The organism is Fictibacillus nanhaiensis, assembly GCF_019801215.1.
GTDB lineage: Bacteria > Bacillota > Bacilli > Bacillales > Fictibacillaceae > Fictibacillus > Fictibacillus nanhaiensis_C.
On the sequence record NZ_JAHVJO010000002.1, the window covers coordinates 1 to 115,070 of the forward strand.

The window sequence follows — 115,070 nt, forward strand, 5'->3', positions numbered from 1 at the left end:
TTTATAATTATGAAAGATATCAAAAACGACTAAACGGCCTCAGCCCTATAGAATATAGAGTTGAAGCCGCTTAGAGTGTTTTATTATTTCATCTGTCTACTTGACGGGGTGCAGTTCAATTTGGAAGCAGCTCTTTTTTATTTACCTTTTGATCTTGGGCTTTTTGTATCTCGTTTAGGAATCTCATCTGCAAACGTCTCGTCCGAAAATTCTACGTTTGCCATACTTTCCGTCGGTGTGTTGTTGTTCTTCTCTGCTGCATGTGCTGCATGCTTTCTTTTCGCCATTTTTTATCCCTCCTTAACCTTAGCATGTGTAACACATTCAAAAAATAAGCAATGTTTCATGTAAGTTAACTAAAAGGAATGAATAGAAAAAGCCCCACTTTGGACTCTGTGAGGCTTTGTTACTTTTTATAATACGAGTGCAGATATGAATCCAAAAACAAGCAACGGCAAGTTGTAGTGAAGAAAAGTTGGCACACACGTATCCCATATATGATTGTGCTGATTATCCACATTCAATCCAGAAGTAGGTCCTAACGTACTGTCAGAAGCTGGTGAGCCTGCATCCCCTAAAGCGGCAGCTGTACCGATCAATGCGATGGTCGCCATTACACTTAGACCCAATTCTCCAGCAAGTGGAACAAAAATGGTTGTAATGATTGGAATCGTGGAGAAAGATGAACCAATTCCCATCGTTACTAATAACCCGATGACTAACATGAGCAAAATTCCTAATGCGGTAGAACTGCCGATAAGGGCTGCACTGCTCTTTACTAACGTTTCAACATCGCCCGTTTCTCTCATAACAGCTGCAAATCCCGCTGCAGAAATCATGACAAATCCGATGTATGACATCATTTTCATACCTTCCGTTAGAACAGCATCAGATGATTTTAATTTCAGCTGTCCGCTAAAATAAAGAATGACAATTCCTGAAAGTGCTCCAAAAATCATTGAGTCTGTTTTTAATTGAACAGAAAGAGTAGCAGCAATGGCTAGTATGGCAACAACAATGGATCTTTTAGTGTAGGCTGTTTGTTCAGATTTTTTTGTTCCGATTGTATGATCTTCATACTTTCGTGGTTTACGATACGTAAAGAAAACTGCAATTAACAATCCAACAATCATTCCAAGAGATGGAATGGTCATTGCGGTAGGAATTTGATCCATCTCTATAGCTAAACCGCTATCCTTCATGTTTGTTTGAAGAATCTCATGAAATATTCCACCAAATCCCACAGGAAACCACATATAAGGGGTTATCAATCCAAATGTAATAACGGTTGCTACAAGCCTTCTATCAAGCTCTAGTTCATTTAAAACATGCAGCAGTGGTGGAATAAAAATAGGAATGATTGCAATATGAACCGGAATGATGTTTTGGGAAAAAGACGAGATCATCAAAATAACCAATAATAGAAGAACTTTTGACAATGACTTTTTCTTTGTCTCTCCTTCTTTTCCAACAAGCAAGATGGCCTTGTTTACCATCAAAGCTGGAAGCCCTGTTCGCGATAGTGCAACCGCAAAACTTCCTAACAAAGCATAACTTAATGCGATGACTGCATTCGAACCTAATCCCTCTGTAAATACGGTTATCGTTTCCGAGAGACCCATCCCGGCTAAAAGACCACCCGTAAGAGCACCTGCAAGCAAAGCTACAACTACATGTATTCGAAAAAGGCTTAGTACTAGCATAACCGCTACAGCTATTACTACAGCATTCATTTCATTTCCTCCTTAAAAGCTTTATTGCTTTATTTCGCTAAATCACTAATTTGTTAAACCTTTAACAAATTAACATGCTAGGAGAGGTGTGTCAAACAAAAAAATAAAAAAACTGAACCTCATTTGAGATTCAGTCTCCATCATATTAGGCTTTAAAACTTCTGACAAATGTCGTTAGTGTCCGAACCATAACACCTGTAGCACCTTTTGGTCCGAGTTCTGATCCTCTTGAAGAATAAGCTGTTCCGGCAATATCCAAATGCACCCAAGGAGTTTTCTCTGCAAACTCTCCAACGAATAAGCCGCCTGTTATCGCGTGTCCAAGTCTTCCAGTAGCATTATTCAAATCAGCTACGTCACTTGTTTTTAGCATATCTTTAAATGGCTGAAAGCTTGGCAGAAGCCAGAGAAGTTCAGCTTCATCTGAAGCGGACTGCTTGATATTCTCATAGAAGTTCTCATCATTTGTTAAGGCACCTGTTGTACAATCACCTAGAGCTACTAAGACTCCACCTGTTAATGTGGCCACGTCAACGATGTAATTTGCTCCCTGTTCTTTTGCATACGTAATTGCATCGGCAAGAATTAGACGCCCTTCTGCATCTGTATTCCGGACTTCAATCGTTTTTCCGCTCAAGGAAGTAATGACGTCTCCTGGTTTCATTGCCCCACCGTTTACAAGATTTTCAGATGAAGGAATCACGAACATGACGTTGATTTCAGGCTTTAAACGGCCGATAGCTTCCATTGCTCCTAATACAGCAGCGCTCCCACCCATGTCACTTTTCATTTCGTGCATATTTAATGCAGGCTTAATTGAATAGCCTCCTGCATCAAACGTTAATCCTTTTCCTACTAATGCAACCACTGAATCCCACTCTTTGCGGCCTTGGTATTTCACTGTGATCATCTTTGGAGGCTGATCAGAACCTTGGCTTACAGCGAGAATCGCGCCCATTCCCAATCTTTCCATATCTTCTTTTTCTAAGATTTCATATTCCATTCCATACTCCAGCGCAACATCGATCGCTTCTGCTGCAAGATCCGTTGGTGTTAATAAATTCCCGGGTGTGTTTACAAGGTCTCGGGCAAGATTGATTCCTTTCGCATATGCATATCCACTTGTTAACCCTGTTTCTGCATCATTATTCTCTGTGTAAACGATAACCTGTTCTAACTTCTTTAGTGGCTCGTTAGACTTCTTTTTATAATCTTCAAATTGATAAACGGATGTTCCTGCAGCCTCACTAAAAGCATGTGACAATTTATCCATAGAAATATGATCAGAGTGAAAGGTGTCTAAAAGTACGGAAAAATGTGTTCTTTTTTCTCTAGAAATTTCTTGTACGGCTCTTCCAAACGTGTTTCGCACTTTATCATACGTCAATTCATCTCGTTTACCTAAGCCCGCAAAATAAATGCGTTTCGTTCCAATCTGACCTAGTGTATTTAGTTTTTTAATGCTTTTTAATTTATTTGAAAGATCCCCGTCTTTAATGAGTTCTGTAAGTTGCCCTCCTAAAGCTTGATCTATATCCGCCATGACACCGGAAAATTTAGGTTCTTGAAATAAACCGACCAGTAGGACTTCTTCTTGTTCTGTCATATTCCATTGTTTTTTTATCGTAAACACGTTAAAGTTCCCCCTTATTCGTTTTCGAATCTTACCATTATTATACTCTTTGTTTTAGAATATTTCGAATTCATGGTATTTTATTCTTGTAAGTATATATATAATTTCGGAAGAGAAGGTAAAAGATGAACCTCTTTAAACGTTACTCTGTCGATATGTAAAGGGAATACACCTATACAACTCTCAATAAATGAGAGGACAGGGGTTACGTTTAATTGCCAATAGAAGGGTTTATAAGGCGTAAGATAATGCTTCGCTACCTTCATCATTTCCCTGGCACCTTTAACATTTCCATACTCATAATGATACAAAGCTACTGTCATTTGTAATAAACCTTTAATAAACAAATTGCTGCGGTCTGTGAGCCATATGGCTTCAAGCAAGTCATGCCCCGTATAATAATCTCCATTGTTAAATACAACAAAAAACTCGTAATACTCTTGAGGAAAATCGTCCATCTTCTAAAAACCTCCCTCCACTACTCATGTTACCAGAGATTGAACCTCTTTCAAATCGGGTAACCACTATCTAAAACAGCCATACTATAAACCACAACAATGAGAGGAAGCTGATCATGCCAGATCTTTTTTTAAATTTTCCACTAATCGCAGCATTACTAGGAGTATTCTCAGCCCAATTTCTGAAAATCCCTATACATTTTTATCTAACAAAAAAGGTCAAATGGGATCTGTTTATCAGCACAGGTGGTATGCCAAGTTCTCATTCGGCTTCTGTCACTTCACTTGCCACTGCAGTCGGAGCTTTACATGGGCTTGATTCTTCCCTTTTTGCGATTGCCGCAATGTTTGCCATTATTGTTATGTATGACGCAAAAGGCATTCGCTGGCATGCAGGAGAACAGGCTGCTGTATTGAATGACCTAGTAGAAGAATTTAGAAATCACGTTAGAGAGTCAGAAGAATTTAAACAAAAAAATGTAGAAGAACAGAGAAAAGAATTAAAAGAACTGCTAGGACATCGCCCGAGTGAAGTGTTCTTTGGGGGACTATTAGGCATTTTTCAAACCCTTTTTCTATCGTGGTTGTTTATAGCTTAGGAGGTATTCTTATTGAAATTGATCTCAATTTGTCCAAGCAACACAGAACTTGTTCATTTTTTAGGTCTAACATCTGACTTGATTGGAATCGATGATTTTTCGGACTGGCCATCACATATACAGCACCTACCTAGATTAGGACCTGATCTTTCGATTGACATGAATAAGCTGGAAGAACTAAAACCGGATTTAGTACTGGCTAGTTTAAGCGTACCTGGCATGGAGAGAAATGTGGACGAACTAAAAAAACGCCATATTCCACACGTCGTTTACAATCCCCAAACTTTGATTGATATTCAAAATGACATGCTCGATTTAGGAAAAAGAACGAAAAAACTGCCAATAGCAGAGCGCATCGTTAGTTGGATGGAAAAAGAAATTGAGGAATATCGGCAAGTGAGCATGACGATTAAACAGAATAAGAAAATTTATTTTGAATGGTGGCCAAAACCTATCTTCACACCTGGAAAAACGAACTGGCTTACTGAAGTCGCTTCCCTTGCAGGGTGCGAAAACCTTTTTGCAGATGTGAATCTTGCCAGTGTACAAACCACATGGGAAGATGTTGTAACCCGCAAGCCTGATGTTATCGGCATGGTTTGGGTAGGAGTCAAAACAGAGAAAATGAATCCTGTACATATTAAAAAAAGAGACGGATGGAACACGTTACAAGAGAAGCACACTGAAATCGTAAAACTCGAAGAATCCCTCTTCTGCCGTCCTTCACCGAGGCTTCTTTTCGGACTTAAAAGACTTGCAGCCCTTATTCATCCAGAACATTTTCCTCCATTTATGCCAGAGCATGAAGAAAAGGAAATAAAAGAGCTTCAGGTGATATAACCTGAAGCCTTTTTATGTAGCTGTTATCGTTATAATAGCTGCTGTCTGAACACTTGCATCGATTTGTCTTCATTAAGGTTTGTCAGTTCTGTTTCAGTAATTTTACCGCTTCCACGCTTGATTACAAACACATCTATTTTCTTCTTGCCCCATTTTTCATATACTTCTTGTACGGTATTGTAATAGAGGTCTATACGGTTACCTTTTATAGCAGAGCCTGTATCTGCAACAACACCATATCCATATCCGGGAATCCAAAGAACAGTGCCTATCGGAAAAATTTTTGTATCCGCTGCGATTGTTGAATACAGATCTCGTTTAACCTTGACACCTGATTTTGTGATTCCGAATGCTGGGTGGCTCTTCGTTTTTCCGGTACTCTCTTTCCCTGCTGTATATCCTGTCGCCGTTACACTCACCGTAGGGTATTTTGTGAAATCGATCGTATCTTCAATCGTCAGAGGCTGCTTTACCTCAGCTGCTGAGAGTAGCATGTTAGGTGCATTGAAGGATGGCACCGACTTTAACGTTTTAGAAATCGTTTTTAAAGCTGCATCTACATAAGGATAACCGCTTGATTGTTTTTGATCGATCCAGCTAGCTATATCATCCGCCTGAACCCCGGAAACAGAACGAAATGTAGTAAAAATAGCGCAAATAAATAAAACCGTATAAGCGGTTCTTTTTGTAATTTTCTTAAGTTTTAGCAATAATTGTCCACTCCTCTCTTCTCTATTCCTTCCCTAGCAAGAAAAAATGTATACATTTTTTCATTGAAGAGAGAAAAGTGGACAAAAAAAAACCCTGCATGAGGGCTTTTGTTTAAAACATTTGATAACCACGAACACGAAGCATCTTAATGGCAAGACCTGCAAGCCATGCACCAATAAATCCGCAAGTTAATATTGTTATATCTGATGGAGATAAGTTCGCTAAATCACTTCCTAGCATTGAAAAACTTGTATTTGGCTTTGTAAAGTACTCAAAGAACCTAATATCATCCACGATCATAACCACTACAAGCGGATAGAGAATTACCATAAACCAGGTAGCACGTAAAAGCATATTAAATAAAAAGCCGATTCCAAAAAAGAGAACCATGAAAAGCAGCATTGAAATGATGACTTGTGGCAAAAGTAAATCCATGATGTGACACCCCCATATATCTGTCGTTAGTTTACTAAATAGGGGGATTTCCGTCAATTGCGATTGAGAGCGTTACCGTTTACGTTCTTTTCTTACCGCTTCCGCAGCATTCCACACACGTTTCAGATCCTCCTAGTAAGAGCTGAAAATATCCCTTACCTTCACAATATGGGCATTGATCGTGTTTTTTCTGAATCGCATGTTTTCTCATGTTGTAACACTCCCTTGTTTTTATTTTAAATTTTCAGATAATAATAACAAGGATTTTTATGTTTGAAAAATCTATTTTAGAGCGAAAAAACCTCATGTAAGCGCAATCATCAGCTTCATTCATTAATTATCAGAATATTTCGTACATTTTCATCTGCAATCGAAGATTTTGTACGACGAGTATTCAAATACTTTCCCAGGATTAATTTCTTCATGAAGAAACGCGTTTTTTTCATCCATAAAAAAATGTACCATCAATGATGTATCAGGATCTTCCTGAAGCTCTTCTGGGGTTAGAAATGCAGCACTCTCAATTTCACCTAAAGCAGGAGTTAGTACACCGCCCTTTTTCTTTAATAGAAAAACGATCATATTATCACTAATTGTTTCTTTTATAACACCAGACCTTATGCCAAGCATGGAAACGACTTCGCCTACAATCCCTGTTTCTTCAAAAATTTCTCTTAGTGCTGCCTCGTCTACTGTTTCTCCAGCCTCTACAAATCCTGCAGGCAGGGACCACTTACCTTTTAGTCCACCGTATTTCTTCTTAACAACAAGCCATTTTCCATCATGAATTAAAAGGCCTGCCGCTGCCAACCAAACTGTCCCTCTGTCTTTTCGTGTCATTATGGTAAAATCGCCCCTTTACGATGTAAAAGTAAAAAAGAACAGAAGCAGTAGCTTCTGTTCTAAGTGTATCACGAGTGTGGTTTTAGAATAGTTTCAATTTTCCTTTTTTAATAACCATTGGTACTCCGCCTAATAAGAAAAGATAACGATTGTCGATTACCTTTTTCATAGCAGATGCTGTAGCACCAAACAGTTTCTTGTTTCCAACTTTACCGATTGCTTCACCTTTACCAAGTGATGCAACAGTACCTTTAATATCAGGTTTAAATTCTTCCAGCTTTCCACCGTGCATTAAAGCTTTAATATTACGAGCAACGGTATAAGATTGCTGAATCGCGATTTGTGCAGTTGGAGGATATGGACGGTTTGCTTCTTCATCAATAATAAGTGCACAGTCTCCTGCAACGAAAATATACTCAAATCCAGGCATACGAAGGTCTTTATCTACTTTAACACGTCCACGCATTGTTTCAAATCCAGCTTCTTCAACTAAATGGTTACCACGAACTCCACCAGTCCATACAATGGTAGCTGCCTTAATTTCTTCACCATTGGCAAGCACAACACCATCAGTGTTACATTCTTTAATTGGTGTATTAACTAGGAACTCAATTCCACGACGCTCTAAGTTGTTAATCGCGTACTCTACTAATTCTTCATCAAAACCTGGAAGGACAGTAGGTGCGGCTTCGATATTAACAATTCTTACTTTTTCACGAGGAATGTCATATTCACGGCAAAGCTCAGGAACACGATCAGCGAGTTCCCCAACAAATTCGATACCAGTAAATCCAGCTCCACCTACAACAATTGTAATAAGGTCATCTGGTTGGTTTTCGTTGTTATAACGTGCAAAAGCATATTCGATGTGCTCGCGAATTTTACGAACAGAGTTTATGCTGCGAATGCTAAATGCATTTTCTTTAAGTCCTTGAATGCCAAATGTTTCAGGATCAGATCCTAACGCAATTACAAGGTAATCATATGTTAATTCTTGGTTCTCTAAAATAACACGCTTTTCATCTTTTTTAAGCTCAACAACCGTATCTTGAACAAAGTTGATCTTGTTCATGTCGATAATGTTATCGATCATGATACGCGTTTTGTCGTGATGAAGAGTCCCAGCAGCATTTTCATGCAACCATGTTGTTTGATAATGATAGTTATGCTTATTTACTAATGTAACTTCTGCTTCATCCGATCCTAATTCTTTCTGTAAACGTACAGCTGACATGATTCCGCCATAACCGCCGCCTAGTATAAGGATTTTTGGCTTACTCATAAAATTCACTTCCAGTTCTTATTTTTTTTAGTTTGACCTTTTCTACCATTAAATATGAAGAAAAGAAATAGATTGTGATATATTTCACGTAATAAGACATAAATGAGGACAAAAAAGTTCGAAATATCGACATTTTTTATTCATACAACACCATCTTATTCTTTTTCCCTTGTTTTTTCAACCCTTTTTTCGATATGATATATATCCGATTCATCTATAAACTTGTTTGATTTGAATTGTCAGTACATGTCAAATAATACGATTAAAAAAGAGGACTTTTTCCCTTCATATTGAATCTAAATGTGAGATAGCAAGAAGTTCAGTTCTGGTCAGAACATAAAACATGTTCATCAGCCATAGAAAACAGAAGAGGTGAAAGTGATGGCAAAAGAAATTTACGATATTACCATTATTGGTGGCGGTCCTTCTGGGTTGTTTGCTGCATTTTACGGAGGCATGCGCCAAATGAAAGTGAAAATCATTGAAAGTATGCCACAGCTAGGCGGTCAGCTTTCCGCATTATATCCTGAAAAATACATATATGATGTTGCCGGTTTTCCAAAAGTACTTGCTCAAGACCTAGTAAATAACCTTAAAGAGCAAGCGATGCAGTTTAACCCGACTGTTGTTTTGGAAGAATCGGTTCAAAATGTAGAAAAGAACGAGGAAATCTTTGAACTTACAACAGACAAGACTGTTCACTACAGCAAAGCTGTGCTCATTACTGCAGGAGTAGGTGCTTTTCAGCCTCGCCGATTAGAGTTAGCTTCTGCGAAAGAATATGAAGGAAAGAACCTTCATTATTTTGTAGATGATCTTCAAGCTTTTGCAGATAAGAGAGTTTTAGTATGCGGTGGTGGAGATTCAGCTCTTGATTGGTCTTTAATGTTAGAACCTATTTCACCCGAAGTCACATTAACCCACAGACGAGACAAATTCCGAGCACACGAGCATAGTGTTGAACAGTTAATGAACTCTAAAGTCGTTGTTAAAACACCTTATCAAATTACAGAGTTGATTGGTGATGGAGAAAATATTTCTGCCGTAGTTTTAGAAAATGGTGACCTTAAAGAGACGATTGAAGTGGACGCTGTCATTGTCAACTATGGATTTATTTCCTCACTCGGCCCGATTAAAACTTGGGGATTGGATATCCAGAAGAATTCTATCGTTGTTAACTCTAAGATGGAAACAAACATAAAAGGTATCTATGCCGCTGGCGATGTATGTACGTACGATGGAAAAGTAAAACTGATCGCATCTGGATTTGGGGAGGCCCCAACTGCGGTGAACAACGCCAAAAGTTACATTGATCCAAATGCTAAAACGCAGCCTATGCACAGCACCAGCTTGTTTTAAATCCTTTAAGGCGTCGGAGCATCATTCTGGCGCCTTTCTTTATTCTTTCTATTCAAAAGGAGGCTGTTTGAGCATGAACAGACAATTTACAGAAGAAGAAATGCATGCTGCTGACTGTCTGCAAGAAGTCAGCCGTATCATTGCCCAGCTTCATATTACAGACGAATCATTCTTAGAAGATACAAAAAATCAGCTGCCTCGATTAAAAGAGCTGTTAATCGACCTGGAAAAGTATACCTTGGAATAATTTCCTTCTGGATATAGGCGTGATACTTTGTTATGATTACTTCTGAGGCGGACAAGTGCCGCTCGAAAAACAAAGCATTTTCACCCGGTGTTGGCGCGCCGGGTTTCTTTATATACTTTTTTACATAAGGAGACATAAATAAGAAATGGAAATGAATTTAATTCTAGGAATTGTGTTCTTTATTATCGGAACATTTTTAATGCCAATTGGCTTAAAACAAGAAAATAAACAAAGGAAATACCTGCTTATTGGTGCATCTGTATGTTCAGATTTACTCGGTGTCCTGTTCATATTCGATATTATTTAAATGAAAAAAACCTCCTTAAAAGGAGGTTTTTTTCTTTAACATTCTTCAGGCGATCCGGCGTTAGTTGCAGTCTTGAAAGACGTTCCGCAGCCACAAGAAGCAATGGCATTTGGATTCGTAATCGTAAATCCGCCGCCCATCATGTTTTGTTTGAAATCTATAACAGTACCACTTAAGACTTTAGCACTTTCTTCATCGACGACAACGCGAATACCTTCAATCGTTTCATCATGGTCAGATTCAATGATATCACTGTCAAATCCCATTCCGTATGTTAGTCCCGTACACCCTCCGCCTTTAACAGCTACGCGAAGAAATTGGTTTTGGTCCTCTTCATCAGCTAGCATTTCCTTAATTCTGCTGGCTGCTGCTTCCGTAATCTCTACGATCATTTCATTCACTCCTTTAAGTAAGGATCATATCTTTAGTATAACGATTACGATAACCGCTCTCAAGAAATCGGCCTTGAAAAAGATTTATTTGTTTTGTTGCTGCAGTTGCATGATTTTATTATGTGTTTCATCAATTTTTCTACTATAGTTCAGAACCATTGGATGCTGAAGTCCAAAAGTATTAGCTGTTTGTATCATCTTATTACGCAAAGTCTCCAATTGTTCAATGCATTCTAATTTCCCAGCTTCTGCCGTGGCTTTCATTTTCGTCACTCCACTCTAAGTTTTAAGGCAAGGTTTATATTCTTATTTTACATTTATTTCAATTAATAGACAATAAATCCCTAGTTAAAAAAGCACATTTTTGTGAGGAGAAAGTTTCGATAAAAAGCATCTTCCCTTGTCCTAACTTATTAATAGGCTTATAATAATAAAAGCACTTTAGTACTATAAAATGTGCGATTCAAAGTCGATTTTTTCTTTACATATTATTCGTGATGAACTCATAAAAGCAGTGCGTAGTATTTCACTTTCACTTAAATCATTAATTGTAAACATCATCCGAACATTTCCGATCGTGATAGAAAATTAGGGGGATAACAAAATGGCAAATATTTTAACGTTCGATACTCGAATGGAAGCAATTGCTGAAAAAGTTAAACACGGTGAACGCCTTACAATAGAAGATGGATTGTATCTATATGAGACCAATGATTTATTAACGGTCGCCTCTTTAGCAAATGAAGTGAACCAGCGAAAGAATGGTGACCATGTTTATTTTATTGAAAATTTGTATATCAACCCAACGAATGTGTGCGAAGCAACATGCAGTTTCTGCGGATTCAAACGTAAGCCTGGTGAAGAAGGCGCCTATACAATGAACGATGAACAGCTTTTGAGTTATGTTGAGAAGCGCTGGAACGATAATATTCGAGAATTCCATATTGTCGGCGGACATAACCATGAAGTGCCTTTTGACTATTATTTAAATACAATTCGCACACTCAAAAATAAATACCCTCAAGTAACGGTTAAAGCCTATACAGGCGCAGAGATTGAGTTCTTTTCAAGAATTGCTGGAATCTCCATGAAAGAAGCACTGCAAGAGTTGATGAAAGCTGGTTTAGACACCTTGCCTGGTGGCGGAGCAGAAATTTTGACAGAACGTTACCGTGAAAAGATGAGCCCAGACAAAGCTTCAACAGACCAGTGGCTGGAAGCTCATGAAATTGCACATGGTTTAGGTCTAAAAACACATGCCACAATGCTGTATGGTTCCATTGAAACGAAAGAAGAACGACTTATTCATATGGATCGTTTACGCCAACTTCAAGATGTGACGAATGGTTTCATGGTATTCATTCCACTCGCGATGCAGCCTCGCAGTCAATCCATGGGCTTAATGAGAAGAACATCCGCGTTTGATGATATGAGAACCATTGCTATCAGTCGACTAATGCTTGATAACTTTGATCACATTAAAGCTTATTGGATAAATATCGGTGTTCAGTTAACACAGATGGCACTTACATTCGGCTCTGATGATATACACGGAACATTGATCGAAGAGAGAATCTCACATGCAGTAGGGGCACTTACATCTTCAGGTATTACAAGAAAAGAACTTGTTCATCTTATTAAGACAGCTAACAAGGTCCCTGTTGAACGGGATACCTTCTATAACATCATCCAAAAGTATTAAACAAAAAGTGCAGGCTACGCGCCTGCACTTTTCTTATTTTTCTTGTAAATGATACAGCCCGCTGCAGATCACTTCTGCAGGTCCTGTCATTAAAACATCTCCATTATGGTGCCAGTTTATGATTAAATCCCCGCCAGCCAAGTGAACAACAATATTTGTGTTTCGCTCTGCTTTTCCATTTAATATCGCTGCAACGGCGGCAGCACATGCTCCTGTTCCACAAGCTTGTGTGATACCAGAGCCTCTTTCCCACACGCGGAAATGCATTTCTGTTTCAGATACAATTTCTACAAACTCTGCATTTACCCAATCAGGAAAAATGGAGTCTTTTTCTATAATCGGTCCCAGGGTGTTTAATGGTGCTTCAGCTATATTCTCAATAAAGAAAACCGCATGAGGATTTCCCATTGAAACAGCAGTCATTTGAAGATCGTTTCCTTTAAAAGAAACGGCTTCATTAATGACGGCCTCTTTTCCTGCAAACCCCTTCACTGGAATTTGATCTGGAGAAAGTGTGGGATGACCCATATTTATTGTAACTAAGCTGACTTTATTGAGTGAATTTACTGTAAGACTCGCAGTTACTAATCCTCCAAGTGTTTCAATCTTGAATTCTTTATCGTTAATGATTCCATTTTCATATGCGTATTTTGCTACGCATCTTAGACCATTTCCGCAATTCTTGGCTTCTGAGCCATCATTATTAAAAATTCTCATCTTAACTGGTGCAACGTCACTTGGACAGATTAAGATCATGCCATCAGATCCAATGCCTGTATAAGGATTTGAGATAGAAATAGCTAATTCAGAGAGCTCAGTTTCGGGAATCGTTTCTTCAAACATGTTGACGTATATATAATTGTTACCTAGTCCGTGCATTTTTGTGAAATTCAAAGTCTTCATGTATACTTCCTGCTCCTTATCCTTGACCTCTTAATTTCTCATCTAAATAAAAATAGTCCTCATCTGCGTTCAATATGGTGAGCTTTCCGTGACAGCAAGGCATAATCAATATTTGTTTAATACCCTCTTTGGCAAGCGTTAGCTGATCTTGTTTGAAAGTGGTCAGCACGTTTTCCTTTTTACAGAATGGACACTCTGCCAGGTAGATATCGTTCATCATTCTTTCGTATGGCCATGTATATTCAAAGGTTAATTTCATGTGATTCATCCTCTATTTGGAAGGTTTGTATAGTGCAAATTCATTCACATCTAGCATTTTTTAAAGTATAATGGGTGATGTAACAAAATACAATAGCGATCCATCTTCGGGGCAGGGTGAAATTCCCGACCGGCGGTAATTGAAGAATCCCTCTTCATCAGCCCGTGAGCGATTAGAAAAGCTAAAAACGGCTCGTTAAAAGCGACATGCGCAAAAGTTTAGCGCAAGAACATTCTGTTTGTGTTCTGCAAAAAACGTTGTGACCTCGAGCTTTTAGCCGTTTTAAGCTAAACATCACTGTGATGTCTCTACATTGCTGATCTGGTGCAATTCCAGAGCCGACAGTATAGTCTGGATGGGAGAAGATGTTGGTACAGCGGTTCATCAGTAATTCGAACCCTTTGTTTAAGTACGCATTTTTACGAAAATCAAAATGCTTCTTTCACATGCTGTTTCATCATACATTTCTCCCTTAGACCGTTTTTCGGCTAAGGTTTTTTTGTGTGAATTACAGGCTGTGCTGCATTTGAAATCATTAGATGGCGCAACACAAAAGAGGAGAGATTTCAATGCAAAAGGGGAAAATCAAACAAATGGTAGCCGTTTCGATGCTCAGCACGATTGCGTACGTGCTTATGATGCTCGACTTTCCATTTCCGGGACTACCGCCATTCTTAAAAATTGATTTTAGTGAAGTACCTGCGCTTTTAGCAGCCATTATTTTTGGCCCTGTAGCAGGGGTTATGGTGGAAGCGATCAAAAACATGCTCCATTACGGAATTGTAGGAAGCTTTACAGGAGTTCCAGTTGGACAAATGGCCAACTTTATTGCCGGAACACTGTTTATTCTTCCAGTATCCTATCTCATCCGCAAAAAACATACAGTTAAACGTCTTTCAATCGGATTGATCTTAGGAACTGCGCTAATGACTTTAATGATGGGCTTACTCAATTATTTGATTATACTGCCGGCATATACTTGGTTCCTTGGTGCTGAGCCGATGTCGAGCCAAATGATGATGGACTTGATCCTTAAGGGAATTACTCCTTTTAATCTGATCAAAGGTACAATTATCACTCTATTATTTGTAGCCTTGTACAACCGGCTACAGCCTTGGGTTATACGACAGATCAGCCAACAAGCTTAATACTATATAAATAAAACCGTTGCAAAGGAATATCCTTTTGCAGCGGTTTTTCATTATTAAATTAAAATGATTTTTTTGTGATTTTTTTGTCGACTCGTGGATATACGTTATCAATTCGTGGATAACTGATAAAAACTCGTGGATTTATGTACATAACTTCTGGATTCAAGCTTATGCAAGCCTGGTCGAACGTGATAAGCTTGTTCACATACTATAATACTTAAAAAAAAGATGCTAAAGCATAAGCTTTAAGCATCTTTTTTTATCTTTCTATACCGCTACCCCCCGGAAAGCGAGCACCGTGTATAGCTTTTTATACGATAAACATACCTGCAATTGCACCGCTCAGTAAGTTTGCAATCGTTGCTGCGATTACAGCACGCATTCCAAGTCTTGCAATGTCAGAACGACGGCTTGGTGCCATTGCGCCAAGACCACCTAAAAGAATCGCGATAGATGAAAGGTTTGCAAAGCCACAAAGTGCAAAGCTGACAACAGCTACCGTTTTAGGTTGAAGATCAGGAATTTGTGGAGCGAATGAAGAATAAGCTACGAATTCATTTAAGACAATTTTTTGTCCAATAAACGTTCCCGCTTTAACAGCTTCTTCCCAAGGTACTCCGATAACGAATGCGATTGGTGCAAATAAATAACCTAAGATTTGTTGAAGTGTAATTTCATAGCCGAACCATCCACCGATTCCGCCTAGAATTCCGTTTACAAGAGCAATTAGTGCGATGAAAGCTAATAGCATAGCTCCAACATTCAATGCGATCTGCAGTCCATCACCAGCACCTTTAGCTGCAGCATCGATTACGTTAACCGTATCTTTATCACGCTCTAATTTGATCTCACCCATTGTTTCTGGTTTTTCTGTTTCAGGAACAACGATTTTAGCAACTAATAGTCCAGCAGGAGCACACATAAAGCTTGCTGCGATCAAATATTCGAGTGGTACACCTAGCAAGTAGTAACCAATTAATACAGATCCTGCTACAGAAGCTAGTCCACCAACCATTACAGCGAAAAGTTCAGATTGTGTTAGACGATTCATATATGGACGGATGACTAGAGGTGCTTCAGTTTGACCTAAGAAGATATTTGCTGTTGCACTCATAGATTCAGCTTTACTTGTTTTTAATAATTTCGATAGTGCTCCACCTAGAATTCTAACTACCCACTGCATAATTCCTAAGTAGTAAAGCACAGAGATTAATGAAGAGAAGAAAATAATTACAGTAAGAACTTGGAAAGCAAAGATAAATCCTTTACCTTCTTCAGGAATCATACTTCCAAACAGGAATCCGATCCCTTCATTTGCGTATGCTACAACGTTTGAAACCTTTTGAGAAACACCTTGTAGCGCTTTTTTACCAGCTTCCCATTTTAAAACGATTAGCGCAAAAGACACTTGAATGGCTAAAGCGCCTAGGACTGTTCGCCAGTTAATCGCTTTCTTATTTTGTGAAATTAAGAACGCTATTACCAGTAAAACTAGCATACCGCCCATTCCCCATAAAATTTGCATATCTACACCCCTTTTGTAAATTAGAAGAAAACGCTTTCTTTTTATACGTAGTAGTCGTCAGACATCAAATGACTGACCCTTCTATAATGTAACAAATTTCGACAAAATTGCAATCCCTTTTTAACATTTTTCATTCTAGATATTTTTCCCAATACGGTATCTTCTATCCAAACAAAAAACAGCTCCTCCTTAATGAGAGAAGCTGTTTTTAAAAAATAACGTTTTCTTCTATATGGTTGTAGATATTCTTAACAAGTTCCTCTGGTGTTTCTCCGTGGACAATATCTCCATTCACGAGCGCAAAAAGTGATCGTGCACACTGTCCGCAATAGCCTAAACAACCGTATTCAATCACATCCAGATCGTAATCTTTTTCGAGTTCTTCCAGTGCTTTTTGAGCGCCACTTGCTAAGTTACTTACACAAAACTCAATAATCGGTCTCATCTTTCATTTCACCTCTTGATGAATTTATCCTAACGGTTTATTAAAGTACAGTCAATGTAAACACTCTAAAATGCGTTGTTTTTTCCATAAAAAGAGTTGTGAATTTATAGCAAAGTGCTATACTTAAACATGTCAAAAACGTGTAATCGTTTACTTTTTGAAATGAAAAATTAAAAATATTAAATATTTACTATAATAGATAAGAATTGTTTTGAAAGAAAAGGGGAAATGACAAATGAAGCACCTCGTTTTACTTGGCGGAGGATATGGAAATATGCGTGTATTGAAGAGGCTTCTTAATTCCTCAGACCTCCCTGAAAATATTCAGCTTACTCTCATTGACCGTGTACCATATCATTGTTTAAAAACGGAATATTATGCACTGGCTGCTGGCACAATTTCTGACCATCATGTCCGTGTGACGTTTCCTGAACATCCACGCTTAAATATTAAGTATGGTGAAGTGACAGGTATCGATGTAAACGAAAAAAAAGTTTTGTTAAAAGATCAAGACGACGTCTCATATGATGACCTAGTGATCGGATTAGGATGCGAAGACAAATATCATAACGTGCCTGGTGCTGACCAGTTTACTCTTAGTATTCAAACGATTGATAAGTCTCGTCATACGTATCAAGTGTTAAACAACTTACATGCCAACGCAGTCGTTGGAGTAGTCGGTGCCGGCCTTTCTGGAGTAGAACTTGCATCTGAACTTCGCGAAAGCCGTCCGGATCTTACTATCAAGCTTTTTGACCGCGGTGACATGATTTTATCTGCGTATAAGAAAAGATTAAGTAATTATGTTCAAAACTGGTTTGTAGAGCATGGCGTAGAAGTAATCAACAACTCTAATGTTACAAAAGTTGAAAAAGGCAGTCTTTATAATCACGATGAAAAAGTTGAATGTGATGCCATTGTTTGGACCGCAGGGATACAGCCAAGCCGTATCGTCCGTGATCTTGATGTTGAAAAGGACAGTCAAGGACGCGTCGTTCTAAGTGAACACCATCACCTGCCTTCTGACGAGCATGTGTATGTGGTTGGGGATTGCGCAAGTCTTCCTTATGCTCCAAGCGCTCAGTTGGCTGAAGAACAGGCAGAACAGATTTCACAAGTATTGTTAGCTCAGTGGAACAAGCAGCCTCTACCGGAAATGAACGAAATCAAATTAAAAGGGGTTATGGGATCGCTTGGTAAAAAGAGCGGATTCGGTACAATGGGAAGCACAGCTCTAATTGGACGAGTTCCTCGGCTTTTGAAATCAGGTATCTTATGGCTATATAAATATCAAGTATAATGAAAAGAGGTGACTGAGCCATTATGCTCTGTCACCTTTTTTTGTATCTAACCGTTATAAACATAATGACATCTGCTAATAGGACTAGTAATAATAAGGCCGAAAACGGCGGACACGATAAAACGGAAAGCCGAATAATCCGAAGCCAGGAAAAAACGGACCTGCAAAAATAATACGATTGTCTCGCTGTTCGGTTTCACCAGGCATTATCATATACATATGTTCCTGATCATAACTGTGAAGCTGCCCGTGATATACATTCCCATCTGTCAGCTCAATCGTGACGTTACGTCCCATATATTTTAGACAAAGGTCATGATAATGATGGTGATAATGTCCTGCGTGAGAAGAGTCATCTCGATCTACTTTCTCTCTTAAAGGGTTCAACAATGGATTTTGCCTCCTTTTTTCCATACATCCTATTCGAAGAAAAGACGGAAAGCATGTGTACAAACCCAGAACAAAAAAAAGAGGCGCTTAACTTACAGCGCCATAACCGTTTTGTTCAATGATATGATAGATGGATTTTAAGTTTGGGTTACCTTCTGCAACAACCTCACCATCAATGACAACTACTGGATAAAAAAGGTCTTCTTCTATGATTCGTTCTGAAAAGGCTTGATCTGCTTCATTTTCTGGCTTTTCCATATCTATATAAAGAACTTGAAATACGGTGTTTGGATACTTCCTAGAGATTGCTGCTTCCAGCCATTCTGCCGTTTCCTTTGCTGAAGGCAAATGTACACAGCTCGCACATTTTTGTTCAGCTCCGTATACTTTAATAATAAGGGAATTATTCATGAAGACTCACCTCTCGTGTATGCGCTTTATTTGTTTCCATCATACCTTATTTTTTCAGAAAGAAAAAGGAACAAATATCATGATGCATGCTCATGGATTTTTTATTCTATATCCCGTATACTAAAGATAAGTTCTTTTTAAGAAAGGAGCCTTGATAGCTATGGCTGAAACTCAAAACTTAGAAATGCGTGAACAAGTAGAAGAAGTTCTTGATAAATTACGCCCGTTCCTTCTTCGTGATGGAGGAGACGTAGAATTAGTGGATATTGAAGAAGGTGTCGTAAAAGTACGCCTTATGGGTGCTTGCGGAAGCTGCCCAAGTTCCACGATCACATTAAAAGCGGGTATCGAACGTGCACTTCTTGAAGAAGTTCCTGGTGTCGTTGAATTAGAACAAGTCTTTTAATGGTTAAAGCCGCTCTTTAAAGAGCGGCTTTTGTTTTTTTATTTTTTTTTGATAATAAATGGGCCAGATTCACACAAGACAAACGATCTGCTAACAAATAATTGCTTTATGGTATAAGCTCTTATTGTCTTAAAAATCCACCTTCTGAATGGATAATCTGTCCCGTAACCCATTCACCTTCTGGAGTGGCTAAAAAGGCGATTAATCTTGCGGCATCATCTGGTTTACCGATTCTGCCTAGCGGAAACTTCTGTAACAAATGTTCTCCAATTGCATGTGTCATCCAACCCGTATCAGTAGGTCCCGGATTAACAGCATTCACTGTGATCCCTTTAGGACCGAGCTCAGCTGCTAATGTAACGGTGAGTGCGTCTACCGCCCCTTTAGTAGCTGCGTAAGCAAGTTCACCGGTCATTGGACCTTTTGACTGACCGGAAGTTAAATGAATGATACTGCCTCTTTTACCTGAAAAACGTTTAGCGAATTCTATACTCATTAAAGTCGTTGCACGAATGTTTATTTCGTAATGACGGTCTAGGATCTCCTCTGTCGTATCTTCCCAAGTATGGTTTTGTGAAAAACAAGCATTATTGACAAGAATATGTGGAGAGCCTAGTTTCTCTTCTACAGAATCAAATAATTTTGAAATATTTTCAGGAACGGCTAAATCAACTTCTTTAAAATGAGCATGTACACCAAACTCACGGATTTTTCCAACAAGTGCCTCACTATGGCTTTCATGACTATCTCCATACATCTTTCTATCGTATGAATCCCATGTCGTAAAATAGATATTTGCGCCTTTTTCTGCAAGTTTGATACACGTTGCTGCACCGATCCCGTTTAACCGGCTTGCTCCTGTAACAATTGCGGTTTTCCCCTCAAGTGGATTCATCATATTTCTCGCCCCTTATAAAACTTGAGTTTCTGGTTCTTCTCCGCTTAATTTTTTTGCGATGTTTCGAGCAGCAAGTTCTGCCATTTTCATTCTTGTTTCAACACTTGCACTTCCTATATGCGGCAAAGCTACAACTTGACTCATTGACAGAAGCGGGTGTTGAGGATCGATTGGTTCTTCCACATAAACATCTAATCCAGCTCCAACGATTGTTTTATTCTGAAGGGCTTCTATTAATGCTTTTTCATCTACAGATGCACCTCTTCCTGCATTTATGAAGATGGCGCTTTTTTTCATGAATTGAAAGGCTTCACGATTGAACATTCCTCTTGTTTCTGCCGTGAGTGGTGCTAAACATACAACAAAATCAGACTCTTTTAAGAGATCATGAAACTCCTTATATGTAGCACCTAATCCTGATTCTGTATGGAGTTTACGGTTACGGTTGTGATATAAAATATTCATGTCAAAGCCTTTTGCTCGCCTTGCAACTGCTTCACCAATTCTTCCCATCCCAACGATTCCAATGGTTTTATGATGAACGTCTGCCCCGGCCAGTAACAGAGGACCCCAACTGTTCCATTTTCCTTCTTTTACATACAGTGCGGACTCTACGATTCGTCTCGCCGTTGCCAAAATTAATGAGAAGGTCAAATCGGCAGTGGAATCCGTTAATACATCAGGTGTATTACATACAGCAATGCCTTTCTTTTTGGCTGCATCGATATCAATGTTGTCATATCCTACTGCCAGATTCGCTATAACTTTTAAAGATGGGGACTGTGCCATGAGTTCATCATCAATTTTGTCAGATAACATCGTTAATAATCCGTTTGCTTTTTTCGCTTCTTGAAATAGAACATGGCGAGGTACAGCTTCTTCTTCAAATGGCCACATACCTATTTCAGCAACTTCTCGTAGCGACGAAAGAGTTTCTTCTGGTAATTTTCGTGTAATATACACATATGGTTTATGCATCCGTTTTCACTCCTTACCTTTTATTTTCTCATGTGAGGCTAAGAAATGAAAGTACACTCCCTATTTGCTACAGTGTTTTATACACGTAAAAAAAGGGCTCTGCAATAGAGCCCTTTCTTCAAATCATTGGAACTAACCAGTCAACAACAGGGATATTCAATTCTTGAACAGGCAATCCAATCGATCTGAAAAAGCTTTTCAAGAAGTATTCATTCTGTCTTTCATACGAGATTAAGTCAGTAAAGCGGCGTACGTAAAGTTCCTTTCCAATCTCCCGCTCATTATTATAGTGACCTTCTACCGTATCAAAATATTGAGAAGGAAATAAAAGACGGCCATACAACAATCTCCAAGCCCCTTTTGATAACGGCTTAACTTTTTCATATTCGTCAATCAAATTCATGACTTCATCGTTTCTGAACTGAGACTGATAAATTTTTTCTCTTATACATTCCGCCAAATCTCTCATCGGACTATCAACTACCCAACCAACAGGAATTTTGATGTATCCGTTTGAAGTACGGATCCACGATCGTTCATTGAACCGATCATAACAGATCGCTGCAGAACCTATTCCTCTAGGACCTCTCTCTAATTGATAGTCGGTGATATATTGGATAGCATTTTCTGCGAGTCCTTCATAATACGGAAATGTTGTTAAGAAAAGATGATCAAAGTCATTTTTTTGTTTTCTTGCTGCAACCTCCGCGTACTGATTGTGCATCTCATCAACACGGTTGATCCATAGTTGTGGCCACTGTCCATATGCAACTTGCTGGACAGGATAATATTGTTCCAGTCCTTTTCCGCGTTTATGAAATTCAGCCAACTCTGAACCTAATGAATCATTCCGTTGTTCTCCCTTTTTATGACCCATTTTAAAGAGGATGACTGATTCACCATCTACATAAGCACTTGGCATATTTGTAATGGTTGGCTGCAATACAGGTAACTGGCTCTCTCCGCGTTGTTGGAGATAATCACTGATGAATGTCATTTCCTGTAACTTTTCATAAGTCATTTGTTGTTGAGGAATTACAATATATTGATCTCCCCTACAGAAAAATGTACGGTACCCTGCATCTGATCTTCTTTCTTCACAGACAAGTTGGTAATGATGAAAAATATCTCTTTCAAACAAAGGCGATCCCCCCACCTATCAGCTTTCCTGCGGCTTTTATGCGTAACCAAAAGTGTTCGTTACACATCCGCATTTATGGATACATCATTGTATGCCCATATAGGCGAAGTGGTTAGCTTTTTTTGTTAAATTCATAACTTTATCATGGAAACATATACTATACAAAGCTGAGCAGACTATCTGAGAAAAGGAGTACAGGGATGCCAAACAAAAAAGTGGAAAATGTCGAAGAAACAGCACGCAAACTGCTGAACGAACGGGGCGTTACGGTAAACGATATTGCTGAACTTGTTTATTTCCTCCAAGTCCCCTATCATCCTGACTTGAAAATGGACATCTGCAGGGATAATGTTGAAAGAGTAATTGCAAAACGAGAAGTGCAAAATGCCATACTTACCGGCATCGCGCTCGATGTTTTAACTGAAGAAAAAAAACTGGAACATCCACTACAGGAAATATTGGCTAGAGATGAAAGTTTATATGGCATCGATGAAGTAATCGCATTATCCATCGTAAATATATATGGTTCCATCGGTTTTACAAATTACGGTTTTATCGATAAGCAAAAACCGGGTATTTTAGAAAAGTTAAACGACAAATCTTCAGGTAAGGTTCACACGTTCTTAGATGATATTGTAGGTGCAATCGCGGCAGCAGCTTCAAGTCGACTTGCTCACAGAGCAGCTAACGAGGATTAATAATAGGGCTTAGAGACAAGAGAACAAGTTCTTTTGCCTTAAGCCCTTTTTTGTTTCTTATTTCATTTCCCATTCATCCAATCCGTCTACAGTGTAGGTAGGATGGATCTCGATATCTTCTAGGTGCTTTTTTGTTGTAACTCCCGTATGAACGAGTAATGTGTCTAATCCAGCTCGTATGCCAGCTAAAATATCTGTTTGGTAGTTGTCCCCAATCATAAGGGTCTCTTCTTTTTTTGTCCCCAACGCCTCTAATGCCATCTCCATAATGACTGATTCTGGCTTTCCGATAAAAATTGGCTCTGTTTGCGTTGAAACCGTCACAACTGACGTTAATGAACCGTTGCCAGGCAGAAGACCTCTTTCAGTAGGCAGGGCAATGTCACCATTCGTTGAAATGAATGTCGCTCCATTTCTTACCGCCAAGCAAGCTTTTGCCAGTTTTTCATAAGTGATCGATCTATCAATTCCGATAACAACGAAATCTGGGTTCTCGTCAACAAGTGCCAACCCTTCTTCTATAAGTGCTTGTTTAATACCATCCTCACCGATGCAATAAACAGTAGCATTCTTTTTAGCTTGAGAAACATAGCTGGCTGTAGCCATGCTTGTCGTAAACACATGCTCAGATGTCGCTGGAATATCAAATCCCTTTAGCACATCACTGACTTGTTCTTTTGTCTTTGAAGAATTGTTGGTTACGAATAGATACGGAAGATCAGCCTGATTTAGTTTTTTTACAAAGTCGACCGCTTCTTGAATTTTTTCTGTTCCTCTATACATTGTTCCATCTAAATCAATCAAAAATCCTTTATATGCTTTCATTTAAACTCTCTCCTTTAGTATCCTTATCATGTGCCCTGAGCAAAAAAAACACACCTGAAGGGATTTCTACACTTCAGATGTAAGCTTATCTTCTTTTATGACATAACAGCAATAATCTCCGCCTTTTGCCATACATGTTTTTCGTTCGATATCATCGGTGTTTAACATTCTCTTAAAAAGAGAGAGCTCGCATGAACAAGCTTGTTGGTATTCATTGGCGACCATAGCAATCGGACAGTTGTACTCTGTTAGCACATATGTGCCAGCCTCTTCACCCTTTTTCCAATCGACCATGTATCCTGCTTCATTTTGAATATTTGCAAGTTCATTAACCTTCTCTTCAAAGCGAGTGAGGGTATTCATCCGGTCTTTATATTTATCCTGCAGACGATTTTCTCGTCGTTTAAATAATCTATCAACGGTGTGGGTTCCGTCCATCTCTTCGATATCCTTTAAGAAGTCAACGGTCAGACCGGAATAGTTTCGTGGGAATTGTTCGTCTCCAACAGCTGACAAATGATAAAAGTGAATGGGTCTTCCCATTGCCTGACGAACTAGCGTGGTTTCAATCACATGGTCCCGTTCTAACGTATTAAGATGGCGTCTTACGGCCATTTCAGTTATCCCTAGGGATTTAGCCATCTCCGTAACAGTCATCCTTTTATTTCTTTTTAAAAGATAGATGATTTCATCACGAGTTGAGGTGTGATTCTTCACGGTCATCACCATCCTTTTTTATCATTTTACCGTAAATCCAGCAAAACGTACATTTTTAAATATAAATGTATAAAAACTATACATGTTTATTCTGGTAAGAAGGCCGAGACTGGTCCAAGCTCCTCTTCTAAGTACCTTTTGATATGATGCGGAAATGCTGTAAGTTCTGTAAGCTGAGAGGTTATCGTATCAAAGGTTTGCTTTACCTCTGCTTGCGGATATTCTTGAACGAGTGCTTTTCGAAGTGCAACGACCTTCTTTAAAGATGTTCCTTCTTCAGGCGGAATTACGTTTTCATCGATAAGGATATCTAATATATCTTCAAAACTGCCTGGATCACGCATAATAAATCCATCGATAATCATGTTTCCTACATCCATCATCGATTCGATAAGTAAATGTCCGATTCTTTCAACTGCAAGGATTTCAATGCGGCTTTCTGGGTAAGACATACTGTTAAATGTCTTTAACAAAGCACTCATATACTCTAAATGTTTGCTTATTTTATTGCGGTCAACAAAATACATAGCCATCACCTTTTGTAAGTTTCTCAAGTAAAGTGTAACATAAAAAGGGAGCAATCATTTATCCTATCAATCAAAAATAAAACATATGGGTTTAAGGAGGCACTACACATGTCAGAAGAAACATTTTTCTTATACGACGATACTGAAAAAACGGAAACACGCTTTGTTAGCTTTATGGGGAAAAATACACGTTTTGATCTTGCTATCGTAAAATCAAACCGTCATTATGGGAAATCACTCGTTTTAAATATGCTTGGCAGCCATTTCGCAATTATTGGTCAAGATGATTTGGAAGAAGAGGGATACCTTGAACACGCATTTAATTTGACAGAAGAAGACGCTATGGAGCTCCGTGATTTTTTAGCGGAAGTGGTTTAATCAAAACAATCAAAATGTACCAAGAAATGAATCATCCACTGTAGGATAAACTGAAGTTAAGGATATCTTTATCCTAAACTGGCCTATGAGAGGATGGTTTTTTTGTTCGAAAAAGAAAACAATGAGTATACGGATTTTTCGAATGTTGAGACCGGACGCAATTATGTTCTCCCTGAGGATCTGCCTGAGGGTCCATATGGTTCTCCAGTGAATAGGGCTCTTGGCAAGTCAACCCCTTGGAAAGAGAACCAGCGCTATTATAGTGCCTTTAACTACGAAAACAAAAACCTGCACGAAGGGTTAGAACGACAGGACCCTGGAGCTCATCCTACCCATGATGATCCAGAGCGTCATACTCAAGAGCCGTATGAAAATTCTCGTGGCTAGCATAAGAAAAACCCCTGAGTTTATTTAATCAGGGGTTTACTTTTTTTAACACAAAATACGGACATCCGAAATTGCAATATTCATAAATGTATTCCGGCAATGTGCTGATTTTCGTATCGAACGTAGCTTTTTCGTGGTTATCTTCAAAAAATCCACGCAAACGAAGCTGTTCGTATCCGAGATCACCAACAATATAATCGTATTTATGTAAAATTTCACTGTAGCGCGCTTTAAATTGTTCCTCATTAAAGGCTTCACGTACATCTTCAATCACTTCATAGGAATAATTACCAACTGTAATCAAAAATGCTTCACCTCATTTCCTGATACTTATTTTACCATGTTTCTGCAGTTTACAGCCAACAATTTCTTTGTAAAAGAAATGCATTTAAGGTCATTCTAATGAATAAGGAGGTGAAAGACCTGTGAAAAAATTAGGAATGCTTCTGGTGTTCTCCATCATTCTTGCGGGATGTGGCGGTGGTGACCAGAAGAAGATGGGCGAAGAATATAAGTTTTCAAAAGTAAATGTAAAAGATGAGAATCGGATTGGCAACAACCAAAATTACGGGGATTTCGGATATATGCGTCATATGTCTGGGGATAAAGTGAAATCTGGAAATAATGTACCTTACTTAAATCGCCAGAAGCTTGCAGACATGATTTCAGATATGGCCCTGCAATTACCGGATATAAAAGATGTAGGAACACTCGTGACGGACGAAGAAGTGTTGATCGGATATAAGACGACAAACAAAGATCGGAATGCAGCTGCAGACCAAGTTAAAATGACTGCCTTTTCTGTAGTTCCTCGATATTATCATGTTTATGTGACGGACGAAAAAGGCATGATCGATAAAATCGAGCAATATCAAGGGCTAAATAATGATACGGAAGATATTGAAGGAATTATTGACCAGTTAATACAAGAGATGAAAAAAGCACCACAAGGTAAAAAATGGAACTATGGAGAGAACGAAAACGGCGAAATGAACGGTGAAACCAATAACATGCGCAGTAAAATGGAAGGAAAATAAAAACCAGAAGCAGATTATTGCTTCTGGTCTTTTTTCTTTTAAGCGTTTTGTGCTGCTGCATTAACTTGTTCATCTGCGTGATAAGATGAACGAACGAGAGGACCTGATTCACAATGTTTGAAGCCCTTGCTGAACGCGATATCTCGTAATTCTTTAAACTCTTCAGGCGTATAATATTTTTGAACTTTCAAGTGTTTCTTCGTAGGCTGTAGATATTGACCAATCGTCATAATATCTACGTTATTCGAACGAAGATCATCCATTGTCTCAATGATTTCCTCCCACGTTTCACCAAGACCGATCATTAGGCTTGATTTTGTAGGGATGTTTGAATTCATTTCTTTTGCACGTCTTAAGAACTCCATCGTTCTGTCATACGTAGCGCGTGCACGAACTCTTGGTGAAAGGCGTCTTACTGTTTCAATATTGTGATTCATAATATCAGGTTTAGCATCCATCAACGTTTTTAACGCATCGAAGTCACCAAGCATATCAGATGGAAGAACTTCAATGGAACAAAATGGATTACGCGATCTGACAGCCCGTACGGTTTCAGCAAAAACATATGCTCCTCCGTCCTTCAGATCATCACGGGCAACAGCTGTAATAACCACATGTTTAAGTCCCATTTGTTCTACAGATTCGGCAACACGCCCTGGCTCCTCCAGATCTAATTCTGTTGGCAAGCCTGTTTTAACTGCACAAAAACGGCACGCACGGGTACAGATATCCCCTAGAATCATAAATGTCGCTGTTTTACGCACTGCCCAACATTCATGAATATTTGGACATTTCGCTTCTTCACATACCGTATGTAGCTTCTTTTCGCGCATCATTTTCTTTAATTCTTTATAGTTTTCATTCGTATTTAGCTTTATTTTTAACCATTCCGGTTTACGTTGATATTCTTCTTTTTTCGCCATCATCATCACCCCAAATTTTCTAGGTCTTTTCTTACATAATGAAAGTCATTAAATTACACGTTTTAACACCAATTTAGGTATTCTTCATCATCAATACTCTACCATATGACAGCCAAAACTCCAAACAAGAGTTTTTTCCAACATTTTTCCTTCATGTTTTTTACTAAATTCAACAAACTAATGGTAAAAGAAAGAAAGGAGTGGTTTGGAACGTATGAGGAAATTCATAATCCTGTTCCTCACTCTGGCAGCCCTTCTTGTGACCTTTCTTCCCGAAAGAATTAGCGAGGCAGCCGAGCGATTTACGAAAGAAGATGTGGATAGGCTAAGCCTCTATAAAAAAATGGAGTCCGTAACCCTTATTCCATGGCATTATTTTGCTGGGGTAGATCAATACGAACGCAGTGTCAGAAAAGCCCGCAGAGATCTTCCAGCGAGAAAGGGGTTAGTAGGCATATATTTTTCGCCTCTTCAATGGTCTGGACCCATCAATCCCAAGATGGATGATACAAATCCAGAAAGAATCGCCATGTTCGGGGGCATTGGTAAAGACGGCAATAATGATGGCATTGCAGACCGCAATAACGACGAAGATATTCTGTTTACGTTTGCTGACATCATCCAAAAACATGGACATGACATTGAAAATTTTAGAATTGGACTTTGGAGTTATTACCAGCGAGATAAAGCGGTAGATATTATTATGGAAAATGCAAAGATTTATCAATCCTATGGCACCGTTTCATTAGATAAACACAGCTTTGTTGTACCATTAAGAGCAAACTACAGCTACCGCAACACATGGGGTGACCGTCGTGGGTTCGGTGGTTTACGTATTCATGAAGGTACAGATATTTTTGCGGATTATGGAGTGCCCGTAAAGGCTGCTTCATTTGGTGTTGTAGAAGTTAAAGGCTGGAACCGTTTCGGCGGCTGGAGAATCGGTATCAGAGATATTAATAACGTGTACCATTATTACGCTCATTTGAGCAGTTTTAATAAGGGCATCGAAAAAGGAACGATAGTGGAGCCTGGCATGGTAATCGGTTATGTGGGAAGCTCGGGGTACGGACCACCCGGAACGTCTGGAAAATTCCCTCCACATCTTCATTTTGGCATGTATCGAGATAACGGAATAACCGAATGGGCTTTTGACCCTTATCCGTATTTAAAAGCGTGGGAACGGCAAGATCGAATGGATAACAAAAGAAAGTAAAAAAAGAAGCCATGCGCTTCTTTTTTGTTTGTGGAGATCGGGAACAGTATGGTGATGGCTCGTAAATCTTTGGAATCTCTCGTAAATTCCTGAGTTCGCTCGTAAATCCCTGGGTTCGCTCGTAAATCCTCTGGAATCGCTCGTAACCCTCTGGAACCGCTCGTAATCCTCTGGAATCGCTCGTAAACCTCTGGAATCGCTCGTAATCCTCTGGAACTGCTCGTAAACCTCTGGGTTCGCTCGTAAACCTCTGGAACCGCTCGTAAACCTCTGGGATCGCTCGTAAACCTCTGGGTTCGCTCGTAAATCCTCCAGCCAAGCATAAAACATCCGGGGAGAGCATAAAACTCCCAGAGCGAACATAAAACTCCCAGGGCGAGCATAAAACCCCCAGGACGAGCATAAATTCTCCGGGGCGAGCATAAAACTCCCAGAGCGAGCATAAAATCCCCAGGGCGAGCATAAAATCCCCAGAGCGAGCATAAAATCTCCATGGCGAGCATAAAATCCCCAGGGCGAGCATAAAATCCCCGGGACGAGCATAAAACCCTCAGGAAGAGCATAAAACTCCCAGGGCGTACGCTACGCCACCTTTTATGACTCTTCATACAAAAAAGCTGATTCTTCAAGTGGAAGAACCAGCTTTTTTTATTACTTTTTTCGTGAAACACGAACTACATTAGCAATACTTGCAATCAGCCCGCCCCATAGAATGACCATGCCGATAACCATCATTGTAATCGCACTACCAGTCATATCAGCTGACCTCCTTTTTTGCTGCCACTGTTTCTGACTTCCATTTTACTAAGCTTAATAAGAAACCAAGAACGATAATTCCGACCGCAACGATCAGACCGTAGGAAACAATCAGATCAGTAGGATAGTCGCCATAATTTTTTGATACATTCTGCTTAATGGCATCAAACATCATATATCCAAGAAGGATTGGCGTTACAACGCCTAGGCAAGCTTTCCACCAAAGACCCGTACGCAAGTCTGAAATCCCGTTAGCGTGATTTTGAAGTCCTTTTAGCTGTTTAAAGAACCACGCAATCAGGACTACTTCAATTAAACCAGATAATGCAATACCAAAGTTATTGATGTAATAATCCGTGATATCTAGGATGTACAATCCACCATTTGTAGCAAACAATAATGAGATTAAAGAGGCTACTCCTCCACCCATTAATACCGCTTTTGTACGGGAGATGCCGAACTTGTCCTGCAGAGCTGACACATACGTCTCAACGATAGAAATTAAGGAAGTCATCCCTGCGAACACAAGTGTTAAGAAAAACATCGTTCCGAAAAAGGCGTTAAAACCAGGGAACTCATTGATAATGGCAGGGAATACTTCGAACGCTAGTCCGATTCCGCCCTTTACAACTTCAGCTACCGGGACACCCTGCTGTGCTGCCATGAAACCTAAAGCAGCGAAAACTCCGATACCTGCAAGAAGTTCAAACCCTGAGTTTGCAAAACCCGTAATGAACGCATTGTTATTAATATCAGATTTCTTAGGAAGATAGCTGGAATACGTAATCATAATTGCAAATGCAATGGATAATGAGAAGAAAATTTGACCGTAAGCCGCTACCCAAACCTTACCGTCGCCGATTGCACTCCAGTTCGGAGTAAAGAACGTATTTAATCCTTGACCAGCACCATCAAGTGTTAACGCACGAATAACGATTAATGAGAACATAATAACAAGAGCAGGAATAAAAATTTTATTAAAGCGTTCAATTCCTTTTGCAATACCTTTATAAAGAACCAATAAGGTAATTACCCAAACGATTAAAAGAGCAATGACTACTCCAGGCACAATCCCGCCAATGTCACCTGGTTTTGCACTTAACTGCAAGACTTCTCCGTAGAAAAAATCAGAAGGCTTGTCTCCCCATGTTAGGTCGAGCCCATAAATGGAATACTTTAGAGCATAAGCGATAATAACGGCATAATAAGTCGAGATGACAAATGCAATAAAAACTTGCCACCAACCAAGCCATTCCGCATTCTTATGAAGACGGAAATAAGATAATGGAGCTGAACCCCGGTACTTATGACCTAGTGTAAACTCCATGATCAATAAGGGAATACCTGCCGTTAATAGTGCTACTAGGTAAGGGATAAAAAACGCGCCTCCACCATTCTCGTAAGCAACAGCTGGAAATCTCCAAATGTTACCCAATCCGATAGCAGAGCCAACCGCAGCTAGAATAAATCCATAGCGGCTTCCCCATTGTTGCCGATTTTCCATAGTTGTGTCCCCCTTTTCATAATGTCAAAAATTTTACAATAATGACTTTTTTCTGACTATTCGGTGTTTAGTATATTACAAAATATTGAATTTTGTCAAAAGGTTTTTAGTCATTTTGTCGTAATATAGGGAAACACGTCGTATAAATATAAGAAAAAGTGCCCGGTTTAATATACCGGACACTCCCTTATTAAGCATTTATTGTATCATCTGTATCAGTATTTTGACTTGACCATGTTAGTAAAAGGACTAACGAAACAGCAAACGCAATAGCTGACACGAGCAATCCTATCCATACACTTTCCGTAAATCCAAGTGCAAGATAACCGAACATAGATATAACGGCTGCAATCAAGCTGTAAGGCAGCTGAGTTATGACGTGATCAATATGATGACTTCCTGCTCCTGTTGAAGAAAGAATGGTTGTATCAGAAATTGGAGAGCAATGGTCACCAAACACTGAACCTGCAAGTACTGCTGCTAATACAGGAAGCATTAGTTCAATATTCGTAGATGCAGCAATTTCAGCTCCAATCGGAAGCATAACACCAAATGTACCCCAAGAAGTTCCTGTAGCAAATGCCATCAAACCGGATAAAACAAACAGCACAAGTGGCAGATAAGCAAGATTCATATGCTGATCAACCAATCCAGCAAGATACTTTCCTGTACCGAGACTGTCAATGATTGAAATGATTGTCCATGCAAACAGCAAAATCGTTACCGCTCCCCACATGGATTGCACTCCTCTTCCTAATCCTCTAACAAAAGTGGAAGTACCCATCTTTTTAGGCAAGAATAAAAGAATGGCTGCAACTAAACCGATTAATCCTCCATATAGAAGTGATTTTGGCACATCAGTATTTTCAAAAACAGATAATAGCGTAACAGCAGTTGGTTCTTCTAAACCTCTTACATTTTGAATGCCGGTATAAATCATAAATCCAACGGTTGATACGATTAAAAGGAGAATAGGCCAAACAAGGTCTCCTACTTTTCCTTTATCGCTTTCTTCAAGTTGAATCCCTTCACCAATGGCTCCTTTTTTCTCAGGATCAATCACTTCTCCTGTTGCAAGAGCACGGTGTTCATGCTTTTTCATCGGACCGAAATCCAATTGAAAATAGGATACAGCAAAAACAAGCAAGAGTGCAAAAACTGCATAAAAATTCAAAGGAATCATTTGAACAAAAGCACTAAAAGCTGAAATGTTTGTAATCTCATGCGTGGCAAAAATCGTACCAATGATCCCGATAATGTAAGCTCCCCAGCTGGAAACAGGTGAGATGACACAAACAGGTGCAGCCGTCGAATCCAAGTAATAAGCGAGTTTTGCGCGCGAGATCCGGTGGCGGTCCGTAATGGGTCTGCTAACATTCCCGACAGCTAATGAATTGAAATAATCATCAATAAAAATGACAAGTCCAAATACGACGGTTAAGAGTTGTGCCCCTCTTCTTGTCTTCACACGAGAAATGGCCCATTCACCAAATGCACGGCTTCCTCCTGCAAGTGAAATGATGCTCGTCATCATTCCTAAAATAAGTAAAAAGAGCAAAATATAAACGTTCCATTCATTTAAAGCACCTTCTGAGATGAAATGTCCTTTTACAATCGTTCCAATTTCTTTTAATGTCTCGCCGATCTTAAAATCATGCAGAAGCAATGCTCCGGCTAGAATACCTGTTCCAAGAGAAACAAGCACTCTTCTTGTCAGTATAACCATTAAGATTGCTAAAACGGGCGGGATTAATGAATAAATCGAATTCTCAAATTCCATGATCTTCCTCCTTTTTGTATTAGCCATCCAATTTGAGGAGTGTATACAGGACGTTGAGGAAAAAGGACAAAATAAAAAGCGATTAATAGACAAGGAAATAACCTGCTATCAATCACTTAAGTAATTTATGGTTTTCCTCATCGATCAGTAGTCCTCCACTGCATTGTTACCCTTGCAGTGACAGTTTTACACTTATTTAGTGCAAACCCAGCAAAAGTGAACAGACTGTTTCTTTTGCTTCGGCGGAAGTTCCTTTCCTCTTTCTTCACAGACGTCACTCTCTGAAAAAGTACTATTAAAATCCGCTCCTCTACCCCATCGGTGATAGGCTTAAAGACATATAAAATTAAAAATTCAATTTTAATTATAACAAAGCTGAGTTTTTGGTCAAGACTATTCCATACTGTTAAATAAAGGATTATAACTCAGCAGCTTCTACACCAGCATCTTCTGTCGAGCTTTCTTTGCTCTTCTTTTTCTTTTTATCTTCTTTTTCTCTAATATCTGGATCGATAGGAACAGTTGGCTGTATAGGATCTCCAGATTGATTATAATAAACAGGAACTTCCCCTTTTATGAACTGAGCAGTAATCTTAATCGGTCTTCTAACAACGGTTGTTTCAGTAGCAAATGGAATAACCACTCGCGTTTTTACCGTTACAATAATATCAATATTGATCCACGTGTTGTTGATTCCTGAATTCTCGATTTTTTCTTCAATATCGGTGTTTGCTTCCCCAATAAGCATAAATTTTATCGGGATTTTAGGACCTAGATTAGCAAGCAATGAGTTTCGAGTGGCCTGCCCGAGTGGAATCTCCATGATCACACCTGGTTCATTTTGATAAGAATTTACCCCAACCTCATCGGAACCCAATACTTCGTGTGCTCGCCCCTCTTCAATTTCTTTCAAATATTTTTGTACGACTTTTTGTGACTGATTCGCTACTCTGTTAATGACAGCCTGATTGATTCCTGCGAATACAACATTTCCTTCATTATCTGTTTTATACTCAATAATATCACTCATTTCAGATGGTCCTACTATTTCATTATCAATCGCTTCACTTATTGCTAAAGCTGCAATTTCTTCCGTTTTCTTTTGAGCGATAAGCATTAGCGTCGGTTCAATGCCTCTATTTACAATCCAAAGTCCCTGTATCGTTATGAACGTAAACAGGATAAAAGAAATCAGCAACACAAACCGAAAAGGAAGCGGTCCTTTTCGCAGTTTCATTTTTCTTCGTTTTAACAAAAGGTAACCCCCCTTTATCTACATATGTATGCAGACAAGAGGGGGGCTAGTTCAATAATTTTAAGAGTTAATTTTTTCGTACACGACGAATTCATGGGGATACTTGTTTTTCTCATCTACTGTGCCTGTTGAACGAGAAATTTCTTTCCATTCATTTTGATCTAACTCTGGAAAAAAAGTATCAGCCTCAAAGGTTTCATGAATTTCAGTTATATATAGACGATCTGCAACAGGAAGAAACAGTTTAAAAATCTCTGTTCCACCTATTACACAGATTTCCTCTGCATCGATGGCAAGTACTTCGTCTATTGAATGCACGATTTTAGTTCCTTCTGCTATATAGTTTTTATCCCTTGTTACAACAATATTCTCTCTGCCTGGAAGGGGTTTTCCGATTGATTCATACGTTTTGCGCCCCATTACAATGGGTTTACCCATCGTTACCTTTTTAAAATGCTTCAAATCGTTCGGTAAATACCACGGTAAGTCGTTATCTTTTCCAATCGCACGATTTTTGTCAATTGCAACAACAAATGAGATCATACGCTTACAACACCTTTAATATGAGGATGTGCTTCATAATCCACCAATTTGAAATCTTCGTAAGTAAAATCAAAAATATCCTTAATTTCGGGATTCAGTTTCATTTGCGGCAATGCCTTTGGCTCACGTGTCAGCTGAAGCTGCACTTGTTCGATATGGTTATTGTAAATATGCGCATCACCGATCGTATGAACAAACTCACCAGGCTTTAGTCCTGTTACTTGAGCGACCATCATCGTCAATAAAGCATAGGAAGCAATATTAAACGGCACACCTAAAAAACTGTCTGCTGAACGCTGATAAAGCTGACAAGAAAGTTTTCCATCAGCCACATAAAACTGAAACAGCAGATGACATGGTGGAAGAGCCATATTCGGAATATCTGCAGGATTCCAAGCTGAGACAATCAGTCTTCTTGAGTCAGGATTTTTTTTAATATCTTGGATAACGTTTGAGATCTGATCAATCGTTTCACCATTTGGTGCAGACCAAGAACGCCACTGGTGTCCATAGACAGGACCTAAATGACCGTTCTCATCCGCCCATTCATCCCATATTTTTACGCCGTTTTCTTTTAGGTAGGAGATGTTCGTATCTCCTTGTAAAAACCAAAGCAATTCATGAATGATTGACTTTAAGTGAAGCTTTTTTGTCGTTACTAGCGGGAAACCCTCTTCTAAGTTAAACCTCATCTGACGTCCAAATACAGATACAGTCCCCGTGCCTGTCCGATCCTCTTTTTTCGTACCGTTATGTAAAATATCTTGAAGAAAATCCAAGTATTGCTTCATACTTTATCTCCTCCTCTTTTCTTTTAATCGTACCATAGGATTAGATTTACATGTTCATTATTTGGCGCAATCAAAGACAATTTTTTGTTCAACTTTTCGGCTTAAAAATAGCGTTAACACCTAACACTTTTTTCTTTTTTACACATAAAAATAGTAAGGAGAAAGGAGTGGAAGCATGTTAGAGATGAACCCGATCTTAATAGAAGGACATCCATTTACCGCTGTCACCCTTCGTTTGCCAAAAACAAATTTTATGGCTGTATTTAACGACAATGGTTATATCATGTGTGGAGCTTTAGATGTAGCCTTATTGAACGAAAAGTTAGCAGACCGTAAAATTATTGCAGGCAGAGCTGTTGGTGTACGAACGATAGAGCAGCTGCTGGACGCGCCTCTAGAATCTATTACGCTTGAAGCGGAAGAAAAAGGCATTGAAGTTGGTATGCAAGGGAGAAAAGCACTTTTAAAGATGCTTTAACAATAAGAAGCTGACACATTCGAATCCTAAAATAACTAGTTTGCAGTCATTTTACTTCAACATGAGTCAGCTTTTCCTTTTATATAAAAAGCCATAAAAAAAAGAAGACTCCAAAAGAAATTCTTTTTTTGGCCTCTCCTCTTATACTTTAAACCGGTCTTTTGTAACTTTTAAGGATATGAGATTGATACATAATACAAGAGTCAGGAATTGGATTCGTTTAGAGTTGTTCGTTAATATGTAGACAAAAAGCAAATAAATGCCGCTGACGACAAAGGCTACTTGCAAGTAGTACATCATCTGAACCAACTTTTTAAAATCCAAATAAATCCCCACTTTCCTCATCTGCTTCACAGTATTCAATTCACTTTATAAGTATATCAGGCATTCTTAAAAATTAAATCTTTTCCAACTTTTTGAAACCTATTTGTAATATAAGGGAAATTGTTGTTTTTATTAAAATAGGTCAAGCTGTCGAGGTGCGAGGAAATCGTATTGTATATCTAAAAGTTCTATCATTTGTTTTGCATTATCAGCTGCATCTCCACCGGAATTGTTATTAAATAATAGAGTAAGATTTTTTGTACGGGATGCTATTGATTGAATTCGTTCCTTCCACTCTTTCAATTCTGAATCATTATAACGATAGAGATAACGAACTTCTCTCCAATTAGGCTGTCCTTGATTATTCCATCCGTACACGTTTCTACCGTGCATCCGAATCAATGTCTTTTCTTCAGTGGCATGCATAACAATCGGAACGGAACCTGTCCCAGCCTGAGGTTCATCACAAACCGTGTATATCCAGCCTTCTTCATCAATGAAACTCAACGTTTTCTCCTTGACCTCATCACTAAACCACGTTTGATTTCGAAACTCTAGAGCCACAGGGATGTCACCCATCATCTCTTTAGCAAATCGAAGAATCTGAACATTTTCTTTTTTGCAATCAAACCAAGGTGGATATTGAAAAAGAACCATCTCTAATTTTTTTGAATCAATCACCGGCTGTATGGATTGAATAAACGCTTCGAACATTTGTTTTACTGAATCAAAAGGTAACTTCCCTCTAGCATGACCTGTCATCCCCTGATAAGCTTTAACAACAAAAGAGAAGTCTTTAGGGGTAGCTGAAACCCACTTTTCATAGTTTTTGACAGGCTGCACCGCATAAAAAGAGGAATCGACCTCTACGATAGGAAAGTGTCCGCTGTAAACGGCTAGCTTTTCTCTTGAAGGAGTACCATCAGGATAAAGTGATTCGTGGTCTCCCCAACCCGTAACACCTATTTTAATCATGTTTTAAACTCACCTGCCTCTGTAAGTTTTCTATGTTTTATTTAATCCTTTTCCGTGAACGAAGTCTTTCATGTATGTACGTTTTGGAACTGTCATCGAACTCGTTATTTGAGTAACCCAGCCTTCTGTACGTTTGCCACCAGTACGCTTTGTATAATAGTCAGATGTTTCTTTTTCATACTGCTTCAGCAGCTTTTCTGTCTCTTCCTTCTTCTGATACCCATTTCTATGAAAAACAGCGGGAAGCGGTAAGCGAGGTTTTTTAACTGGTTCAGCGTCTGGATAGCCAACCGCCATGCCAAACAGAGGCAGAACATGTTCCGGGCAATCCAGCAAGTCTGAAACCTCTTTTAAATGGTTTCGAATCCCGCCAATATACACGATTCCTAGCCCGAGAGACTCAGCTGCAATTGCCACATTTTGTGCTGCAAGAGAGGCATCTACCGTACCTACGATAAACGCTTCCGTTGATTGAATCGTTTCGTCTATGTTCGCATCCATCATCTTTGCGGCGATTGAGTGACGATGATAATCCATACAAAAAACAAAGAAGTACCCATTTTCAGCTACATAAGACTGGTTTCCTGCAAGCTCTGCAAGACGAACCTTCTTCTCCAAATCGTCCACACCGATAATCGTACACACTTGCTGATAGCTTGAAGTAGATGCGGCTTGTGCACACTCCACTAATTTCAATAAGACTTCATCGCTTATTGGTTCCTGCTTAAACTTTCTGATTGAACGATGATTCAAGATGGTTTCTATTGTTTCATTCATCATTTAGTCTCCCTTGTTTTTCCTATGTATAAAGCTGACGAAAAGCGATGCATTGCATTTTAATTTTTTTTAGGAAAAACTCATTTCCTATACTTCATCTTAACATATTATAATTTTCTCACCCTTTCAACAGAGCCTTAATACTTTAACAGCTTATAATTCGATCTGAAGGCCACAAGCCCTAAATCAATCATCTGATTATGAGGTGGAAAATAACAAAAAGACCATGGTAGATATCAATTCCCATGGTCTTTTATCGATTTAAGGACGCTCTAGAACCTCGGTGAGTATATGGTGAATGACTTCACCTGTGTTTTTTCAACCGAGTAAGCCTCCTGTCCATTAGCAAACAGGAGGCTTTCTTTGTTAGTGAAGCGAAAATTTGTTTCTTTATAACTGCTACTCTGGGACGTTCACATTAAAAATAACTCCTAATTTATCTTTTATCATTCCGTACAAAGGGCTAAAATCTGTCTTATGAAGGGGTATAATGACTTGTCCTCCTTCTTCCAAAGCGGCGAATATTTCTCTCGCTCTTTCCTCTTCCTTAGGATGAATAGCAATCTGTATGTTATTGCCTTGCTGATAAGGCATACCTTCATATGTATCGGAGAACATGAGGTCTGCGTCGCCTACTTTCAAATGTGCATGCATAACGCGATTCTTCATGTCATCCGTCAACGGGAAATTTGGGTCACCCGGCATATCTCCGTACGTCATGATACTCATCACTTTCCCGCCAAGCACTTTCTCGTAAAAATGGACAGCTTCTCTTGTAGTACCGTCAAAAAATAGATATGGGTTCAAACTAATGGACATCATTTAACAACCCCTTTGGAATAATTTACCTCATAAATAATACATCAAAATGGAACTTGAGTAAACTGGACGGACAAACTTAATTGATATTGTCCCAATAATTGCATCATATAGAATTTGATTAAGTGAATAACTTAAAAAAACAAGTAGGAATTAAAAATAGACAGGATACTCATTTGAACATAAAAAAGACCCTGGTATAATCCTTATATACCAAGGTCTTTTTGAGTTTATCCGATTGAACCTTCCATCTCGAACTTGATCAGGCGGTTCATTTCAACTGCATATTCCATTGGAAGCTCTTTCGTAAATGGCTCGATGAAGCCCATTACGATCATTTCCGTTGCTTCTTGTTCGGAAACACCACGGCTCATAAGATAGAACAACTGGTCTTCAGAAACTTTAGAAACCGTTGCTTCATGCTCAAGTGTGATGTTGTTGTTTAAAATTTCGTTGTAAGGAATCGTATCTGACGTGGATTGGTTATCCATGATAAGCGTATCACACTTAATGTTGGATTTAGATCCATCAGATTTACGTCCGAAGTGAGCGATTCCACGGTATGTTACTTTACCGCCATGCTTCGAGATCGACTTTGATACGATGGTAGAAGAACAATCTGGTGCAAGGTGCAATACTTTTGCTCCTGCGTCCTGATGCTGTCCTTTACCTGCGATAGCGATAGAAAGAATCGTACCCTTCGCTCCACGGCCTTTCATGATAACAGCTGGATATTTCATCGTCAGACGAGATCCGATGTTTCCATCTACCCATTCCATCGTAGCGTTTTCTTCAGCTACAGCACGCTTTGTCACTAAGTTATAGATATTGTTTGCCCAGTTTTGAATCGTTGTATAACGGCAATATGCGTTTTTCTTAACGATAATCTCTACAACCGCACTATGAAGCGAGTTTGTAGAATAAACCGGTGCTGTACAACCTTCTACATAGTGTACAGAGCTATCTTCGTCAGCAATAATCAATGTTCGTTCGAATTGACCCATGTTCTCTGAGTTGATTCGGAAGTATGCCTGAAGTGGAGTATCACACTTTACGCCCTTAGGTACGTAAATAAATGATCCACCAGACCATACTGCAGAGTTTAGAGCTGAAAACTTGTTATCGGTTGGAGGAATAATCGTTCCGAAATGTTCACGGAAGATTTCTTCGTGCTCTTTTAAAGCAGTATCTGTATCTGTAAAAAGAATACCTAAATCAGAAAGGTCTTCTTTCATGTTGTGGTAAACAACCTCTGATTCGTACTGTGCAGATACACCTGCAAGGTATTTTTGTTCAGCTTCTGGAATTCCAAGCTTGTCAAAAGTCGCTTTGATTTCAGCAGGCACTTCATCCCAAGACTTTTCAGATTTCTCAGATGGCTTAACATAATACGTAATATCATCAAAGTTTAAGTCCTTCATGTCTCCGCCCCATTGTGGCATTGGCATTTTATAGAACTGCTCTAATGACTTCAAACGGAATTCAAGCATCCATTCAGGCTCGTTCTTCATGCGTGAGATCTCTTCTACGATCTCTTTTGTTAACCCACGCTTCGATCTGAAAATGGAAACGTCTTTATCTCTAAAACCATATTTATATTCGCCGATATCCGGCATTTTCTTAGCCATTGCAGAATCCCTCCTTACTGGATTGGCACTCTAAAACTTTTCAATAGGAACTTATTCTTCCTCTTCTTTTCCTACACCCTGCTCCATGGCCTTCCACGCGAGTGTGGCACATTTTATCCGGGCAGGGAATTTAGAAACGCCTTGAAGAGCTTCAAGATCTCCAAGATCATACGTTTCATCATCATAGTCGTTCCCTAACATCATATCATAAAAAATGGTTGCAAGCTTCACTGCATCTTCTACTGCTAGACCTTTAACAGCCTGAGTCATCATGGAAGCAGATGCAAGACTAATGGAACAACCTTCACCGTCAAACTTCGCTGATTCAATCTTTCCATCTTCCACTTTTAATGTAAGCTGGATGCGATCGCCGCATGTAGGATTGTTCATATTGATCGTTAAGGCACCATCTTCCAAAGTCCCTTTGTTGCGTGGGTTCTTATAATGGTCCATGATCACTTGCCTGTAAAGCTGATCTAAATTAGAAGACATGACCGAAATACTCCTTTGCTGTTGTAAGTCCTTTTACGAAAGCATCGACGTCATCTTCAGTATTATACAGATAAAAACTAGCACGAGCCGTTGCTGTAACATCCAGCCATTTCATGAGCGGCTGCGCACAGTGGTGGCCAGCTCTGACAGCAATTCCTTCAGAATCAAGAACAGTTGCCACATCATGAGGATGAACGTCGTCTAAGTTAAACGTCACAAGACCTGCACGTTTCTTCGGTCCGAAAACCGTAACTCCTTCAAGCTCTGATAAACGTTCCATCGCGTAATCAGCAAGTTCATGCTCTAATTTTAAAATGTTATCAAGACCGATATCCTCAAGAAAATCGATAGCCGCGCCTAACCCTATCGCACCAGCGATGATAGGTGTACCGCCTTCAAACTTCCACGGAAGCTCTTTCCATGTAGATTCTTGAAGACCGACAAAATCAATCATCTCACCACCGAATTCAACAGGATCCATCTTGTTGAGAAGTGCTTTTTTACCGTATAGAACACCGATTCCGGTAGGGCCACACATTTTATGTGCAGAAAAAGCAAAGAAATCACAATCAAGATCTTGAACGTCTACTTTCATGTGAGGAGCGCTCTGTGCACCATCCACCATCATGACCGCTCCATTTTTATGTGCGATCGCTGCTATTTCTTTTATAGGATTAATCGTTCCTAGAACGTTTGATACCTGCATAACCGAGACAATTTTAGTATGCTCTGTTATTGTTTTTTCAACATCTGCAAGCTCGATCGTCCCATCTGGTTGCAATGGAATGTACTTAAGGGTTGCCCCTGTAGTTTTAGCAACTTGCTGCCAAGGAATGATATTGCTGTGATGCTCCATTGGAGTAATCACGATCTCATCACCTTCTGCAAGGTTTGCCATTCCGTAACTTCTAGCGACTGTATTAATAGCCGTTGTCGTTCCTCGCGTAAAAATGATCTCTTGAGTAGATTTTGCACCGATAAAACGGCGAACCTTTTCACGAGCTCCTTCATAACCATCTGTTGCTCGCGTACCAAGTGTATGAACACCACGGTGAACGTTGGAATTGTATTCTTTATAATAACGATCGATTGCTTCAATAACTTGTATAGGTTTCTGAGAAGTGGCTGCACTGTCAAGGTAAACGAGAGGTTTGCCGTTAACTTCCTGATTAAGGATTGGAAACAGCTTTCTCCATTCGTTTGCACTCATGTTAGCGCACTTTCCTTTCAATAACCTCTACTAAACGTTTTTTAACTGATTCTAATGGCATTTGGCTTACTACCGGTGCCAAGAATCCGTGGATGATCAGACGTTCTGCTTCAGCTTTTGAAATTCCGCGGCTCATTAAATAGAACATTTGAAGCGGATCGATACGCCCAACAGATGCTGCGTGTCCAGCTGTTACATCATCTTCATCGATCAAAAGAATCGGGTTCGCATCACCACGTGCTTTTTCACTTAGCATAAGAACACGCTCAGTCTGCTCGCCATGAGACTTTGTAGCACCATGCTCAATTTTCGTAATACCGTTAAAAATAGAGCTGGCATTATCTTTCATTACCCCATGTGTCAAGATGTAACCTTCAGAACTTTTACCGTGGTTAAAAATTTGCGCCACGAAGTTTTGTTTTTGATCACCACGCCCGATTGTTACAGTTTTCGTATCTGTGAAAGAACCGTCACCAATCAAATGTGTCGTATTATCAGATACCGTGTTTCCGTCGTTGAACTGACCTAATGCCCATTCAATACGAGCATCACGCCCAGCACGGCCTCTGCGGTTTACGTAAGAAGTCATTCCTTTTGCAAGGTTATCAACCGCTCCGTAAACAACTTTAGCGCCGCTAGCTGCAAACACTTCTGAAACGATGTTCGTTACTGAATCTGTATTGTCATTTGTAGAAAGATAGTTCTCTACATAAGTGACAGAACTATTGTCTTCAACAGCAATGATGACATGGTTGAACAAAGCTGCTTTATCATCTTGATAATAGACAGCTTGGATCGGTGCAGACAGTTCCACATTCTTTGGAACATAGAGGAAGGCACCATTCACAAAAAGTGCTGCATGCAATGCTGTTAAACGGTTTTCGTCAATAGAAACCGCTTCTTTCATAAAATACTTTTTAACTAAGTCTTCGTGTTCTTTAGCTGCTGTTAAAAGATCTGTGTAGATGACACCTTGATCTTTAACGTCTTGTTCCAACGCAGCATACACAGGTGTACCATTATGGATAACAAGAACATTTTTCGCTTCTTCTTCAGAACCGATCAATGCTTTTACGTCTTCCGGAAGCTCATTAAATGCTACCGCTTTACCCGTTGCTTCATGTTTAAACTCAGTAAAGTTCCATTTATCAATCTTAGTTTTATCCGGTTTAGGCATTGGCAGGTTTTGCGCCAATTCCAATGCTTGCAAACGAAGCTCCTGCAACCAAGCGGGTTCCTGTCTGCTGTTTGAAAAACCGTTTACGTAGTCCTTATCGAATCTTAGGCTCGTATCAACTGACATGTATAGTCCCCCTTATGGCTTACGCTTCTTGACCGACAGTTTCGTCTTTGATTCCTAGTTCTTCTTTAATCCAGTCATAACCTTCTGCTTCAAGGCGATGAGCCAGCTCAGGTCCACCAGATTTAACAATTCGTCCTTGCATCATAACGTGTACTTTGTCTGGAGTGATGTAGTTCAACAGACGCTGGTAGTGAGTAATGATCAAGCATCCAAAATCAGGGCTGCGCATATCGTTAACCCCTTTTGCTACAACTTTTAGTGCATCGATATCTAGACCAGAGTCAATTTCATCTAGGATGGCAAGCTTTGGCTCAAGCATCATCATTTGCAGAATTTCGTTACGCTTCTTTTCTCCACCAGAAAAACCTTCATTTAAATAACGGTGTGCAAACGTGTTATCCATTTCAAGAAGGTCCATTTTTTTATCGAGTTCACGAATAAATTTCATAAGAGAAATCTCTTCGCCTTCTTCGCGTTTTGCGTTGATAGCAGAACGAAGGAAATCGGCGTTAGTAATTCCGCTTACTTCTGATGGATATTGCATAGCTAGGAATAACCCTGCTTGTGCACGCTCATCCACTTCCATTTCCAGAAGATCTTTACCGTTAAAAGTAACTTTTCCTGAAGTTACTTCATATTTAGGGTGACCCATTAAGGCTGCAGAAAGAGTTGACTTTCCTGTACCGTTTGGCCCCATAACTGCATGGATTTCTCCACCATTTATTTCGAGATCTAAACCTTTAATAATCTCTTTATCTTCAATCGAAACTCGAAGATCTTCAATCTTTAAATTAGGTGCTGACATAATACAACCTCCAATATGAAATCATTCTCAAGATTTTTTGACAAAAGGCACAAAATAGCCATTCTCAATTTATTCTCATTCTAATCTTATAACAAATGAAAAGTATCTTCAAGGGAACGGGTCATGAACTTTAATATTGTTGACCGATTACGAGTTGTTTAATTAAGGAAATTAAAAAAAGGATAACTTTATAGGCAGTCTTTCACCTATAAGTCATCCTTTAAATATGTTTGTGATTTTTTACATCAAATTATTTTTATTCGCACTTGCTGCTACTTCTAATCCTTTTTTATACTCTTTTTCGCGGTTTTTCTCAATTTCTAACCGCTTCTCCAAATCCCTCTCATACTCTGCAAAACCGCATCCATGTGACTGGTGCATCGCTTTTTCCATTTCAGACGTATGCTTTATTTTAATGGGGTGGATAATGAATCAATCCTTTCGATTTTAATAATATTAGCGTATCAGCAGACCATTTTTTCCTCAACCTGCATATCGCCCCATACATCATCGTGTAAAGGATTATATAAGGCAATGGAATACCAAAATATTGAATTCTGCTTTATCCTGCTGAATCCGCCATATTCCTTCCATAACCTTTATCCATGGTTCTTAAACTTATTTAAAATCGAAAATGTTAATGTCTTGGTTTATTCAGCTCTTTTATACATTCTTGTACAAGGGTAACTCCTTGACTCATGGCAGCTCCACCGCCAAATGCTGCGGATACGCCAATTGCTTCTAGGATCTCATTTTCTGAGCACCCTTGATCAAGGCAACCTTTTGTATGATAGATGATGCAATACTCATCTTGAGAATAGATGCTGATTCCAAGTGCAATCAGCTGCTTATATTTTTCAGAGATCTCACCCTCTTTAAAACAATGTCGGGTAAATTCGTTAAAGGCATGTGTCAGCTCAGGCATGTTTTCATTGTATTTTCCTAATCCCTCTTTATATCGGATCAGATGATATTGGGTAGAGTTAGATCCTGGCAGCGGCTGTTCTTCTTGTTTCATTTGATTCACTCCTGTCACGTTTTAGTAAACAGCATTAGTATGAGTTATTTTTGCCACTGATATGTAAGAAGAAAGGCTTCTAAAGAAATACACCATCACATAAAAAGACTGTATTATCACATAAATAAAGCCTTTCATTATATAAAATTTATATTAATCACATAAAAATAGGTCTTCATCACATAAAAATACATTTTATCCCATTTCACGTCCACTTCGAAGTGAGCCAACTAAAAAAGGGTGCCTCCTCTTCTGGAGACACCCTTCATTCATTTATTCTTTTACAGGAACGACTGCACCTTCATATTTCTTTTCGATGAATTCCTGGATTTCTTTTGAACGCAACACTTCTACTAAAGCTTTAATCGATTTTTTGTCTTTATCTCCTTCACGGACTGTAATAATGTTTGTGAATGGAGAATCAGTACCCTCAAGCGCGATAGAATCTTTTTGCGGATTTAAACCAGCGTCGATCGCATAGTTTGTATTGATTAGTACGGCGTCACCCTCACCATTTTTATAGGCTTTCGGAAGCATACCAGCATCAACATCTGCTTTGAAGTTAAGGTTTTTCGGGTTTTTTACAATGTCTTTTAGTTGAGCTTCGTAACCTGCGCCTTCTTTAACTTTGATCAAGCCTTCTTTTTCTAAAAGAGCAAGCATACGGCCATGGTCAGCTACTGAATTAGACATGATGATCGTTGCACCTTCTGGTAGCTCTTCTAATGATTTGTATTTTTTTGAATAAACACCGATCGGCTCGATGTGAATGCCGCCTGCATTTTCAAATTTATATTCATGATCTTTCATTTGCGACTCTAAATAAGGAACGTGCTGGAAGTAATTCGCACCAATTTCTTTTTCGGCAAGTGATTTATTTGGCAGCACATAGTCTTGAAACGTTTTAATCTCAAGCTCAATGCCTTTTTCTTTTAAAAGGGGTTTCGCTTCTTCTAGGATTTCTGCATGAGGCACATTTGATGCACCTACTACAAGCTTCTCCTCACTGATGCCACCTTCTGTTTTGTTACCGCATGCTGCTAATGCTGCTGTAAGTATTGCTAATAATAAAATAGATACTATTTTTTTCATATGATTCTCCTCCTATTTGTTTGTTAACGTTTATCTAATGATGTTGTAGCTTTATCTCCTATCCATTGGATAACAAATACGATTACTAATATCAGCACGGTTGAGACAAGAGTCACATCTGCATTGTCACGCTGATAACCTTCCATGTATGCCAAGTTGCCTAACCCACCAGCACCTACAACGCCTGCCATTGCCGTATAGCTGACAAGCGCAATGGCTGTAACGGTTATCCCTGACACCAATGCCGGTGTACTTTCTGGAATAAGGACCTTAAAGATGATTTGAAAATTGGTAGCACCCATTGATTTAGCCGCTTCAATTACACCTTTATTAATCTCCCGTAAAGCGATCTCCACCATACGTGCGTAAAATGGAGCTGCACCTACAATTAGAGCGGGAAGTGCTGCTTCCGCTCCGAGCATTGTTCCTACAATAAAACGAGTAAACGGAATTAAGAGAATGATCAATATGATGAAAGGTATAGATCGAAACACATTGACAATAACAGCGATTATTCCATTAAGGAATTTGTTTTCCCATAAGTTTCCTGGAGCTGTTAAAAATAACGCGAGTCCAAGTGTTAGTCCTAAAATAAAGGTAACAAATACAGAAATAGAAGACATATATAACGTTTCTTTAGTGGCTTCTAAAACTACATCCCATTGAACGTTCGGAAACCATGTATTAAGCATTATGAATCACCTCAACTTCTACCTGTACACTGTTTAAAAATTCCATGGCTTTCGCCAAAGCTTCATCATTTCCTTTGATTTGTATAAAAAGCGTACCGTATGGACCATTTTGTGTTTGTGTTATTTTCCCTTGCAAAATATTCACATCGACTTCGTAATGTCTAATTAATTCTGTGATTAAAGGCTGACCCGCACGACCTCCGACAAATGTCAGTTGAACGATTCTTCCTTCAGGAAATTCTTGAACAAATTGTTTAATTGTATCCACTGTTTCTTCAGGCTCTGTAACTTGTTTAACAAAATCTTTAGTGATTGGTTTTTTAGGATTTTTAAAGACGCTAAGCACATCGCCTTCTTCTACCACCTTGCCTTTCTCCATTACAGCGACACGGTGACAGATTTTTCGAATAACATGCATTTCATGAGTGATTAATACGATTGTCAGTCCCAGCTTTTTATTGATCTCTACAAGAAGATCCAAAATACTGTCAGTGGTTTTAGGATCTAATGCAGAAGTAGCTTCATCACATAATAAAACCTTTGGCTCATTCGCGAGTGCTCGAGCAATACCAACACGCTGCTTTTGCCCTCCGCTTAACTGTGAAGGGTAGGAGCCGCCTCTTCCTTCTAATCCAACAAGATCGATCAGCTCATCAACACGCTTTTTAATTTTCGCTTTTGGATATCCCCCAATCTCTAAAGGAAAGGCAATGTTTTCTCTAACCGTTCTTGACCACAGCAAGTTGAAGTGTTGAAAGATCATACTAATTTCTTGTCTCGCTTGTCTTAATTTCTTTGGTGAGAGTTCAGACATGTTCTTACCGCTGATTGTAACCGTCCCACTTGTTGGTCTTTCCAGCATGTTAAGAATCCGGATAAGTGTGCTTTTCCCTGCTCCGCTATAACCAATAATGCCGTAAATTTCTCCTTGCTTTATGTCTAGATCTACCGTATCCACAGCCTTTACTTCACCATCTTTGGTTTGAAAGACTTTACGGACTGATTGTAAATTAATCAAGATAACTGACCTCATTTCCTATCTGTAATTCTTATTTAGTAAAGGTTGTTGCTATAAAAAAATGCCCTTCTGCTTCAATATGAGCAGAAAGGCATAATATATTCTATGCGTGTTCTCCTCATCTCCCAAGACATTAAAATGCCTTGCAGGAATTGGCACCTTTCTAGTTGTTTAAGATTACATACAACTAGCGGTTGCCGGGTTTCATAGGGCCAGTCCCTCCACCTCTCGTGATAAGTTAAGCGTTGCGTTATTAAGTTAAAGCGTTACAATCGTTGAATCACTGAGATGAATAATATCATCACTGTCGATATGTGTCAAATATTTTTTGCGTTTTTCATTAATACGCCTTCAGAAATTTGTTCCCAATGTGAACTTAAATAAAAAATGGCTTCCCATTTTAGACGCTGCCTTAGAGTTCCATGAAATTCAACCATCTCTTGGCGAAGCAAAGTTGTAAGCTTCATTTTCCCTTCCAGCATTAAGGAAAGATATCTTGGGTTCCCTTTGAATACAACCATTCGGTTGCGTTCTCCCTCTCTGTAATCAATTCTCAATGTCATTTCATCATTCAGTTTAAAATGAGGTTTTACCGGAATATTATACAGTGGCAAGTACGGACTTTTAGCAATCTGATTTTCAAAAAAATGAACATCCAGCATATAAAGATCCCCCCGAATTTGTTGTTACTTGACCGATTCGAGGGGAAAGTTTATTTACCTTTATAAATTGTTCGACAGCTCGAAGAAATCGTTTTTCTAATTACGACATCTTTAAGCATAATTAGTGTTTACCATGCTTTTTGTCTCTTTGTTTTTTCTGTTTATCTTCTTTTTTCTGTTCCTTTATAAAATCCTGTTGTTTTAATTCCTTTTTGAGGACTTTGTTCTTCTCTTTTTGCTGCACATTATTTAATGCCTTATTACGTTGAGGGTTGCTTTTCTGATCTTTGTTTTTATTCTTGTTTACATGCTTTAAAGGCTTTTCAGCATTCTTTTGCGCGTTTTTCAGAAGAACGTTTTGATCTTGCTCTTTTCTTTTTTTGTCTTTTTTCTTATCCTGCTTTTTACTTTCTATTTTTGACAATTCTGGCTGTTCATCTTTCTTAATTTCATGTTGTGAAGATTTAATTTTGCGCGGGTGGGGTACAACCTGAATTTCATTTGAAGAAAATACATTCGTTTCAAGTTCTCGAATGGTTGCCTTGTTGATTTTTTCTTTAGAAACTAATTTTTCATTTTTGTTTGCTTGTTGATATGCCTTATATTTTCCAGAAGAGACCCCTAGATGTTTTGCCTTTTTACGAGTGTCGTTATTGGTTTCAGAAACCGTAATCGTGACCGGGTATTTTACCACAGTCTTCTTAACGATAGAATCGACAGCTGTATGAAGTGCTTCTTCTGTTTTCCCATTACTTTTTTTATTAGATATAGTTGTGATAAGCATAGAGTGGTTTGATTTCATGTAGCCTTCTGTTTCATACGCTTTCATAAGAAGGTTCGCAAATTCATCCAACGATAAATGTTTATCAACAGTTAGGTGATATTTCGTAATGATTTCCTTTGCTTCGTCGTTAAATGTTTCGATTTCAACGACTTCCATAGCATCATCTATGCCTACCTCTAAGCTCGGGTTAATATCGAAGCTTACATAGGCTGCAGCAGCTGGCTGATTTCCTGGGGGAAATAGACCGGATAAAAAGATTACAGCAACTAAAGCTGCAATTGATAACGAAATCGATGGCAGAACAAATAGACTTCCTTTTCTTTGCGAAAAATAAGAAGCCTGGTATTCCCTTCCTACATGTGGACGTTTGCCAGTTGGTATTCTAACCGTTACAAACGTTCCGTCTTTCATGAGCAAGGTTGCTTTTTTGTTGGAAATCTCAATTACAATGCCGCTGCCGTTCTTCAATGGTATCCCTCCCGCATGTAGCAGGATCAGTAGAAATTACAGGTAAGAGGAGCAAACCCCTCTCACCATGTAACCTAGTTACCTCACCTTAAGGCTGAATGTAAGATTTCAGCGCTTGGAAATCGCCTAAATATATTAACGATACCGCTATTATATACTTTCGATTTCTCTCTATGGTTTTTCGACTACAGGATACCATATTTAATAAATCTTTTATTGGTAATTGCTTTTTTTCTTTTAAGAATGCGGCCAGTTCTTCATTTTCCGCCAACAGACGAGCGATTTCCTTAGCATTTTCACGTGCGTCTACATGCTTCGGGCAATGTTTGCTTAATACTTTAAAATTTAATCCGAATGTTTTTAAAAGCTTTTGGTATTCTTCGATCTCATAAACACGATTTTCGACTTGAAGCTGGTCTTCAAAGTGATCCATCGCTGCTTTTTGCTCGGCATAGCTTTCTTCTAAGCGGCCTTCTTCATCTTCTTCATCAGGTTGAAGGAAAATTAATCTGTTCTGACGGACTTCTTTTCGGATATAGTCGATAACACGTCGTCTAATAACCATATCTGCAAACGATAAAAAACGGCTTCCTTGGCCTTCCTGATACTGATCAATTGCCTCATTAAAGGCGAAAAGACCTACGCTAAATTCATCCATTGTTCGATCTATATATTGACTGCATACTTTTGATGTAACTTTTTTAATAAATGGTTGGTAATCACCGATCAATTCGTTTCGTAACTTTTCATCATTTCTTTCTTGGATTGTAAGTACCTTATCTTCTATGCTGTTTAGTTTGTTCTTTGCTATTGGAAATACTGCATTTAAATTTAAAGATGCCATGATTATCAATCACCTCTGTTAAAAAAATTACTTTCGATTTATTTCGTCAGTATTCGTTATTTTAATTTTGATAAAATCATTCTTATTTACCACTTTTGTAAAGGGAGCAAACATATGAACAAGCTCTCCTATTCATTTATACCACGACTTTTGACATTTGTAGGATACAGTTCTATAACAATATTACAGCCCTCGTAACAATTGTGACTTTCTTGTTAAATTACTAAATTATACAAAATAACTGATAATTTGCTTGCTTGCTTATAACCCCTTGTCTTTTCAGGGGGTCCACAAGATTAATAAAACAAAAAAAGACACTCTCTTTTGTTACAGAAGAGTGTGTTAACGACATTAAATTTCCATTTATTTCTTGGAATAAAACCCCCGAAAAAATTTTTTTCCTTAGAATTAGTTTATACATAGAGGAATATGGGGTGTTTTACACATTTTTTTTAGATGTTTTTTCAAATTAAACTTCTTTTTCTAGCGATTTTATCATTGTCTGATAAATATTTCCAGCAGATTGAAGAGCATATACTCGTTTTACTGCTATACCTCTTGAAAGAATTAACAGACAAGGGACACTCGTAATTCCATATTTTTCTGCAAGCTCAGGCATTTCATTGATGTTGCAAATCCCCACTTGAACATTCCTGTCTTTTTGAGTGTTTATCGTCTCTAGAGCCACTTCTAGCATCCGTTTACCCATTTTACAAGTACCGCATAATGGCGTCTCTAAATAAAGAAAGAATGGTTCATCTAAAGATAGATTGATCATATTTTCCCAGCTTTTGCGTGTAATTTCTTTCATATGTACTCCGTTATTTATCTAATGGCATATATAGCAGCCTGTCATCATCGTTAGACGGCTGTCCTCTTCCATCTGTATTGTTTGTAAGAATATACATTCCCTTTTCTACTATAAGAATATCACGAATTCTCCCCTGGTTGTTAAGAACATAGGAAGTTTTTTTAGAAGATGTATTTATTTTAAGTACAGCTTCTCCTCTAAGTAACGCAGCATAAATTGCTCCATCATGATATTGAATGCCTGAAGGTGCCCATGTATCATTACCGGAATGCATCCATGGGGACTCCATGCCTTGTTTCCTCTCGTCTCCCCTTATTTCAGGCCATCCATAATTTTTTCCCGCTTTTATTTTATTCACTTCGTCGTAATGAGAAGAGCCATGTTCAGCAGCATACATCTCACCTTTTTCGTCCCATGTCATCCCTTGTGGATTACGGTGCCCGTAAGTATAAACAGGAGAAGGATAAAAAGGGTTATCTTCAGGGATCGTTCCGTCAGCGTTTATTCGCAATATCTTTCCAGCAAGGCTGTTTATATCCTGTGCCAGTTCTTCCTTTCCGCTATCACCCGTTGTGATATACAACTTTTGATCAGGTCCCCATTCCATTCTTCCGCCATTATGTGTTAACCCCCCAGGAATTCCATCAAGCAGGATACGATTTTCTTTCCATTGCCCATCTGTGAAGGTTAAAACAACAATCCGGTTAATAAGCTTATCTTGTTCTTTGTACGTATAATAGGCATACGCTTTTTTATTCTGCTCATACTTTGGATCGAGTAAAAAACCAAGAAAACCTCCTTCCCCTCCGTCAGGTAAAACCGATGAAAACTCGAGGGTGTAAGAGGTCTTTTTATGATTTGGCCCGATTAAAATAATCCCGCCAGTTCGTTCACTGATCCAAAGATCATTTTGGGCTCTGTTTAATTGCCAAGGAATAGTTAAATGTTTAGCTGCCACTTCCAGTGAAGATGGATTGTTTTGCTCTTCTTTAGAAGGTGCACAACTCGTGGCAAGAGCAAGTGATGTTAAGATGGCAAACCATTTTTTCATCAATAATCATCCTAAACAATTTTTGTGAATATTAAAATGAGCACCTACCAATACTTTTGCCAAGTACATTAGAGGTGTTTTCGCAACTTCTCTGTACATTTTATGAATATATAAATGCTCTGCATTCGGCAGTTCGCGCTGTAGTTGTTTTCTTAATTTATGACCTGCATCATCTGCATCTACGAGGATATATACATCTCGATCTTCAATAGCCAATGCAAGCTCTTCCAATTTATTCAATCCTAAAGTTCCGTTTGTACATATGATTTCTACCGGTTCATTTAAGATCGTTGCCAGTTTATCTTTATCTGATTTACCTTCTACAATGATTACTTTATTCATGCTTCCATTCATTGCTCATCTCTCCTATACATTGAAGACCTATTAAATGAATGCGTCGCTTAATTTATATATTTGCTTTATTTTATTAAAATCCTGCAAGAGATGTTCTTTATTACTATTCCCCTTTTTCAAGAAATTCCTACCCTGTTTTATCCGAGATAAGCTAATTGAACTATTTGTATAAAAATGTGTTTTATTCACTCCTTTTGGAGGTAAGAGATGGAATATAAAAGAGCAAATTTCACAATTAACTTTGTATGAATAGGAGGCGTTTTAATTGGCTGACATTGTAGAAAAAATGAGCAGAGAAGAAGCAGGCCGGATGGGTGGAAAAAAAACCTCCAAAACACATGGGAAAGAATTTTACAAAGAGATTGGAAAGAAAGGGGGAATATCTACTTCTAGAACTCACAAAGCTGATTTTTATCAAGAAATCGGAAGAAAAGGCGGACAATCCACATCTCGTTCTCACAATAAAGAATATTATCAAGACATCGGAAAAAAGGGAGGGAAAGTAACCTCTCAGACTCATGATAAAAGCTTTTACGAGAAGATCGGTGCAAAAGGCGGAAGTACAAGCCAGTAAATGAATTAATCTTAATAAAAGAGGATGATACATTTGCGTATCATCCTCTCAACTTTGTTTAGCACCAGCCTTTGTCACACTCATCCACATACTTTGTAGGATTTGGAATCTCGGGAGGCTTTTCTCGTTTATAAATTTTGTCGGAATCAAATTCGAATCCTTCTGCCATTTCATACATGTTTCCTTGATTTGTAAAACGAATCTGTCCAATTTGATCTTGATCTAAATAAAGCGACATTGAGCCGCCTTTCATTTTTCCGAATACTCTTGAGGTCACATCTCGTCGATCTTGGTTCATAAAAAAATCCCTCCAAAAAAGAAATTAGCGATAAGCCTATTCTTTCCTGAAGAGAATTTTTTCATTAATCTTCTTTAATCAATTCCTCATACTGTTCGGAAGTCATTAATTTTTCAAGCTCAGAGGAATCTGAAAGTTCCACTACAACCATCCATGCTTTTTCATAAGGAGATTCATTCACTAGTTCTGGGCTGTCATCAAGGTCAGCATTTACTTCGACTACTTTTCCAGACACAGGTGCATACAGTTCTGAAACGGTTTTAACAGATTCAACACTGCCAAACGGCTCATCTGCTTTTAACTCATCTCCAACTTCAGGAAGTTCAACAAACACGATATCTCCAAGCTCGTCTTGTGCGAATGCTGTAATACCGATACGAACTTTATTGCCTTCTTCTGATTTTGTCCACTCGTGTTCTTCTGAATAGCGTAACTCTTTTGGAAATTCCATGTGTAATCCCTCCAGCTTTTTCTTTAATTTATAGTAACTACAATAAAATTTTTATTATAGTCCGTAACAATACTTATTGCTTCTTCCAGACCTCTTCGTACTGATCTTCTTTAAAGCCAACCGTTACCTTATTCCCATCTGTGGCAATCGGGCGTTTAATCAGCATGCCATCAGACGCCAATAATTCAAGCAATTCATCATCTGTAGCCGTTTTCATTTTCTCTTTCACACCCAACTCGCGATACTTCATACCGCTCGTGTTAAAGAACTTTTTAATGTCCAACCCACTTTGTTTCACCAAATTTTCAAGCTCGTTTTTAGTAGGAGGATTGTCCACAATATGTACAGGTTGAAAGGCTACTTCATTTTCTTTAAGCCATTTTTTTGCTTTTTGACATGTCGAGCACTTCGGATATTCATATACTGTCAGTAGCATTATATCACCCCTTTTCATAGTACCACAAACTTGTGTCACCTAGAAAACAAGAAATTTTTGCACTTTATATAACAGTCGGCGAAGGGTTTATTTGATTGTTCCTTATTATCTGCGAGGGTATTGGTTGTGCAAAATTTGTCGAGGATTGTAAACTCGTGGATAAACATCAAAAACTTTTGGATTGAGGGGTAAAACTCGTGGATAAACTGCCCAAATTTCTGGATTGATGCATCTTTTTTCTGGAATGAGACGCCTAGATCCTTCTTAATACCCCTTTAGGTATAGTTCGGAATCAGTTTCGGCACCCGAAACTGTACCTGATTTAAGCGGTTTACGATGGGTTCAACATGACTTATCCTTTTTAAAGAAAAAAAGCCCTCCTGCAAAGCAAGAGGGAAAGAATTTTGAAGGTTGGCGTAAATAATAGTAATTAAACGATATAGCGTTCTTCTTCAAGAAGTGAAACGGCAATTTCCCGCTTCTTCTTAATAACATTTACTGGTGTGTGGCGTGTTAATTTCTTTAAAGCGGAAAGCATCATTCTGAGCATATCCCCTTCTTCAACGGCAATGATTGATTCTTTTGCATGTGCTTCAATTCGGTTAAACGCTTCCTGGCAGTACACTTCTGTATAAAGAAGCTTTTGTTTTGCCTTTTCTTCACCAGATCTCGCGATGGCTTTTTCCGTACGTAATAAAACGGATTCCATCGAGTAGATCTCACTGATCATATCAGCAAGGTTAGATAAAACTTCTTGTTCCTGCTCGAGTTTCGGGCCAAACTTTTGAACAGCGAGTCCTGCTGTCATCAAGAAAATTTTCTTTGCCATCGATACTAAATATTTTTCTTGATCAAGCGCTTCTGTTCCTACTTCAACTGGCATGAGCATCATGAGTTCTTGTTGAAGGGCTGTTGCTTTTTGAATAAGCGGCAATTCATTCTTCATCGCTTTTTTCACAAGAGTGCCAGGCACTAACAGACGATTGATCTCGTTCGTTCCTTCAAAGATCCGGTTAATGCGTGAGTCCCGATACATGCCTTCGATCTCATACTCGGTCATAAACCCATATCCACCATGGATTTGAACACCTTCATCAACTACATAATCTAAGGCTTCAGATGCAAATACTTTATTCAATGAACATTCAATCGCATATTCCGCGATTGCTTTTGCTAATTCTCGGCCATCTTTCTGCTTTTCTTCAGATAACGCACCTAGGCGGTTTTCGAATAAGCCAACTGTTCGGTATACAGAGCTTTCAGAAGCAAAAGTTTGAACAGCCATGTTCGCAAGCTTTTCCTGAATTAAGCTGAATGAGCTGATTTTACGTTTGAACTGCTGACGCTCATTTGAATATTTCAGTGATACTTCAAGCCCGCGCTTTGCCGCACCGACACAGCCTAGTGCAAGCTTGTAACGTCCGATATTTAAGATGTTAAAGGCGATAAGGTGTCCTTTTCCCGCTTCCCAAAGTAAATTTTCTTTTGGAACAGCTACATCTTCTAATATCAACGTACGTGTAGAGGAACTCTTAATCCCCATCTTCTTTTCTTCAGGTCCAGTTGAAACTCCCTCATATTCTCGTTCTACGATAAAAGCAGAGAATTGCTCGCCATTGATTTTTGCGTATACAACAAATACATCAGCGAACGCAGAGTTCGTTATCCATTGCTTCTCTCCATTTAAAATATAATGCGTTCCTTCAGCATTTAATTTAGCGGTTGTTCTCGCTCCAAGGGCATCAGATCCTGATCCTGGTTCTGTTAAAGCATAAGCAGCAATCTTTTCACCAGTGGCTAACTCAGGCAGATACTTTTTCTTTTGCTCTTCGTTTCCGAAAAGAACAATCGGCAAGGATCCGATTCCTACGTGAGCCCCATAACTAATCGAAAATCCGCGTCCTCGAGCAAATTTTTCAGTAATGAGAGAAGAAGAGATTTTATCAAGGCCCAGCCCGCCGTATTCTTCTGGAACATCGGCACCTAGTAAGCCAAGCTCACCTGCTTTTGTTAATAATTTGCGGGAAATTTCAAAATCATGATCTTCCATCTTTTCAATTTGCGGTACGACTTCTTTAGCAACAAAATCTTCTGTCGTTTTTGCAATCATATGATGTTCTTCTGAAAAATCCTCTGGCGTAAAGATGTCTGCAGCAGCAACATCTTCAATTAGAAAACTGCCGCCGATCACTTCTTTTTCTGTTGTGTTTGACATGTCATTTATCCTCCCTTTTTATCCAACAAGTTCAAATACGCCTGCTGCACCCATTCCGCCACCGATACACATCGTTACGATGCCAAACTGTTCATTTCTTCGTCTCATTTCATGCAGCAATGTTAGCGTAAGTTTGGTTCCTGAGCATCCGAGTGGATGACCCAGCGCGATAGCGCCCCCGTTTACGTTCACTTTGTCTTCAGGAAGCTTAAGCTCTCGAATAACTTGAACGGCCTGTGAGGCGAATGCTTCGTTTAGTTCAAACAAACCGATATCTGAGAGCTCAAGTCCTGCCATTTTTAAGGCTTTTGGAATTGCCGCTACTGGGCCAACACCCATAATGTCTGGTGCAACTCCAGCCACTGCAAATGAACGGAATTTCAATAGCGGTTTCAATCCTTCAGCAATTGCTTTTTCTCTATTCATGACGAGAACAGAAGCTGCTCCATCACTTGTTTGAGATGAATTTCCAGCTGTTACAGAACCTGTCGGTGTAAACGCTGGTCGAAGCTTGCTCAAAACTTCCAATGAGGTATCTGGGCGTACACCCTCATCGATTGAAACAGCTATCTCTTTTTCAACTAACTTCGCCTGTTCATCCAGCCATCGTTTCATTACTTGAACAGGTACGATCTCATCATTAAACCTGCCTTCTTTAATCGCTGCAGACGCTTTCTGATGACTGCGAACGGCAAACTCATCTTGGTCTTGTCTGGAAACACCAAATCTCTTTGCTACTTCTTCAGCGGTATGCCCCATTCCCATATAATATTGAGGAACGGTTTCTACGAGGTATGGGTTAGGTTTCACAACATGCCCTACTACAGGAACAAGGCTCATGGATTCGGCTCCTCCGGCAATTATGGCATCAGCAGCTCCTAGCATAATTTTTTCTGCTCCATACGCAATACTTTGTAATCCTGAAGAACAGAAGCGATTGATTGTTATGGCTGGGACAGTCTCAGGCAAACCCGCTCGTGCACCGATTAGCCGTGCCATATTCATTCCTTGTTCTGCTTCAGGCACAGCACATCCGATAATTAAGTCATCGATCTGCCCCTCATATCCTCCAGCACGTTTTAACGTTTCTTTAATCGTTACGGCGGCTAGTTCATCAGGTCTCATATGTGCAAAAGATCCTTTTTTTGCTTTGCCGACAGCTGTTCGTGCACCTGCTACTATGACTGCATCTTTTAACATTCGTTTCTTCCCCCCTTAGTTTCTTAGCGGTTTTCCTTTAACAAGCATATGCTGCATTCTTGCCTGGCTTTTCGGTTCGCCTGCAAGACTTAAGAATGCTTCTCTCTCAAGGTCGAGTAAGTATTGTTCGTCTACGAATGTTCCTTCTGGGACTCTTCCACCTGCAAGAACAAACGCTAGCTTTTTAGCAATCTTTAAATCATGTTCCGAAATGTACTGACTGAATTGCATCGTTTGAGCACCAAGTGCCAATGTCGCATATCCAGCTTCACCAACAACCGGAATCTTCTTTTTAACAGGTGGTTTATATCCAAGATCGGCAAGTGAGAGCACCTGACTTTTTGCATCATGCAGCAAATGATCACCATTTGCAGAGATGTTATCTTCATTTCGTAAAAATCCTAGTTTTGCCGCTTCTTGCGCGGAAGTCGACACTTTCGCCATTGCAATTGTTTCGAAAGCTTGATTCGCGACTTTTTGCAAATCACCTTTAGCTCCTTCAGGCAACTGCTCAAGAAGACGAATGTAAAGTTCTTTGTTTCCTCCACCACCAGGAATGAGGCCTACTCCTGTTTCAACAAGCCCCATATAGGTTTCAGAGGACATTTGAAGTCTAGCTGCTGGTAACGAGACTTCAACTCCTCCACCGAGCGTCATCCCGAAATTAGCTGCTACCACTGGCTTTGAACTGTAGCGCACTCTTGCCATCGCTTGCTGGAACTGTCTGACCATCATATCCAGTTCAAAGAAGTTATCATCTTGTGCTTCCATTAGTATGAGCATCAGATTAGCGCCCACACAGAAGTTTTTCCCTTGGTTTCCGATTACGAGCCCTTTGTAATTTTTCTCAACTTCATCGATTGCTTGATGGAGCATCATGATGATTTCAGGTCCGATTGCATTATTTGGAGAAGTAAATTCTAAACCTGCAACATCATCACCTAAATCAATTAATGATGCTCCGCCATTCTTGGCTATTACATGACCTTGCTTTTTTAAACGGCTTAAATGAATCACTTTTTTATTTTCTTCTACTGGAATATATGTTCCGTGATGGTAATAAGATAATTCACTTTCTGTGTTTGTATAGAAGGATGTTTTTTCCGACTGGAGCATTTCTTCCACCCAAACAGGAATCGTCTCACCTTCTGCTTTCATTCTTTCTATGGATTCAGGAAGTCCAATTGCATCCCAAATCTCAAATGGACCATGCTCCCAACCAAATCCCCATTTCATCGCTTGATCGATCGCTACTAAATCATCTGCAATCTCATAGCATTTTTCTGCTGAATAGAGGAGGACTGGTTTGATAATGTTCCAAAGCAATACACCTGCACGGTCATCACTGTATAAAAGCGCTTTCACTTTCTGGTTAGTGGTTTTCATCTGCTTAGCAGCTTCAAGTGTTGCTGTTTTCATTTTAGATCTCGGTTTATATTCTAATGTTTCAGGGTCAAGCTCTAGAATTTCACTTCCAGCTTTACTTTTTTGTTTTAAATAAAAGCCCTGCCCGGATTTGCTTCCTGTCCAGCCTTTTTCGACCATTTCATTAAGAAAATCAGGAATCTCAAAAACTTCTTTTTCTTTCCCGTCTACCTGTTCATAAACATTACGCGCAACATGGAGAAATGTATCAAGTCCTACTACATCAAGTGTTCTGAATGTAGCTGACTTAGGACGTCCTATAAGTGGACCCGTTACAGAATCCACCTCGCCGACACTGTACCCATGTTTCACCATTTCCTGCATCGTGACCATCAGTCCATATGTCCCGATTCGATTGGCGATAAAGTTAGGTGTATCTTTTGCTTCTACGACTCCTTTTCCTAACACATTTTCTCCAAAATTTTTAATAAACTGAACGATCTCAGGTTTCGTATCTTCTGTTGGAATGATCTCCAGAAGCTTTAAATATCTTGGAGGGTTGAAGAAATGTGTTCCTAAAAAGTGTGCTTTAAAGTCTTCAGAACGGCCTTCAGCCATCGCATGGATAGAAATACCAGACGTATTGGATGTAACGATGCTTCCTGGCTTGCGATATTGGTCGATGGTTTCAAACAAACTTTGTTTAACATCCAGTCTCTCTACAACGACTTCAATGATCCAATCAACCTCTTTAAGCTTTTCTAGATCATCCGTTAAATTTCCGATCGTTATCAGATCAAGGTTTTCTTTTACGGCAAGAGGAGCAGGTTTTTGTTTTAGTAATTTTTGAGTAGCTGTTGCTGTAAGTTTGTTACGAAATGCGGGATGATCTTCTGTAATTCCTTTTGCTTTTTCTTCTTCACTTAATGTTGGTGGAACGATATCCAGCAACAAAGTAGGAATTCCGACATTTGCAAGGTGAGCAGCGATGCCAGATCCCATTACACCAGAACCCAGTACGGCAGCTTTTCGGATTTCGCGTGACAAAATAGATGTCCCCCTTTTCATTGAATGTCATTGAATGAACACTCATTCATTTTTTATCGACAAAAAAATTAATCAACCTATATTTAATATAGAATATATTCAGAATTTTAGCAATAGTTGTGTGTTCATTTATAAATTGTTTCAAAATTGTAGGGGGTCTGTCCCGGGACAGACCCCTTTCAATGAAAAAAAAACATCCCTCATTTATTATGAAGAATGTTTTGATTGCTTTATATTTACTTCCCAAACACACCTTTTAAAACGAATAACACATTCGCAGGACGCTCTGCAAGCCGTCTCATGAAGTACCCATACCAGTCATTACCATACGGTACATAAATCCGCATTCTGTAGCCTTCTTGCATCAATTGATCCTGGCGTTCTACACGTATTCCGTACAGCATTTGAAACTCAAACTGATCATAAGGGATGTTATGTTTATCAACCAATTCCTTTGTGAAGGAGATGATCTCATCATCGTGTGTAGCAACCGCCGTATAATTTCCGTTTAAAAGATGGGTTTCAATTAATGTTTTGAAATTATTATCAACGTCATTTTTTTCCGGATATGCTACTTTTGCAGATTCTTTATAAGCCCCTTTAACGAGCCTCAGATTGGGTTGATACTCGTTTACATCCTGAACATCTTCAAGTGAACGATAAAGATAAGCTTGAATCACCGTTGAGATATTATCATACTCTTTTTTCAGCTGTTTAAAGATTTGCAATGTTTTTTCACAACGAGAGTAGTCTTCCATATCGATTGTAATAAAAACATCGTGCTTTACCGCAGCTTCCATAATTTTTCTCATATTCCCTAAAACGAGCTCATCACTGATGTCTAGCCCCATTGAGGTTAATTTAAGCGAAAGCTGGGAATCAAGCTTTTCTTTTGCGATGGCTTTAATGGCTTGTATACAATGTTCCGTCATTTCAGCTGCTTCTTTTTCATTGTCCACGAATTCGCCTAAATGGTCGATTGTTACGGGCATTCCTTTTTCGTTCAATTTCTTTATGGCAGCTATAGAGCTTTCAAGCGTTGCCCCTGCTACAAAACGTCCTGCGCCAAATCGTAGACCATACTTTTTCGCCAGGCTCGTTAATGATTTATTTTTAGCTAAAAATAAGAAAAAATTACGCATAAGTTGTTCCAATCCAATTTCCCCCTAGTACACTTTCAAATTTAAATAGATTGGTTATTTTCTGTTTAGGATGTAACCGCTTTAAATATATCATTTTTTTGCGAATTATGTCGATTTCGAAAAATTAAAACTATTAATTGATTAAAAAGAAAAAACAGCCTTTCAAATGTGAAAAAGGCTGCTTTCTTTACTATTATAAAGAGAGAGACGACATAACAGCTAAATAAAATGCAGAAGCCGCTAAAAGAGATAATGCTAGTACTGGTATTGTACCCATTTTTCTTTTTATTCCTAAGAAAATGGACAATGAAAGGACAACTGCAACTGAAAGCCAACCAAGACTTGCGATCGAGATATGAAAGGCTAGCGCTGGATTGTCACCAGGATTTATTCCTGATACAAACGTAAATAATTTCGATGGCTCTTCCATTTTTAATGTTTGAGCAACATCATGAGGCGGTGTCTGCTGACTCATGACGGCAGTTGCTACAAACACAAGAAACAGAACGATGCCTTCCGCCTTGATCCACTTTAATCCAGAAAACGAGGAGCCCTCTTCTTTCATCTTCCTTTTTAACCATACACCATTAATCAAGCTATACAATACAACGATAAACAGCAAAATATGCTTTATTAATAATGCTTGACCATAATCTAGCATATAACTATTCACATATTCAGGCACAATATAACTCATCAGCCAAAGCCCCATACCAATTGTAGTAAAAAGACAAACAAGGGCAAGTGGCGTAAACCATTTATAAAAAGAAGTGGCCGGACCGTTTCCTCTACTAAAAAAACCAGTAACGAGCAAGACTCCTGTCCAAATAATAACAGCCAAAAAATGAAGGGTGTGGGCTAGAAAGCCTAAAGAACCGAGTGATGCTGCATGACTGGAATAACCTAATGAAAAGGTCATGCCCGTTAGTAAGAATAACGATAAACCAGCAAAAAATCGTTCTTCTACATCATTAAACAACACCATAAAAAACAACAAGGTCGATATACCTGTTAAGAACAGCCAGCCTTTTCCGACTTCAAAACTAAAAAGGATGTTTTGAAACGTAATCCAATATCCAATATCCTCTCCCAGATAAAGCGTTAATCTTAAAAGATCACCGCTTCCCAAAATCGGAACTAAAGCAACAAGAAGTAACACCCATTTTTTTAATAGTTTAATCTCTGGCCGCATTTTCTTGGGGACTGAATAAAGAATAAATGCTCCCATAAGGATGGAAAAACATAAATATAATAATAATTTCGCAACGATAAACATATAGCAAACATTCTCCTTCAAATCATTCTATGTCTATTGTACCAGGGAAACCTTAGTGTAAAAAAAGTAAGATTGACAATCTGGCGAAATCATTCAATTTTTTCATCATAAAAAAAAGCTGACTTTTTCAGCCAAAACGGCTTTCCAAAATCAGCTCTGTATTCATTTATCGATTTCCTCTTTGTACTACTTTAGAAAGAAACTTAACACCATCTTCATAACTGAATTTCTTTGCAGCCCGCCTAAATTCTTTTAGACCTTTACGTGTCACGTTAAAATAAGGATCGATCAACCCTTCTTCTTGCAGATGAGCGGCCGTTTCTACAGAGATTGAATGCTGAATTTCTCTCATTTTATGATTGAACTGCTCAAGGCTCGCATTCAAGACAAATTCTTTCCCTAGTAACTGAACAATATCTTTTGAAGTAGCTGTTTCTACAGAATGTTCATCCGAATCATCTTCTAAAAGCTCAGTTTCTTCATGTTCTTTTTCTTCACCTTTGTCAACAGGCTCTAACAGGGAAGTGATACGCACAATTTCTTGTTTCGCAAACAAAATGTCTTTTTCTTTTTGCAGAAGATAATCAATATAATCTCTTTTATCTTCTTCATGTAAATCTTCTTCTAGAATTAGACGGTTTGTGATTTCTTTTTGTACTTGTTTCATCCGTTTAATTTGTTCTTCTTGTGTTAACAACAGGCGTTCTAGTTCTTCAGCATCTGTTTCACTTATTTCGTTTTCTTGATCTTGCACTTCAGGTGTGGATTTTTGCTTTTTATTCAGCTCAGGCATGACTGATTTAGCCGCTAGACCAAATGCCTGAAGAGCTTCATTTACTTTTACATAGAATAAGCTACAAATTCCGATTGCAAAAATGGCCAAAAGAAATGCCAGCATATCAGAAAAATGAAAAGTGAACTTTGTTACAGCAATTTTAAACATCAATACCATAGAAAATAGACTAATTAAAATAATTTTGAACCAATGATTACGAAGTTTTATTTTCTCATCTGTCGTTTTCAAAACATTTTCCCCCTTTAAAAATCGTTATCCAATAAAGGAATAACCATATAATTATTCGAAGGACATCTGCTTTTGTGTCCGGTTACTTAAAAATCCTCAGCAAATGAAAAAACAGCTGTTACTCCAGCTGTTATTCACTATTATTCGATCACTCCTGATTCCACTATTTCTACATCAGTAGAAACGTTAACTTTCATATCCGGATATTGTGTCTTGAATTTTTTATAATCCCATCCCTTTTCACGCCTTCTTACCTGATCTCCAAATCCTAGTGGATCAATTTGTAACTTTTGAAATTTCTGAATGATTGTCTCCGCTTCTCTTTTCACTTTCTTAGTAAATGTTTTTTCGATGAGGTCGATATCTGATTTTTGTTCTAAATTTAACCATGGTGGATACTCATGAATTTCACCTAATATTTTCATCTTAACGGTGAATTCAGGTACTCCATTTACTTTTTTCACTTTGTATGAGGTTGTTCCTTTGATATTACGAACGACTGCATGACCAGTCTGTTTACCTTTTTTCAATTGCACTTCATAATGCCCTGTTTTTGATCCATCAACCAATACCTTAAAGGCGAATGATTCGCGATGGTCGAGTTGTCCTACATATTTGTCCCCTCGGAATAGAGCGATTCCCTCTAATTGTAAGTTGTTATTACCAGAGCGAACTAATGGTAAAAAAGGATCTAAGCCTTCTCCATAGTAACTATAAAGAAACACATGAAGATTCGTTTTTGGCAGGTTTTCACTCTTTATGTTCTGTTCAATTAAATCCGTTAAATACATGGAAGGAAGTGGATCTGCTGTAAGTTTGTTTGTTAAAAGTTCATGTGTACTTCCATTAACAACAGCCATATACAATCTGTTCCCAACATTCGGATCACGATAAAGAGAATTGACAATCTCCAAAATCCCATTCTTCGCAAACTTATCATTGAATAGTACGATACGCAGCTGACCGGTTGTTAATGTTTTCGGTGATTTTGTGTTCAGTTTGGAACGAATATACCGGCTCGTATGAGATACTGCAGAAAGCGTTTCAGCCTCAATCGTGCCATCTTGATTAAAAATGGGATACATGATTGTTCCCTTTATGTTTGTATCTGGAAGCTCATCAAACCCTACTGCATGAATAAGTTGAACTTCATCTACGATTTGTTTGGGTACACATCCATTTAAGAGAAGTGCAATGAAAATCAGTAAAATAAGCGTTTTTCTTCTTATCATTCGTCGATATCCTTCTTTTTTCTCATTTCTTTCACCATCTCTTTTGAAGGAAGCTTCGTACCTAAACTAATGGGACGCTTTAAAATCCGATTATAGGGAAGCCTTATGACGGTGTCTGTCATATCTAACAGCCTTGGTGGATAGATTGGTGATAAATAAGGCCGTCCTAATGATTCTAACCTGAGAAGATGAACGATGATAAACGACATGGCGATTACGATCCCAACACCTCCCCAGATTGCTGCAAAAAAGATAAACGGAAAACGTAAAATTCGAATCGTGTTTGCCATCTTATAAATAGGCGTCGTAAATGAAGCTAAAGCAGAAAGAGAGACGATAATTAACAAAATGTTGCTCGTTAAGCCTGCCTCTACTGATGCCTGACCGATTACAATCCCGCCAACAATCCCTAGGGTTTGACCAACTTTTGTTGGCAAGCGTGCCCCTGCTTCGCGAAGCAGCTCAATAGTGAGTTCCAAGAACAGTACTTCTAATATAGGGGGAAAAGGAATATTCACCCGTGAAGAAATCAATGGAGCGAGCAAATCTTTTGGTATCATTTGATAATGAAACGTTAAAATGGCTACATAGAGAGGTGTAGCAAATGTTGAAAATATAACGGATAAAAATCGGATAAAACGAAAAAGAGAACCAAGAAGCCATGATAAATAATAATCCTCAGGAGATACAAAGTATTCTGAGATTCCTGTTGGACCAAGTAAGGCTTGAGGCGATCCTTCAGACAGGATGGCCACTTGTCCGTAATTTAACATAGCCACAACTCTGTCTGGCCTTTCAGTAGTGACTAATTGGGGAAAAACAGATTTTGTGTTGTCAGATATCATTTGTTCTAAAAACGAACTGTCAGGAATCACTTCTGATTCAATATCCTGTATCCGCTGTGACACAGTATTGATATTTTCTATATTTGCGATTCCTTCTAAATAAGCGATTATAACACGAGTTTTTGAATATTTTCCTATGATTATCTCTTTAAAACGAAGCTCTGGGACAGGTAATCTTCTTCTTATCAAATATAAATTGCTGTCTAAGTTTTCAATAAAAGCTTCCTTTGGTCCAATGACAGAGAACTCAATCTCTGACACAGAAACAGCGCGATTTGTTGATGAATTTTCAGCCCGAATGACTGCGCATTCCTCATCGTATTCTCCAAATTGGACGACAATAAAACCTCGCAGCAGCTTGTTTTGGATCTCTTTTATATCTTTTGTAATGCTTACACTTTCGATCGGTAAAATATCTTTTAAGTCTTTCAGCGATTTAAATGCTTTGCTGTGAATAATATAAGGCAGTACATCACGATGCAATAATTCCCCGTCAATCATCGCCTTGTAATACGAAATATAAACATTATGAAAGGCCGTTTTCTGCGGATAATGGATGAAGTCAGCAGAATCTTTAGCATTATCGATCAACTCGGTAATGTTGTTGTATGTATTATTTGATAGATCAACGGTATGGGTAAGTTCCTTTGTATTCTTCTTTAGCCATTTCATCATGATGTAACACCTCTTTTCTCTCCTTTAATATGAGAAAACCTATGGCAAAATATACAAAAAAGCATTCCAAGATGATGCTTGGAATGCCCAATTTATAAACATTTGTTTATACGAGTGCCGTTTCAATGTTATGACTGATAAATGTTCCGATATCTTCCCCATTACAAATCTTAAGAAATGAACCTTCTTGGTTAAAATCAAAGAGGTGTATCGGTAAACCGTGGTCTCTAGCTAAGATTAGAGCCGATTGGTCCATTACTTTTAAATTATTTCGAATAGCTTCGTCATAGTGAAGAGTTGCATATTTGCGTGCTTCTTTAAACCGATTTGGATCACTGTCGTAAACGCCGTCCACCCCTTGTTTTGCACATAGGATGGCGTCACAGTTCATCTCTAGAGCTCTTTGAACTGCAGGATAATCGGTTGTGACATAAGGTTGGCCATTTCCGCCGGCAAATATCACAACATAACCTTTGTTTAAGTGATGAACTGCCCGGAGCCGAATATACGGTTCAGCTACTGCACTTATAGGGACTGAGCTCATCACCCGAACTTCCCGATCCATTTTACTTTTCAAGACCCCTCTTAACATTAAACTGTTTATCACCGTTCCTAATGTACCGATCTGATCAGCTTCAACCCGCTCGATGCCCCAATACTCGGCTAGATTTCCCCTGAATATATTTCCCCCGCCAACAACAATCGCCACTTCAATTCCTTTATCAATAACAGATAATACTTCTTTTGCAATATGGTTTAAGGAAAGATGATCGAACCCTGTTCCTTGGTTGCCTGCCAAAGCGCCGCCACTTAGTTTAATTAATACCCGTCTATAACGCATCCCCTTCGCCTCCATTCCTGGTTACAAAAAAAGAACAAATGACAATAAAAAAGTCATCTGTTCTTTATAAAATGGAAGCGATTTGTAAAATTGAATTGAACCATTTGCTTAGGTCGTGTCATATCCATGATAAACCGCCTCCCCATTTTCTTCTTTTCAATCATTATATACATAAAAATGGTCTTAGGTGAGTTTTATCTTTTTTTCTGATAAAAAAACCATTCGTTTTACCCAAAATTTTAAATTTAGACAATTGACCTAGCCCTTTTTCTTATCAATCTACATATAATGCATGGACAAGATTAGTCAATATCACCATCAGGAGGAAATATTTTTGAATTGTAGAAATAACAAACTCTCAGCAAGAGAGGCCGCAGAATTTTTATGCAAACACGTAAGAGTTGATTTAGACGACGTTTCAGAACACGGCAAACTGGTATGCGTAGGAAGAGATTTCATTGCGCTTAAAACTGACGAATGGGAAGTTCTCTATTTCCCGCTAAACAATGTTAGAGCCATTACCATTGACACTGACAAGGGTTGCCACAAAACAGATTGTAAAAAAATATGCAATGATACTTTCCGAAGTATATTAAGGAAATTAATCAATTGCAAAGTAAGAGTGAACGATGGAAGCGATGATGAAATCGTAGGTGTTCTTACAGACGTAAACCGCCAAACCATTCAAATTGTCCGAGACGACGAAATCGTAATGGTTGTTATCGGGTTTATTAACTTTATTGCTCAAGCTGGAGAATGGGATGGGCACGAAAGCAGCCATTGCAGAATTTTATGCTGTAAAAAAGAAGATCCTTGTGGAAAGAAAAAATGTTTCAAAAAAGAATCTTCATCAAAATGCTGTAAGAGAGAATCATCCTCTTACTATTACAAGTGCAAAAAAGAGTCTTCATCTTCTAGCAGCTGCATAGTAGAATCGTCATCATCTTCATGCTCATCCACTACATCTTCATGCTCAACATCATCTTCATCTTCTTGCTCATCTTCATCTTCATCTAGCTGGTGGAAAAAAGAGTCTTCTAGTGAGGATTGGAAGAAGAAAAAACATCACAAGAAAAGAAATTCAGCAGATCTAGAATCAAGAGGCTGGTTTAAACTCTAAAAAAAACGTCCTGTTTTTAAAAAACAGGGCTTTTTTTTTTAGCTAACATTCTATGAAAAATGAGTGAGAACGAGCGAACAAAGAAGACCTAATGAAGTAATTAAACCAACAGCAGCACCCGCATCTTCATGCGCTTCAGGAAGCATGGTAGAAGATACCATCGCCATGATTCCTCCTCCAGCAAATGCTCCTATTAAAGAAAGAGAAGATACCGATGCATGTTCTAAACATACAAATCCAAGTGCCGAAGCGATTGCAGATATTAGAAAAACGGAGATCCACATCCCCATAATTTTTTGTTTAGAAAATCCTTCCTTTAGTAAACCAATCGAACTGGATAACCCTTCTGGAAAGTTACTTAGAAAGATGGCAACTACAAGCAGCCAGCTCACTTGGCTGTGATCGATCAGACTTGCACCAATCAAGACAGATTCAGGTATCGCATCGAGGAGTGTACCAAAAAAGATGGCCATCCCAACACCTTTTACTTTTTTGGACCCTGATTTTTTTCTTTCATGTCCGCCTTTATTGGACAAGAAAATATTAATAATCGTAAAAATACTAGCACCTAGTATAAAGCCGACAGACGTCACTTTTAAGCTGCTTTGTTCAACAGCTTCTATTAACAATTCAAATGAAACGGCTCCGATTAAAATGCCTGTTCCGAATGCCATGATCCAAGCCGTCCATTTTTTTGGAATTTGAAAGACAAGTCCGATAAACGATCCGAGTAAGACAGCAGAACCTGCTATTCCTCCCCATAAGGCAGCTTGCAGCATGTTTCCATTTCCTTTCTTTCTTTTTTATCACGTTGTCCTTATCACTTTCTTTCTATACGCAAACAAAAAAAGAATAATGAACGTTGAACACGTTCATTATTCTCCCATTATCTTTCTATTAAAAATCTGTACGCTTTGGATCGACATGTTTATTAATGCCAAACTCGTCACTTGGCGTATTTAGATGGTTAAATTGACGATCACGCGCTGTAGTATGTGGTTTTTCCAAGTCCACATGAGTGGATTCGTATTCTGTTTCTTTTCTTCCATCTGTACCGAAGTCTGCTAATCTCGTTTTATCTTTCCATTCTGCAGGATCTGGGCTTTGGATGGTGGTCTGTTCCATTCTTCTGCTTAATTTGTTAAGCGTACGACCCGCTGCTTCACGTCCACCTAAACCAAACGCTAGACCAAAGGCAATGGTAAAGCCGCCTAGGATCAGGATGAAAGCAGCATTTACGATTGTTTTGGCAACGCCAAGCTGGTCAATAGCCATAAAGAACGCCAGCGTAATAATCGTATATTTGGCAATGTTTCCTAAAAGTTTACTTTCTGTTTCTTGCTTTACCATGCTCATGACTACTCGTTTTACAAGATCCCCAGCATAGAAGCCAATTCCAAGAATCAGCACTGCTGTTAATACCATAGGGATATAAGCAAGAACGACCGATAAAATACTTACTAAGCTTTCGAGATTAACTAATTGCAGGGCTTCAATCGTAAATAGTAAAACTACTACAATTTGAGCTGCATAGCCGATGATCTCGGAAATCGTTAATGTTTGATTACTCTTATGAAGAGACCCTAATCCCATCTTATGAAAGATACCGTTAAACCCAACACGCTCTAGCAAGGAAGTAACAGCATTCTTCACCCATTTTCCAATCCATAGTCCCGCTGATACAAGAATAATGGCAACGATAATGTTTGGAATCATATCCATAATCTGTCCTAGCATTCCGATAGCTGGTCCAGATATGCCATTAATATCTAACGTCTCCAGTGCAGAAATAACTACTGGAATCAAGATAAATACATAGACGATTGTTCCTATAACGTGAGAAAGAGAGGTTCTTTCTAATGCTCGATCAGCACCTAATTTTGAAGCCAACCTGTCTGTTCCAATACTTTGTAAAAAGTTTACTAGGATTTCTTTAACTATTTTAGCTACGAGCCACCCTACGAATAGGATGATGGCAGCTCCTAAAAGCTTTGGTAAAAAGGCAAATAATCCGGTCAACATTCCTTCAAGTGGTTCAGAGATTGCTTCAATACCTAGTGCAGCTAGTACGGCAGGCAAGAAAAGAAGCAAGGTTAAGTAAAAAACTGCTTTTGAAGCAGAGATAATCGCTCTATCTGACTGCAATGGATCACGCGTTAGCTTCCAGCGGTGCAAAAGTCTTTCAAACCGTGTGTTCTGACCTAGTTTCTTTACGAGAATCGCTAAACCAGAAGCGATCAGCCATGCTACGGCTGCAATAAGTGCAGCTTTTAACAGATTTGGTATAGCCGCTGCAATGACTCCTAACGCATTTGAGATGGGCTCAGCCACATATGGCAGACTTAGCATATTTAAGAACATGACGATTGCGACAGCCATAAGAATCCAGAATACGACCTTACTGATTATTTCTTCTGATGAATATTTACTGGACCTCGTTTTTTCTAAATTTTCACCATCAGAGTCTGGTGTCATCCATCTTGCTAACTTATTATCAAAATTCGTTTTATGCAGTGCTGTTTTTACGGCTTTCGCAACTAATGATGCGATGAGCCACCCTATTAACAGGACAAGGATAGCAAGAAGCAAATCTGGTAATCTACCTAAATAAGCCATCCATGAATCAGTTACTCCATTATAATCGTACATTTTTTTCCTCCTTTATAAACTAATAAAAATACCTTTTATATGCTCTACTTTCCCATTGGACATACGAGCTAAACTAAAAACTTATAAAAGAGGAACAGAAATGATAGGAGAAAAAATTGTTGGTGAAGGCAAATAAAAAAGCTGACTCCTCTCGTTATGCAACGAAATGGAAGAGCCAGCATCTTTTTATTTCTTAATAACACCGCACAAAACGCGATCACCAGAATCCCCAGCAGGATTCGTTTTATAATCATCAGCTTTTTCGTGAATTACAAGAGAAGTACCACCATTTATAAATAGGGAATTCACTTTGCCTTCTGTAAGAGTAACCATCGTTGACAGAACTTCACTATGAACAACGCCGCTCTCATCAGCTGTGATGTTTTCCATGTCGCCTACATGAGGTCCTTTAGGATTTAAAAAGCCATGCTTCTTATCGGTTGGATTAAAATGGCCACGGGCTGATTTAAAGTCTGGAGGTGTACAAACAGCTTTCTCGTGAAAGTGAATACCATGTTCGCCAGGCTTTAATCCTGTTGCATTCACCTCTACACGAACTCCTTCAGCTGTTTGCGTTAAAGTCGCCTCACCAGCCTTTTTTCCTTTTGTGTCTACCAGATTTACAATATAGGAACCACCTTTTACTTTACTGGATGTCGCTTGTGATTCTTCCATATCGTGATCTTTGTGTTCATCTTCAGTTTTGTTGCCGCATGATGCTAAGGCGATAATCAGCACCAGTAACAGCGTAGTGTATAACATTTTTTTCAACTCATTTACCTCCTGATGAATAGCGAATACTCTATTTTCCGCCCAATCATCAGAACTTTAAACATCATTTTAAAAAATGTGTTCGCAGTACCGTTTCAACAACCTCTTCATTTTTCAGCTGAACATAATAGGTCTTAGCATTTTCTCTGGAACTAACAGAATGATGAAGCTCTCCATCCATAAAATGCAAGGCTGTACCATCATCTGCTGCATAGCCAGCTTTTAATCCTTCTCTTATCAATTTGTGAAAAGCAGGTCTTCTATCTTCTTCTCCATCATAATGAGGACAATGGCTTCCTTTTAAGAACCCTAGACATTGAAGCCCCCGCAGAGGCCCAAATGAATCTGTAACCCCTTCTTCGAACCAGCAAAGAGAACCCGCACTTAAACCCGCTAGAATCTTTCCTTCTTCATATGCTTTTTTTAATAGCAAGTCAAGCTCCCACTCTCTCCAAAGAGCAAGCAAGTTCTTCGTATTTCCTCCACCAACATAAAAGATATCCTGCTGACTAACAAACTCTTCTATGTTGTGAGGGGGTGAAAATAAAGAAAGATGTGCAGGTTTACAGTTTTCCGTCTTAAACGCATGATAAAATCGTTCGATATACCCTTCTGCATCTCCGCTAGCTGTAGGGATAAAACAAATAGTTGGCTGTTCCTTCTTACATTGCGAAAGGATGTAGCGATCGAGCTTTTTATTCTCAGGTTCCATCGAAAATCCGCCGCCACCCATTGCGATGATCTGTTTCATAATGCTTACCACTCCTTTTTTATGCATTTCGCTTGGTGGTTTCGATATTCCTTTTCCTTTTGTAACTTTCTCTCTTTAGATAAACCAATAATCCAAGAGTTACTAACCAGTGAGTGTAGACAACTATTCATAAAAAGCATGTAAAACACCAGCCGACTTACGACTGGTGTATGTTTTATACGTCTCTTCTTAAAGCTTTTAGTACATCTACTGTAGTTGCTTTTGCTGCAGGCCGCCAACCTGAAATCAATGTTACGCTCATACAGATCGTAACGGCTATGGCAGTCAGACTCCATGGGATATAAGAAATCATAAACCCTTCTGGTGCTTTTTCACCAACGAACTGCTCCATAATGATAGGGAGTACAAAATTCACAGCATAACTTATGATGTATGCTAAAAGTGTACCTAGTCCTACACCCCATAAACCGATATAACCACTTTCTAATAGAAAAATACCCTTAATGGTCTTAGGTGTAGCGCCTATCGCTTTCATGATTCCAATGTCCTGTGATCTTTCCGTTACCGCCATCGTCATCGTATTGAAGATACCGATTGATGCGATAAGCACCGCAATAGCACCTATAAAAATTAATCCAGCTTTAAACAACGTAAAATAAACGTTCATTTTTTTTAGTTCTTTTATGATTGAATAGGTTTGGTAATCGAGGTTCTCAATCTTTTCAGTGACTTCTTTAACATCATCTGCAGAAGCAGTGAATACTTTAACTTCTTCATAACTGTCCGCAAATTCGGCTTGAGGATCCAGCTCGGCTAAAATCTTAATGACTTGATTATGCAAATCTTCTGTTATAAAAACAGAAGCATCTACAGCCCACTCTCTTGCCGGTTTCTTACGTATTCCGACTATCTTTACTTCAAGAGTTTTTACCGATGCGTCTGCTTTTATCTCTGGGTTATCTACCTTTATATGATAGGCGAGCGTTGTGTTCAGCAAATCACCGTCATATGAAAGTTCATTCATCTTCTTTTGTGCATCTTCCTCACTCAATCCTTCTACAAAATTCTCTGGCATATCCTTTCTTAACTCTTTTGCAAAATGATATCCTACAACGATTTCATTTTCATTTTTTGGCATTCGCCCTTTTTCAAGTTCGAACCCTGCTTTTTCTTCCGAAGGCATGTGAGCACTCATGACATTAGCGTATGTATAGTATTCACCAATGGAAAGCTGATTGGCTGGAGTAAATTTTTTACGTGTGACTGCTTCCACTCCTTTAATCTGTTCTAGATTTTTCACATCCTTTTCAGTTATTTCCCCACTATCCTTGTGAATGAGTATTTCGTTTACCATACGAAAACTCATCACATCATCCACAGCTGTTTTATGAATTGCAAAACCGATGGATGCCAGCATTATCAAAAAGGCACAGCCAATTGTTGATGCTAAAATGGTCATCCATACTCGTGTTTTGTTTTTCTTCATATTGCTTCTTACAAACCTGTGTTTATCTTTGAACTTCATGAAGCATTCTCCCTTCTCTTAATGATCCGTCAATGATCTCCACTTTCCGATGAGCAATAGAGGCCACTTCATGATCGTGGGTAATGATTAAGAAGGTAATTCCGTATTCTTTGTTAAGCTCTTTTATAAAAGATAAGAGTTCTTTTTCATTCTCTGAGTCTAAACTGCCTGTTGGTTCATCAGCTAATAGCAATGGTGGATTTAAGATAAGAGCTCTTGCTATACTAACGCGCTGCTGCTGCCCACCTGACAGCTCACTTGGATAGTGGTGGATGAAAGACTCAAGACCTACTCTTCTTAGCATTTCAATCGTAGTTTGTTTTCTTTCTTGTTCTCCTACACCCTTTAACACGAGTGGAAATTCAACATTTTCAAAAGCTGTCATGGACGGAATCAATTGAAAACTTTGAAAGATAAAACCAAGATGATTTAATCGGAAGTCTGCCCAATCCGTTTCAGAAAACCCGCTTACTTGTGTATGATCAATCGAAATAGAGCCAACCTCTGGCTGTATAAAACCTGATATCAAGTTTAAAAGCGTTGATTTACCAGAGCCGCTTCTGCCTACTATCGCAACGATTTCCCCTCGTTCTATATGAAGATTAATATCGTGCAGAACGGGAACAATATTTTCTTTTCCTTTTTTTCCAATCTTAAATGCGTAAGATAATTTTTTTACTGAAATCATTTTTCCACCCCTTATGTATTAAGTGTACTATTTATAATAATACACATATACCATGTAAAATATTTGAATGTCAATACATTCCATCCGTTTTTTAAAAAAGGATTTAAAGGGAAAGGAATCGTATAGTAAACAAAAGGCAAACATCTAGGAGGTTTACACATGTTAAAGTGGCAAACAAAAGAGGGCTATTCAAAACTATTAAAAGATCTCATTTCGATACCGAGTATTACGAATCAAGATGGGGAAATGTTTATGGCAGAACACCTTTACCATACTCTCTCTTCTATAGAATATTTCGGTAATCATCCTGACCATGTTCGTCACCACCCTACTCCAGATGGTCGTAAACTCGTAACGGCATTCGTTCAAAATGATCCAGCTGTTAAGGAGACTATTATTCTTTTAAGTCATTTCGACGTCGTTTCTGTTGAAGACTTCGGGGAGTGGAAACATCTCGCCTTCCGTCCCGATGAATTAACGGAGAAGATGATTGAAAATAAAGAACAGCTTCATCCATTTGTTCAAGAAGATATCGAAACAGGAGAATGGCTGTTTGGCCGTGGATCCATGGACATGAAGGCAGGGGTTGCTCTTCATTTATCCATGATTGAAAAAGCTGCAACAGGGCATTTTAAAGGAAATGTGCTCATGATCTCTGTACCAGATGAAGAAGTCCATTCTGCGGGAATGCTTGCAGGGGTTAGTGTTTTACGACAATTACAAGAAGAATACGACATTCAATACATTGCTTGTCTGAATGGCGAACCGAGCTTCACAAAATATCCGGGTGATACGTCACCTTATATGTATACAGGATCTACTGGAAAGATTCTTCCTGGTTTTCTGTGTTATGGAAAAGAGACACATGTAGGAGAACCGCTTGCAGGTATGAATGGCAATGCAATGGCGGCGGAAATTACGAGGGAACTGGAATGGAATGTTGATTATGTTGAGACGTTCCGAAAAGAAGCAACGCCCGTCCCTACTAACCTCATTCAAAAAGATTTAAAAGATCATTATTCTGTTCAAATTCCGCATGCTGCAGTTACCCTCTTCAATCTTATGCTGTTTAATAGACCGCTATCAGAGATTACATCGATGCTGATCAACAGTGCTAAAAAAGCAGCCACAAGTCTAGAAGACCGATTGTATAAGAGCAGTCAGGCTGTTTCAAGAATCGTTCCTTTTACTCCAGTTAAGGAAAAAATCAATGTGATTACATTTAATGAGCTTTATGAACATGCTGTAGAAAAATACGGGCAAGAGGAGCTGGACCGAAGAGAAAATATGCTGCAAACCAATAACCCAAATGCCGATGAGCGGGAGCTGACGATTCAATATGTTTTCGAACTTGCTAGCTTGTGCCGTGATATATCGCCTATGATGGTCCTGTTTTACACGCCGCCTTTTTATCCGCCGGTATGCTCAAGTGATCATCCGTTAATAAAGCTTACAACGAATCAAGTTGTAGAACATGCTAAAAGTAAGTTTAATAGCAACCTTGTAAATGTACATTATTTCAGTGGTTTATCAGATTTGAGTTATATCGGCTTTAAAGGTGATGCACATGACCTCTCTTCTTTCACAACCAATTTTCCTTTACTTGGGTCTCGATATAACATTCCTTTTGATGATATGAAAGAAATTGATATTCCCGTAATCAATATCGGTCCCCTAGGCAAAGATGCCCATCAGTGGACAGAACGGATTGAAATAAATAGGGTGATGAAAGAGACACATCCTTTAATCGTTTTTGCCATGGAAGCCTTGTTTGAAAATGTAAAAAAATAAAATACAAAACCAGATCTTGTTACAGATCTGGTTTTTGTTATGAGGAAAAATAGATGTCTTTTATTTTTTGTGCAATCAAAGGAATATTGTTTGCGACTTGTTGAACACCATATCCCATATAGAGGGGAGATGTTATAAAACGGGGCATAATCTTGCAATAAGTCGCGTCTTCATTTTTATAGAAAAAAAGATTGTAGCTTGTACAGCTTCTATGAAAATGATTTAGCAAAAAGTGCGCCCCTGCTTGAATGCAATCAGCAAACAAGGAAAGTTCTGCTCCTTTTTCCCATTTTACATTCAATTCATAAAAACCCACACGTGGTTCAGTTGAAGCTGTAAAACTAACTCCATGCTGTTCAAGAATAGGAATTCCATCAAATTGAGTAATGGAAAAATCATGCTGACAATCTACATCATTCAAACCAATAATCTGCATATGTGGATGACGAATCGTCCCTCCAGATATCGGACCATGATTTTTAAAGAACATAACAGAGCGATATTTCCCGCTCTCCCTCATTCGCTCCCAATGTGTTAACCCGAAATGCAATACGGAATACAGATGTTCCTTTGCATACGTGGATAACTCACCTTCACACTCGTCAGTTTCAATAAGCACCGTCTGATAAGCATTGTCGAGTACCGTGTATTTATTTTTCACTAAAATGATAGAACCATTTCTATCGATTACTTCTTCAAGCTCATCAATGCGACAAAAAGGACAAGGAGTTTCTTTGTTGCGGATGCTGTTTGGTTTTTGTGCTCCTACATCTGTAAAAAAAGTTAATTGTGTATGTTTCATACTCTTCACCGCTTTTAATTGTTTCCTGTCTAATTTCTATCTGTTTCTAAAATTTCCTCTTAACATCTTGCTATCATTTAGATATTTGTTCCCATCTAAGCTTCCCATCTTCTTTTTCAATGGTTCCTAGCCAGTCAAAATTAGATTCGTACTGCAATTTGGCCGCTAACAAATCGTAATTTGCACTGACCGTATAGACTTTTACATTAACATAATTCCATAGTTCTCCCAAGTAGTTTTGTGCTTCATATGGTTCATTCAGCGTTAAACGAGAAACTTCTTTCAAATAGGATTCAGACAAATTGACTTGATCTTGATAGGACAAATTATCAGGAAACATGATATGAACAGTCAGCAAATCACCTTTTTGATAGGCATCAATTCCCGAAACATTATGGTAGTTCCTCATATCATGTCTAGCTTTTGTAAGTATAGCTTGATTGGCATACGGAATCTTTGCCGCATGCTCTGCTTCTTTTTGTTCAAGAGGTTCTGGAATACTTTGTGCAAATTGAATAAATATAAAGATGAACGCAACTCCTATCGCTACACTTAAACTTTGGTGGAACCAGTGATAGAACCAGCTTTTTGGAGCAGGAGGCCTGTTTAACTGACGAATTTTCTTCAGAACTTTTTGTCTGTGTTCATCATGAAAAGTTATGTTTTTCATACGCCCTTTGTTTAGGATCTCAGGCAGCTGCTTTAAAGGATCTTCCATGATTTCATCTCCCTTTCTCCATTTTCCGTCTGAGCATCTCTCGCCCACGTTGGAGCAACGTTCTAATTGAAGGTTCTTTTTTATTTAAAACATGACTGATCTCCAAGACAGAGAGTTCTTTATAATAGTATAAGAGAATGACCTCACGATACTTAAGCGGCAGCCTTAACACTTCATCTGCTAAAGCCTCGTGCTCACTTTTTTGTACGATCGTAAGTTCTGGTGTTAAAGAAGGGGACTGCTTGGACTTTCCGAGGCGATCAATCACATGAATGTACTTTTTCCAGCCGCTTCTTAAATAATCTTTACATAAATTGACGGTAATGGCATAAACCCATGTTTTTACAGATGACTCACTGCGAAAGCTTTCTTTATGTACAAAACATTTTACGAACACTTCCTGTGCCAGGTCTTCTGCCAGTTTTCGGTCTTTCACATAGGTGTAAGCCAGTCTGATCACTTTATCCTGATACAGGTCCATAATTTGAATCAGCCATTCTTCTTGTGATAGACCTTGTATGCTGCCATCATACGTCCCTGCCTTTGGTGTATGTTTCAAGTCCATCCCCCTTCCTTTAATGTTTTATTACTTAGACGATTGCAGTCATATTTTTTATTCAAAAAACTTAAAAAGATGCTGTAAATGGGTATGCTACCGGCCCCTGATCGAATGGCAGCTCCCCTTTGACCATGAGTGTGCCCTCTTTTTTCTTGTATTGAAGTGGGTATGAATGGGTTAGTTGATCAGGAGTAAAATAGATTTCTACTTCCGTAAACAGTTCGGGTATCTGTTCACATATGTCATGAAGGGATATACGTTTTTTGCCAATTACATCAAATAGTTTCAAGATCCCATCTTCGACGAGATAAACGAGCAGGAGATCCAACGAATCGCTATAATACAACTTTTCTGCTAAATAAGGATTATATAAGTTTAGATAAAAGGAATGTTGATAGGATAATGGTGTGAAAATATAAGAATTCGGATATTGTTTGAGAAAGCATGACTGAATAACTTTAAGGTCCTCTTCTTTTTGATAATCCAATTTTCGAAGCGTACACTCTCTAACCTTGTTATTTTTGATAGCATTTGAAATGAATATATGTTCTTCCACATTAACAAAGCCATACTTTTTGTAGAGTGCAGGATTTTCTGTCTGAAGAAAAACATGAGAATAGTTGTCTTTTAAATCATGTAATACATGTCTCATTAATCTCGTCATGTGCCCCTGTCCTCTTTCACTTGGAAGAGTCATAACAGATTGTATGCCTGCAGCAATAACAATTTTCCCACCCATCATCCATTTCATTGGGATAACTGAAACATTAGCAACCGCTTGTTTCTCTTTAAAAAGAGTATATGGACAATAGTCTGGGTTCCAAAACCCTCTTGAATAATAGTCTTCTAGCATCGAGGTGGGAATACCAAAAACCTGTTCAAACAGCGGGTAAAGAGCTTCCCGGTGTTCGCCTTGTAAAGAACGACTTATTTGTAATGTGATTTGCACAGTAATACCTACTTTTCTTAAAATCTGTTCATCTAAATATACCATTTATATTCCATTATCATACATATTATTACAAATGACGTCGGATAATGTTTCATTCTGTAATATTTTGAAATGTAACTGTAATATTATTTCGGAATAATTGATGTCCAAAGAATGTTATAATCATTTTTGTAAAGAAATTGGCAACATTTGCACTAACAAGGAGGAGTACCCATTTTGAAACGTAAGCTCGTAATGGCAACATTGTCTCTCAGTCTAGCATTTACTACATATTCTGTTTCGGCAGAATCATTGTCTTCTATAAAACAAAAACAGCAACAGAACCGTACTGAACAGCATAAAAAAGAGAACGAATTACATGATAACCACGAAGAACAAGATAGTGTCGTACAACAAATTGAAGCTTTAGAGAATTCTATCAGTAAAACGATTAATCAAATTAAAGATAAAAAGCAGTCTATTGAAGCTACAAAAGCTTCTATTGAAAAACTCAAAAAAGAAATTGATGTCCTTGAAAAGCGTATTCAAAAACGTGACGCTATCCTTAAAGATCGTGTCCGTTCCATGTATGAAAGCGGTGGGGCAATCAACTACTTAGATGTATTACTAGGAGCAAAAGACTTTGGCGATTTTCTTGATCGTGTCTTTGCCCTTAACGTGATTGCTGAACAGGATAAATCCATCTTAGAAGAACATAAGCAAGACAAATTATCAGTTGAAGAGAAAAAAGAGGCAGTTGAAAGTCAGTTATCGTCTCTTAGTCAAGAATTAAAAGATCTTCAAAACTTAAATGACAAACTTACCGACCAGAAAAAGCAAAAAGACGCCCTACTTGCAAAGTTACAAGAAGAAGAAAATCATATTCATGAAGATATGATGGAGCTTAAAGAAAAAAATGAATTGCTTGCGGCACAAGAAGCTGCGATTAAAGCAGAAATCGCACGTGCCAAACGCGAAGAAGAAGAACGTAAAAAGAGAGAAGCTGCAGCACGGGCAGCAGCAGAAGCGGCAGCTGCAAAAGCCAAAGCAGAAGCTGAGGCAGCGGCTAGAGCAAAGAACTCTTCAAAAGCAAAAACAAGCTCAAACTCATCATCCCGTGCACCTATAGCAACACCAGCTCCTGCTCCAGCACCAAATAACAATGTATACCGGGACTTTATTTTCCCAACACAAGGAACAATTACTTCTAATTATGGATATAGAAGCAGTGGCATGCACTATGGAATGGATATTGCAAAACGAGGTTCTAGCGTCCCTATCGTTGCAGCAGCATCTGGAACTGTTGCAAAAGCTTATTATTCAGACAGCTATGGAAATGTTGTTTATTTAAATCACTATATTAACGGACAGTTGTATACAACTATTTATGCTCATATGAGAATGGCTCCTGCTGTTCGGTCTGGACAATCTGTATCTCAAGGTCAGTTCCTTGGATATCAAGGGAATACAGGCGCATCTCGTGGTCAGCATTTACATTTTGAATTACACAAAGGTCCATGGAATCAAAGTAAGTCCAATGCAGTCGATCCTAGACCATATATTCAATAATACACAAAAAAGCCGCTGAGATTTTATACTCTGCGGCTTTTCGTTTATACGTAACATCCCCCATTTATCGTTAAGCCAACCTTCTTTTAAATGGCTCCTCCGAGTAATCGACGCACAGGATGGCGCGTATATTCAGCCATCAAGCGATAATGCGGCCGGATAATCTCAGATGTTAAGTACGCTGATACCGTTGCACCTGGCATCCTTTTTGTGTTGAGCACATCAATGATCTCACCGATCGTACCTGTTCCGATTCCATGCCCAAAAACCTTTCCATTTCCAAGATCAACGACATTTTCTCCCTGCCACTGAGGTGTGTTTGGATGATGTTCAGGGTTTTTTATATATCTTACATCTCCAGGCAATGAGTCACCGGATGGGGCAGCGATTATTTGAAGGTCTTCATCATGCTCGGTACTATAGAGAAGCAATCCGTTAAACAATTGATTAAACATTTTCGTTCCAATACTCTCTAGGACGGCTTTGTATAGCATAATCATAATGGCAGTTGTGCATTCGAAGCCATATTTTTTTCCATTAATAAAAATATCGGTTATCGCATCTGAAGGCGGTACTCCAGGTCGAAGTAAAAAACCGCCATACGCTGTACGTCTCCAATATTGTGGATTGCACCGAGAGTTTACAAAGGTGGCAAATCCGGCACCACTGTCACGCATTGCATAGGCCGCTGCTACGATATTCGAACGCATAACTACTTCAAACAAAAATTGGTGAGGACTTGAATAATAAAAAGATTCTCTAGAGTTTTTTAGCTTTTCACCGATTTGTTTTTGAGCGCTAGTAAGCCGGTCGAAACCAGAGATTTGAGCAGTATCTACTGAATACCCATTAACAAAAATCAATTCTCTCCCCCCTGTCTGCACAGGATATTACATAGTATGGCGAGAGAAGAAAAGTGGTGTTATTTATGCCCCTCTGTTTTTTAAAAACCTAAAGGATGATTTGAAAGCTGGTGTATTGATTTTGTTTATTGGCAATGTAGTACGTTTAGCTTTTATATCCAAGAGGATCTGTACCCATTGGAAACATAAATGAAGGTTCAAATGGAGCTATACCTATCATTTCCATATGATCGTCATACAAAATTTGAACTTGTCGTACGTGGCTGTCGAATAACACAGAAAAGATAAGGCTTGAAAGGATCAAGCCAAAGATCATGCTGAAGCCGATCCAAAACTTATAATTTTTGATCAAAACTACTTCACCTCGCTTTTTACCCTTTCCGTAAACTCAAATTTGCCTATTGAAACAGATTTCTCTTGAAGAACACTTGATAATTTATTCTTTTTTTTGTTTCTTTTCACATTAACGTTTCGAGAATCTAGATATTGCAACAGTCCTTCTGCCATAAGTTGAAAGGAATAGATCGCAACACCAAACATAATAATAGGTCCTAGTGCAATACCTGGATTAATATGAATAAGATTATAATAATCACCGATCAGCCCAGACCATTCATTCGTGGTAGAAACAGGAGGGTCTGGAATAAGTGGATTGTAATCAACATCGGTTCCTCCAAAGAAGAGTTTAAAATATCCGAGATGAATAAAAATGATAAGCACCTGTACACATTGCTGAAAAAACACGATAACAAGCTTAGGCCATACGTGAGGCATCACATGCTTGCTGAATATTCTCCACCGACTTGCTCCTAACACTAGAGCACCTTTAATGAAATCTTCTTTTAAAGAAGATGCGATTATGTTCCCAATCATGGAACCAAGAAGCGGCACAACGAGAATCGTTAAAACGAAGATTTCAATTCCCACCCTCGCATAATAGGGAAAAATAAAATATTCCTCCCACCCGGGCATTCTTAACTGTTCCCATAAAACTGGAGTAAGAATGAATACCGAAACGATTGTAAGCGGAACAAAATAAAAAGCACTTAGCAGCTGCTCTAAATTTCCCCTAATTTTTTCTGGCATGTAAATTGCTAAGGGTATCGCAAACATAAAACTAACCAAAACCCTTAGAAACCCAATAAGAATAACACTGAACAATGTATATTTAGCTCCTTGCAACACTTTCATAGCAATGTCATAGCCTAAAGCATCAGTGCCCATCGGAAACATGAGAGAGGGCTGAAAGGGTGCAGCACCTATCATTTCCATATGATCGTCATACAAAATTTGAACTTGTCGTACGTGGCTGTCGAATAACACAGAAAAGATAAGGCTTGAAAGGATCAAGCCAAAGATCATGCTGAACCCGATCCAAAACTTGTAGCTCCTGATCATAACGTTCTACCTCTAACAGTAAACCTCATGATGATCCACTCCATTGCTGCATAGACCAGAAAAAAAGGGATGACCAGTAATATTAGGCAAGCTGCAAGCATTTCCGGTCTAAAATCGTGGTACATATAGTGAGTAATTCCGTGGATATTGAAAATGATTTCTACTAATAACAAATTTGAAATCATAAACCAAAGAACTGATTTTGAAAAATGAAAAATGCCTTCACTCGTGTTTCGTGTCACATGTACAACCAATACATACAGTCTTCTCATCCCTTTCGCTAGGCTTGTTTCTACGTATTGTTTACTCATTTCTTCTTCTGTCATAAGAATCATCATTTTATAAAAATAAACGAACGGCAAGATCATCAGACACGCAATAGGTACCAAGTAGATTCTGCTTTCTGCCCCTAAAGCAGCAACATTAGAAACGAGGAGACCTGTCTTTTTATAGATTAGAACGATGCCCATCTGCACGAGTGCGAACACTAGGAGATCAGGCATGGACTCTAAAAAAGTAAGAACATTCTTTATGATTCTTCTGATGAATATCGGCAGCAAAAGTGTGCCCCAGGTCAATATTTGAGCAGAGCAAAAAGCGATACATAATGCCCCAAAAAGAATGCTTAACGAATAAAAATAAGGTCCCCAGATGTCTTCCAAAAATAAGCGCTCTGATCCTTGATTAAAATAAATCATTTTGTCTAATCTCAAAACCTCTAATGACACAGCTGCTATTTTATCGACATAAGCGGAAACATCTTTGTTCATAATTAAGCCTGGCAAGCCGCTTATCAAAATGATGGAAATCATGGTTAACAAAAGCTGCAGAACCAGTTTTTTTATAATCCTCATTTCTCTCCCCCCTCTTCTTTCCTACATAGACGAATGAACCTCTGCATATCATTCATCTCTTTTTCCATTCGAAGGATAAAAACAAAAAAACAATCCATATTAAGGAAGAGAAAATACGGAATTGAGGAGTTTTTATGCTGAATAAAATAGCCATGGGAGCCATTGTAGTGAGCTGTCTCTTTTTCATAGGACCCCAGATGCCTCTAGCAAAAGAACCTTTGACTTACTTCCCTATCGTTAAAAAAGGCGAGATGCTGGAATGGGAAAAAGTAAATAAGCTTCTTCCTAAGGGAACATCCTTCAAAGTCATTGATCTCGAAACGGGCTTTTATTTTCAAGTTCAAAGAAGAGCTGGCAATCAGCATGCTGATGTTCAACCTCTCACTCATGATGACACTGCTGTCTTAAAGCATTTATACAATGGCAAATGGAGCTGGAACAGGCGCGCCATCCTTATTCCAGTCAAAGGAAAGATGATTGCAGCTAGCATGCATGGAATGCCACATGGAGGTGGTGCTTTGGCGAATGGGTTTCCTGGGCATTTTTGTATTCATTTCTCAGGTAGTTCCACTCATCGTTCAAGAAATATCGACCCTTCCCATCAATTGATGATCTTAAAAGCAGGAGGGCATTTGGATAGATATGCGAGTGGCGCAAGTGCCAGGCAAGCAGTTTCTATGTTCCTTGTCGGAATGAAGCAACAAGATCTTACACTTGCCAAACCTGTTTTAAGTGCCCGCCTTCAGAGAGACAAAGACATACGAGAACTTTTCAAAGGAATAACGAGCATGCAATATGAAATAAGAAAAAAGAGTACACGATTTCCTCCCATTGTTCGTACGGACATATCTGCAAAAGTGAAAAAATATGACGAGAATGGGAAACAAACTGTACATTACACCTTTTCCTTAGAACGAAAATCAATGACAGATAGCTGGAAGATTATTAAGATTAAACAATAACTCTACCTTAAGTTAAGAACCCTTAGCTTAAGGTTTTTTGTATAAACACGAATAATAATGATTGATTTAAATTAAACGTTCGTATTTTACTTGAAATCTTCCGGAATAATTGTTATATTTACCAATGGCAAACATTTAATCAAAAGATTTAGGATAAAGATCTTCAAGGGGGACGTTATGAATACCCATTATGATGTGATTGTTGTTGGAGCAGGTCCAGCTGGTATATTTACATGTTATGAACTAACAAGACAGCTTCCTGATGCAAAAGTGTTGTTGATTGATAAAGGGCACGATATCTATGCCCGTTCATGCCCCATATTAGAGAAGAAAATTAAAAAATGTCCTCCGGCTGCCGGTAGAAAAGAATTTGCAGGTTGTCTTCCTGCTTGTTCGATCACGAACGGTTTTGGTGGTGCAGGTGCTTATTCTGACGGAAAATTTAACATAACTAGCGAATTTGGCGGATGGATGACTGACTATCTTTCAGAAGAAAAGGTCGTTGAACTGATTAAATATGTAGATGAAATCAACTTAAACCATGGAGCAACAGATTCCATTACAGATCCACTGACACCTGAAGTTAAAGCCATTGAAAAACGAGGGTACGCTGCTGGTTTAAAACTGTTACGCGCTCAAGTCCGCCATTTAGGAACAGAACAGAATCTTGAAATTTTAAAAAGCATATATGAGTATTTGAAAACCAAGATTGATATGAAGTATAAAGCCGAGGTAGAAGATATTCTAACTGATCGAAATGAAGAGGGATATCTCGCAAAAGGAATTGTATTAAAGGATGGCACTACTCTTCATGCTCAAAAAGTGATTATCGTTCCTGGACGGGACGGATCTACATGGTTAACAAAACTATTAAAGAAACGGCGAATCAAAATGACGGCTAACCAAGTCGATATCGGCGTTCGTGTCGAAACGTCTAATCTGGTCATGGAAGAGATTAATCATCATCTGTATGAAGGGAAATTTGTCTTCAATACTTCTGTTGGCACAAAGGTTCGTACCTTCTGCTCAAACCCTTCAGGTCATGTAGTGGTAGAAAATCACTCAGGAATCATGCTGGCGAATGGTCACGCGTATAAGGATCCAAAGTTAGGCAGTGATAACACTAACTTCGCCCTGCTTGTTTCCCACCAATTTGCTGAGCCGTTTGATCAGCCGACAGAATATGCTCATGAAGTTTCAAAGCTGGCAAATCAGCTTTCTATGGGCGGATTAGTTGTGCAAAAATACGGAGATATTCTAAAAGGACGCCGTTCTACTGACAAGCGAATCAAAGAGGGCTTTTTACGTCCTACATTAAAAGAAGCGGTACCAGGAGATCTCGGGCTAGTTCTTCCATATAATACAATGAAAAGTTTAATTGAAATGACAGAAGCGTTAGATAAAGTTACTCCTGGAATTGCTTCAGAACATACATTATTTTATGGAGTTGAGGCAAAATTCTATTCTGCGCGGCCGAAGCTTGATGATAAATTTGAGTCTGAAATCGGCGGTCTCTATGTAGGTGGAGATGGTGCCGGGATTACCCGCGGACTTGCTCAAGCGAGTGCATGCGGAGTTTGGATCGCGCAAAACGTTGCAGCAAAGCTAAAAGAAAAGCAACCTGTTTTGGTTTAAAACAAGTGCTCTTTTCTAAAAGATTGTTGCAAATGGTGATTTTATTATCTCTTCTATGACAAGTTGATTGGAGTGCAAGGTGCGAGACTCCTGCGGGATGAGCGGGACAGGTGAGACTCCCTAAAGCGCAAAGCGCTAGGAGGCTCACCGCACGCCCCGCGGAAAGCGAGCATCCTGGAACGGAAAACAACTACATTCAAAAACAACAAAGTTTACGAACAGCCAAAACAAAAAACGATGCTAAAGGAAACTCCTTTTAGCATCGTTTTTCTTTTACAATCTCTTACGTTGAAAATAGGATGATACGTCCTCTAATCAGAGCAATAATAAAACCTACAATTGCACCAATCAGAGCTGGGACAAGCCATCCGATTCCTTCTGCATACAACGGGATGACAGAATAGATTTCTTCGATAGGACCAAGCTTTAGCCCAAACGCTTTTAATCCATCAGCAACCGAAATAAATGCCGTAGCTATGATCGAACCAATGTACACTTCAGAACGTCCTGAAAAGGCTTCATGGAAAAAGGACAACAGAATAAGCACGATCGCAATTGGATAGATTGCCACCAATACGGGTACAGAGACTTTAATTAACTGACTTAAGCCAAGGTTCGCGACACCAGCACTAAAGATGCTTAATGCAAGGATCACATGCTTATAAGGCAATTTAGGGAACATCTTTACGGCAAACTCACCGCAAGCAGTGACAAGACCAACTGACGTAGTCAAACAAGCTAAAGCCACTGCAAGCCCTAGCAACAAGTTGCCAGGCTGACCAAACAGCTGTGACACGACATTCGTTAAGATTTGGCCACCGTTTTCCGTTGTACCAAGTCCCTGACTCGTTGCTCCAAGATAAGCTAAAATGCTATAGACTGCTGCAAGACAAATAGCTGCAATTATCCCCGCTTTAATCACCATCTTCGTGACTGTCTCTTTTTTCATTCCCGGTTTTTTAACAGCTGAAATCACAACAATACCAAATGCTAATGCTCCAAGAGTATCCATCGTTAAATAGCCATCCATGAAACCTTTTACGAGGGGACTATTTTGATACTCAGGTGTTGCTTTTCCAAGTGTTCCAACAGGTGATATGATGGCTTTCACAAGTACTGAGCCAATGATCAGCAGCAATAAAGGTGTTAAAATATTTCCGATTCTGTCCACTAGCTTTGACGGATTTAAAGCAAGCCAGTACGTTAGAGCAAAAAACACAACGGTGAACAAGAAAAGAGGCACACCGTTATTCCATCCTTCTGGTAAAAACGGAAGAGCAGCCATCTCGAACGCAACTGTTCCCGTTCTTGGAATTCCAAAGAATGGTCCGATAGCTAAATACAGAACAAAAGCAAAAACCAATCCAAATAGAGGGTTTACACGTTCTGTTAATGTTTGCAGTCCTCCGCCTACCCGTGCTAAAGCAATTACTCCTAATAACGGAAGACCCACTCCAGTTATAAAGAAGCCAACCATTGATTTCCAGACCATGTCACCTGCTGCCTGACCCAATGCTGGCGGAAAGATTAGATTTCCAGCTCCAAAAAACAATGCGAACAACATTAATCCCACTGAGAGTGTTCGTTTCTCCATTTTATTTACCTCCTCTGTGGTATTCCTATATAAAATTTATCGAATTTTGTCGAAATTATTTAATTTCCATATGTATTTGTAACACGATTATCGATTGGAGTCAATATTCAGATATATGAATTTTCTAATAAATGATAATAATGACTAAACGGTCATAGAGAAGCGATAAAGAAAGAGTGAAAATCTCAGAAACTTAACAAAAAAGAGTGACGCCAAAAGTATTAATCCTTCTGGAGTCACTCTTTTTATTCATGAATTAACGGTTTGTTGGGAAAATACGGCGAACCGTTTCATTAAACTCTTTTGCAAAGCCTGAAACTGGATTTCCTTTGTCGATCTCATCCGCATATCCTTGCATACGATCCGTAAAATCAGGGTTCGTTGAAACAAACACGTCATTAATATCCGAATCTGTATTTCTTACAGTGTCTGCGATCATTCTTTCCATTTCTTTTGTAAGCTTCATACTTTCGTCGCCCTTAAGCGTCGCAGCTACATACGCATTGTTATCCGTTACGATAACTGTTGCATCCTCTACGTCTTTTAAATCAGTTACTTTGTCTGCCGCTTTGTCAGCTACATCCATCCGTGAATTTTCATTAATCCCGTCATTGTTCATGCCCATATTCATGTCCATGTCCATGTCACGGTCTCCGCGATTATTGTAGTTCACGTCAGTCAAATTGTCGCGCGCTTCTTCTCCCATGTCCCTATCGTTGTTCATATTACAAGCCCCAAGAAAAGAAGAAAGCATTACTGCCATTGATGTAACTAATATTGCCTTTTTCATTTTAGATGACACTCCTTTAATAAATTTTTGACTGTCATCTTATAAAATTTGTTCTTACGAGAGAAAATATACATGGAACTAAATTTAAGCCACTGTCATTTTATTGATACTTCTGTAATCGCAAAATTATCTGCTTTTCTATATAAAAAAATCGTCTCCAGTTAGGAAACGATTTTATTTAAACCACTCATTTGAATATGTGCTTTTATTTTTCGGTTTAAAAATGATCCATGCAATCAAACCTAGGGCTATCAATAAGAAAGCGTAGGTGCCGACCCGATGGATAATGTCCATAACAATAGCCCATCTCCCTGCAAGCTGATTGCCTATCACGATAAAGAAAGAACACCAAAAGATCGCTCCGCTGTATGCATAAACAGCAAACTGCCTAAAAGGTAACGAATACATTCCGGCAAAATAGGCTGTGAGATGTCTGATGCCTGGAATAAAGTACCCAAAGAAAAGTGCTGTTTTTCCGTATTTTGTAAAAAAATGCTGAGTCTTATTAATTTTATCCTCAGATATTCCAAATTTTGGTCCTAATTTATACAACAATGGTTTTCCGCATATTGTTCCGAAATAATAGCTTCCCGTTATACCTGTTAGCGCTCCCAAAAATGCACTCAAAACAGCTGGAACGGCTGGCAGGTCACCCATAAAAATAAAATAACCTACTGTAGCCAAAAGGATTTCATCTGGAATAGGCATTCCAATGATACCTAAGGCCAGTAATAGAAAAATACCTAAATAGCTATATTGATAAATAATATTTACTAAGTCAAATTCCACGACGTCACCAACTTCTTTTTTTACACCTTCTACCATTGTAACGATAATTTAGGGTATTTGGGAAGGGGGAAACAAAAATAAATACCTTAAAAAGGTTTGTCTATTTAACATATGCAAGGTTGGACGAGAGGGATACTATTTCATTATTAAAGAAAGGTTTTCCCAACCAAAACACTCTTCAGCTAATTGCTGATCACCAATAGAGATCGTCTCTTCATCTATTTTGATACCACCGAGTGAGACATATACACGTTTTGCTGGATTGTCTTTTAAAACCCATACGATTAGACTTTTCTTCTCATTGGTAAGTAACGCTTCACTAAATTTCTTCAACAACTGTGTTCCATAGCCTTTCCGTTGAACAGATTTTACTAAATAGAAGGCATAAACTTCGCTATCAAATGAGTCATGACTACGTGCATTTCCTCCAGAAATAAATCCACATAGAATATTATTTTTATCTTCTAAAACGAAAACAATATGAGAAGGTCCTTGAGAGAGCCATTCTTTCCATCTCTCTTCTCTCTCCCTTACAGACATGTTATTTAAATAAGCCGAATCGATAAGCCCTTTATAAGATTGTTGCCAGCTGTCGACGTGAACTTTAGCTATATGGGCAGCATCTTCTACGACAGCACGTCTAATCTTCATGATGTCACCTCACTAGGAAATATTTTGCAAAGTTCTCGTTAACACAAAGAAATACTCCTTTTTCAAAATTAGGAGGACTTGATTTATTTCCTATACCCACCATTTCTCCTGAGGGATTAAGGTAACAGGAATATGAAACTGCTCTTCAAACCACGGTTTCAACTGAGACGCGTGAACCAAATATTCAGATGCTGAATGCGATACCCCAATCAAACTCATAGTCGTAGTCTCGATGTATTCTCTCATTTCATCATATTTTTTCTTTCCATATTCAGTGTCAATATGGCAGTGTACCTCACCTGTTACGTAGGCTTGAGCACCAAGCTCTTCTGCTTCTTTCATCACATCAACTTTATCTCCGCAACCTGCTGCTATTGCGATCTTTGTAATACTTGTTTGAGATGGCCCCTCAACATCCGCATAAGGAATTTGAAAGATCTCTTTTGATTTCGTTATAAGAGCTTCAGTAGAGGTAGCCGGAACCTCGCAGATCACTCCACAAGCTCCTTTATCGTCCTTAAAAAATTCAGTGATCACTCTTGCACCAAACGCTTCTGCCATTGCATCACTCGTACTAATGGTCCTTGAATAATCAAGAGGAACATGTAGGGTAAAGACCGATAAACCTTTTTCCTTCATCTGACGAATATATGCAGAAGGGATAGGAACAAACCCTTTCCCCCACTCTCCCCTCGGATCACCACATTCCATTACAAGCGGATGGTGCATGAATAATAAATCACCAGGCTCACTCTCGGAAATAAACCGAGTTAATACCTCAACTGTTGGAAATACTGCTAAAAAAATGCGACCTACCTCTTCTTGACCTTTCAACATCAAGCCGTTAAACAATTGGGTAAACTCCTGCTCAAATTCTTCTCGCCAAGAAAATCCGATTGGATCATACACCATAGGAATAAAGCGGCTGAACGCAGGGTCCGTTCCTATTTCTCTGTATCGAAAAAGGCTATCGATCGTTTGATCTATTTTACGTAAATTTGCCATCTATTCTTCATTCCTTCCATTCGTAAAATAGATAATTTCCGGATCTCCTTCATCTAAATTGTCAACAAATCCACTTTTTATAAAATCGCTTGCTGTGAAAACTTGCTGCATCGCTATGTTCGACTGATTGGTAGAAGAGAAAACTTTTTGAGTCGGTGAATGTTCAGCCATATATTTAAGCAATGACTTAGCGTAGCCTTTTCTTTGATGAGAGGGCTTAATCATAACGAGGGAAATGAAACAGCACTCAAAAAAATGCGTGTGGTACAATAAAAAACCTGCGAGTTCAGAATCTGAAAAAACGAGCACACATTGATTCTGTCCAATCGCCTCTTTTATTTCTTCTTTTCTTCGGTCACTTCCAATCATTTCTTTATCTACTAATATAATCTCTTCCAAATCATGATCATTTGCTAACCTTATGTCCATTATCCACACCCTTTTTTCGTTCTTTCATTTTGATGTCATTTATCCTTTTGCTACAATAGAAAAAAAGAATTGGAGTTGAAATCATGCCCATTGTCGACATCACTATCATTCCAATCGGTACTGAAACACCGAGTGTCAGTTCTTATGTAGCCGAAATTCAAAAAGTTCTCCAGCAAAACAAGGATAAAGTAAACTATCAGCTCACCCCTATGAGTACGTTGATTGAGGGAGAACTTCCTGATCTTTTTCATGTTATACAACAGCTTCACGAAGTTCCGTTCTCAAAAGGAATCATGCGTGTAGCAACGAACATCCGCATAGATGACCGACGTGATAAAAAATCAACGATGGCAAAAAAACTGCAAGCTGTTGAGCAGAAGATGACCCTAGAATAAATGTCCAGATGCCGATGCGCTCGTAAGTCTCAAAAAATAGCTCGTAAAACTCAACTATCGCTCGTAAAACTCAACTATCGCTCGTAAAACCAAAATTTCTGAAAAAAGCTTACTTAGGTTAGTCCAATCGAACTGCCTGAGTAAGCTTTTCCTATCCTATTTTATTCTCCTTTTGATGCGGTTACTTCACTTTTTTCTTTTGTCCCTACGGCGTGTGGCTCTTTCTTCGCAAAATCGATGCGCAGGTCATCGATGCTTTGACGAATGTTTCCTTTCCCGGAGAAGTTTTCAAGAAGTTCTTTCACATCAATGCCAGAGGAAGCTTTTAATGATTCTTGCAATGTCGACATTAAGTTCGTCGCATAACCAGTAATTCGATTTGCTCCTCCATTTTCGCCCCCACCCGTATCAACAACCGTGATTTTATCAATGTTTGCAAGAGGTGCCGCCACTTGTTTAGCGTATTCTGGCAACATCTTGATCATCATATCCATCATGGCTGCCTGACCATACAACTCAAATGCTTCGGCGATCTTTTGCTTTGCTTCCGCTTCTGCCAGACCCTTCAAACGAATAACTTCCGCTTCTGATTCACCCTTTGCACGTTCTGCCTCTGCTTTTGAAAGACCTTCAAGACGGACCTTCTCAGCTTCTGCCTTTGCCATCGCTTCAACACGATACTTATGAGCATCAGCTTCAGCAACCTGTTTGCGTTTTTCAGCTTCTGCTGCTTGTTCAACCGAATAACGGTCAGCATCTGCTTTCTTTTTAACTTCTGAATCATATTGCTTTTCTCGGCGCAAAATTTCTTTTTCTTCAAGCTCGATCTGCTTTTGACGTTCAATGATTTTAACTTGCATTTGCTGTTCTGTTACTTCTTGTTTTGATTTTGCTTCTTCTAGATGATACGCCTGATCAGCACGTGCTTTTGCAATGTCCTGCTCACGACGGAATTCTGCGACCTTTAACTGATTCATCTTTTCAGCTTCTGCTACTTCTGTCGCGCGGCCTAGCTCAGATTGTTTTGCTTCTTTATCTGCCTCAGCACGTTTGATACGTGTTTCTTTTTCTGCTTCTGCCATTGCCATATCCGCATCACGCTTGATTTGAGCAATACGAGGCTTTCCAAGTGCATCTAAATATCCGTTCTTATCACGAAGATCTTTAATAGTGAAGGAAACGATAACAAGCCCCATTTTTGCAAGGTCTTGAGATGCAACACGTTGAACTTCTTGAGAAAATTTTTCACGATTCTTATAAATCTCTTCAACTGTCATAGAACCTAAGATTGAACGCAAATGACCTTCCAATACTTCACGCGCTTCATTTTCCCGGTCTTCTTTTAATTTTCCTAAAAATTGTTCCGCAGCTGTTGCGATTTCACCGATTGAACTTCCCACTTTGATGATCGCCGTTCCGTCGGCCATAACGGGCACACCTTGCTCTGTATACACTTCTGGCGTTTGAACATCGAGTTTGCTCGTCAATAAACTCAGTGGTTTTGCTTGTTGAAAAACAGGAAGGACGAACGTACCGCCTCCTCGTACAATTTTGATTCTATTGCCCGACTCATCGATATTGACATTTCTGCTTCCTAAAAAGCTTCCTGTTACGATCAACGCTTCATCTGGACTTGCTGTACGGTACTTTGTTATAAAAACACTGATAAGAGCTACTACTAAGAATACAGCAACACCTGCAACAATATATAACGGTGTAAATGGCATATGATTTCCTCCAATTAATGAATATAGGTTTGTTCAACTTGTTCGTAAGGCATGACGGATACCACACCTTTTTGGATATCGATGATTAAAATTTTCTGTCCTTGTGAGATCGGTGTGTTATCCATGCTCACGGCAGTCTTTGAAATTCGCCCACTGATTCCATCGATTAAAATTTCTCCAAATCCATCGGTGGGAACCGTTGTAATGACGGTACCTACTCTTCCCTTTAGATCTTCATCATAATACGCTAATGATTCTTCAGAAGAACGAATGGGCATCAATACAAAAACATTCAGAAGTGTAACGAGTAAGAGTGAAAGTAAACAGCTAAATACGATGATAAACCAGCTGTTAATCGTGGTCATTACCTCCATCAAATAACCGGAAGCTGTTCCAATCGTAAAAAAAGACAAAATTAGCGCAGGATGTAAAAAATCCATAGCAGCATCAAGCATGTCACCAAACAGAATGTAAACAAACGTGATGCACCCAAAAATGATAAAACTTCCTAGATAAATTGTGGATAACGGATACCCAAACAGTTCCATGCTCATCTCTCCAGTACGTTAGACTGTTCAGAAAAAATATAACAATTTCTAAAAAAACAAACCCCCTTGTTGTATTTCTTTAACCATAGCAAAAGGGAAAAGAAAAAAATGTAGTATTTTGTCGAAGAAGTGGTAAATTCCAATATTGGATTTATATGTAAATTTACGGTCTAACCAATAAAAAGTTTCAGTGTGTTAGAAATTTTTGTATAATTTTATCTGAGAAAGGTTGGGGTTATATGTATGTTGAAAAGTTGTGGGCCCACTTAAAGAAGCGAGAGAACAAAGAAGACGCTGAACAAATGAAGAAATATATGAGAGATCAGTTCGAATATTTCGGATTACGTTCCCCTGTCATGAAAGAAAGTTTTAAGAGTTTTATTAAAGAGAATGGTCTTCCCCATCACGATGATCTTTTTGGAGTCTTAAAGGAATTGTGGGAAAAACCAGAACGTGAAATGCAATATGCGGGTCTTTCAATTGCTGACAAGCTAAAAAAACACATGAAGAAACAAGACATTGAGTGGATTGAATACATCATTGTCACAAAAAGCTGGTGGGATACGATTGATCATATTGCTAAAAACATTGCTGGGTATTATTTTAAGGCTTTTCCTGAAGAAATAAATCCGGTGACAGAACGGTGGATCGCATCAAAAAACATTTGGCTCATGCGTTCGGCTATCTTGTTTCAGTTAGGTTATAAAGAAAAAACGGATAAAGAACTTTTAGCATATCTCATTAAAGAGACAAAATATGAACAAAACTTTTTTATCCGTAAAGGCATTGGCTGGGCGCTTCGAGAGTATGCGAAAGTTAATGAAGACTGGGTTTGGGAATTCGTTCATGATGTAGAGCTGAGCCCGCTGTCTTATAAAGAAGCCATCAAAAATATAAAGAAAACAAAACAACCTTCGTGATTATACGGCTCCCGTAATCGGAAACTTTAAACAGTCCGATAACGGGATTTTTTTCACTCAGGCGGAATCTATTTATACACCCAACCGCAATAGGTAAAATTAGTAAAAAAGTATTGATAGAATTTTCACTAAATTATGACATTTAACCCAATGCAAATCTAAAACTTTCTGCTATTATTGTTGTAAATTGTAAAACAATGTTGATAAAGGAGGTCAGATGTTTTAAAGAAATGCCTTTAAATTCATCTTTGACTACACATGATTATCGGCATACACATTCACGGTAAAAAAAATAATAAGGGGTGTCAAGAATGAAGAAAATGGTAGGTGCTCTAGTTGGCGTTACTTTAGCAGGTGCATTATTGATTGGAGGGTTTGTTTCCTATCAACCTACAGTGTTTCAAGCAGAACACGGCAAAACATTTTCTCCACCAAAAAACTAACTATTAAAATAGACTAGTTTACACCACGACATATAAGGATCAGCAAAGAGGGAACAGAGCATTCAACGTTCCCTCTTTTTTGTTTGTTTTCTCCCGGTTGCTGCACACATCTATACGTTTGGGAGTTTAGGATAAAAGTTAGGGAATTATTTTCAATAAATTCCGACAATTTACTCAATCCTACCATAATTCTCTCATGCTAAAATTGTGTCAAATTGTAAATTAATGCTAAAGAATGGGGGCGGATATTTTGGAGGTAAAAGTAACAAGTACGGAGCAGATGATTCAGTTGTTAAACAACTGGTACCATGAGATTTTGTCTCAAAACGTTGTTCATGCGCGGAAATTCAAAGTGGAGATCGACGAAAAAATTGCTACGATGGAAGTTGATCCTTCACAGACTCTTTTTATCTACTATTCCTTGCTATGTTTTCGGTACCAAATTTTAATCAATCAATTATGGGAAGCAAGGTACACACTCAACAAAATAGACTTTGAGAAAACAGGACAAACTGACGATTTTCTATCCTATTATTATAATTTTTTTAAAGCCATTTATGCAACGACGATTGGCCGTTATAAGGAAGCTAAAATGCATTACCGTTTAGCCGAAAATTTATTAAAACAGTTTCCTGATGACATTGAAAAAGCTGAATTTAATTATAAAGTGGCTACCTTCTATTATCATATCCGCCAGCCGCTTCATGCCGTTAATCATGCCTTAAAAGCAAAAGAATTCTTTGAAAATAAGAAGGGATACGAGATTAAAATAGCAGGCTGTGAAAACATTGTAGGACTTGCCTCAACATCGTTAAAACAGTACAGAGAAGCTGAGGAAAACTTTCTCTCTGCATTAACCATTCTCAATAATTATGGCTTGCACATTGAACAGTTTGACTTAATGATCCGCTATAATCTTGGTCTGTTGTATGCTGAGCAAAACCTTTCCGAAAAGGCGATCACTCATCTAAAAAATGCATTTGAGGACGAGGGTTCGGATTACAAAACTACCTTCTTAATTGCTCGTGAATATTTAAAGCTTGGAGACAGGGATGTTGCGGATGAATGGATCAGCCGTGGATCAAAAATAGCAGGTGAATTACAAAATGAAGAATACGAGCATCACTTTGCTATTTTGAGGGTATTTAATCATCTTTCTCATCCTGAGCAATTAGAAGAAACGATAGAGGCTGCTATTACATTTTTTGATTCTCAACACTTATGGGGATACATACAAGACTATGCCGAGAAAGTTGCTTCTGAATTCTATAAAGTACAGCATCATGAGAAAGCCAGTAAGTATTTTCATCTTGCCCTTGAAGCAAAATCTCATTTATATAGAGAGCAAGCAAATTAATAGCTATTGTAGCAGCAGCTGATAAAATACAGCTGCTTTTTTCAATGAAAAAAATGACTTGGCACACTCTTAGGTCATTTTACATCATTTATATTTTTTCAAACCGATAACCAAGCTCAGAAACTACGTAACGAATGGCAGAACGGAATGACACAAAGGATAGCTGGTTCGTCTTTATTCCAAGTGTCACTATATTCTTCACCATATCTTGTGTAAAGCCACAATAAAGAACTTTTGCTCCCATTAATTCAACTGTACTCGTTAATTTCTGTATTTCATGTCCAAGTTCAGGGTCCTCGATCGTAGTAACACCTGAAAAATCAATAAGCACATACTCCGCTTGATTTTTTAAACATTCGTTTAACAGTTTGGTAGTTACGTTCTCCATTCTTTCTATTGACAATTCGCCTACTAATGGAACAAGAAGACTGTTTTCTGCAACGGTAGGCAGAATAGGAGCAGAGAGTTCATGAATCAATGCTCTTGTTTTTTCTTTTTCTTTTTCACGCTCAGTAATATCTTTCCACGTGAGAAGGTATCCTATTTTTTCACCCTTTACGATCAGTTCTTTTACAACTAGTCTTGCAACAAATCGATTAAAAAGGACAAGCTGCATGTCGATTGGAAAGTTACCTTTTTCAAGCATTTCTTCCTGAAAAGAAGGGTCTTTATGAAATCTTGCAATCGGAGTTCCGATAAGATCTTCTGCGTGATCAAGTTTAAGGTATGGTTTTATCGTGTCTATAAATATCTTGGCGGAACCGTTCATCCAAGCAACATGATAATCTAAATCAATAATAAAAAGATTTTCTTCCAAACAATCTAGTGTATCCGTAATGGCTACATCCAACTGGTTCCCCATTATGCCATCCCCCATCTTTTGTGCTTTCTATATCCTATACAACTATTTACCTATGTACTATATCTAGCTTCTTTCTACTTTATCTTACAGTACTTGCCACCCTTTATGTAAGCGTTATCTAAATCTTTACAAAAAAGACTGTTGTACATTATACAAACTACATGTAGAATGTCTCTATCAAACACACAGATGTATTTCTAAGAAAAACAAAAGAGGTGGTCATGTTGATGGATTCTGTATCGGTAGGACTATTAGGATTAGGAACAGTTGGCAGCGGTGTCGTTCGAATGATTGAAGGAAATCGCGAAGAACTTCAACATCGCGTGGGATGTCCAGTATATATTGAAAAGATATTGGTTCAAAGCATGGAGAAAGAGCGACTCGTTTCCATTAAAGAGGATTGGCTGACACAGCAGCCCTCTGAAGTATTACAGAACTCATCTATTCAAGTCGTGATTGAAGTAATGGGGGGAATTGAATTAGCACGTGAATATATAACGCTTGCCCTTCAAAATAAAAAACATGTTATAACCGCAAACAAGGATCTAATGGCCTTACATGGAGAAGAATTGTTGCAGATTGCGTATAAAAATGGCTGTGACCTTTTTTACGAAGCAAGTGTTGCTGGCGGAATCCCGATTATCCGTTCACTTGTTGATGGACTCGCATCTGATCGCATAACCAAAATGATGGGTATTGTTAACGGAACTACCAATTATATTCTTACAAAGATGGATAAACAGCAGCGAGATTACGAAGAAGTCCTAAAAGAAGCACAGGAGCTAGGGTATGCTGAAGCCGATCCCACTTCTGATGTAGAAGGAATCGATGCTGCGAGAAAGATGGCAATTCTATCAACTCTTGGCTTCTCCATGCATATCCATCTCGATGATGTAAATGTAACCGGAATTTCACGGGTCACACAAGAGGATTTGGAATATGCCAGGCAATTTGGTTACACGTTAAAGCTAATCGGCAACGCGAAAAAAGACAATGGGAAAGTAGAGATAAGTGTTGAACCTACTCTGCTGCCAGATTCGCACCCCCTCGCAAGTGTCCAAAACGAATACAATGCCGTGTATGTTTATGGTGAATCAGTCGGCGAAACCATGTTTTTTGGACCAGGTGCCGGCCAATTGCCTACAGCTACATCTGTTGTCTCAGATTTAGTTGCGGTAGTAAAAAATATGAGATTAGGCGTAAATGGTAAAACTGCTGTCGCTCCACAATTTATTAAACAGCTAAAACAGCCTGAAGAAATTCTTGGGAAATTCTTTTACAGATTGCACATAAAAGATGAAGCTGGCGCTTTTTCAAGCATTGCTTCCCTCTTTGCCCTTCATGAAATATCACTGGAAAAATTGATCCAAAGCCCGGTTGATCAAAAAGGGATCGCAGAAGTCGTAATCGTTACCCATGGTACGAACAAGCATCAAGATAATCAAGTATATAACTTGCTCAGAGATTCAGAAGTCGTACAGGAGATAAAAAGTCACTATCGGGTGGAAGGAGCTTAACATGCATTGGAAAGGTTTGCTGACTCGCTACAATGAATATTTGCCCGTTAACGAGAACACACCGTCTCTATCGCTGAATGAAGGAAATACTCCCCTCATTCCCTTGCATCATTTATCAAAAGAGTGGGGAATTTCTTTATATGCTAAATATGAAGGTGCAAACCCTACCGGTTCTTTTAAAGACAGAGGAATGGTGCTAGCCGTTGCAAAAGCGAAGGAAGCTGGAAGTAAAGTCATTATCTGTGCATCTACTGGAAATACTTCCGCCGCTGCTGCCGCATATGGAGCCCGTGCCGGACTACGTTGCATCGTTGTCATTCCGGACGGGAAAATTGCCCAAGGCAAGCTTGCTCAAGCGAAGATGTATGGAGCGGAAATTTTTGCGATACAAGGAAATTTTGATGAAGCTCTTGAAATGGTCAAACAAATGAGTGAAGAGGAAGGATACACCCTCGTTAATTCAGTTAATCCATTTCGATTAGAAGGACAGAAAACAGCAGCGTTTGAACTTGTAGACGCACTCGAACAGGCTCCGGACATTCTCGCAATTCCTGTTGGCAACGCTGGAAACATAAGTGCTTATTGGAAAGGTTTCAAGGAATATCATTCTTTAAAATCGACTGGTCTGCCAAGAATTCACGGCTTTCAGGCAGCTGGTGCAGCACCTATCGTTAATGGAAGCGTAATTGAAAATCCAGAAACAATAGCAACCGCCATTCGGATCGGCAATCCAGCCAGCTGGCAATTGGCAACAGAAGCACTAGAAGAATCCGGTGGATGCATTGACAGTGTAACGGATGAAGAAATACTAGAAGCCTATCAGCTGTTAGCATGCAAAGAAGGCGTTTTCGCAGAACCCGCTTCATGCAGTACGATTGCAGGTTTATATAAACAAATGAAACAAGGGCTACTGCCAAAAGGAGTGAAAGTTGTTGCCGTTTTAACAGGAAATGGTTTAAAAGATCCTGACATCGCCTTAAAAACTGTAGCAAAAGAACCCGCTATCATTCCAAATGACCTCGAACAATTACGTCAGCAGCTAAAAGGATGTGTCGTTTAAATGAAACAAGAAGCCTTTTCCATTTCTGTACCGGCAAGCACTGCAAATCTTGGTCCAGGCTTTGACTCCGTCGGGCTTGCACTTAACCGATACCTAATCGTTCACGTTCAGCCATCACATAAATGGGAAATAATTTTTCACGGGAAAGATCTGCAATCCTTGCATCAGGATGAAGAGAATTTAACCTTAAAAGCAGCCCAATATACAGCACATCAATATGGGAGAGAGCTTCCCCCTTGCCGTTTGGAAATGGAAAGCACTTTTCCACCTTCTAAAGGGATGGGGAGCTCAGCATCTGCTATTGTTGCTGGTATTGAGCTTGCTAACATCCTTCTGGAACTTCAACTTACGAGAAAAACAAAAGCACTGTTTGCGAGCCGTTTGGAAAAACACCCTGACAATGTAATTCCCGCAATCTATGGAGGACTTACCATTAGCTTTTTCAATGGAACAGAGATTGATACAGTTCACGTTCCTGAAGTTGCTGTTGAGATGATCGTTGCCATTCCAGATCATGTTCTTCATACAAAACAATCACGCGGGTCGTTGCCGAACCTCCTTCCTTTCAGCAAGGCTGTGGAAGCGAGCGCTATCAGCAATGTTCTTGTTGCATCGTTGATAAAAAATGATTGGAAAAAAGCAGCGGATATGATGAATCGGGATCTTTTCCATGAACCTTTCCGCTCAAAATCTGTCCTTTATTATTCCGAGCTGAAACAAGCGGCCATTTCCCTTGGAGCTTATGGTGCAGCCATTAGCGGCTCTGGACCGACGATTGTCTGCTTTACTCCTCATCAGAAAGCGGCGGCCATTAAAGAACAACTTTCCTTGCAGTTTCCAGATTATCACTTTGAAACCCTCTTTCCGGATCGAAAAGGGGTTTCCGTCAAAAAAGCTGTTTATGCTATTTGATAGGACCATTTTCGTTATTTCTCTTCATTGCGTTTTGTTTGCTCCCACCGTGGAAAACAATACTATACGCTTTTAAGGAGGAGATAAACATGGAGGAAGAAAAAAAGGATATTTTTAAAGAACAAGAAAAAAAGAGGCAAGCAAAACAACAAGCTAAATATGAGAACAACAAAAGAATGCCAAATGAACAAAACCGAATGATTGATACACAAAAAAGATAAGGATTAAGCCTTTAGAGCTTAATCCTTATCTTTATTTTTGGGCTATTTTAAATTCATCCCTTAAAGATGTCCAGTTTTCCGGGAACGGTTCACCCAGCACCCAATAACCCAACCCTCGTAATTTATATTGCTTGACCAATTTATTTTTCGCTTCAGCACTCTGCTCATTTTCAAACCAAACAACGTGTTCTTTTCCGCTATCATCTTTATAGTTAAAAAACGGTGCTTGTGCATCATTATCATACTTCACCGTAGCACCTTCTTTTAAAGCAAGATCGTGGGCTTCAGCAGGTGCAATGCGTTTGGCAAACTTGTTGCCCTTCTTATACGGAAGTGTCCAATCATAGCCGTAAAGAGGTGCACCCATTATAATTTTTTCTGGCGGGATTACGGAAACGGCATAATCTACCACTTTTTTTACTTGAGGAACAGGTGCGACAGCCATTGGTGGCCCGCCTGACCAGCCCCACTCATACGTCATAAGTACAACAAAATCAGCAAGCTCCCCATGACGTTTATAATCATGAGCTCCATGCCAAGGTCCCTTTTGTTCATCACTCGTTTTTGGAGCAAGTGCGGTCGAAACTTTAAATCCTTCTTTTTGCACGAGTGGAATAATCGTTTCTAGAAAACCATTGTATAACTCTCTGTCTTCTTCTTTTATATGTTCAAAATCAATATTAAGAGCTTCGTATCCCTTTTGTTTCATCGTACTTATGACACTGCCGATTAGTGTTTTTGATGCTTTTTTATCGGTAAAAATGTTATGTGCGATATCTGGTGAAAAGTTCCCTTCTGAGAAGTTTGTTAACACCATCATAGGTACGGAGTTTGATTTTTTAACAACGTTTAATGCGGCCCAGTCCTTGATTGGTTTCAATGTTCCATCTTTATTTACTTGATAACTGAAAAAAGCCACATAAGTTAAGTCGTTAACCACTTCTTTTACATCTTTTACAGATTGCTTTGCTTCAAGAGGCTCTAGAAAACCGAGGGTTTCTATTTTTGTTCTACCATGATTTGTTTCAGCTTTTGATGTATCTTGTTGTTTTTTCTTAGGGGAACTGATTTGTTCAAGCCTGGGACTTTCTCTTGTTTCGCTACTCATGTTCTTTGGTGCTGCTTCACTCTCTTTCTCTTTCATATTATTGGTACCGCCGCAGCCTCCTAAGACCAGAGAAAAAGCGGCAAGAAACATTATTGCCTTTTTCATACATAAACCTCCTTCGTTTTCGTTATTTTCCCTTGAGATTCCCTGTTATATTCTGTTTTCAAATAAAAGCGAATGACATTTGTCCTTTTTTACGGTTTTTTTTCATGAAATAACAAAAAATAAAGGATGTCAGGAGGGGTTGAATGGTGGAAAATCCAAAAAACGGCGCCGTAAATACAGAAGGCCATCTAGCATGGTGGCAGCTATCTTTAATAGGAATCGGATGTATTATAGGGACGGGATATTTTTTAGGTTCAGCAGTTGCGATAAAACTAACGGGACCTTCAGTCGTGTTTTCTTATCTTGCTGCTGCGGTTGGAACATTTATCGTTTATGATGTATTGGCTAGAATGTCTGCAGCAGATCCTCAAAAAGGCTCATTTTGTGCCTATTCTAAAAATGCATTCGGACATTGGGCAGGCTTTAGCTGTGGATGGGTGTATTGGATATCTGAAATGTTGATTTCAGGTAGTCAGCTAACAGCTCTGTCTATTTTTGCTCGGTTTTGGTTTCCTACTATCCCAATGTGGGTATTTGCTGTTATTTTTTCTGTATTAGGCTTAGCGGTCGTATTAGCTGGAACAAAGGGTTTCGAACGGGCAGAAAACATATTCGCGGTAATTAAAATAGCTGCCATCTTCATGTTTATTCTTTTAGCAACTCTTGTGATATATGGATGGTTCGGGGGAGAATCCTTAAAACTTGAAATTCCAGACAAGAAAAATCTTCTTTTTCCAAATGGCGTTTCAGGATGGTGGAGTTCTTTAATTTTTGCTTTTTACGCATTTGGTGGGATTGAGATCATGGGTTTGATGGCGATTCAGCTTAAAGAAAAAAACGATGCTCCAAAAGCTGGGAGCTTCATGTTAATCATGTTAGCTATTATTTACATGGCTTCCATCTCACTCGCTTTGCTCCTAATCAGCTGGAGATCATTTGAGGAGAAACAAAGTCCTTTTATTACGGCATTAGAAGGATTTGATCTTGCTTTTTTTCCTCATGTTTTTAATGGAGCCCTTATTATCGCTGGTTTCTCCACCATGACTGCATCATTATTTGCCGTAACGAACATATTAATGACACTTTCTGAAACAGGAGATGCACCGAAAATTTTCACGACAAAAATGGGTAAAAAACGAAAAGTTCCGGTCCCTGCATTAGGATTAACTGCGGCTGGCCTGCTTTTTTCCATCTTTCTTGCTTTACTTATGCCAGGTAAGGTATACGAGTATATCACAACGGCTGCAGGGCTGATGCTTCTTTACAATTGGTGTTTCATCTTACTTGCCTCAAGGCGCCTCTTAAAAAAAGACACATCTAGTTCCGTAAAATATATTGTGGGAATTGTTTTGATCTTAGCGGCGATAAGCGGTACGGCGATGCATGATACGAGCAGGATGGGCTTGTTTTTTAGTCTAGGCTTCATAGCCGTAATCTCGCTTGTTTTATTAAAGATGAAAAAGAAGTGGGAAAACAACAAAAAATCCGATTCCCCTCTATAGAGAATCGGATCAGTAAAAACGTTAAATTGCCCAGTTGCCGTTTCTGAATAACGGGATACGCTTACCATCACCGTATTCTGCATCGATTTCTAAATCAGCAGATCCAATCATGAAATCTGTATGACCGCGGCTATGATTGATCTCTTTTTCTTCCATTTGCTCTGGAGATAGATCTCCTCCGCCCTTGACTGACATCGTAATGGATGTACCAATCGCCAAGTGACAAGAGGCGTTTTCATCATAAAGCGTATTGTTAAAGATAATGCCAGAGTTTGAAATCGGTGAATCATATGGAACTAAAGCAACTTCACCAAGATAGCCCATTCCTTCATCGATGCTTAAAAGCTGTTTTAAAGTGTCATATCCTTTTTCTGCAGTGAATTCAACCACTTTTCCATCTTTAAACGTTAAACTGAAATTATCGATCAAGTTCCCCATTGCCGACAATGGTTTAGAACTTGTTACCTTGCCATTAACCCCATATTTTCGGGGAGTTGTGAACACCTCTTCAGTAGGAAGGTTCGGAATGTAGTATGTACCGAAAGTAGAATTGTGTCCTCCTCCAATCCACGTATGGTCCGGGTGTAGGTCTATACTTAAATCTGTTCCTTCTGATTTGTAATGCAGCGTTTTGAACTTTTGTTCATTTAAATAGTCCACTTTTTCAGTGAGTACTTTGACATGATCTTCCCATGCAGAAACAGGATCAACTTGATCTACTCGAACGGTATGAAAAATGGCATCCCACAGCGCTTCGACAGCTTCTTCTTCATTTTTTTCAGGGAATACGCTCTTCGCCCAACCTACGGACGGTGAGCCAGCTATCGCCCAATGTATGTCTCCTCTAAGTTGTCCCGCTGAAAAGGATTGGAGCTTTTCACCGCGGTTCTTTTGGACAAACATCATCCGTTCAGAAGGCACTCCTTTATAAGCATCTGGATCATTTCCCGTTACCATCAAGAAACAATCATGATTGTCTACAATGCTGTTATACTTTTCAATCTCCCACTGTTGAAGATCATCTTGAAGTACCTCTTCTTTAGCACTCATATAGTGAATTCGGTTCGTCTGTGTATCTGTCCAATCCACAATAACCTTCTTACATCCATTTTCATAAGCATGCTTCGTTACTTTACGAGTAAATTCTGCGGCTTCGATTGGAGAATTAATAAGAAGCTTTTGCCCTTCTTGAATGCTTAATCCTACTTTTACAACAAGTTCCGCATATTGATCTAATTTTTCTTCAAACGATTTCATCAACAAACCCCTCCAGTTATTCTGTAAATAAAAACGACTGATAAGTTTATAATATTACATTATATAAAAAAATGAAAATTTAGACTAATCTTTTTATAGAAAAAATAACCACAGCAACTTACTGTGGTTATAGAGAAGTTCTTTATTTCTTGTTTAATACAAATCCGATGTGCGCAAGTGCACCTTCTAAATTATTTGTGATCTCAACATCATTAAAATTCACATCTACCTGTAACGCCTTTATAGCAAGATCAGGTCTAAACCCAGTTAATATCGGAGTAACACCAATTAATTTTAACAGCTTAACAATATTCAATAAATAACCGCTTACTGAATGATTAATGCGGCTAACACCTGATAGGTCTATAATCATATACTCAAGAGACATGTTTATGCTGCTGTTCAATGTACTTTGAATGATAATTTCGGCACGATTGTCACTAATATGGCCAATGATCGGCAAGATAGCGATCCCTTTTGTTAGAGGAACAATCGGTACGGATAGTTCCTTTATTTCTTTATTCGCTTTATCCAATTCAAGTACATACGTTAACAGGGATGACATTGTTTGAAACATCTCTACATGCTGCTCTGTAAACTCAAATTTATTGGTGTCCAGTCCACAAATCGTTCCGTAATTTTCACCGTCTTCATAATAAATAGGAATTGCGATAAAGCTTCCACCGCCAAGGTTTGCAGTAACACCTAAATGCTTCGTAAGATCACTTTCCATAATATCTTCAATCAGCAATATTTCAGGGCCCTTATCGACACTCACCTTACAAAATGTTTCATGAAAAGGAAGTGAAGAACCCTCTTCTAGTAATACGACATTTTGATTGATTACTTTTTTTATCTCGTTCACTTTTTTATCATTTTTTGCAATAAACAGCGTATTAATATTGATCATTTTACTCATAAAATGAAGAATGTTTTCTGTTGCTTCTTCAAAATTTCTGACCGATTTAGAATGAATAGATTCGAAACTAGTACTTGGATTAGGATTAGAATTAAAAGTAGTAGACAAGATAATTGACCGACCTTTCTTTGAGCATTCTATCTTTTCAAAAAAAATATTGTATTAAGCTGCACCCAGTTTATTTCCCATTTTATATAGAATGTAAACTCACTTTATACACGATGTATTGAAAATCAATTACCAGTACTAAAGACCTACCCCTAAACCCTATAGAATTCTACATTTTATGCCAAAATCCACCTTTTAAGTCTATTATAAAATAGACCTTAAAATGATTATAAAGTCCTATTTCAACATGATAACACAGTAAAAAACACCTATTCTAGTATTCGACACAACATGGTAACATTTTGAATATGCGGAATTATCCGACAATAAACGTCGGTTTTCCAGCAACGAAAATACTTCTAGGGGGGATTTACGTGAAAAAAGGGAAATGGGTTTCAGCTGCCCTTGCAGCGATGTTAAGCTGCAGCACATTTGCGGGAGTAAGTGCCGCACCTGTTAATGTTTTGTCTGACGCAAAAGCATCTACAGCAGAGGAAAAAAAACATACACATTCAGACGGGCCATTTGATTTAGCCGTGGCTAACGACGAAAGATTAATAGAAATGCTTCAAGAGAGCGGAAAAATCAGTAAAAACGCGAGTGAAACAGAAGCACAGGAAAAGCTGCAACAGTTTTTGAAAAATAAGCAAGAACATGCAGAATCTTTGCCAAAAGGTGAATTAGAAGAAGAAGATGCAGAAAAAGAAGATGATGATGACGAAAAACATAAGAAAGACGGTTTAAAACATAAAAAAGGCAAAGGTAAAGACGTTAAGCCTGCTGAAGAAGAAAAGTGGACAGGCGGTCAGCGCGTGGATAAGGTCCTCGTACTATTGATCGAGTATCCGGATTTTCCTGCAGCAAATATTCAACCAGAAGAAACAGATATGTTCTATGAGGACTATGTAAAAGAACATTACGAAGATATGATTTTTGGCGACAACGGCTATGACGGCCCGAACGGAGAAAAATTGGTATCCGTTAAACAGTATTACGATCAGCAATCGGGCGGAAGCTATTCCATTACCGGTACAGTAGGCGGATGGTATAAAGCCAAACACCCTTCTACTTATTATGGAGGCAACGTTCCCACTCCTGACGGAAACGATGCAAATCCAAGAGAACTGGTTAGAGAAGCGCTGACAGCAGCTTCAGCAGACATCAATCTGGCTGAGTTCGACCAGGAAGATCGTTATGACTTAGACGGGGACGGAAACTTCCGCGAGCCGGACGGATTGGTTGACCACTTGATGATTGTCCATTCCAGTGTTGGTGAGGAAGCAGGCGGCGGTTCATTAGGTGGAGATGCAGTCTGGAGTCACCGTTGGAACCTAGGGAAGGTATTCCCAATTACAGGTACTTCTGCACAAGTTCCTTATTGGGGTGGAAAAATGGCAGCATACGATTACACGATCGAGCCTGCAGATGGAGCAGCTGGTGTGTTCGCTCACGAATACGGTCATGACCTAGGACTTCCTGATGAATATGATACTCAATATACAGGAGCAGGTGAGCCTGTTGCCTATTGGTCTATCATGTCTTCTGGAAGCTGGGCAGGAAAGATTCCAGGTACCGAGCCGACTGGTTTCAGCGCATGGTCGAAGGAATTCTTGCAATCTACCATGCCGAACTCCAACTGGTTGTCTGGGGAAACATTGAATTATAAAGACATTAATGAAAAAGGTGTCGATGTTCTTTTAGATCAAGCCAACATGAAAGGTACGAACAATGATGCCGTTCGTATTGATTTACCACAAAAAGAAACGATCGTAAATTCTCCGTTTAGCGGTTCATACGAATATTTCAGCGGCAGCGGAAATAACCTTGATAACTCAATGGTTACTAGTTTAGATTTAACCAATGCAAAGGCAGCAGAACTTTCCTTTAAAACATGGTATGACATTGAGGTAGATTGGGATTATGCTTCAGTACAAGTGAAAGAAGGAGCGAATAACTGGGTATCCATTCCTGGTAACTTAACGACTGACACTGATCCTCATGAACAAAATCCAGGTCACGGAATTACTGGTAGCTCAAACGGTCAATGGGTAGATGGAAACTTTGATCTATCACAATATGCTGGTAAAAAAATTGATGTGAAATTAAACTATTGGACAGATGTTGCGGCCATTAATCCAGGATTTTATGTAGATGACATCAAAATTAATGTAGATGGGACACAAATCCTTTTTGATGATGCTGAAGGTACATCTGGATTTACATTAGATGGGTTCAAGAAAGACCAAGGAAAATTTTATTCTAATCACTACTATTTATTAGAGTGGAGAAATCATCAAGGTGTTGACAAAGGGCTAGGTCACATTCGTCGTGGAGAAAGCCTCATGTCTTATGATGGCGGACTCGTCGTATGGTATGTAGACGACAGCTATAGTGATAACTGGACGGGAGCACATCCTGGAGACGGATTTTTAGGAGTGGTTGATGCTGATCAGAAGACTCTTTATTGGAGTGATAACTCTGTAGCATCCACTCGATACCAAATTCATGATGCAGCCTTCAAAAAAGAAAAAGGTGAAAAAATGTTCCTTGATTATCGGGAACTGCTAGGCTTAACGCTTACAGATGATCATGTTAAAGCGATCAGCAAATTCAAGGATTCCAAGGATTACAGCAACAAGGGGCTTCTAGATTCAGGCCGAAATGTCCCTCAATATGGTCTTCAATTTAAAGTGGTAGACACAAGCTGGGATCATACAGCCGCAAAGATCAAGATATCCTTAGATTCTAACGATGATGACGACGATGACAATGACGACGATGATGACGATAATGATGACGATAATGATCGTGATTAAGTTAAATTAAACAGATGAAACCCAATTGCTTGCAGGCAATTGGGTTTTGTTTCTAGAAAACTGTAAAGTACCAACATTTAGTGAGGAGGTTAAAGGATGAAACGAACTTTACTAGTTGTGCCCATACTGTTTATTGGATTGTCCGCCTGTTCCTTTATGGAGGATACGAATCAGGAAAACATGGATACAGATCAAACTAAATCTCAATCCGAGGTAATTCGTATGATCGCCAATGACGAAAAGATTATTGAAATGTTAAAGAAGTCAGGTGAAATTCCTGAAGGTGCTTCACAAGAAGAGATTAATAAAGCGCTACAGAAGTATTTACAAAAAAAAGCACCTGGAAATTTTCAGGATGAAAAAGAGAAGCTAAAATACATCAATGAATTAAAAGAAAATATACAAAAAAATAGTTCAAATCAAGAATAGCTGACGCCTGGTGTCAGCTATTTCTTTACTAGCTCTTAATGCTCTTTCCATCGATAAAGTACGATCTTGTCATAAACAGGATCAAAGAGATCGTTAGACTGAAACGTTCTTACTTTTTCCAAGTTGCTAGAAACATCAATTCCCTGCTCTTCAAAACCTTCGATTAAGTGGTTCGTAAGATAAATGTCCTCGTTCGTATGATAACTTTTATCTTGAAGGAATAAATCATACGTGTAAAACCGTTTATGTTCAAAGGGAACACCCAAGTATTGAAAAACACGTGTCTCTTCCCAAGTGTACACGATAGAATCCTTATTTTTTTGAGTAAGGTATTCTGCTACTTGATGAACACTTGGCGCTTTTGTTGCTTGTTCATGAAGAAGCAAACTACCGATCCATAACTGTATAACTGCTAGACCTATGCATGCCCATTTCATCAGCCTCTGCTTCTCGATTAGTAAGACTAGCCATAAGAAAAGAATCATAAATGTGATCGGATAAGAATGCCTTGGTTTTTCAATGTTTTGTGCATACAGGTTCCAAAAGAAATATACCGAAATCAAGGTTAGCCAAACTCTATGGTTTTTTAACATAGGGGTTACTCGCATAGATTTATTTTTCACAATGACCCAAATGGTAAGACTTGAAAGGACTATTAAGATAATAGCAGACTTTGCTGCCATTCCTACAAGTATGATGTTGTATAGAATCAATTGATGAAGTCTTGTAGAGAAAGGTTCTTGCGTATCGACAACCGTTCCTCCCCATGAAGTAAAATGACCTGTAACAAAAGCCATCGATAGCTTTATAAATCCGATCAAACTTCCTTCTGTCATGATAAGAGCGACTACCCAGACTAACTGAAATAAAAAGGCTAGAACGATAAACCCCATCAACCGGACGCGATCTTTGTTCCTTTCGTAATCGAACCACCATAGAAACAATAATCCAAATCCAAATGGAAGATACGATAAACGAATTCCCATCAGAATAGAGAAGAACATTAACGGCAGAAGCTGGTATCGTAATTTACTGCTATCTATACCACACAATAAACTCCATAAAAACCACCATAAAACACCTAATGCAGCTCCTTCAGACATTGGCTGATTAACGAGGATCATGAAATATATACTCGTTTGCAGGACAAGAGTGATGATTAATGCTGACATCCTGCTAACATACCTTTTAGCAAGAAGATACATTGGAACAGTAGCAGAAATCGCCACAAGATTATTAAAAACGGACAACGATAAGGATGGATTATCGATCACGGAATGCACGATCATGCCACCAAAAATAAAGAAGGGATAACCGGGGAAATGTGGCTGCATAGCTAATAGATCAAATCTGTCCAGTGCTAGTGCAAAGTCAACTTGATCCCAGGAGCTCGGTATAGTATTGCTATATAAGAATCGGATATAAAAGGTGATGAATAGTAATAACAATACCAATGCTGCAATTAATTTATTTGCTCTACCCATCGCTTCTCCCTTTTTCCATGTAATGTAATTTATGATTAAAGAAAAAGCACAAGGCTTTTTCGCCTTGTACTCTTATTCATTAGCAGAAGCCATCGTTTGTTGCTTCCAAGTCTGTTGTTGACTTTGTCTTGGCTTCTCCACTTTTGCTTTTTTACTTGCTGGCTTGTTAAGGAAAACGAGCATGTAGATGACTGCAAAATAACCAAGATAGACCAATACCTCTTCAATCGAAGGCATTGAGGAATATCCTAAGAATGCTTTTAAGAAGATGCCGATGTCTCCAGAAAGGATAGGTGCTACCCCATAATCACGCAAGTAGTGGGCATAGTCGATTGGATGCTCTGGTAAGAACCAAGTAATGTCATAAACATGAGGAACGACACTTCCAAGAATCTTAATATCCTGCATCATTGAAACACCTTGCACCATAAGTCCTGCTGCAATTAGAACAATAAATGCACCAGTCGTTCTAAAGAAAGCTTTTAGTGAAATGCGCATTGTCCCTTTAAAGAATAAGTAGCTGACAGCTGTAGCAGCTACCAATCCAGAGATTGCTCCCCATCCTGTCATAGCAGCTCCAATGTTTCCACCCGTTATCGCTGCAAAGAAAAATACGGTCTCTACTCCTTCTCGTACAACAACAAGGAAAGAGTGAATGATCATGCCAATAATGCTTCCTGTAGAGATAAACTTGCTGATTTTACCTTCTACATTGGATTTAATGTTCTTGCTGTGTTCAGCCATCCAGAACACCATTTGGGTCAACAATAACGAAGAGATAAAGATAATCGCAATTTTTAAGTACATTTCCGTTCCCATTGCTGAGAAGCCTGTAAAAACAACCTGGAATAATAATGCGACAAGATAACTTGCTGCAATGGCCATCCCGGCACCGACCCAAACATATTTTACATATTTTTTGTTATCTGTACGTTTTAAGTAAGTCGTGATAATTCCTACGATTAGTAATGCTTCCAACACTTCACGAAATGTAATAAGAAAAGCTTGTAATTGCATTTCTTTCCCTCCCCTAAAACCTCTGCTTATCTTCTCTTTTTAATAACGTAGATGATAACTCCCGCTAAAATGGCTATAATCACAATAAGAGGCAGCCAGTTTTTAACGTTAGCCAAGTCGGTCCATTCTGTTTTTTCAGAAGCTTGACTTTCCTCTTCTAAATCAACATTAAAATGACCAAGTTCAAATTTTTCTGTGTTGAATTCTTTCTGCAGCTTATTAATGATAAATGTTTTGCTTTGATTAAAAGCTTCTTGACTCGCTTCCTTTTTCCCGACTCCGAAAAGTCCAGGATTCCCTAATGCTTCTAATGCTTTATCAAATTCATCTTGTATCTGTTGATCTAATTTTTTGTCTTTTTTCGCTATAATGGGAGAAAGGGCCTGATAAGTAGCGTGCCCTTTTGCTAGTAATCGCTTGCTTGTTTCATAATCTTGAAATTTTTGATCAACACCTGATAAACGGCGATCTATATTCAAAGCTAGTATTTGTTGCATATTTTCAATTAGCTTTTCTTTTTGCTGTTGTTCTATATTTGCCACAATCTTTTTAGAAGGCTCTGGTCCCATATGCATATCTATTTCTTCTTTTACGGTCTCATATATTTTTTCTGTCTCTGTAAAGTTTGGAGGATTTTGATCCAGCTGAACAACTATTTTCTTGTAAGCTTCAGCGATTTTTTCTTCATTGGGATCACCATAAGAGTAGGCGTTCGCCGTATTATGTAACGACAAGAAAGTTACGAGAGTGAGTGTCAGTATTGTTATGAATTTCTTCATCTTAGTATATTCCTCCTTACCCACTGATAATGATAATGATTATCAATGTCGTTGTCAATACGAACTTCCTTATAAAGTTTAATTTCAGCTTAAATTACACAAAAAATTCATAAAAAAGAAACCTTGCCAAATGTGACAAGGTTCCTAAACTACTTATTTTGCTTGCTCAACAACTTTATTTAATGTTTCTTCCAGTTGAGGCAAGAGCTTATCTGCTTCTTCTTTATTGTTCGCTTTTACTGCTTCTAGATAGCTTTGTGCATTCTTCGTTATATCAGCAAACTCTTTCTCACCTAACATTTCTTTTAGGTCACTTTCAATCACACTGATGAACAATGCGCCTTCAATGGCATAAATTGGTCCTTTTTCCTTACCGAAGTTTTCTACGCTTTCTTCGTATTCATGAAGAACAATTTTTGCAAAACCACGAACAAACGCTTTGTTAACTGCTTCAGGATCTAATGATTTTACATCTGTTTCAAGGTCAAGCTGCTTTAAAATCACTTCAGCGTCTTCTGGAGCATTCTTTTGCAAGTATGGATATACAGATTGATAGAAAGCCCAACCTTCTGCTTGTGCAACTTTCGCTTCTTTTTCATCTGTTTTAGCAGCCTCGGCAGCTTTTGTTGCATATCCATTTGGTTTTGCACCTGTTGCTAAGTAGAACGTCTTCATCAACGTTTTATCAACAACTTGTTTTCCTAAACCGAACGCAAGTTTATCTTCTTTTTCAATAGCTGCTTTCATTTCATTGAATCCGCCAGCGATAGCATCTTCCATCTTTGTTCCATAAGCAGCATCACGCTTTTGTACAGTTCCTTCCACAGCTTTATAAAAAGCTTGTGCTTCTTCGTATTCTTCCATTACC

At 38.8% G+C, this 115,070-nt stretch carries 125 protein-coding genes, 1 pseudogene and 3 riboswitches (1 of these 129 running past the window's edge); of the genes and pseudogenes, 33 read left to right on the plus strand and 93 right to left on the minus strand.

Annotated elements, in window-relative coordinates; genetic code table 11:
* Positions 1-74, plus strand: a 74-nt coding sequence (locus KUV80_RS18890) for an IS3 family transposase (RefSeq protein ID WP_425308493.1), incomplete at its 5' end; no start/stop codon positions are given.
* Between the two features lie 63 nt (positions 75-137).
* On the opposite strand, the gene KUV80_RS08500 is transcribed toward KUV80_RS18890, so the two are convergent.
* From KUV80_RS08500 to KUV80_RS08515, 4 genes are all read right to left on the minus strand, one after another.
* Positions 138-287 carry a hypothetical protein gene (locus KUV80_RS08500; protein WP_222462299.1) on the minus strand — a complete coding sequence of 50 codons (150 nt, stop codon included), beginning with the start codon at positions 285-287 and terminating at the stop codon, positions 138-140.
* A gap of 126 nt (positions 288-413) precedes the next feature.
* Positions 414-1,733 (minus strand): Na+/H+ antiporter family protein, encoded by a 1,320-nt coding sequence (locus KUV80_RS08505; protein ID WP_222462300.1) that lies wholly within the window; start codon positions 1,731-1,733, stop codon positions 414-416.
* Between the two features lie 145 nt (positions 1,734-1,878).
* Positions 1,879-3,366: a leucyl aminopeptidase gene (locus KUV80_RS08510; RefSeq protein WP_222462301.1), complete on the minus strand. Its 1,488-nt coding sequence runs from the start codon at positions 3,364-3,366 to the stop codon at positions 1,879-1,881.
* A gap of 80 nt (positions 3,367-3,446) precedes the next feature.
* Positions 3,447-3,824 carry a DUF309 domain-containing protein gene (locus KUV80_RS08515; RefSeq protein ID WP_222462302.1) on the minus strand — a complete coding sequence of 126 codons (378 nt, stop codon included), beginning with the start codon at positions 3,822-3,824 and terminating at the stop codon, positions 3,447-3,449.
* A 116-nt stretch (positions 3,825-3,940) separates the two neighbouring features.
* Between KUV80_RS08515 and KUV80_RS08520 the strand changes: the two genes are divergently transcribed.
* Positions 3,941-4,423: a divergent PAP2 family protein gene (locus tag KUV80_RS08520; RefSeq protein ID WP_222462303.1), complete on the plus strand. Its 483-nt coding sequence runs from the start codon at positions 3,941-3,943 to the stop codon at positions 4,421-4,423.
* A gap of 12 nt (positions 4,424-4,435) precedes the next feature.
* Positions 4,436-5,263, plus strand: a complete 828-nt coding sequence (locus KUV80_RS08525) for a cobalamin-binding protein (RefSeq protein WP_222462304.1) — start codon at positions 4,436-4,438, stop codon at positions 5,261-5,263.
* A 29-nt stretch (positions 5,264-5,292) separates the two neighbouring features.
* On the opposite strand, the gene KUV80_RS08530 is transcribed toward KUV80_RS08525, so the two are convergent.
* The 5 genes from KUV80_RS08530 to KUV80_RS08550 all read right to left on the minus strand — a co-directional run bounded on the left by KUV80_RS08530 (position 5,293) and on the right by KUV80_RS08550 (position 8,534).
* Positions 5,293-5,973 carry a 3D domain-containing protein gene (locus KUV80_RS08530; RefSeq protein WP_222462305.1) on the minus strand — a complete coding sequence of 227 codons (681 nt, stop codon included), beginning with the start codon at positions 5,971-5,973 and terminating at the stop codon, positions 5,293-5,295.
* Between the two features lie 112 nt (positions 5,974-6,085).
* The gene (locus KUV80_RS08535) at positions 6,086-6,409 is read right to left on the minus strand and encodes a YuiB family protein (RefSeq protein WP_222462306.1); all 324 of its coding nucleotides are present in this window, start codon (positions 6,407-6,409) and stop codon (positions 6,086-6,088) included.
* 79 nt (positions 6,410-6,488) lie between these two features.
* Positions 6,489-6,620, minus strand: coding sequence for a YuiA family protein (locus KUV80_RS08540; RefSeq protein WP_222462307.1), 132 nt, complete (start codon positions 6,618-6,620; stop codon positions 6,489-6,491).
* A 149-nt stretch (positions 6,621-6,769) separates the two neighbouring features.
* Positions 6,770-7,249 (minus strand): NUDIX domain-containing protein, encoded by a 480-nt coding sequence (locus tag KUV80_RS08545; RefSeq protein WP_222462308.1) that lies wholly within the window; start codon positions 7,247-7,249, stop codon positions 6,770-6,772.
* A gap of 85 nt (positions 7,250-7,334) precedes the next feature.
* On the minus strand, positions 7,335-8,534 hold the full coding sequence (locus KUV80_RS08550; protein ID WP_222462309.1) for an NAD(P)/FAD-dependent oxidoreductase: 1,200 nt from the start codon (positions 8,532-8,534) through the stop codon (positions 7,335-7,337).
* Positions 8,535-8,915: 381 nt separating this feature from the next.
* Between KUV80_RS08550 and KUV80_RS08555 the strand changes: the two genes are divergently transcribed.
* The 3 genes from KUV80_RS08555 (at position 8,916) to KUV80_RS08565 (ending at position 10,447) form a co-directional block, all read left to right on the plus strand.
* Positions 8,916-9,893 carry an NAD(P)/FAD-dependent oxidoreductase gene (locus KUV80_RS08555; protein WP_222462310.1) on the plus strand — a complete coding sequence of 326 codons (978 nt, stop codon included), beginning with the start codon at positions 8,916-8,918 and terminating at the stop codon, positions 9,891-9,893.
* 73 nt (positions 9,894-9,966) lie between these two features.
* Positions 9,967-10,140, plus strand: coding sequence for a hypothetical protein (locus tag KUV80_RS08560; protein ID WP_222462311.1), 174 nt, complete (start codon positions 9,967-9,969; stop codon positions 10,138-10,140).
* Between the two features lie 145 nt (positions 10,141-10,285).
* Entirely contained in the window at positions 10,286-10,447 is a 162-nt protein-coding gene (locus KUV80_RS08565; protein ID WP_222462312.1) for a hypothetical protein, read from the plus strand.
* A gap of 35 nt (positions 10,448-10,482) precedes the next feature.
* Here KUV80_RS08565 and KUV80_RS08570 read toward each other — a convergent pair whose 3' ends face one another.
* Together KUV80_RS08570 and KUV80_RS08575 are read right to left on the minus strand one after the other, a co-directional pair.
* Positions 10,483-10,839: a HesB/IscA family protein gene (locus tag KUV80_RS08570; protein WP_222462313.1), complete on the minus strand. Its 357-nt coding sequence runs from the start codon at positions 10,837-10,839 to the stop codon at positions 10,483-10,485.
* A gap of 84 nt (positions 10,840-10,923) precedes the next feature.
* Positions 10,924-11,103, minus strand: a complete 180-nt coding sequence (locus tag KUV80_RS08575; RefSeq protein WP_222462314.1) for an aspartyl-phosphate phosphatase Spo0E family protein — start codon at positions 11,101-11,103, stop codon at positions 10,924-10,926.
* A gap of 340 nt (positions 11,104-11,443) precedes the next feature.
* Here KUV80_RS08575 and mqnE point away from each other — a divergent pair, with 340 nt between their 5' ends.
* On the plus strand, positions 11,444-12,541 hold the full coding sequence (gene mqnE / locus KUV80_RS08580) for an aminofutalosine synthase MqnE (protein ID WP_222462315.1): 1,098 nt from the start codon (positions 11,444-11,446) through the stop codon (positions 12,539-12,541).
* A gap of 33 nt (positions 12,542-12,574) precedes the next feature.
* On the opposite strand, the gene dapF is transcribed toward mqnE, so the two are convergent.
* Together dapF and KUV80_RS08590 are read right to left on the minus strand one after the other, a co-directional pair.
* Entirely contained in the window at positions 12,575-13,444 is an 870-nt protein-coding gene (dapF, locus tag KUV80_RS08585; protein ID WP_222462316.1) for a diaminopimelate epimerase, read from the minus strand.
* Positions 13,445-13,460: 16 nt separating this feature from the next.
* Positions 13,461-13,703, minus strand: coding sequence for a hypothetical protein (locus tag KUV80_RS08590; protein WP_222462317.1), 243 nt, complete (start codon positions 13,701-13,703; stop codon positions 13,461-13,463).
* A gap of 98 nt (positions 13,704-13,801) precedes the next feature.
* Positions 13,802-14,074, plus strand: a riboswitch (FMN riboswitch).
* Between the two features lie 198 nt (positions 14,075-14,272).
* Between KUV80_RS08590 and KUV80_RS08595 the strand changes: the two genes are divergently transcribed.
* Entirely contained in the window at positions 14,273-14,851 is a 579-nt protein-coding gene (locus KUV80_RS08595; RefSeq protein ID WP_246625132.1) for an ECF transporter S component, read from the plus strand.
* A gap of 313 nt (positions 14,852-15,164) precedes the next feature.
* Here the strand turns inward: KUV80_RS08595 and KUV80_RS08600 are convergent, their stop codons facing one another.
* Together KUV80_RS08600 and KUV80_RS08605 are read right to left on the minus strand one after the other, a co-directional pair.
* Entirely contained in the window at positions 15,165-16,379 is a 1,215-nt protein-coding gene (locus tag KUV80_RS08600) for a NupC/NupG family nucleoside CNT transporter (protein ID WP_222462318.1), read from the minus strand.
* 208 nt (positions 16,380-16,587) lie between these two features.
* Positions 16,588-16,824: a YuzB family protein gene (locus tag KUV80_RS08605; RefSeq protein ID WP_222462319.1), complete on the minus strand. Its 237-nt coding sequence runs from the start codon at positions 16,822-16,824 to the stop codon at positions 16,588-16,590.
* 235 nt (positions 16,825-17,059) lie between these two features.
* Here KUV80_RS08605 and KUV80_RS08610 point away from each other — a divergent pair, with 235 nt between their 5' ends.
* On the plus strand, positions 17,060-18,124 hold the full coding sequence (locus KUV80_RS08610; RefSeq protein WP_222462320.1) for an NAD(P)/FAD-dependent oxidoreductase: 1,065 nt from the start codon (positions 17,060-17,062) through the stop codon (positions 18,122-18,124).
* Between the two features lie 84 nt (positions 18,125-18,208).
* Here KUV80_RS08610 and KUV80_RS08615 read toward each other — a convergent pair whose 3' ends face one another.
* Both KUV80_RS08615 and KUV80_RS08620 read right to left on the minus strand, forming a co-directional pair.
* Positions 18,209-18,514, minus strand: coding sequence for an LSM domain-containing protein (locus tag KUV80_RS08615; RefSeq protein WP_222462321.1), 306 nt, complete (start codon positions 18,512-18,514; stop codon positions 18,209-18,211).
* A gap of 87 nt (positions 18,515-18,601) precedes the next feature.
* A complete protein-coding gene (locus KUV80_RS08620) occupies positions 18,602-18,925 on the minus strand; it encodes a YuzD family protein (protein WP_222462322.1) in 324 nt (107 codons plus the stop codon).
* Between the two features lie 160 nt (positions 18,926-19,085).
* Between KUV80_RS08620 and KUV80_RS08625 the strand changes: the two genes are divergently transcribed.
* Positions 19,086-19,331, plus strand: a complete 246-nt coding sequence (locus KUV80_RS08625; RefSeq protein ID WP_066238880.1) for a NifU family protein — start codon at positions 19,086-19,088, stop codon at positions 19,329-19,331.
* Between the two features lie 121 nt (positions 19,332-19,452).
* Here KUV80_RS08625 and KUV80_RS08630 read toward each other — a convergent pair whose 3' ends face one another.
* The 3 genes from KUV80_RS08630 to yutH form a co-directional block, all read right to left on the minus strand.
* Positions 19,453-20,226, minus strand: a complete 774-nt coding sequence (locus KUV80_RS08630; protein WP_222463112.1) for an SDR family oxidoreductase — start codon at positions 20,224-20,226, stop codon at positions 19,453-19,455.
* Between the two features lie 15 nt (positions 20,227-20,241).
* Positions 20,242-21,207 carry a 2-hydroxyacid dehydrogenase gene (locus tag KUV80_RS08635; RefSeq protein ID WP_222462323.1) on the minus strand — a complete coding sequence of 322 codons (966 nt, stop codon included), beginning with the start codon at positions 21,205-21,207 and terminating at the stop codon, positions 20,242-20,244.
* A 118-nt stretch (positions 21,208-21,325) separates the two neighbouring features.
* Positions 21,326-22,348 (minus strand): spore coat putative kinase YutH, encoded by a 1,023-nt coding sequence (yutH, locus tag KUV80_RS08640; RefSeq protein WP_222462324.1) that lies wholly within the window; start codon positions 22,346-22,348, stop codon positions 21,326-21,328.
* 200 nt (positions 22,349-22,548) lie between these two features.
* Between yutH and KUV80_RS08645 the strand changes: the two genes are divergently transcribed.
* Positions 22,549-23,046 carry a phosphatidylglycerophosphatase A family protein gene (locus KUV80_RS08645; protein WP_222462325.1) on the plus strand — a complete coding sequence of 166 codons (498 nt, stop codon included), beginning with the start codon at positions 22,549-22,551 and terminating at the stop codon, positions 23,044-23,046.
* Between the two features lie 57 nt (positions 23,047-23,103).
* On the opposite strand, the gene KUV80_RS08650 is transcribed toward KUV80_RS08645, so the two are convergent.
* The 3 genes from KUV80_RS08650 to KUV80_RS08660 all read right to left on the minus strand — a co-directional run bounded on the left by KUV80_RS08650 (position 23,104) and on the right by KUV80_RS08660 (position 25,070).
* The gene (locus tag KUV80_RS08650) at positions 23,104-23,871 is read right to left on the minus strand and encodes a TIGR01457 family HAD-type hydrolase (RefSeq protein WP_222462326.1); all 768 of its coding nucleotides are present in this window, start codon (positions 23,869-23,871) and stop codon (positions 23,104-23,106) included.
* Between the two features lie 66 nt (positions 23,872-23,937).
* Entirely contained in the window at positions 23,938-24,594 is a 657-nt protein-coding gene (locus KUV80_RS08655) for a helix-turn-helix transcriptional regulator (protein ID WP_246625133.1), read from the minus strand.
* Positions 24,595-24,674: 80 nt separating this feature from the next.
* Positions 24,675-25,070 (minus strand): DUF86 domain-containing protein, encoded by a 396-nt coding sequence (locus tag KUV80_RS08660; protein ID WP_425308783.1) that lies wholly within the window; start codon positions 25,068-25,070, stop codon positions 24,675-24,677.
* A gap of 153 nt (positions 25,071-25,223) precedes the next feature.
* Here KUV80_RS08660 and KUV80_RS08665 point away from each other — a divergent pair, with 153 nt between their 5' ends.
* Together KUV80_RS08665 and KUV80_RS08670 are read left to right on the plus strand one after the other, a co-directional pair.
* The gene (locus tag KUV80_RS08665; protein ID WP_222462329.1) at positions 25,224-25,493 is read left to right on the plus strand and encodes a DUF3055 domain-containing protein; all 270 of its coding nucleotides are present in this window, start codon (positions 25,224-25,226) and stop codon (positions 25,491-25,493) included.
* A gap of 93 nt (positions 25,494-25,586) precedes the next feature.
* Positions 25,587-25,880 (plus strand): hypothetical protein, encoded by a 294-nt coding sequence (locus KUV80_RS08670; RefSeq protein WP_222462330.1) that lies wholly within the window; start codon positions 25,587-25,589, stop codon positions 25,878-25,880.
* A gap of 28 nt (positions 25,881-25,908) precedes the next feature.
* Here KUV80_RS08670 and KUV80_RS08675 read toward each other — a convergent pair whose 3' ends face one another.
* Positions 25,909-26,184, minus strand: coding sequence for a YutD family protein (locus KUV80_RS08675; protein ID WP_077359566.1), 276 nt, complete (start codon positions 26,182-26,184; stop codon positions 25,909-25,911).
* Between the two features lie 121 nt (positions 26,185-26,305).
* Here KUV80_RS08675 and KUV80_RS08680 point away from each other — a divergent pair, with 121 nt between their 5' ends.
* Positions 26,306-26,917: a YhcN/YlaJ family sporulation lipoprotein gene (locus KUV80_RS08680; protein WP_222462331.1), complete on the plus strand. Its 612-nt coding sequence runs from the start codon at positions 26,306-26,308 to the stop codon at positions 26,915-26,917.
* 38 nt (positions 26,918-26,955) lie between these two features.
* On the opposite strand, the gene lipA is transcribed toward KUV80_RS08680, so the two are convergent.
* On the minus strand, positions 26,956-27,840 hold the full coding sequence (lipA, locus tag KUV80_RS08685) for a lipoyl synthase (RefSeq protein ID WP_222462332.1): 885 nt from the start codon (positions 27,838-27,840) through the stop codon (positions 26,956-26,958).
* A gap of 214 nt (positions 27,841-28,054) precedes the next feature.
* On the opposite strand from lipA, the gene KUV80_RS08690 reads away from it, so the two are divergent.
* Complete coding sequence (locus KUV80_RS08690) at positions 28,055-29,056, plus strand: M23 family metallopeptidase (RefSeq protein ID WP_222462333.1); 1,002 nt, start codon at positions 28,055-28,057, stop codon at positions 29,054-29,056.
* A 651-nt stretch (positions 29,057-29,707) separates the two neighbouring features.
* On the opposite strand, the gene KUV80_RS08695 is transcribed toward KUV80_RS08690, so the two are convergent.
* From KUV80_RS08695 to KUV80_RS08720, 6 genes are all read right to left on the minus strand, one after another.
* Positions 29,708-29,812 carry a methionine/alanine import family NSS transporter small subunit gene (locus KUV80_RS08695; RefSeq protein WP_222462334.1) on the minus strand — a complete coding sequence of 35 codons (105 nt, stop codon included), beginning with the start codon at positions 29,810-29,812 and terminating at the stop codon, positions 29,708-29,710.
* A gap of 1 nt (position 29,813) precedes the next feature.
* A complete protein-coding gene (locus KUV80_RS08700) occupies positions 29,814-31,316 on the minus strand; it encodes a sodium-dependent transporter (RefSeq protein WP_222462335.1) in 1,503 nt (500 codons plus the stop codon).
* 190 nt (positions 31,317-31,506) lie between these two features.
* The gene (locus tag KUV80_RS08705) at positions 31,507-33,096 is read right to left on the minus strand and encodes a Na+/H+ antiporter NhaC family protein (protein WP_222462336.1); all 1,590 of its coding nucleotides are present in this window, start codon (positions 33,094-33,096) and stop codon (positions 31,507-31,509) included.
* Positions 33,097-33,236: 140 nt separating this feature from the next.
* Positions 33,237-33,417, minus strand: a riboswitch (Lysine riboswitch).
* Positions 33,418-33,514: 97 nt separating this feature from the next.
* Positions 33,515-34,351, minus strand: coding sequence for a sporulation protein YunB (yunB, locus tag KUV80_RS08710; RefSeq protein WP_222462337.1), 837 nt, complete (start codon positions 34,349-34,351; stop codon positions 33,515-33,517).
* 60 nt (positions 34,352-34,411) lie between these two features.
* The gene (locus KUV80_RS08715; protein ID WP_222462338.1) at positions 34,412-34,894 is read right to left on the minus strand and encodes a dihydrofolate reductase; all 483 of its coding nucleotides are present in this window, start codon (positions 34,892-34,894) and stop codon (positions 34,412-34,414) included.
* Entirely contained in the window at positions 34,891-35,685 is a 795-nt protein-coding gene (locus tag KUV80_RS08720; protein WP_222462339.1) for a thymidylate synthase, read from the minus strand. The genes KUV80_RS08715 and KUV80_RS08720 overlap by 4 nt, the downstream gene beginning before the upstream one ends.
* A gap of 175 nt (positions 35,686-35,860) precedes the next feature.
* Between KUV80_RS08720 and KUV80_RS08725 the strand changes: the two genes are divergently transcribed.
* Positions 35,861-36,163, plus strand: coding sequence for a YunC family protein (locus KUV80_RS08725; RefSeq protein WP_222462340.1), 303 nt, complete (start codon positions 35,861-35,863; stop codon positions 36,161-36,163).
* Positions 36,164-36,304: 141 nt separating this feature from the next.
* Here KUV80_RS08725 and KUV80_RS08730 read toward each other — a convergent pair whose 3' ends face one another.
* From KUV80_RS08730 to KUV80_RS08825, 20 genes are all read right to left on the minus strand, one after another.
* Entirely contained in the window at positions 36,305-36,487 is a 183-nt protein-coding gene (locus KUV80_RS08730) for a hypothetical protein (RefSeq protein ID WP_222462341.1), read from the minus strand.
* Positions 36,488-36,619: 132 nt separating this feature from the next.
* Positions 36,620-37,462, minus strand: coding sequence for a DUF72 domain-containing protein (locus KUV80_RS08735; RefSeq protein WP_222462342.1), 843 nt, complete (start codon positions 37,460-37,462; stop codon positions 36,620-36,622).
* Between the two features lie 30 nt (positions 37,463-37,492).
* The gene (nfsA, locus tag KUV80_RS08740; RefSeq protein ID WP_222462343.1) at positions 37,493-38,239 is read right to left on the minus strand and encodes an oxygen-insensitive NADPH nitroreductase; all 747 of its coding nucleotides are present in this window, start codon (positions 38,237-38,239) and stop codon (positions 37,493-37,495) included.
* Between the two features lie 399 nt (positions 38,240-38,638).
* On the minus strand, positions 38,639-39,058 hold the full coding sequence (locus KUV80_RS08745; protein WP_222463113.1) for a VOC family protein: 420 nt from the start codon (positions 39,056-39,058) through the stop codon (positions 38,639-38,641).
* Positions 39,059-39,288: 230 nt separating this feature from the next.
* The gene (gene sufB / locus KUV80_RS08750) at positions 39,289-40,686 is read right to left on the minus strand and encodes a Fe-S cluster assembly protein SufB (protein ID WP_137791777.1); all 1,398 of its coding nucleotides are present in this window, start codon (positions 40,684-40,686) and stop codon (positions 39,289-39,291) included.
* A 51-nt stretch (positions 40,687-40,737) separates the two neighbouring features.
* The gene (gene sufU, locus KUV80_RS08755; protein WP_222462344.1) at positions 40,738-41,178 is read right to left on the minus strand and encodes a Fe-S cluster assembly sulfur transfer protein SufU; all 441 of its coding nucleotides are present in this window, start codon (positions 41,176-41,178) and stop codon (positions 40,738-40,740) included.
* Positions 41,168-42,388 (minus strand): cysteine desulfurase, encoded by a 1,221-nt coding sequence (locus KUV80_RS08760; RefSeq protein WP_222462345.1) that lies wholly within the window; start codon positions 42,386-42,388, stop codon positions 41,168-41,170. Before KUV80_RS08760 ends, sufU begins: the two co-directional genes overlap by 11 nt.
* Position 42,389: 1 nt before the next feature.
* Positions 42,390-43,691 (minus strand): Fe-S cluster assembly protein SufD, encoded by a 1,302-nt coding sequence (gene sufD / locus KUV80_RS08765; protein ID WP_222462346.1) that lies wholly within the window; start codon positions 43,689-43,691, stop codon positions 42,390-42,392.
* Between the two features lie 19 nt (positions 43,692-43,710).
* Positions 43,711-44,496, minus strand: a complete 786-nt coding sequence (sufC, locus tag KUV80_RS08770; RefSeq protein WP_222462347.1) for a Fe-S cluster assembly ATPase SufC — start codon at positions 44,494-44,496, stop codon at positions 43,711-43,713.
* 240 nt (positions 44,497-44,736) lie between these two features.
* On the minus strand, positions 44,737-44,889 hold the full coding sequence (locus KUV80_RS08775; protein ID WP_222462348.1) for a hypothetical protein: 153 nt from the start codon (positions 44,887-44,889) through the stop codon (positions 44,737-44,739).
* A 244-nt stretch (positions 44,890-45,133) separates the two neighbouring features.
* Positions 45,134-45,514, minus strand: a complete 381-nt coding sequence (locus KUV80_RS08780; protein WP_222462349.1) for a carboxymuconolactone decarboxylase family protein — start codon at positions 45,512-45,514, stop codon at positions 45,134-45,136.
* Positions 45,515-45,787: 273 nt separating this feature from the next.
* Entirely contained in the window at positions 45,788-46,606 is an 819-nt protein-coding gene (locus KUV80_RS08785) for a MetQ/NlpA family ABC transporter substrate-binding protein (RefSeq protein WP_222462350.1), read from the minus strand.
* A 23-nt stretch (positions 46,607-46,629) separates the two neighbouring features.
* Positions 46,630-47,298: a methionine ABC transporter permease gene (locus KUV80_RS08790; RefSeq protein ID WP_222462351.1), complete on the minus strand. Its 669-nt coding sequence runs from the start codon at positions 47,296-47,298 to the stop codon at positions 46,630-46,632.
* Positions 47,291-48,316 (minus strand): methionine ABC transporter ATP-binding protein, encoded by a 1,026-nt coding sequence (locus tag KUV80_RS08795; protein ID WP_222462352.1) that lies wholly within the window; start codon positions 48,314-48,316, stop codon positions 47,291-47,293. The genes KUV80_RS08790 and KUV80_RS08795 overlap by 8 nt, the downstream gene beginning before the upstream one ends.
* A gap of 115 nt (positions 48,317-48,431) precedes the next feature.
* A riboswitch (SAM riboswitch) is annotated at positions 48,432-48,556 on the minus strand.
* A gap of 77 nt (positions 48,557-48,633) precedes the next feature.
* On the minus strand, positions 48,634-48,978 hold the full coding sequence (locus KUV80_RS08800) for a hypothetical protein (RefSeq protein WP_222462353.1): 345 nt from the start codon (positions 48,976-48,978) through the stop codon (positions 48,634-48,636).
* Positions 48,979-49,099: 121 nt separating this feature from the next.
* Entirely contained in the window at positions 49,100-50,230 is a 1,131-nt protein-coding gene (locus KUV80_RS08805; RefSeq protein ID WP_222462354.1) for an anti-sigma-I factor RsgI family protein, read from the minus strand.
* An 88-nt stretch (positions 50,231-50,318) separates the two neighbouring features.
* Positions 50,319-51,074, minus strand: coding sequence for an RNA polymerase sigma-I factor (gene sigI, locus KUV80_RS08810; protein WP_222462355.1), 756 nt, complete (start codon positions 51,072-51,074; stop codon positions 50,319-50,321).
* Positions 51,075-51,543: 469 nt separating this feature from the next.
* A complete protein-coding gene (locus KUV80_RS08815) occupies positions 51,544-51,885 on the minus strand; it encodes a thioredoxin family protein (RefSeq protein WP_222462356.1) in 342 nt (113 codons plus the stop codon).
* A gap of 10 nt (positions 51,886-51,895) precedes the next feature.
* Positions 51,896-52,936, minus strand: coding sequence for a PQQ-dependent sugar dehydrogenase (locus KUV80_RS08820; protein WP_222462357.1), 1,041 nt, complete (start codon positions 52,934-52,936; stop codon positions 51,896-51,898).
* Between the two features lie 6 nt (positions 52,937-52,942).
* Positions 52,943-53,290: a toprim domain-containing protein gene (locus KUV80_RS08825; protein WP_246625134.1), complete on the minus strand. Its 348-nt coding sequence runs from the start codon at positions 53,288-53,290 to the stop codon at positions 52,943-52,945.
* Positions 53,291-53,576: 286 nt separating this feature from the next.
* On the opposite strand from KUV80_RS08825, the pseudogene KUV80_RS08830 reads away from it, so the two are divergent.
* Positions 53,577-53,858 (plus strand): annotated as a pseudogene (locus KUV80_RS08830) (KGG domain-containing protein); the annotation flags it as partial.
* Positions 53,859-53,922: 64 nt separating this feature from the next.
* On the opposite strand, the gene KUV80_RS08835 reads toward KUV80_RS08830, so the two are convergent.
* From KUV80_RS08835 to pyrH, 12 genes are all read right to left on the minus strand, one after another.
* Positions 53,923-54,162: a YusG family protein gene (locus KUV80_RS08835; protein WP_222462359.1), complete on the minus strand. Its 240-nt coding sequence runs from the start codon at positions 54,160-54,162 to the stop codon at positions 53,923-53,925.
* Between the two features lie 64 nt (positions 54,163-54,226).
* Positions 54,227-54,613: a glycine cleavage system protein GcvH gene (gene gcvH / locus KUV80_RS08840; protein ID WP_222462360.1), complete on the minus strand. Its 387-nt coding sequence runs from the start codon at positions 54,611-54,613 to the stop codon at positions 54,227-54,229.
* 73 nt (positions 54,614-54,686) lie between these two features.
* Complete coding sequence (locus tag KUV80_RS08845; RefSeq protein WP_246625135.1) at positions 54,687-55,049, minus strand: arsenate reductase family protein; 363 nt, start codon at positions 55,047-55,049, stop codon at positions 54,687-54,689.
* Between the two features lie 430 nt (positions 55,050-55,479).
* On the minus strand, positions 55,480-57,264 hold the full coding sequence (locus KUV80_RS08850) for an acyl-CoA dehydrogenase family protein (protein WP_222462362.1): 1,785 nt from the start codon (positions 57,262-57,264) through the stop codon (positions 55,480-55,482).
* Between the two features lie 18 nt (positions 57,265-57,282).
* Positions 57,283-58,464, minus strand: a complete 1,182-nt coding sequence (locus tag KUV80_RS08855; RefSeq protein WP_222462363.1) for an acetyl-CoA C-acetyltransferase — start codon at positions 58,462-58,464, stop codon at positions 57,283-57,285.
* 15 nt (positions 58,465-58,479) lie between these two features.
* Positions 58,480-60,876 carry a 3-hydroxyacyl-CoA dehydrogenase/enoyl-CoA hydratase family protein gene (locus KUV80_RS08860; protein ID WP_222462364.1) on the minus strand — a complete coding sequence of 799 codons (2,397 nt, stop codon included), beginning with the start codon at positions 60,874-60,876 and terminating at the stop codon, positions 58,480-58,482.
* 236 nt (positions 60,877-61,112) lie between these two features.
* Complete coding sequence (locus KUV80_RS08865; protein ID WP_276516631.1) at positions 61,113-62,030, minus strand: proline dehydrogenase; 918 nt, start codon at positions 62,028-62,030, stop codon at positions 61,113-61,115.
* 181 nt (positions 62,031-62,211) lie between these two features.
* Positions 62,212-63,294, minus strand: coding sequence for a copper resistance D family protein (locus tag KUV80_RS08870; protein ID WP_222462365.1), 1,083 nt, complete (start codon positions 63,292-63,294; stop codon positions 62,212-62,214).
* Positions 63,295-63,460: 166 nt separating this feature from the next.
* Positions 63,461-64,318, minus strand: coding sequence for a hypothetical protein (locus KUV80_RS08875; protein ID WP_222462366.1), 858 nt, complete (start codon positions 64,316-64,318; stop codon positions 63,461-63,463).
* A 140-nt stretch (positions 64,319-64,458) separates the two neighbouring features.
* Entirely contained in the window at positions 64,459-65,550 is a 1,092-nt protein-coding gene (locus KUV80_RS08880; protein ID WP_222462367.1) for a Ger(x)C family spore germination protein, read from the minus strand.
* A complete protein-coding gene (locus tag KUV80_RS08885) occupies positions 65,547-67,070 on the minus strand; it encodes a spore germination protein (protein WP_222462368.1) in 1,524 nt (507 codons plus the stop codon). Before KUV80_RS08885 ends, KUV80_RS08880 begins: the two co-directional genes overlap by 4 nt.
* A gap of 106 nt (positions 67,071-67,176) precedes the next feature.
* Positions 67,177-67,911 carry a UMP kinase gene (gene pyrH, locus KUV80_RS08890; RefSeq protein ID WP_222462369.1) on the minus strand — a complete coding sequence of 245 codons (735 nt, stop codon included), beginning with the start codon at positions 67,909-67,911 and terminating at the stop codon, positions 67,177-67,179.
* A gap of 334 nt (positions 67,912-68,245) precedes the next feature.
* Here pyrH and KUV80_RS08895 point away from each other — a divergent pair, with 334 nt between their 5' ends.
* Complete coding sequence (locus KUV80_RS08895; RefSeq protein ID WP_222462370.1) at positions 68,246-69,031, plus strand: hypothetical protein; 786 nt, start codon at positions 68,246-68,248, stop codon at positions 69,029-69,031.
* Between the two features lie 50 nt (positions 69,032-69,081).
* Here the strand turns inward: KUV80_RS08895 and KUV80_RS08900 are convergent, their stop codons facing one another.
* The 6 genes from KUV80_RS08900 to KUV80_RS08925 all read right to left on the minus strand — a co-directional run bounded on the left by KUV80_RS08900 (position 69,082) and on the right by KUV80_RS08925 (position 75,376).
* Positions 69,082-69,810 carry a ZIP family metal transporter gene (locus KUV80_RS08900; RefSeq protein WP_222462371.1) on the minus strand — a complete coding sequence of 243 codons (729 nt, stop codon included), beginning with the start codon at positions 69,808-69,810 and terminating at the stop codon, positions 69,082-69,084.
* Between the two features lie 118 nt (positions 69,811-69,928).
* Complete coding sequence (locus KUV80_RS08905) at positions 69,929-71,680, minus strand: mechanosensitive ion channel (protein WP_222462372.1); 1,752 nt, start codon at positions 71,678-71,680, stop codon at positions 69,929-69,931.
* Positions 71,681-71,866: 186 nt separating this feature from the next.
* The gene (locus KUV80_RS08910) at positions 71,867-72,442 is read right to left on the minus strand and encodes a superoxide dismutase family protein (RefSeq protein WP_222463116.1); all 576 of its coding nucleotides are present in this window, start codon (positions 72,440-72,442) and stop codon (positions 71,867-71,869) included.
* Positions 72,443-72,515: 73 nt separating this feature from the next.
* Positions 72,516-73,202 (minus strand): peptidase E, encoded by a 687-nt coding sequence (locus KUV80_RS08915; protein WP_222462373.1) that lies wholly within the window; start codon positions 73,200-73,202, stop codon positions 72,516-72,518.
* Positions 73,203-73,377: 175 nt separating this feature from the next.
* Positions 73,378-74,688, minus strand: a complete 1,311-nt coding sequence (locus tag KUV80_RS08920; protein ID WP_222462374.1) for an ABC transporter permease — start codon at positions 74,686-74,688, stop codon at positions 73,378-73,380.
* Positions 74,672-75,376 carry an ABC transporter ATP-binding protein gene (locus KUV80_RS08925; protein ID WP_222462375.1) on the minus strand — a complete coding sequence of 235 codons (705 nt, stop codon included), beginning with the start codon at positions 75,374-75,376 and terminating at the stop codon, positions 74,672-74,674. The genes KUV80_RS08920 and KUV80_RS08925 overlap by 17 nt, the downstream gene beginning before the upstream one ends.
* 159 nt (positions 75,377-75,535) lie before the next feature.
* Here KUV80_RS08925 and KUV80_RS08930 point away from each other — a divergent pair, with 159 nt between their 5' ends.
* Positions 75,536-77,167, plus strand: coding sequence for a M20/M25/M40 family metallo-hydrolase (locus KUV80_RS08930; protein ID WP_222462376.1), 1,632 nt, complete (start codon positions 75,536-75,538; stop codon positions 77,165-77,167).
* Between the two features lie 37 nt (positions 77,168-77,204).
* On the opposite strand, the gene KUV80_RS08935 is transcribed toward KUV80_RS08930, so the two are convergent.
* From KUV80_RS08935 to KUV80_RS08950, 4 genes are all read right to left on the minus strand, one after another.
* Positions 77,205-77,969, minus strand: a complete 765-nt coding sequence (locus KUV80_RS08935) for a DUF4931 domain-containing protein (protein ID WP_222462377.1) — start codon at positions 77,967-77,969, stop codon at positions 77,205-77,207.
* Between the two features lie 73 nt (positions 77,970-78,042).
* Positions 78,043-78,687: a hypothetical protein gene (locus tag KUV80_RS08940; protein WP_222462378.1), complete on the minus strand. Its 645-nt coding sequence runs from the start codon at positions 78,685-78,687 to the stop codon at positions 78,043-78,045.
* 4 nt (positions 78,688-78,691) lie between these two features.
* Complete coding sequence (locus KUV80_RS08945) at positions 78,692-79,246, minus strand: sigma-70 family RNA polymerase sigma factor (protein ID WP_222462379.1); 555 nt, start codon at positions 79,244-79,246, stop codon at positions 78,692-78,694.
* Between the two features lie 67 nt (positions 79,247-79,313).
* Positions 79,314-80,195 carry a GNAT family N-acetyltransferase gene (locus KUV80_RS08950; protein ID WP_222462380.1) on the minus strand — a complete coding sequence of 294 codons (882 nt, stop codon included), beginning with the start codon at positions 80,193-80,195 and terminating at the stop codon, positions 79,314-79,316.
* Between the two features lie 219 nt (positions 80,196-80,414).
* On the opposite strand from KUV80_RS08950, the gene KUV80_RS08955 reads away from it, so the two are divergent.
* Complete coding sequence (locus tag KUV80_RS08955) at positions 80,415-81,746, plus strand: murein hydrolase activator EnvC family protein (RefSeq protein ID WP_222462381.1); 1,332 nt, start codon at positions 80,415-80,417, stop codon at positions 81,744-81,746.
* An 86-nt stretch (positions 81,747-81,832) separates the two neighbouring features.
* Here the strand turns inward: KUV80_RS08955 and KUV80_RS08960 are convergent, their stop codons facing one another.
* The 4 genes from KUV80_RS08960 to KUV80_RS08975 all read right to left on the minus strand — a co-directional run bounded on the left by KUV80_RS08960 (position 81,833) and on the right by KUV80_RS08975 (position 84,861).
* The gene (locus tag KUV80_RS08960; protein WP_222462382.1) at positions 81,833-82,609 is read right to left on the minus strand and encodes a protein-glutamine gamma-glutamyltransferase; all 777 of its coding nucleotides are present in this window, start codon (positions 82,607-82,609) and stop codon (positions 81,833-81,835) included.
* Between the two features lie 145 nt (positions 82,610-82,754).
* Positions 82,755-82,961, minus strand: a complete 207-nt coding sequence (locus tag KUV80_RS08965) for a hypothetical protein (protein WP_222462383.1) — start codon at positions 82,959-82,961, stop codon at positions 82,755-82,757.
* A 2-nt stretch (positions 82,962-82,963) separates the two neighbouring features.
* On the minus strand, positions 82,964-84,007 hold the full coding sequence (locus KUV80_RS08970; protein ID WP_222462384.1) for an ABC transporter permease subunit: 1,044 nt from the start codon (positions 84,005-84,007) through the stop codon (positions 82,964-82,966).
* On the minus strand, positions 84,004-84,861 hold the full coding sequence (locus tag KUV80_RS08975) for an ABC transporter permease subunit (RefSeq protein WP_222462385.1): 858 nt from the start codon (positions 84,859-84,861) through the stop codon (positions 84,004-84,006). Before KUV80_RS08975 ends, KUV80_RS08970 begins: the two co-directional genes overlap by 4 nt.
* Before the next feature lie 134 nt (positions 84,862-84,995).
* Between KUV80_RS08975 and KUV80_RS08980 the strand changes: the two genes are divergently transcribed.
* Together KUV80_RS08980 and KUV80_RS08985 are read left to right on the plus strand one after the other, a co-directional pair.
* Positions 84,996-85,823: a hypothetical protein gene (locus KUV80_RS08980; protein ID WP_246625137.1), complete on the plus strand. Its 828-nt coding sequence runs from the start codon at positions 84,996-84,998 to the stop codon at positions 85,821-85,823.
* A 177-nt stretch (positions 85,824-86,000) separates the two neighbouring features.
* Complete coding sequence (locus KUV80_RS08985; protein ID WP_222462386.1) at positions 86,001-87,458, plus strand: NAD(P)/FAD-dependent oxidoreductase; 1,458 nt, start codon at positions 86,001-86,003, stop codon at positions 87,456-87,458.
* Between the two features lie 283 nt (positions 87,459-87,741).
* Here the strand turns inward: KUV80_RS08985 and brnQ are convergent, their stop codons facing one another.
* The 6 genes from brnQ to KUV80_RS09015 all read right to left on the minus strand — a co-directional run bounded on the left by brnQ (position 87,742) and on the right by KUV80_RS09015 (position 92,716).
* A complete protein-coding gene (gene brnQ, locus KUV80_RS08990) occupies positions 87,742-89,052 on the minus strand; it encodes a branched-chain amino acid transport system II carrier protein (RefSeq protein ID WP_222462387.1) in 1,311 nt (436 codons plus the stop codon).
* Positions 89,053-89,308: 256 nt separating this feature from the next.
* Positions 89,309-89,842, minus strand: a complete 534-nt coding sequence (locus KUV80_RS08995) for a YhcN/YlaJ family sporulation lipoprotein (protein WP_246625138.1) — start codon at positions 89,840-89,842, stop codon at positions 89,309-89,311.
* 174 nt (positions 89,843-90,016) lie between these two features.
* A complete protein-coding gene (locus KUV80_RS09000; RefSeq protein WP_222462388.1) occupies positions 90,017-90,631 on the minus strand; it encodes a DedA family protein in 615 nt (204 codons plus the stop codon).
* Positions 90,632-90,766: 135 nt separating this feature from the next.
* Complete coding sequence (locus tag KUV80_RS09005) at positions 90,767-91,282, minus strand: GNAT family N-acetyltransferase (protein ID WP_222462389.1); 516 nt, start codon at positions 91,280-91,282, stop codon at positions 90,767-90,769.
* A gap of 90 nt (positions 91,283-91,372) precedes the next feature.
* On the minus strand, positions 91,373-92,287 hold the full coding sequence (locus tag KUV80_RS09010) for a Nif3-like dinuclear metal center hexameric protein (protein WP_222462390.1): 915 nt from the start codon (positions 92,285-92,287) through the stop codon (positions 91,373-91,375).
* Positions 92,288-92,716, minus strand: a complete 429-nt coding sequence (locus KUV80_RS09015) for a GNAT family N-acetyltransferase (protein ID WP_222462391.1) — start codon at positions 92,714-92,716, stop codon at positions 92,288-92,290. It abuts the gene before it with no gap.
* Between the two features lie 83 nt (positions 92,717-92,799).
* Here KUV80_RS09015 and KUV80_RS09020 point away from each other — a divergent pair, with 83 nt between their 5' ends.
* Complete coding sequence (locus tag KUV80_RS09020; RefSeq protein WP_222462392.1) at positions 92,800-93,111, plus strand: MTH1187 family thiamine-binding protein; 312 nt, start codon at positions 92,800-92,802, stop codon at positions 93,109-93,111.
* Between the two features lie 161 nt (positions 93,112-93,272).
* Here the strand turns inward: KUV80_RS09020 and KUV80_RS09025 are convergent, their stop codons facing one another.
* Both KUV80_RS09025 and KUV80_RS09030 read right to left on the minus strand, forming a co-directional pair.
* Complete coding sequence (locus KUV80_RS09025) at positions 93,273-94,838, minus strand: flotillin family protein (protein WP_222462393.1); 1,566 nt, start codon at positions 94,836-94,838, stop codon at positions 93,273-93,275.
* Positions 94,839-94,852: 14 nt separating this feature from the next.
* The gene (locus tag KUV80_RS09030; protein ID WP_222462394.1) at positions 94,853-95,386 is read right to left on the minus strand and encodes an NfeD family protein; all 534 of its coding nucleotides are present in this window, start codon (positions 95,384-95,386) and stop codon (positions 94,853-94,855) included.
* 239 nt (positions 95,387-95,625) lie between these two features.
* Between KUV80_RS09030 and KUV80_RS09035 the strand changes: the two genes are divergently transcribed.
* The 3 genes from KUV80_RS09035 to KUV80_RS09040 all read left to right on the plus strand — a co-directional run bounded on the left by KUV80_RS09035 (position 95,626) and on the right by KUV80_RS09040 (position 98,106).
* The gene (locus KUV80_RS09035) at positions 95,626-96,306 is read left to right on the plus strand and encodes a DNA alkylation repair protein (RefSeq protein ID WP_222462395.1); all 681 of its coding nucleotides are present in this window, start codon (positions 95,626-95,628) and stop codon (positions 96,304-96,306) included.
* A 311-nt stretch (positions 96,307-96,617) separates the two neighbouring features.
* Positions 96,618-96,749 carry a hypothetical protein gene (locus KUV80_RS18745; protein WP_276516632.1) on the plus strand — a complete coding sequence of 44 codons (132 nt, stop codon included), beginning with the start codon at positions 96,618-96,620 and terminating at the stop codon, positions 96,747-96,749.
* Between the two features lie 250 nt (positions 96,750-96,999).
* Positions 97,000-98,106, plus strand: coding sequence for a tetratricopeptide repeat protein (locus KUV80_RS09040; protein WP_222462396.1), 1,107 nt, complete (start codon positions 97,000-97,002; stop codon positions 98,104-98,106).
* Between the two features lie 88 nt (positions 98,107-98,194).
* Here KUV80_RS09040 and KUV80_RS09045 read toward each other — a convergent pair whose 3' ends face one another.
* Complete coding sequence (locus KUV80_RS09045; protein ID WP_222462397.1) at positions 98,195-98,968, minus strand: hypothetical protein; 774 nt, start codon at positions 98,966-98,968, stop codon at positions 98,195-98,197.
* Positions 98,969-99,192: 224 nt separating this feature from the next.
* Here KUV80_RS09045 and KUV80_RS09050 point away from each other — a divergent pair, with 224 nt between their 5' ends.
* The 4 genes from KUV80_RS09050 (at position 99,193) to KUV80_RS18750 (ending at position 102,678) form a co-directional block, all read left to right on the plus strand.
* Positions 99,193-100,485 carry a homoserine dehydrogenase gene (locus KUV80_RS09050; protein WP_338083495.1) on the plus strand — a complete coding sequence of 431 codons (1,293 nt, stop codon included), beginning with the start codon at positions 99,193-99,195 and terminating at the stop codon, positions 100,483-100,485.
* A 1-nt stretch (position 100,486) separates the two neighbouring features.
* Entirely contained in the window at positions 100,487-101,545 is a 1,059-nt protein-coding gene (gene thrC / locus KUV80_RS09055; protein ID WP_222462399.1) for a threonine synthase, read from the plus strand.
* Entirely contained in the window at positions 101,546-102,457 is a 912-nt protein-coding gene (gene thrB, locus KUV80_RS09060; RefSeq protein WP_222462400.1) for a homoserine kinase, read from the plus strand. It begins immediately after the preceding gene.
* An 89-nt stretch (positions 102,458-102,546) separates the two neighbouring features.
* On the plus strand, positions 102,547-102,678 hold the full coding sequence (locus tag KUV80_RS18750; RefSeq protein WP_276516633.1) for a hypothetical protein: 132 nt from the start codon (positions 102,547-102,549) through the stop codon (positions 102,676-102,678).
* Positions 102,679-102,709: 31 nt separating this feature from the next.
* Here the strand turns inward: KUV80_RS18750 and KUV80_RS09065 are convergent, their stop codons facing one another.
* Positions 102,710-103,891, minus strand: a complete 1,182-nt coding sequence (locus KUV80_RS09065) for a glycosyl hydrolase family 18 protein (protein WP_222462401.1) — start codon at positions 103,889-103,891, stop codon at positions 102,710-102,712.
* Between the two features lie 143 nt (positions 103,892-104,034).
* Between KUV80_RS09065 and KUV80_RS09070 the strand changes: the two genes are divergently transcribed.
* Positions 104,035-105,393, plus strand: coding sequence for an amino acid permease (locus KUV80_RS09070; protein WP_222462402.1), 1,359 nt, complete (start codon positions 104,035-104,037; stop codon positions 105,391-105,393).
* Between the two features lie 21 nt (positions 105,394-105,414).
* Here KUV80_RS09070 and KUV80_RS09075 read toward each other — a convergent pair whose 3' ends face one another.
* Both KUV80_RS09075 and KUV80_RS09080 read right to left on the minus strand, forming a co-directional pair.
* Positions 105,415-106,650 (minus strand): aminopeptidase, encoded by a 1,236-nt coding sequence (locus KUV80_RS09075; RefSeq protein ID WP_222462403.1) that lies wholly within the window; start codon positions 106,648-106,650, stop codon positions 105,415-105,417.
* A 142-nt stretch (positions 106,651-106,792) separates the two neighbouring features.
* The gene (locus KUV80_RS09080) at positions 106,793-107,677 is read right to left on the minus strand and encodes an STAS domain-containing protein (RefSeq protein WP_246625139.1); all 885 of its coding nucleotides are present in this window, start codon (positions 107,675-107,677) and stop codon (positions 106,793-106,795) included.
* Positions 107,678-108,051: 374 nt separating this feature from the next.
* On the opposite strand from KUV80_RS09080, the gene KUV80_RS09085 reads away from it, so the two are divergent.
* Both KUV80_RS09085 and KUV80_RS09090 read left to right on the plus strand, forming a co-directional pair.
* Complete coding sequence (locus KUV80_RS09085; protein ID WP_222462404.1) at positions 108,052-110,493, plus strand: immune inhibitor A domain-containing protein; 2,442 nt, start codon at positions 108,052-108,054, stop codon at positions 110,491-110,493.
* Positions 110,494-110,589: 96 nt separating this feature from the next.
* On the plus strand, positions 110,590-110,922 hold the full coding sequence (locus KUV80_RS09090; RefSeq protein WP_222462405.1) for a hypothetical protein: 333 nt from the start codon (positions 110,590-110,592) through the stop codon (positions 110,920-110,922).
* Between the two features lie 35 nt (positions 110,923-110,957).
* On the opposite strand, the gene KUV80_RS09095 is transcribed toward KUV80_RS09090, so the two are convergent.
* The 4 genes from KUV80_RS09095 to KUV80_RS09110 form a co-directional block, all read right to left on the minus strand.
* Positions 110,958-112,406: a hypothetical protein gene (locus KUV80_RS09095; protein WP_246625140.1), complete on the minus strand. Its 1,449-nt coding sequence runs from the start codon at positions 112,404-112,406 to the stop codon at positions 110,958-110,960.
* Positions 112,407-112,478: 72 nt separating this feature from the next.
* Complete coding sequence (locus KUV80_RS09100) at positions 112,479-113,423, minus strand: FTR1 family iron permease (RefSeq protein WP_222462406.1); 945 nt, start codon at positions 113,421-113,423, stop codon at positions 112,479-112,481.
* Between the two features lie 26 nt (positions 113,424-113,449).
* Complete coding sequence (locus KUV80_RS09105; protein ID WP_222462407.1) at positions 113,450-114,202, minus strand: hypothetical protein; 753 nt, start codon at positions 114,200-114,202, stop codon at positions 113,450-113,452.
* 153 nt (positions 114,203-114,355) lie between these two features.
* Positions 114,356-115,070: the 3' portion of a hypothetical protein gene (locus KUV80_RS09110; RefSeq protein WP_222462408.1), read on the minus strand. 470 nt of this gene lie beyond the right edge of the window; the window shows 715 of its 1,185 coding nt (coding positions 471-1,185); its start codon lies off the right edge, out of view; the stop codon is at positions 114,356-114,358.

What these genes read in the sequence shown, in the direction of transcription:
- KUV80_RS08625 (WP_066238880.1), top strand. Translation starts at nt 19,086, where the DNA reads ATGGCTGAAACTCAAAACTTAGAAATGCGTGAACAAGTAGAAGAAGTT.
- KUV80_RS08815 (WP_222462356.1), bottom strand. Translation starts at nt 51,885, where the DNA reads ATGAAAGAAATTACACGCAAAAGCTGGGAAAATATGATCAATCTATCT.
- KUV80_RS08635 (WP_222462323.1), bottom strand. Translation starts at nt 21,207, where the DNA reads ATGCATAAACCATATGTGTATATTACACGAAAATTACCAGAAGAAACT.
- KUV80_RS08660 (WP_425308783.1), bottom strand. Translation starts at nt 25,070, where the DNA reads ATGAGTGCTTTGTTAAAGACATTTAACAGTATGTCTTACCCAGAAAGC.
- KUV80_RS08855 (WP_222462363.1), bottom strand. Translation starts at nt 58,464, where the DNA reads ATGTTAAAAGATGCAGTCATAGTAGCAGGTGCACGAACAGCTGTCGGC.
- KUV80_RS08535 (WP_222462306.1), bottom strand. Translation starts at nt 6,409, where the DNA reads ATGGATTTACTTTTGCCACAAGTCATCATTTCAATGCTGCTTTTCATG.
- KUV80_RS09015 (WP_222462391.1), bottom strand. Translation starts at nt 92,716, where the DNA reads ATGGACATAAGGTTAGCAAATGATCATGATTTGGAAGAGATTATATTA.
- KUV80_RS08745 (WP_222463113.1), bottom strand. Translation starts at nt 39,058, where the DNA reads ATGTCCATTAGTTTGAACCCATATCTATTTTTTGACGGTACTACAAGA.
- KUV80_RS08605 (WP_222462319.1), bottom strand. Translation starts at nt 16,824, where the DNA reads ATGAGACCGATTATTGAGTTTTGTGTAAGTAACTTAGCAAGTGGCGCT.
- KUV80_RS08645 (WP_222462325.1), top strand. Translation starts at nt 22,549, where the DNA reads ATGCCAAACAAAAAAGTGGAAAATGTCGAAGAAACAGCACGCAAACTG.
- mqnE (WP_222462315.1), top strand. Translation starts at nt 11,444, where the DNA reads ATGGCAAATATTTTAACGTTCGATACTCGAATGGAAGCAATTGCTGAA.
- KUV80_RS08880 (WP_222462367.1), bottom strand. Translation starts at nt 65,550, where the DNA reads ATGATAAGAAGAAAAACGCTTATTTTACTGATTTTCATTGCACTTCTC.
- KUV80_RS08735 (WP_222462342.1), bottom strand. Translation starts at nt 37,462, where the DNA reads ATGATTAAAATAGGTGTTACGGGTTGGGGAGACCACGAATCACTTTAT.
- KUV80_RS08825 (WP_246625134.1), bottom strand. Translation starts at nt 53,290, where the DNA reads ATGAATGGAAGCATGAATAAAGTAATCATTGTAGAAGGTAAATCAGAT.
- KUV80_RS08690 (WP_222462333.1), top strand. Translation starts at nt 28,055, where the DNA reads ATGAGGAAATTCATAATCCTGTTCCTCACTCTGGCAGCCCTTCTTGTG.
- KUV80_RS09105 (WP_222462407.1), bottom strand. Translation starts at nt 114,202, where the DNA reads ATGAAGAAATTCATAACAATACTGACACTCACTCTCGTAACTTTCTTG.
- thrB (WP_222462400.1), top strand. Translation starts at nt 101,546, where the DNA reads ATGAAACAAGAAGCCTTTTCCATTTCTGTACCGGCAAGCACTGCAAAT.
- lipA (WP_222462332.1), bottom strand. Translation starts at nt 27,840, where the DNA reads ATGGCGAAAAAAGAAGAATATCAACGTAAACCGGAATGGTTAAAAATA.
- KUV80_RS08905 (WP_222462372.1), bottom strand. Translation starts at nt 71,680, where the DNA reads ATGTACGATTATAATGGAGTAACTGATTCATGGATGGCTTATTTAGGT.
- KUV80_RS08500 (WP_222462299.1), bottom strand. Translation starts at nt 287, where the DNA reads ATGGCGAAAAGAAAGCATGCAGCACATGCAGCAGAGAAGAACAACAAC.
- KUV80_RS18745 (WP_276516632.1), top strand. Translation starts at nt 96,618, where the DNA reads ATGAAGAAAATGGTAGGTGCTCTAGTTGGCGTTACTTTAGCAGGTGCA.
- KUV80_RS08630 (WP_222463112.1), bottom strand. Translation starts at nt 20,226, where the DNA reads ATGAATCCACTTGAGGGGAAAACCGCAATTGTTACAGGAGCAAGCCGG.
- KUV80_RS09035 (WP_222462395.1), top strand. Translation starts at nt 95,626, where the DNA reads ATGTATGTTGAAAAGTTGTGGGCCCACTTAAAGAAGCGAGAGAACAAA.
- KUV80_RS09100 (WP_222462406.1), bottom strand. Translation starts at nt 113,423, where the DNA reads ATGCAATTACAAGCTTTTCTTATTACATTTCGTGAAGTGTTGGAAGCA.
- KUV80_RS08835 (WP_222462359.1), bottom strand. Translation starts at nt 54,162, where the DNA reads ATGAACCAAGATCGACGAGATGTGACCTCAAGAGTATTCGGAAAAATG.
- KUV80_RS08695 (WP_222462334.1), bottom strand. Translation starts at nt 29,812, where the DNA reads ATGACTGGTAGTGCGATTACAATGATGGTTATCGGCATGGTCATTCTA.
- KUV80_RS08565 (WP_222462312.1), top strand. Translation starts at nt 10,286, where the DNA reads ATGGAAATGAATTTAATTCTAGGAATTGTGTTCTTTATTATCGGAACA.
- sufC (WP_222462347.1), bottom strand. Translation starts at nt 44,496, where the DNA reads ATGTCAGCACCTAATTTAAAGATTGAAGATCTTCGAGTTTCGATTGAA.
- KUV80_RS09075 (WP_222462403.1), bottom strand. Translation starts at nt 106,650, where the DNA reads ATGAAATCGTTTGAAGAAAAATTAGATCAATATGCGGAACTTGTTGTA.
- KUV80_RS08775 (WP_222462348.1), bottom strand. Translation starts at nt 44,889, where the DNA reads ATGGAAAAAGCGATGCACCAGTCACATGGATGCGGTTTTGCAGAGTAT.
- KUV80_RS08515 (WP_222462302.1), bottom strand. Translation starts at nt 3,824, where the DNA reads ATGGACGATTTTCCTCAAGAGTATTACGAGTTTTTTGTTGTATTTAAC.
- pyrH (WP_222462369.1), bottom strand. Translation starts at nt 67,911, where the DNA reads ATGCGTTATAGACGGGTATTAATTAAACTAAGTGGCGGCGCTTTGGCA.
- KUV80_RS08590 (WP_222462317.1), bottom strand. Translation starts at nt 13,703, where the DNA reads ATGAAATTAACCTTTGAATATACATGGCCATACGAAAGAATGATGAAC.
- KUV80_RS08925 (WP_222462375.1), bottom strand. Translation starts at nt 75,376, where the DNA reads ATGATTTCAGTAAAAAAATTATCTTACGCATTTAAGATTGGAAAAAAA.
- KUV80_RS09045 (WP_222462397.1), bottom strand. Translation starts at nt 98,968, where the DNA reads ATGGGGAACCAGTTGGATGTAGCCATTACGGATACACTAGATTGTTTG.
- sufD (WP_222462346.1), bottom strand. Translation starts at nt 43,691, where the DNA reads ATGTCAGTTGATACGAGCCTAAGATTCGATAAGGACTACGTAAACGGT.
- KUV80_RS08670 (WP_222462330.1), top strand. Translation starts at nt 25,587, where the DNA reads ATGGTTTTTTTGTTCGAAAAAGAAAACAATGAGTATACGGATTTTTCG.
- sigI (WP_222462355.1), bottom strand. Translation starts at nt 51,074, where the DNA reads ATGGCATCTTTAAATTTAAATGCAGTATTTCCAATAGCAAAGAACAAA.
- KUV80_RS08600 (WP_222462318.1), bottom strand. Translation starts at nt 16,379, where the DNA reads ATGCAAATTTTATGGGGAATGGGCGGTATGCTAGTTTTACTGGTAATA.
- KUV80_RS08540 (WP_222462307.1), bottom strand. Translation starts at nt 6,620, where the DNA reads ATGAGAAAACATGCGATTCAGAAAAAACACGATCAATGCCCATATTGT.
- thrC (WP_222462399.1), top strand. Translation starts at nt 100,487, where the DNA reads ATGCATTGGAAAGGTTTGCTGACTCGCTACAATGAATATTTGCCCGTT.
- sufB (WP_137791777.1), bottom strand. Translation starts at nt 40,686, where the DNA reads ATGGCTAAGAAAATGCCGGATATCGGCGAATATAAATATGGTTTTAGA.
- KUV80_RS08850 (WP_222462362.1), bottom strand. Translation starts at nt 57,264, where the DNA reads ATGTCAAACACAACAGAAAAAGAAGTGATCGGCGGCAGTTTTCTAATT.
- KUV80_RS08995 (WP_246625138.1), bottom strand. Translation starts at nt 89,842, where the DNA reads ATGAAAAAGGCAATATTAGTTACATCAATGGCAGTAATGCTTTCTTCT.
- KUV80_RS08910 (WP_222463116.1), bottom strand. Translation starts at nt 72,442, where the DNA reads ATGTTATACACTACGCTGTTACTGGTGCTGATTATCGCCTTAGCATCA.
- KUV80_RS08700 (WP_222462335.1), bottom strand. Translation starts at nt 31,316, where the DNA reads ATGGAAAATCGGCAACAATGGGGAAGCCGCTATGGATTTATTCTAGCT.
- KUV80_RS09025 (WP_222462393.1), bottom strand. Translation starts at nt 94,838, where the DNA reads ATGCCATTTACACCGTTATATATTGTTGCAGGTGTTGCTGTATTCTTA.
- KUV80_RS08725 (WP_222462340.1), top strand. Translation starts at nt 35,861, where the DNA reads ATGTTAGAGATGAACCCGATCTTAATAGAAGGACATCCATTTACCGCT.
- KUV80_RS09030 (WP_222462394.1), bottom strand. Translation starts at nt 95,386, where the DNA reads ATGGAACTGTTTGGGTATCCGTTATCCACAATTTATCTAGGAAGTTTT.
- KUV80_RS09010 (WP_222462390.1), bottom strand. Translation starts at nt 92,287, where the DNA reads ATGGCAAATTTACGTAAAATAGATCAAACGATCGATAGCCTTTTTCGA.
- KUV80_RS08935 (WP_222462377.1), bottom strand. Translation starts at nt 77,969, where the DNA reads ATGAAACATACACAATTAACTTTTTTTACAGATGTAGGAGCACAAAAA.
- KUV80_RS08650 (WP_222462326.1), bottom strand. Translation starts at nt 23,871, where the DNA reads ATGAAAGCATATAAAGGATTTTTGATTGATTTAGATGGAACAATGTAT.
- KUV80_RS08790 (WP_222462351.1), bottom strand. Translation starts at nt 47,298, where the DNA reads ATGCTTAATACATGGTTTCCGAACGTTCAATGGGATGTAGTTTTAGAA.
- KUV80_RS08550 (WP_222462309.1), bottom strand. Translation starts at nt 8,534, where the DNA reads ATGAGTAAGCCAAAAATCCTTATACTAGGCGGCGGTTATGGCGGAATC.
- KUV80_RS08715 (WP_222462338.1), bottom strand. Translation starts at nt 34,894, where the DNA reads ATGATCTCATTTGTTGTTGCAATTGACAAAAATCGTGCGATTGGAAAA.
- brnQ (WP_222462387.1), bottom strand. Translation starts at nt 89,052, where the DNA reads ATGGAGAAACGAACACTCTCAGTGGGATTAATGTTGTTCGCATTGTTT.
- KUV80_RS08555 (WP_222462310.1), top strand. Translation starts at nt 8,916, where the DNA reads ATGGCAAAAGAAATTTACGATATTACCATTATTGGTGGCGGTCCTTCT.
- nfsA (WP_222462343.1), bottom strand. Translation starts at nt 38,239, where the DNA reads ATGAATGAAACAATAGAAACCATCTTGAATCATCGTTCAATCAGAAAG.
- KUV80_RS08980 (WP_246625137.1), top strand. Translation starts at nt 84,996, where the DNA reads ATGCTGAATAAAATAGCCATGGGAGCCATTGTAGTGAGCTGTCTCTTT.
- KUV80_RS08545 (WP_222462308.1), bottom strand. Translation starts at nt 7,249, where the DNA reads ATGACACGAAAAGACAGAGGGACAGTTTGGTTGGCAGCGGCAGGCCTT.
- KUV80_RS08900 (WP_222462371.1), bottom strand. Translation starts at nt 69,810, where the DNA reads ATGCTGCAAGCTGCCTTATGGGGAGGAATAGCAGGTTCTGCTGTCTTA.
- KUV80_RS18750 (WP_276516633.1), top strand. Translation starts at nt 102,547, where the DNA reads ATGGAGGAAGAAAAAAAGGATATTTTTAAAGAACAAGAAAAAAAGAGG.
- KUV80_RS08570 (WP_222462313.1), bottom strand. Translation starts at nt 10,839, where the DNA reads ATGATCGTAGAGATTACGGAAGCAGCAGCCAGCAGAATTAAGGAAATG.
- KUV80_RS08800 (WP_222462353.1), bottom strand. Translation starts at nt 48,978, where the DNA reads ATGCTGGATGTTCATTTTTTTGAAAATCAGATTGCTAAAAGTCCGTAC.
- KUV80_RS08780 (WP_222462349.1), bottom strand. Translation starts at nt 45,514, where the DNA reads ATGAAACAAGAAGAACAGCCGCTGCCAGGATCTAACTCTACCCAATAT.
- KUV80_RS08575 (WP_222462314.1), bottom strand. Translation starts at nt 11,103, where the DNA reads ATGAAAGCCACGGCAGAAGCTGGGAAATTAGAATGCATTGAACAATTG.
- KUV80_RS08705 (WP_222462336.1), bottom strand. Translation starts at nt 33,096, where the DNA reads ATGGAATTTGAGAATTCGATTTATTCATTAATCCCGCCCGTTTTAGCA.
- KUV80_RS08940 (WP_222462378.1), bottom strand. Translation starts at nt 78,687, where the DNA reads ATGGAAGATCCTTTAAAGCAGCTGCCTGAGATCCTAAACAAAGGGCGT.
- KUV80_RS08520 (WP_222462303.1), top strand. Translation starts at nt 3,941, where the DNA reads ATGCCAGATCTTTTTTTAAATTTTCCACTAATCGCAGCATTACTAGGA.
- KUV80_RS08560 (WP_222462311.1), top strand. Translation starts at nt 9,967, where the DNA reads ATGAACAGACAATTTACAGAAGAAGAAATGCATGCTGCTGACTGTCTG.
- KUV80_RS08885 (WP_222462368.1), bottom strand. Translation starts at nt 67,070, where the DNA reads ATGATGAAATGGCTAAAGAAGAATACAAAGGAACTTACCCATACCGTT.
- KUV80_RS09090 (WP_222462405.1), top strand. Translation starts at nt 110,590, where the DNA reads ATGAAACGAACTTTACTAGTTGTGCCCATACTGTTTATTGGATTGTCC.
- KUV80_RS08610 (WP_222462320.1), top strand. Translation starts at nt 17,060, where the DNA reads ATGAAGCACCTCGTTTTACTTGGCGGAGGATATGGAAATATGCGTGTA.
- KUV80_RS08915 (WP_222462373.1), bottom strand. Translation starts at nt 73,202, where the DNA reads ATGAAACAGATCATCGCAATGGGTGGCGGCGGATTTTCGATGGAACCT.
- KUV80_RS08720 (WP_222462339.1), bottom strand. Translation starts at nt 35,685, where the DNA reads ATGAAGCAATACTTGGATTTTCTTCAAGATATTTTACATAACGGTACG.
- KUV80_RS09095 (WP_246625140.1), bottom strand. Translation starts at nt 112,406, where the DNA reads ATGGGTAGAGCAAATAAATTAATTGCAGCATTGGTATTGTTATTACTA.
- KUV80_RS08975 (WP_222462385.1), bottom strand. Translation starts at nt 84,861, where the DNA reads ATGAGGATTATAAAAAAACTGGTTCTGCAGCTTTTGTTAACCATGATT.
- KUV80_RS08985 (WP_222462386.1), top strand. Translation starts at nt 86,001, where the DNA reads ATGAATACCCATTATGATGTGATTGTTGTTGGAGCAGGTCCAGCTGGT.
- KUV80_RS08820 (WP_222462357.1), bottom strand. Translation starts at nt 52,936, where the DNA reads ATGAAAAAATGGTTTGCCATCTTAACATCACTTGCTCTTGCCACGAGT.
- KUV80_RS08785 (WP_222462350.1), bottom strand. Translation starts at nt 46,606, where the DNA reads ATGAAAAAAATAGTATCTATTTTATTATTAGCAATACTTACAGCAGCA.
- KUV80_RS09065 (WP_222462401.1), bottom strand. Translation starts at nt 103,891, where the DNA reads ATGAAAAAGGCAATAATGTTTCTTGCCGCTTTTTCTCTGGTCTTAGGA.
- KUV80_RS08595 (WP_246625132.1), top strand. Translation starts at nt 14,273, where the DNA reads ATGCAAAAGGGGAAAATCAAACAAATGGTAGCCGTTTCGATGCTCAGC.
- sufU (WP_222462344.1), bottom strand. Translation starts at nt 41,178, where the DNA reads ATGTCTTCTAATTTAGATCAGCTTTACAGGCAAGTGATCATGGACCAT.
- KUV80_RS08620 (WP_222462322.1), bottom strand. Translation starts at nt 18,925, where the DNA reads ATGAATAATTCCCTTATTATTAAAGTATACGGAGCTGAACAAAAATGT.
- KUV80_RS08870 (WP_222462365.1), bottom strand. Translation starts at nt 63,294, where the DNA reads ATGTTTATCGTTGCGAAATTATTATTATATTTATGTTTTTCCATCCTT.
- KUV80_RS09005 (WP_222462389.1), bottom strand. Translation starts at nt 91,282, where the DNA reads ATGAAGATTAGACGTGCTGTCGTAGAAGATGCTGCCCATATAGCTAAA.
- dapF (WP_222462316.1), bottom strand. Translation starts at nt 13,444, where the DNA reads ATGAAGACTTTGAATTTCACAAAAATGCACGGACTAGGTAACAATTAT.
- KUV80_RS08920 (WP_222462374.1), bottom strand. Translation starts at nt 74,688, where the DNA reads ATGAAGTTCAAAGATAAACACAGGTTTGTAAGAAGCAATATGAAGAAA.
- KUV80_RS08665 (WP_222462329.1), top strand. Translation starts at nt 25,224, where the DNA reads ATGTCAGAAGAAACATTTTTCTTATACGACGATACTGAAAAAACGGAA.
- KUV80_RS08760 (WP_222462345.1), bottom strand. Translation starts at nt 42,388, where the DNA reads ATGAGTGCAAACGAATGGAGAAAGCTGTTTCCAATCCTTAATCAGGAA.
- gcvH (WP_222462360.1), bottom strand. Translation starts at nt 54,613, where the DNA reads ATGGAATTTCCAAAAGAGTTACGCTATTCAGAAGAACACGAGTGGACA.
- KUV80_RS08930 (WP_222462376.1), top strand. Translation starts at nt 75,536, where the DNA reads ATGTTAAAGTGGCAAACAAAAGAGGGCTATTCAAAACTATTAAAAGAT.
- KUV80_RS08970 (WP_222462384.1), bottom strand. Translation starts at nt 84,007, where the DNA reads ATGATCAGGAGCTACAAGTTTTGGATCGGGTTCAGCATGATCTTTGGC.
- KUV80_RS09070 (WP_222462402.1), top strand. Translation starts at nt 104,035, where the DNA reads ATGGTGGAAAATCCAAAAAACGGCGCCGTAAATACAGAAGGCCATCTA.
- KUV80_RS09020 (WP_222462392.1), top strand. Translation starts at nt 92,800, where the DNA reads ATGCCCATTGTCGACATCACTATCATTCCAATCGGTACTGAAACACCG.
- KUV80_RS08505 (WP_222462300.1), bottom strand. Translation starts at nt 1,733, where the DNA reads ATGAATGCTGTAGTAATAGCTGTAGCGGTTATGCTAGTACTAAGCCTT.
- KUV80_RS08845 (WP_246625135.1), bottom strand. Translation starts at nt 55,049, where the DNA reads ATGCTACTGACAGTATATGAATATCCGAAGTGCTCGACATGTCAAAAA.
- KUV80_RS08655 (WP_246625133.1), bottom strand. Translation starts at nt 24,594, where the DNA reads ATGACCGTGAAGAATCACACCTCAACTCGTGATGAAATCATCTATCTT.